At 59.1% G+C, this 115343-nt stretch carries 101 protein-coding genes and 1 tRNA gene; 57 read left to right on the forward strand and 45 right to left on the reverse strand.

Features of this window, described 5'->3' with window-relative positions; translation table 11 throughout:
* Window positions 1-9 precede the first annotated feature (9 nt).
* Complete coding sequence (tyrS, locus tag ACA061_RS24180; RefSeq protein ID WP_150617716.1) at window positions 10-1209, reverse strand: tyrosine--tRNA ligase; 1200 nt, start codon at window positions 1207-1209, stop codon at window positions 10-12.
* A gap of 212 nt (window positions 1210-1421) precedes the next feature.
* On the opposite strand from tyrS, the gene ACA061_RS24185 reads away from it, so the two are divergent.
* Both ACA061_RS24185 and ACA061_RS24190 read left to right on the forward strand, forming a co-directional pair.
* Window positions 1422-2846 (forward strand): peptidoglycan DD-metalloendopeptidase family protein, encoded by a 1425-nt coding sequence (locus tag ACA061_RS24185; protein WP_497300159.1) that lies wholly within the window; start codon window positions 1422-1424, stop codon window positions 2844-2846.
* A gap of 3 nt (window positions 2847-2849) precedes the next feature.
* The gene (locus tag ACA061_RS24190; RefSeq protein ID WP_497300160.1) at window positions 2850-3944 is read left to right on the forward strand and encodes an anhydro-N-acetylmuramic acid kinase; all 1095 of its coding nucleotides are present in this window, start codon (window positions 2850-2852) and stop codon (window positions 3942-3944) included.
* A 75-nt stretch (window positions 3945-4019) separates the two neighbouring features.
* On the opposite strand, the gene erpA is transcribed toward ACA061_RS24190, so the two are convergent.
* Entirely contained in the window at window positions 4020-4370 is a 351-nt protein-coding gene (erpA, locus tag ACA061_RS24195; RefSeq protein WP_042561358.1) for an iron-sulfur cluster insertion protein ErpA, read from the reverse strand.
* A gap of 168 nt (window positions 4371-4538) precedes the next feature.
* The gene (argC, locus tag ACA061_RS24200) at window positions 4539-5573 is read right to left on the reverse strand and encodes an N-acetyl-gamma-glutamyl-phosphate reductase (RefSeq protein ID WP_042561359.1); all 1035 of its coding nucleotides are present in this window, start codon (window positions 5571-5573) and stop codon (window positions 4539-4541) included.
* Between the two features lie 135 nt (window positions 5574-5708).
* On the opposite strand from argC, the gene hemJ reads away from it, so the two are divergent.
* From hemJ to coq7, 6 genes are all read left to right on the forward strand, one after another.
* Window positions 5709-6137: a protoporphyrinogen oxidase HemJ gene (hemJ, locus tag ACA061_RS24205; protein WP_150601813.1), complete on the forward strand. Its 429-nt coding sequence runs from the start codon at window positions 5709-5711 to the stop codon at window positions 6135-6137.
* Window positions 6138-6170: 33 nt separating this feature from the next.
* Complete coding sequence (locus ACA061_RS24210; protein ID WP_497300161.1) at window positions 6171-7139, forward strand: NAD(P)H-dependent flavin oxidoreductase; 969 nt, start codon at window positions 6171-6173, stop codon at window positions 7137-7139.
* Between the two features lie 79 nt (window positions 7140-7218).
* On the forward strand, window positions 7219-8169 hold the full coding sequence (locus ACA061_RS24215; RefSeq protein ID WP_210553558.1) for a DUF805 domain-containing protein: 951 nt from the start codon (window positions 7219-7221) through the stop codon (window positions 8167-8169).
* A gap of 61 nt (window positions 8170-8230) precedes the next feature.
* Window positions 8231-9019 (forward strand): SDR family NAD(P)-dependent oxidoreductase, encoded by a 789-nt coding sequence (locus tag ACA061_RS24220; protein WP_210553557.1) that lies wholly within the window; start codon window positions 8231-8233, stop codon window positions 9017-9019.
* An 80-nt stretch (window positions 9020-9099) separates the two neighbouring features.
* Window positions 9100-9438, forward strand: coding sequence for a histidine triad nucleotide-binding protein (locus tag ACA061_RS24225; RefSeq protein ID WP_122594836.1), 339 nt, complete (start codon window positions 9100-9102; stop codon window positions 9436-9438).
* Window positions 9439-9587: 149 nt separating this feature from the next.
* The gene (gene coq7, locus ACA061_RS24230) at window positions 9588-10235 is read left to right on the forward strand and encodes a 2-polyprenyl-3-methyl-6-methoxy-1,4-benzoquinone monooxygenase (RefSeq protein ID WP_047303750.1); all 648 of its coding nucleotides are present in this window, start codon (window positions 9588-9590) and stop codon (window positions 10233-10235) included.
* 111 nt (window positions 10236-10346) lie between these two features.
* Here coq7 and speD read toward each other — a convergent pair whose 3' ends face one another.
* Together speD and ACA061_RS24240 are read right to left on the reverse strand one after the other, a co-directional pair.
* Entirely contained in the window at window positions 10347-11141 is a 795-nt protein-coding gene (speD, locus tag ACA061_RS24235; RefSeq protein WP_210700467.1) for an adenosylmethionine decarboxylase, read from the reverse strand.
* 237 nt (window positions 11142-11378) lie between these two features.
* Window positions 11379-11801, reverse strand: coding sequence for an OsmC family protein (locus tag ACA061_RS24240; protein ID WP_003228794.1), 423 nt, complete (start codon window positions 11799-11801; stop codon window positions 11379-11381).
* 236 nt (window positions 11802-12037) lie between these two features.
* Between ACA061_RS24240 and crp the strand changes: the two genes are divergently transcribed.
* Entirely contained in the window at window positions 12038-12682 is a 645-nt protein-coding gene (gene crp / locus ACA061_RS24245; protein WP_150601818.1) for a cAMP-activated global transcriptional regulator CRP, read from the forward strand.
* 9 nt (window positions 12683-12691) lie between these two features.
* Here the strand turns inward: crp and ACA061_RS24250 are convergent, their stop codons facing one another.
* The 4 genes from ACA061_RS24250 to ACA061_RS24265 all read right to left on the reverse strand — a co-directional run bounded on the left by ACA061_RS24250 (window position 12692) and on the right by ACA061_RS24265 (window position 16012).
* Window positions 12692-13390 (reverse strand): lipoate--protein ligase family protein, encoded by a 699-nt coding sequence (locus ACA061_RS24250; RefSeq protein ID WP_411959653.1) that lies wholly within the window; start codon window positions 13388-13390, stop codon window positions 12692-12694.
* 136 nt (window positions 13391-13526) lie between these two features.
* Complete coding sequence (trpC, locus tag ACA061_RS24255) at window positions 13527-14363, reverse strand: indole-3-glycerol phosphate synthase TrpC (RefSeq protein WP_150601820.1); 837 nt, start codon at window positions 14361-14363, stop codon at window positions 13527-13529.
* Window positions 14360-15409 carry an anthranilate phosphoribosyltransferase gene (gene trpD / locus ACA061_RS24260; RefSeq protein ID WP_150601821.1) on the reverse strand — a complete coding sequence of 350 codons (1050 nt, stop codon included), beginning with the start codon at window positions 15407-15409 and terminating at the stop codon, window positions 14360-14362. The genes trpC and trpD overlap by 4 nt, the downstream gene beginning before the upstream one ends.
* A gap of 9 nt (window positions 15410-15418) precedes the next feature.
* On the reverse strand, window positions 15419-16012 hold the full coding sequence (locus ACA061_RS24265) for an aminodeoxychorismate/anthranilate synthase component II (protein ID WP_150593733.1): 594 nt from the start codon (window positions 16010-16012) through the stop codon (window positions 15419-15421).
* Window positions 16013-16420: 408 nt separating this feature from the next.
* Here ACA061_RS24265 and estP point away from each other — a divergent pair, with 408 nt between their 5' ends.
* A complete protein-coding gene (gene estP / locus ACA061_RS24270) occupies window positions 16421-18331 on the forward strand; it encodes an esterase EstP (RefSeq protein ID WP_497300163.1) in 1911 nt (636 codons plus the stop codon).
* 172 nt (window positions 18332-18503) lie between these two features.
* On the opposite strand, the gene trpE is transcribed toward estP, so the two are convergent.
* The 10 genes from trpE to ACA061_RS24320 form a co-directional block, all read right to left on the reverse strand.
* Window positions 18504-19985, reverse strand: a complete 1482-nt coding sequence (trpE, locus tag ACA061_RS24275; RefSeq protein ID WP_150601823.1) for an anthranilate synthase component I — start codon at window positions 19983-19985, stop codon at window positions 18504-18506.
* Window positions 19986-20055: 70 nt separating this feature from the next.
* Window positions 20056-20874 (reverse strand): phosphoglycolate phosphatase, encoded by an 819-nt coding sequence (locus ACA061_RS24280; RefSeq protein ID WP_497300164.1) that lies wholly within the window; start codon window positions 20872-20874, stop codon window positions 20056-20058.
* Entirely contained in the window at window positions 20871-21545 is a 675-nt protein-coding gene (gene rpe, locus ACA061_RS24285) for a ribulose-phosphate 3-epimerase (protein WP_150601825.1), read from the reverse strand. Before rpe ends, ACA061_RS24280 begins: the two co-directional genes overlap by 4 nt.
* Window positions 21546-21659: 114 nt before the next feature.
* The gene (locus ACA061_RS24290) at window positions 21660-22808 is read right to left on the reverse strand and encodes an iron-containing alcohol dehydrogenase (protein ID WP_210700472.1); all 1149 of its coding nucleotides are present in this window, start codon (window positions 22806-22808) and stop codon (window positions 21660-21662) included.
* A 235-nt stretch (window positions 22809-23043) separates the two neighbouring features.
* Entirely contained in the window at window positions 23044-23868 is an 825-nt protein-coding gene (locus ACA061_RS24295) for an ABC transporter permease (protein WP_008084123.1), read from the reverse strand.
* A gap of 12 nt (window positions 23869-23880) precedes the next feature.
* Window positions 23881-25128, reverse strand: a complete 1248-nt coding sequence (locus tag ACA061_RS24300; RefSeq protein WP_150601826.1) for an ABC transporter permease — start codon at window positions 25126-25128, stop codon at window positions 23881-23883.
* A 282-nt stretch (window positions 25129-25410) separates the two neighbouring features.
* Window positions 25411-26454, reverse strand: a complete 1044-nt coding sequence (locus tag ACA061_RS24305) for an ABC transporter substrate-binding protein (RefSeq protein WP_497300165.1) — start codon at window positions 26452-26454, stop codon at window positions 25411-25413.
* Between the two features lie 47 nt (window positions 26455-26501).
* Window positions 26502-27626, reverse strand: a complete 1125-nt coding sequence (locus ACA061_RS24310) for an ABC transporter ATP-binding protein (protein ID WP_497300167.1) — start codon at window positions 27624-27626, stop codon at window positions 26502-26504.
* A gap of 329 nt (window positions 27627-27955) precedes the next feature.
* A complete protein-coding gene (locus ACA061_RS24315) occupies window positions 27956-28585 on the reverse strand; it encodes a response regulator (protein WP_003210977.1) in 630 nt (209 codons plus the stop codon).
* 86 nt (window positions 28586-28671) lie between these two features.
* A complete protein-coding gene (locus ACA061_RS24320) occupies window positions 28672-31065 on the reverse strand; it encodes a PAS domain-containing sensor histidine kinase (RefSeq protein WP_210553550.1) in 2394 nt (797 codons plus the stop codon).
* Between the two features lie 73 nt (window positions 31066-31138).
* Here ACA061_RS24320 and ACA061_RS24325 point away from each other — a divergent pair, with 73 nt between their 5' ends.
* Window positions 31139-32128 carry an alpha/beta hydrolase family protein gene (locus ACA061_RS24325; RefSeq protein ID WP_497300168.1) on the forward strand — a complete coding sequence of 330 codons (990 nt, stop codon included), beginning with the start codon at window positions 31139-31141 and terminating at the stop codon, window positions 32126-32128.
* 112 nt (window positions 32129-32240) lie between these two features.
* On the opposite strand, the gene ACA061_RS24330 is transcribed toward ACA061_RS24325, so the two are convergent.
* Genes ACA061_RS24330 through ACA061_RS24340 form a run of 3 tightly spaced genes read right to left on the reverse strand, consistent with a single transcriptional unit; the run spans window position 32241 to window position 34697 of the window.
* Window positions 32241-33008, reverse strand: coding sequence for a TerB family tellurite resistance protein (locus tag ACA061_RS24330; RefSeq protein ID WP_497300169.1), 768 nt, complete (start codon window positions 33006-33008; stop codon window positions 32241-32243).
* Between the two features lies 1 nt (window position 33009).
* Window positions 33010-33681: an N-acetylmuramate alpha-1-phosphate uridylyltransferase MurU gene (gene murU, locus ACA061_RS24335; RefSeq protein WP_150617730.1), complete on the reverse strand. Its 672-nt coding sequence runs from the start codon at window positions 33679-33681 to the stop codon at window positions 33010-33012.
* The gene (locus ACA061_RS24340; protein ID WP_150601832.1) at window positions 33678-34697 is read right to left on the reverse strand and encodes an aminoglycoside phosphotransferase family protein; all 1020 of its coding nucleotides are present in this window, start codon (window positions 34695-34697) and stop codon (window positions 33678-33680) included. Before ACA061_RS24340 ends, murU begins: the two co-directional genes overlap by 4 nt.
* Window positions 34698-34828: 131 nt before the next feature.
* On the opposite strand from ACA061_RS24340, the gene ACA061_RS24345 reads away from it, so the two are divergent.
* The 11 genes from ACA061_RS24345 (at window position 34829) to ACA061_RS24395 (ending at window position 48919) form a co-directional block, all read left to right on the forward strand.
* The gene (locus tag ACA061_RS24345; RefSeq protein ID WP_497300170.1) at window positions 34829-37627 is read left to right on the forward strand and encodes an LPS-assembly protein LptD; all 2799 of its coding nucleotides are present in this window, start codon (window positions 34829-34831) and stop codon (window positions 37625-37627) included.
* Entirely contained in the window at window positions 37602-38924 is a 1323-nt protein-coding gene (gene surA / locus ACA061_RS24350) for a peptidylprolyl isomerase SurA (RefSeq protein WP_210553546.1), read from the forward strand. The genes ACA061_RS24345 and surA overlap by 26 nt, the downstream gene beginning before the upstream one ends.
* The gene (pdxA, locus tag ACA061_RS24355; protein WP_210700478.1) at window positions 38921-39910 is read left to right on the forward strand and encodes a 4-hydroxythreonine-4-phosphate dehydrogenase PdxA; all 990 of its coding nucleotides are present in this window, start codon (window positions 38921-38923) and stop codon (window positions 39908-39910) included. The genes surA and pdxA overlap by 4 nt, the downstream gene beginning before the upstream one ends.
* Window positions 39907-40725: a 16S rRNA (adenine(1518)-N(6)/adenine(1519)-N(6))-dimethyltransferase RsmA gene (gene rsmA / locus ACA061_RS24360; RefSeq protein WP_150601836.1), complete on the forward strand. Its 819-nt coding sequence runs from the start codon at window positions 39907-39909 to the stop codon at window positions 40723-40725. Before pdxA ends, rsmA begins: the two co-directional genes overlap by 4 nt.
* Before the next feature lie 113 nt (window positions 40726-40838).
* Window positions 40839-41219 (forward strand): Co2+/Mg2+ efflux facilitator ApaG/CorD, encoded by a 381-nt coding sequence (gene apaG, locus ACA061_RS24365; protein ID WP_042561385.1) that lies wholly within the window; start codon window positions 40839-40841, stop codon window positions 41217-41219.
* Window positions 41219-42100 carry a symmetrical bis(5'-nucleosyl)-tetraphosphatase gene (locus ACA061_RS24370; protein WP_150617735.1) on the forward strand — a complete coding sequence of 294 codons (882 nt, stop codon included), beginning with the start codon at window positions 41219-41221 and terminating at the stop codon, window positions 42098-42100. Before apaG ends, ACA061_RS24370 begins: the two co-directional genes overlap by 1 nt.
* Window positions 42101-42133: 33 nt before the next feature.
* Complete coding sequence (glpE, locus tag ACA061_RS24375) at window positions 42134-42463, forward strand: thiosulfate sulfurtransferase GlpE (RefSeq protein WP_150617736.1); 330 nt, start codon at window positions 42134-42136, stop codon at window positions 42461-42463.
* 294 nt (window positions 42464-42757) lie between these two features.
* Window positions 42758-44680 carry a PrkA family serine protein kinase gene (locus ACA061_RS24380; protein WP_042561388.1) on the forward strand — a complete coding sequence of 641 codons (1923 nt, stop codon included), beginning with the start codon at window positions 42758-42760 and terminating at the stop codon, window positions 44678-44680.
* 121 nt (window positions 44681-44801) lie between these two features.
* Complete coding sequence (locus tag ACA061_RS24385; RefSeq protein WP_150601838.1) at window positions 44802-46073, forward strand: YeaH/YhbH family protein; 1272 nt, start codon at window positions 44802-44804, stop codon at window positions 46071-46073.
* Complete coding sequence (locus ACA061_RS24390; protein WP_150601839.1) at window positions 46070-47632, forward strand: SpoVR family protein; 1563 nt, start codon at window positions 46070-46072, stop codon at window positions 47630-47632. The genes ACA061_RS24385 and ACA061_RS24390 overlap by 4 nt, the downstream gene beginning before the upstream one ends.
* Window positions 47633-47695: 63 nt before the next feature.
* On the forward strand, window positions 47696-48919 hold the full coding sequence (locus tag ACA061_RS24395; RefSeq protein WP_210700479.1) for a multifunctional CCA addition/repair protein: 1224 nt from the start codon (window positions 47696-47698) through the stop codon (window positions 48917-48919).
* 19 nt (window positions 48920-48938) lie between these two features.
* Here the strand turns inward: ACA061_RS24395 and folK are convergent, their stop codons facing one another.
* Together folK and folB are read right to left on the reverse strand one after the other, a co-directional pair.
* The gene (folK, locus tag ACA061_RS24400; protein ID WP_497300171.1) at window positions 48939-49454 is read right to left on the reverse strand and encodes a 2-amino-4-hydroxy-6-hydroxymethyldihydropteridine diphosphokinase; all 516 of its coding nucleotides are present in this window, start codon (window positions 49452-49454) and stop codon (window positions 48939-48941) included.
* Window positions 49445-49801: a dihydroneopterin aldolase gene (folB, locus tag ACA061_RS24405; RefSeq protein ID WP_210553541.1), complete on the reverse strand. Its 357-nt coding sequence runs from the start codon at window positions 49799-49801 to the stop codon at window positions 49445-49447. Before folB ends, folK begins: the two co-directional genes overlap by 10 nt.
* 74 nt (window positions 49802-49875) lie before the next feature.
* Between folB and plsY the strand changes: the two genes are divergently transcribed.
* Entirely contained in the window at window positions 49876-50445 is a 570-nt protein-coding gene (gene plsY, locus ACA061_RS24410) for a glycerol-3-phosphate 1-O-acyltransferase PlsY (RefSeq protein WP_042561394.1), read from the forward strand.
* A 23-nt stretch (window positions 50446-50468) separates the two neighbouring features.
* Here the strand turns inward: plsY and tsaD are convergent, their stop codons facing one another.
* On the reverse strand, window positions 50469-51494 hold the full coding sequence (gene tsaD / locus ACA061_RS24415) for a tRNA (adenosine(37)-N6)-threonylcarbamoyltransferase complex transferase subunit TsaD (protein WP_210553540.1): 1026 nt from the start codon (window positions 51492-51494) through the stop codon (window positions 50469-50471).
* 202 nt (window positions 51495-51696) lie between these two features.
* On the opposite strand from tsaD, the gene rpsU reads away from it, so the two are divergent.
* The 18 genes from rpsU (at window position 51697) to ACA061_RS24505 (ending at window position 73641) form a co-directional block, all read left to right on the forward strand.
* Window positions 51697-51912 (forward strand): 30S ribosomal protein S21, encoded by a 216-nt coding sequence (rpsU, locus tag ACA061_RS24420; protein WP_002551877.1) that lies wholly within the window; start codon window positions 51697-51699, stop codon window positions 51910-51912.
* 482 nt (window positions 51913-52394) lie between these two features.
* Window positions 52395-54359 carry a DNA primase gene (dnaG, locus tag ACA061_RS24425; protein WP_150601843.1) on the forward strand — a complete coding sequence of 655 codons (1965 nt, stop codon included), beginning with the start codon at window positions 52395-52397 and terminating at the stop codon, window positions 54357-54359.
* Window positions 54360-54426: 67 nt separating this feature from the next.
* Window positions 54427-56274 carry an RNA polymerase sigma factor RpoD gene (gene rpoD / locus ACA061_RS24430; RefSeq protein ID WP_150601844.1) on the forward strand — a complete coding sequence of 616 codons (1848 nt, stop codon included), beginning with the start codon at window positions 54427-54429 and terminating at the stop codon, window positions 56272-56274.
* A 126-nt stretch (window positions 56275-56400) separates the two neighbouring features.
* A complete protein-coding gene (locus ACA061_RS24435; RefSeq protein WP_150617742.1) occupies window positions 56401-60147 on the forward strand; it encodes a bifunctional diguanylate cyclase/phosphodiesterase in 3747 nt (1248 codons plus the stop codon).
* A 15-nt stretch (window positions 60148-60162) separates the two neighbouring features.
* Window positions 60163-60239, forward strand: a tRNA-Ile gene (locus ACA061_RS24440).
* Between the two features lie 397 nt (window positions 60240-60636).
* Window positions 60637-60903: a DUF3077 domain-containing protein gene (locus ACA061_RS24445; RefSeq protein ID WP_210553577.1), complete on the forward strand. Its 267-nt coding sequence runs from the start codon at window positions 60637-60639 to the stop codon at window positions 60901-60903.
* Window positions 60904-61059: 156 nt separating this feature from the next.
* Complete coding sequence (locus ACA061_RS24450) at window positions 61060-61803, forward strand: HipA family kinase (protein ID WP_210553539.1); 744 nt, start codon at window positions 61060-61062, stop codon at window positions 61801-61803.
* The gene (locus tag ACA061_RS24455; RefSeq protein ID WP_210553538.1) at window positions 61800-62606 is read left to right on the forward strand and encodes a DUF3037 domain-containing protein; all 807 of its coding nucleotides are present in this window, start codon (window positions 61800-61802) and stop codon (window positions 62604-62606) included. Before ACA061_RS24450 ends, ACA061_RS24455 begins: the two co-directional genes overlap by 4 nt.
* Window positions 62607-62733: 127 nt before the next feature.
* Window positions 62734-63195, forward strand: a complete 462-nt coding sequence (locus ACA061_RS24460) for an Lrp/AsnC family transcriptional regulator (protein WP_007910086.1) — start codon at window positions 62734-62736, stop codon at window positions 63193-63195.
* A gap of 221 nt (window positions 63196-63416) precedes the next feature.
* A complete protein-coding gene (locus tag ACA061_RS24465) occupies window positions 63417-65099 on the forward strand; it encodes a flavin monoamine oxidase family protein (protein WP_150617744.1) in 1683 nt (560 codons plus the stop codon).
* 12 nt (window positions 65100-65111) lie between these two features.
* Window positions 65112-65906 carry a carbon-nitrogen hydrolase family protein gene (locus tag ACA061_RS24470; protein WP_497300172.1) on the forward strand — a complete coding sequence of 265 codons (795 nt, stop codon included), beginning with the start codon at window positions 65112-65114 and terminating at the stop codon, window positions 65904-65906.
* Between the two features lie 38 nt (window positions 65907-65944).
* Window positions 65945-68350: a pyrroloquinoline quinone biosynthesis protein PqqF gene (gene pqqF / locus ACA061_RS24475; RefSeq protein WP_497300173.1), complete on the forward strand. Its 2406-nt coding sequence runs from the start codon at window positions 65945-65947 to the stop codon at window positions 68348-68350.
* 158 nt (window positions 68351-68508) lie between these two features.
* Complete coding sequence (pqqA, locus tag ACA061_RS24480) at window positions 68509-68583, forward strand: pyrroloquinoline quinone precursor peptide PqqA (protein ID WP_003422658.1); 75 nt, start codon at window positions 68509-68511, stop codon at window positions 68581-68583.
* 81 nt (window positions 68584-68664) lie between these two features.
* Complete coding sequence (gene pqqB / locus ACA061_RS24485; RefSeq protein ID WP_497300175.1) at window positions 68665-69576, forward strand: pyrroloquinoline quinone biosynthesis protein PqqB; 912 nt, start codon at window positions 68665-68667, stop codon at window positions 69574-69576.
* Between the two features lie 134 nt (window positions 69577-69710).
* Window positions 69711-70463, forward strand: a complete 753-nt coding sequence (gene pqqC, locus ACA061_RS24490) for a pyrroloquinoline-quinone synthase PqqC (protein ID WP_042561405.1) — start codon at window positions 69711-69713, stop codon at window positions 70461-70463.
* On the forward strand, window positions 70460-70735 hold the full coding sequence (gene pqqD / locus ACA061_RS24495) for a pyrroloquinoline quinone biosynthesis peptide chaperone PqqD (RefSeq protein WP_042561406.1): 276 nt from the start codon (window positions 70460-70462) through the stop codon (window positions 70733-70735). The genes pqqC and pqqD overlap by 4 nt, the downstream gene beginning before the upstream one ends.
* On the forward strand, window positions 70707-71867 hold the full coding sequence (gene pqqE / locus ACA061_RS24500; RefSeq protein ID WP_042561407.1) for a pyrroloquinoline quinone biosynthesis protein PqqE: 1161 nt from the start codon (window positions 70707-70709) through the stop codon (window positions 71865-71867). The genes pqqD and pqqE overlap by 29 nt, the downstream gene beginning before the upstream one ends.
* The gene (locus tag ACA061_RS24505; protein WP_497300176.1) at window positions 71833-73641 is read left to right on the forward strand and encodes a S9 family peptidase; all 1809 of its coding nucleotides are present in this window, start codon (window positions 71833-71835) and stop codon (window positions 73639-73641) included. Before pqqE ends, ACA061_RS24505 begins: the two co-directional genes overlap by 35 nt.
* Before the next feature lie 136 nt (window positions 73642-73777).
* On the opposite strand, the gene ACA061_RS24510 is transcribed toward ACA061_RS24505, so the two are convergent.
* From ACA061_RS24510 to ACA061_RS24525, 4 genes are all read right to left on the reverse strand, one after another.
* Window positions 73778-73936 carry a YqaE/Pmp3 family membrane protein gene (locus ACA061_RS24510; protein WP_003228885.1) on the reverse strand — a complete coding sequence of 53 codons (159 nt, stop codon included), beginning with the start codon at window positions 73934-73936 and terminating at the stop codon, window positions 73778-73780.
* 108 nt (window positions 73937-74044) lie between these two features.
* Window positions 74045-74365, reverse strand: coding sequence for a helix-turn-helix domain-containing protein (locus ACA061_RS24515; protein ID WP_150617752.1), 321 nt, complete (start codon window positions 74363-74365; stop codon window positions 74045-74047).
* Window positions 74358-74714 carry a type II toxin-antitoxin system RelE/ParE family toxin gene (locus tag ACA061_RS24520; RefSeq protein ID WP_150617753.1) on the reverse strand — a complete coding sequence of 119 codons (357 nt, stop codon included), beginning with the start codon at window positions 74712-74714 and terminating at the stop codon, window positions 74358-74360. Before ACA061_RS24520 ends, ACA061_RS24515 begins: the two co-directional genes overlap by 8 nt.
* A 250-nt stretch (window positions 74715-74964) precedes the next feature.
* Window positions 74965-76248 (reverse strand): aspartate aminotransferase family protein, encoded by a 1284-nt coding sequence (locus ACA061_RS24525; RefSeq protein ID WP_497300178.1) that lies wholly within the window; start codon window positions 76246-76248, stop codon window positions 74965-74967.
* 169 nt (window positions 76249-76417) lie between these two features.
* Between ACA061_RS24525 and ACA061_RS24530 the strand changes: the two genes are divergently transcribed.
* Window positions 76418-77347: a LysR family transcriptional regulator gene (locus ACA061_RS24530; RefSeq protein ID WP_150601854.1), complete on the forward strand. Its 930-nt coding sequence runs from the start codon at window positions 76418-76420 to the stop codon at window positions 77345-77347.
* A gap of 227 nt (window positions 77348-77574) precedes the next feature.
* Here ACA061_RS24530 and ACA061_RS24535 read toward each other — a convergent pair whose 3' ends face one another.
* The 10 genes from ACA061_RS24535 to bioB all read right to left on the reverse strand — a co-directional run bounded on the left by ACA061_RS24535 (window position 77575) and on the right by bioB (window position 90109).
* Window positions 77575-79353 carry an acyl-CoA dehydrogenase C-terminal domain-containing protein gene (locus tag ACA061_RS24535; protein WP_150601855.1) on the reverse strand — a complete coding sequence of 593 codons (1779 nt, stop codon included), beginning with the start codon at window positions 79351-79353 and terminating at the stop codon, window positions 77575-77577.
* Window positions 79354-79565: 212 nt separating this feature from the next.
* Entirely contained in the window at window positions 79566-81362 is a 1797-nt protein-coding gene (locus ACA061_RS24540; protein ID WP_497300179.1) for an acyl-CoA dehydrogenase C-terminal domain-containing protein, read from the reverse strand.
* 91 nt (window positions 81363-81453) lie between these two features.
* Window positions 81454-82743 carry a GGDEF domain-containing protein gene (locus ACA061_RS24545; protein ID WP_150601857.1) on the reverse strand — a complete coding sequence of 430 codons (1290 nt, stop codon included), beginning with the start codon at window positions 82741-82743 and terminating at the stop codon, window positions 81454-81456.
* 298 nt (window positions 82744-83041) lie between these two features.
* On the reverse strand, window positions 83042-84847 hold the full coding sequence (locus ACA061_RS24550; RefSeq protein ID WP_210553527.1) for an acyl-CoA dehydrogenase C-terminal domain-containing protein: 1806 nt from the start codon (window positions 84845-84847) through the stop codon (window positions 83042-83044).
* 277 nt (window positions 84848-85124) lie between these two features.
* The gene (locus ACA061_RS24555) at window positions 85125-85421 is read right to left on the reverse strand and encodes a pyrroloquinoline quinone biosynthesis protein PqqE (RefSeq protein WP_150601859.1); all 297 of its coding nucleotides are present in this window, start codon (window positions 85419-85421) and stop codon (window positions 85125-85127) included.
* Between the two features lie 108 nt (window positions 85422-85529).
* Window positions 85530-86210, reverse strand: coding sequence for a dethiobiotin synthase (gene bioD / locus ACA061_RS24560; protein WP_150617758.1), 681 nt, complete (start codon window positions 86208-86210; stop codon window positions 85530-85532).
* A complete protein-coding gene (gene bioC / locus ACA061_RS24565; RefSeq protein ID WP_497300180.1) occupies window positions 86207-87019 on the reverse strand; it encodes a malonyl-ACP O-methyltransferase BioC in 813 nt (270 codons plus the stop codon). The genes bioD and bioC overlap by 4 nt, the downstream gene beginning before the upstream one ends.
* Window positions 87012-87743: an alpha/beta fold hydrolase gene (locus ACA061_RS24570; protein ID WP_497300181.1), complete on the reverse strand. Its 732-nt coding sequence runs from the start codon at window positions 87741-87743 to the stop codon at window positions 87012-87014. Before ACA061_RS24570 ends, bioC begins: the two co-directional genes overlap by 8 nt.
* Complete coding sequence (gene bioF / locus ACA061_RS24575) at window positions 87736-88914, reverse strand: 8-amino-7-oxononanoate synthase (RefSeq protein WP_497300182.1); 1179 nt, start codon at window positions 88912-88914, stop codon at window positions 87736-87738. The genes ACA061_RS24570 and bioF overlap by 8 nt, the downstream gene beginning before the upstream one ends.
* A gap of 139 nt (window positions 88915-89053) precedes the next feature.
* On the reverse strand, window positions 89054-90109 hold the full coding sequence (gene bioB, locus ACA061_RS24580; RefSeq protein ID WP_150601864.1) for a biotin synthase BioB: 1056 nt from the start codon (window positions 90107-90109) through the stop codon (window positions 89054-89056).
* Between the two features lie 91 nt (window positions 90110-90200).
* Between bioB and ACA061_RS24585 the strand changes: the two genes are divergently transcribed.
* From ACA061_RS24585 to rarD, 5 genes are all read left to right on the forward strand, one after another.
* Window positions 90201-90935: a phosphoribosyltransferase family protein gene (locus ACA061_RS24585; RefSeq protein WP_497300183.1), complete on the forward strand. Its 735-nt coding sequence runs from the start codon at window positions 90201-90203 to the stop codon at window positions 90933-90935.
* A gap of 219 nt (window positions 90936-91154) precedes the next feature.
* Window positions 91155-91919 carry a TOBE domain-containing protein gene (locus ACA061_RS24590; RefSeq protein WP_497300184.1) on the forward strand — a complete coding sequence of 255 codons (765 nt, stop codon included), beginning with the start codon at window positions 91155-91157 and terminating at the stop codon, window positions 91917-91919.
* A 70-nt stretch (window positions 91920-91989) separates the two neighbouring features.
* A complete protein-coding gene (locus tag ACA061_RS24595; RefSeq protein ID WP_497300185.1) occupies window positions 91990-93891 on the forward strand; it encodes a PhoX family protein in 1902 nt (633 codons plus the stop codon).
* A 166-nt stretch (window positions 93892-94057) separates the two neighbouring features.
* Window positions 94058-95032, forward strand: coding sequence for a serine/threonine protein kinase (locus ACA061_RS24600; RefSeq protein ID WP_042561424.1), 975 nt, complete (start codon window positions 94058-94060; stop codon window positions 95030-95032).
* A 168-nt stretch (window positions 95033-95200) separates the two neighbouring features.
* Window positions 95201-96088 (forward strand): EamA family transporter RarD, encoded by an 888-nt coding sequence (gene rarD, locus ACA061_RS24605; RefSeq protein WP_497300187.1) that lies wholly within the window; start codon window positions 95201-95203, stop codon window positions 96086-96088.
* 222 nt (window positions 96089-96310) lie between these two features.
* Here the strand turns inward: rarD and ACA061_RS24610 are convergent, their stop codons facing one another.
* Complete coding sequence (locus ACA061_RS24610; protein ID WP_497300188.1) at window positions 96311-96829, reverse strand: glycine cleavage system transcriptional repressor; 519 nt, start codon at window positions 96827-96829, stop codon at window positions 96311-96313.
* Between the two features lie 621 nt (window positions 96830-97450).
* On the opposite strand from ACA061_RS24610, the gene ACA061_RS24615 reads away from it, so the two are divergent.
* Window positions 97451-99628 carry a malate synthase G gene (locus ACA061_RS24615; protein WP_497300190.1) on the forward strand — a complete coding sequence of 726 codons (2178 nt, stop codon included), beginning with the start codon at window positions 97451-97453 and terminating at the stop codon, window positions 99626-99628.
* Between the two features lie 199 nt (window positions 99629-99827).
* On the opposite strand, the gene ACA061_RS24620 is transcribed toward ACA061_RS24615, so the two are convergent.
* Window positions 99828-100274: a response regulator gene (locus ACA061_RS24620; protein WP_150593683.1), complete on the reverse strand. Its 447-nt coding sequence runs from the start codon at window positions 100272-100274 to the stop codon at window positions 99828-99830.
* Window positions 100275-100527: 253 nt separating this feature from the next.
* Here ACA061_RS24620 and ACA061_RS24625 point away from each other — a divergent pair, with 253 nt between their 5' ends.
* The 8 genes from ACA061_RS24625 (at window position 100528) to ACA061_RS24660 (ending at window position 109684) form a co-directional block, all read left to right on the forward strand.
* On the forward strand, window positions 100528-102468 hold the full coding sequence (locus tag ACA061_RS24625; RefSeq protein WP_497300191.1) for a putative nucleotidyltransferase substrate binding domain-containing protein: 1941 nt from the start codon (window positions 100528-100530) through the stop codon (window positions 102466-102468).
* A complete protein-coding gene (locus tag ACA061_RS24630) occupies window positions 102465-103172 on the forward strand; it encodes a 3'-5' exonuclease (protein WP_150617768.1) in 708 nt (235 codons plus the stop codon). Before ACA061_RS24625 ends, ACA061_RS24630 begins: the two co-directional genes overlap by 4 nt.
* 243 nt (window positions 103173-103415) lie before the next feature.
* Entirely contained in the window at window positions 103416-103892 is a 477-nt protein-coding gene (locus ACA061_RS24635) for an RNA polymerase sigma factor (protein WP_215729662.1), read from the forward strand.
* Window positions 103889-104863 carry a FecR domain-containing protein gene (locus ACA061_RS24640; protein WP_497300192.1) on the forward strand — a complete coding sequence of 325 codons (975 nt, stop codon included), beginning with the start codon at window positions 103889-103891 and terminating at the stop codon, window positions 104861-104863. Before ACA061_RS24635 ends, ACA061_RS24640 begins: the two co-directional genes overlap by 4 nt.
* 230 nt (window positions 104864-105093) lie before the next feature.
* Entirely contained in the window at window positions 105094-107529 is a 2436-nt protein-coding gene (locus ACA061_RS24645; RefSeq protein ID WP_497300193.1) for a TonB-dependent siderophore receptor, read from the forward strand.
* A 74-nt stretch (window positions 107530-107603) separates the two neighbouring features.
* Window positions 107604-108734: a PepSY-associated TM helix domain-containing protein gene (locus tag ACA061_RS24650; protein WP_497300194.1), complete on the forward strand. Its 1131-nt coding sequence runs from the start codon at window positions 107604-107606 to the stop codon at window positions 108732-108734.
* Complete coding sequence (locus ACA061_RS24655; RefSeq protein ID WP_150617771.1) at window positions 108731-108910, forward strand: hypothetical protein; 180 nt, start codon at window positions 108731-108733, stop codon at window positions 108908-108910. The genes ACA061_RS24650 and ACA061_RS24655 overlap by 4 nt, the downstream gene beginning before the upstream one ends.
* 144 nt (window positions 108911-109054) lie before the next feature.
* Window positions 109055-109684: a glutathione S-transferase gene (locus ACA061_RS24660; protein ID WP_497300195.1), complete on the forward strand. Its 630-nt coding sequence runs from the start codon at window positions 109055-109057 to the stop codon at window positions 109682-109684.
* 289 nt (window positions 109685-109973) lie between these two features.
* Here ACA061_RS24660 and creD read toward each other — a convergent pair whose 3' ends face one another.
* Window positions 109974-111344, reverse strand: coding sequence for a cell envelope integrity protein CreD (gene creD / locus ACA061_RS24665; protein ID WP_497300196.1), 1371 nt, complete (start codon window positions 111342-111344; stop codon window positions 109974-109976).
* A 169-nt stretch (window positions 111345-111513) separates the two neighbouring features.
* Between creD and ACA061_RS24670 the strand changes: the two genes are divergently transcribed.
* Window positions 111514-112518, forward strand: coding sequence for an acyltransferase family protein (locus tag ACA061_RS24670; RefSeq protein ID WP_497300197.1), 1005 nt, complete (start codon window positions 111514-111516; stop codon window positions 112516-112518).
* 21 nt (window positions 112519-112539) lie between these two features.
* Here ACA061_RS24670 and creC read toward each other — a convergent pair whose 3' ends face one another.
* The 3 genes from creC to rloA2 all read right to left on the reverse strand — a co-directional run bounded on the left by creC (window position 112540) and on the right by rloA2 (window position 115213).
* Window positions 112540-113958 carry a two-component system sensor histidine kinase CreC gene (gene creC, locus ACA061_RS24675; RefSeq protein ID WP_210553512.1) on the reverse strand — a complete coding sequence of 473 codons (1419 nt, stop codon included), beginning with the start codon at window positions 113956-113958 and terminating at the stop codon, window positions 112540-112542.
* Window positions 113958-114638, reverse strand: coding sequence for a two-component system response regulator CreB (gene creB / locus ACA061_RS24680; protein WP_210700506.1), 681 nt, complete (start codon window positions 114636-114638; stop codon window positions 113958-113960). Before creB ends, creC begins: the two co-directional genes overlap by 1 nt.
* A 68-nt stretch (window positions 114639-114706) precedes the next feature.
* The gene (gene rloA2, locus ACA061_RS24685) at window positions 114707-115213 is read right to left on the reverse strand and encodes a retropepsin-like aspartic peptidase RloA2 (RefSeq protein WP_150593669.1); all 507 of its coding nucleotides are present in this window, start codon (window positions 115211-115213) and stop codon (window positions 114707-114709) included.
* Window positions 115214-115343 lie beyond the last annotated feature (130 nt).

The raw sequence follows: 115343 nt of genomic DNA on the forward strand, positions 1-115343 counted from the left end.
TTTTCGATTTTATTCAGATTTCAGCGTGATACGTGCAAAAGCCTTCTTGCCAGCCTGGCAAACGTGGGTCGCACCCACTACATATATAAAGGAGCGATCAACGACCTCACCATCTATGCGTACACCGCCGGACGCCAGAAGATCACGCGCCGCCGCCGAGTTCTTCACCAGACCAGCCTTATTAAGGACGGCGGCAATCGGCATATCTTCAGCAGAAGCCAGTTCGATCTCCGGCAGGTCATCCGGGAGCTCGCCATCCTTCATACGATTACCCGCCGCGCGGTGAGCGTTCGCTGCAGCCTCTTCGCCATGGAAGCGCGCAACGATCTCTTCAGCCAGCTTGATTTTCACATCACGCGGATTGACGCCTGCTTCTACATCAGCACGCAACGCATTGATCTCGTCCATCGAGCGGAAGCTGAGCAATTCGAAGTAACGCCACATCAACGCATCCGGAATCGATACGAGCTTGCTGTACATGACGCCCGGCGCTTCCTGAATACCGACGTAGTTGCCCAGTGACTTGGACATCTTCTTCACGCCATCGAGGCCTTCGAGCAGAGGCATCGTCAGAATGCACTGAGCTTCCTGACCATAACCACGCTGCAGCTCACGCCCCATCAGCAAGTTGAACTTCTGATCGGTACCGCCCAACTCAACGTCCGCACGCAGAGCGACCGAGTCATACCCCTGAACCAGCGGATAGAGAAACTCGTGAATAGCGATTGGCTGGTTGGTGGTGTAACGCTTGTCGAAGTCATCGCGCTCAAGCATGCGCGCGACGGTGTACTGCGAAGTCAGACGAATGAAGTCCGCCGGCCCCATCTGATCCATCCAGGTGGAGTTGAAAGCAACTTCGGTTTTTGCCGGATCGAGAATTTTGAACACCTGAGTTTTATAAGTCTCGGCGTTTTCCAAGACCTGCTCACGGGTCAACGGCGGACGAGTGGCGCTCTTGCCGCTCGGATCACCGATCATCCCGGTGAAGTCCCCTATAAGGAAGATCACCTGATGCCCCAGCTCCTGGAACTGACGCAGCTTATTAATAAGCACGGTATGACCCAAGTGCAGATCCGGAGCGGTTGGATCAAAACCAGCCTTGATACGCAGCGGTTGGCCGCGCTTGAGCTTCTCGATCAGCTCGGACTCGACCAACAGTTCTTCCGCACCACGTTTTATCAGCGCTAGCTGCTCTTCAACCGACTTCATAACAGACCCGCAAGGCTCAGATTCAAAGGGAACCAACCATACAAGATCGCGCACCAATTACAAGTTTTGCCCGGCGCACGGACACCAATCCACAGACGCGATGTCTGTAGACTTGCTTCAGAGATGATTTGGTTATATTTTATACAGTTATTTCATCTTCATCATGTCATTCATCTTTTCCAATTCATCACTTTTCAAAGTCAAAATTACCTATGACCACCGAACCGTCTAAAGCGCCGCCGCTTTACCCGAAGACCCACCTGCTCGCTGCAAGTGGAATCGCCGCCCTTCTCAGCCTGGCGCTCCTGGTATTTCCCTCCAGTGATGTAGAAGCCAAAAAGACAACCCTGAGCCTTGAACTGGAAAGTCCTGCTGAACAACTGACACAAGATCAAGACGCTGCAGACGCCGCTCAAGCCACAAATGAGCCTGTGGCCTCGCCGTTCGCCCAAATCGAAAACAGTGAAGAAAACACACCACAAACCGCTGAAGCGGCGCCCGCCCCGGCTCCGATCGCTGAAAAACCACAAGCCCCTGGCCATCGAGAAGTAGTTGTCGCAAAAGGCGATACGCTATCGACCCTGTTCGAAAAGGTCGGTTTGCCTGCAACCGCTGTGCATGACGTTCTGGCCAGCGACAAACAAGCCAAACAGTTCAGCCAGCTCAAGCGCGGCCAGAAACTCGAGTTCGAACTCAATCCTGAAGGTCAACTGACAAGCCTGCACAGCAAAGTCAACGACGTTGAAACCATCACCCTGACCAAGAATGACAAGGGCTTCACCTTCAACCGGATTACTACAAAACCTACCGTTCGCACCGCCTACGCTCACGGTGTAATCAACAGTTCGCTATCGCAATCCGCCGCTCGCGCCGGGCTTTCCCATAGCATGACCATGGATATGGCCAGTGTCTTCGGCTACGACGTTGACTTCGCTCAGGACATTCGCCAGGGCGATGAATTCGATGTGATCTACGAACAGAAAGTGGTCAACGGTAAAGCTGTCGGCACCGGCCCCATCCTGTCAGCACGCTTCACCAACCGCGGCAAGACCTACACCGCTGTGCGTTACACCAACAAACAGGGTAATAGCAGCTACTACACTGCCGATGGCAACAGCATGCGCAAGGCGTTCATCCGCACTCCGGTGGACTTCGCCCGCATCAGTTCCAAGTTCTCCATGGGCCGCAAGCACCCGATCCTGAACAAGATCCGCGCCCACAAAGGCGTCGACTACGCAGCCCCGCGCGGCACGCCGATCAAGGCTGCCGGTGACGGCAAAGTGCTGCTGGCCGGCCGCCGCGGTGGCTACGGCAATACTGTAATCATTCAACACGGCAATACTTACCGTACGCTTTACGGCCACATGCAAGGCTTCGCCAAAGGTGTGAAGACCGGCGGCAGCGTCAAGCAGGGCCAAGTGATCGGCTATATCGGCACGACCGGCCTGTCGACCGGCCCGCACTTGCACTATGAGTTCCAGGTCAATGGCGTTCACGTCGACCCTCTGGGCCAGAAGCTGCCAATGGCCGATCCAATCGCCAAAGCCGAACGCGCCCGCTTCCTGGCGCAGAGCCAACCACTGATGGCGCGCATGAACCAAGAGAAGGCCACCATGCTGGCTTCGAGCAAGCGTTAAGCCATGGCTCTCTATATCGGTGTGATGTCCGGAACCAGTCTCGACGGGCTGGACATCGCCCTGATCGAGCAAACCACGGCGATCAAACTGATCGCCACGCACTACATTCCCATGCCTGAATCCCTGCGCGCCGAGCTGCTTGGCTTGTGCGCAAGCGGCCCCGACGAGATCGCTCGCTCGGCGATTGCCCAGCAAAAATGGGTAAGGCTCGCGGCACAGGGCATCCATGCCCTCCTCGGCCAGCAACAACTCAAACCTGAAGCTATCCGTGCGATCGGCAGCCATGGCCAGACTATTCGCCACGAGCCAGCGCGCGGTTTCACCGTACAGATTGGTAACCCTGCCCTGCTGACAGAACTGACGGGTATCACGGTGGTCAGTGACTTCCGCAGCCGCGACGTCGCTGCCGGCGGTCAAGGTGCGCCTCTGGTGCCAGCCTTCCATGAAGCTTTGTTCGAAGAGCGTACCGGCAATCAGGCTGTCTTGAATGTCGGCGGTTTCAGCAATCTGAGTCTGATTGAGCCGACCAAGCCTGTAGCCGGTTTCGACTGCGGGCCTGGGAATGTTCTGATGGACGCCTGGATTCAGCAGCAGCGTGGCGATAACTATGATCGCAACGGCCAGTGGGCAGCCTCCGGATCTGTTGAGCCAACCCTATTGAAAGCATTGCTCAGCGATCCGTTCTTCGTGACCAAAGGCCCGAAAAGTACTGGCCGGGAAGTGTTCAACCTGCCCTGGCTGGAACAACACCTTGCAAGCCTGCAGGCGTACCCAGCTGAAAACGTACAGGCAACGTTACTCGAACTGACTGCGCTGACCATTATTGAGTCGCTGAAAAGCGCTCAATCGGATACCCGCGAACTGCTGGTCTGCGGTGGCGGCGCACACAACGCGACACTGATGAATCGTCTTGCCGAGTTGCTGCCAAAAAACGCGAAAGTCGCCAGCACCGCCACTCATGGCGTAGATCCTGACTGGGTAGAAGCCATGGCTTTCGCCTGGCTGGCTCATTGCTGCCTCGAAGGCATCGCCACCAACCGCCCGAGCGTCACCGGCGCCAAAGGCCTGCGTGTACTTGGTGCCATCTACCCCAACTGAGCAAAACGCCGGCAATAAAAAACGCCGCAGAACCGTAAGGCTCTGCGGCGTTTTATCGTGTGCAGCGAAGTGCGATCAGATCGAAAACGACGAGCCGCAACCACAAGTCGTGGAAGCATTCGGGTTCTTGATCACGAAGCGAGAACCTTCCAGACCTTCCTGGTAGTCCACCTCCGCACCGGCCAAGTACTGGAAGCTCATCGGATCAACCACCAGACTTACGCCTTCGCGCTCGACAATGGTGTCGTCCTCGGCAACATCTTCATCGAAGGTGAAACCGTATTGAAACCCTGAACAACCGCCGCCCGTAACGAATACGCGCAGCTTCAAGCGATCATTCCCCTCTTCATCGACCAGGCTCTTCACCTTGTGCGCAGCACCTTGGGTGAATTGCAAAGCCGTGGGGGTGAAGGATTCGACGCTCATGCTGACTATCTCCCGGCGTTACGCCGCCATAATGCGTGATGACGCGCATTATCCGCTTGTCCGAGAAAATCGGTCAACTATTGTTACGGTATATCAATAAAGCCGACGAGCTGTTCAGAATGCAAAAAGGCCCGTTCAACGGGCCTTTTTGCTGTGCGACTTAAAATGTTACGGCAGCATACCGGCGTGAGACAAGCCGAAACGCTCATCCAGCCCGAACAGGATGTTCATGTTCTGTACCGCCTGCCCCGAGGCGCCTTTGACCAGATTGTCGATCACCGACAACACCACCACCAGATCGCCATCCTGTGGACGGTGAACCGCGATGCGGCAGACGTTGGCGCCACGCACGCTGCGAGTCTCCGGATGGCTGCCAGCCGGCATGACATCGACGAACGGTTCGTTGGCATAACGCTTTTCAAACAGCGCCTGCAGATCAACCGAGCGATCAACCACTGTCGCGTAAAGCGTGGAGTGAATCCCACGGATCATCGGAGTCAGGTGCGGCACGAAGGTCAGACCAACATCCTTGCCCGCGGCACGACGCAAACCCTGGCGAATTTCCGGCAGATGACGGTGACCTTTCACCGCATAAGCCTTCATGCTTTCCGACGTCTCGGAGTACAAAGAACCTACAGCCGCGCCGCGACCGGCACCGCTGACACCGGATTTGCAGTCGGCAATCAAACGCGAGGTGTCGGCCAGACCTGCTTCAAGCAGCGGCAGAAAACCCAATTGCGTAGCCGTCGGATAGCACCCTGGCACTGCGATCAAACGGGCTTTCCTGATTTGCTCACGATTGACTTCCGGCAGACCGTAGACCGCCTCATCCAGCAACTCTGGTGCGCCGTGCGGCTGACCGTACCACTTGGCCCATTCCTCAGCGTCTTGCAGACGGAAGTCTGCCGACAGATCGATGACCTTCGTGCCTGCCGCCAGCAGCTCACCCGCCAGAGCGTGAGCGACACCGTGCGGCGTGGCGAAGAACACCACGTCGCAAGCGCCGAGGGTTTTGATGTCCGGCACGCTGAAGGCCAAGCCGTCGTAATGACCGCGCAGGTTCGGGTACATATCAGCCACGGCCAGACCGGCCTCGGATCGGGAAGTGATGACTGCCACTTCTGCCTGCGGATGCTGTGCCAACAGACGCAGCAGTTCGACACCGGTGTAACCCGTGCCGCCGACGATACCGACCTTGACCATAAACCTGCCCTCAACGAACCCACTGGAAAGCCGTCGATAATAGGGGCCGCGCGCGCCTGCGACAACCGTCAAGGTGACGTGCGGACGCTCAAGCCTCTACTATCCAGGCTACCGTGAACCTGGGAATAACTAAAAATGCTCTATCTGTGGATCAAAGCGTTTCATATCGTCAGCCTCGTGTGCTGGTTTGCCGGGCTGTTCTACCTGCCGCGGCTGTTCGTTTATCACGCACAGAGTGAAGACACGATCAGCAAAGAACGCTTCAGCGTCATGGAGCGCAAGCTCTATCGCGGCATCATGGGCCCGGCGATGATCGCCACGCTGATCTTCGGTGGCTGGCTGATCTACCTCAACCCGAGCATCTTCAGCATGGGTGGCTGGATTCACGCCAAGCTGACCCTTGTCGTCTTGCTCATCGGCTACCACCACATGTGCGGCGCGCAGGTAAAACGTTTTGCCCGTGGCGAGAACACCCGCAGCCATGTCTTTTATCGCTGGTTCAATGAAGTGCCGGTTCTGATATTGCTGGCTATCGTAATTCTGGTGGTGGTCAAGCCGTTCTAACTTCAACCAGTACAAATCTTTGGGGTGTTCCTAATGTCGCTGCCCGTTCTGCTCGAACAACGTCTGCGCTTGCCTGTAGTGGTGGCGCCGATGTTCCTGATTTCCAACCCGGAACTGGTACTGGCCTGCTGCCGTAATGGCGTGGTCGGCAGCTTCCCGGCGCTGAACCAGCGCGAAAGCAGCGGGTTCAAAGCCTGGCTGGAGCAGATCGAGGCGGGCCTGGCGACACTGGACAATCCGGCGCCGTATGCGGTGAACCTGATCGTTCACAACAGCAACCCGCGCTTGCAGGCGGACCTGGCTATTTGCGTCGAACATAAAGTGCCGATCGTCATCACCAGCCTCGGCGCGGTGAAAGAGTTAGTCGACGCGGTGCACAGTTATGGAGGCTTGGTCTTCCATGATGTAACCACTCGCCGCCATGCCGAGAAAGCCGCCGAGGCTGGCGTCGATGGTTTGATTGCCGTCGCAGCCGGCGCCGGGGGCCATGCAGGTACGTGGAGTCCATTTGCGCTGATCGCCGAGATCCGTCAGTTCTTCGACAAAACGCTATTGCTTGCAGGATGTTTGAACCATGGCCATGAGATTCTGGCCGCTCAATTGCTCGGTGCGGATTTGGCCTACTTCGGTACGCGATTTATCGGCACCACCGAAAGTCATGCGCCTGACGCCTACAAGGAGATGCTGCTGACAGCCAAAGCAGCCGACATCATTCATACTCCAGCGGTGTCGGGGGTGCCGGCCAGCTTCATGCGCCAAAGCCTCGAGGCTGCGGGTTTCGACCTGGCGGCGCTGCAAGGCAAAGGCGAAGTCAATTTCGGTGACAAGCTCAAGCCGATCAGCGATGAAGCCAAAGCCTGGAAGACTGTCTGGTCTGCCGGTCAGGGTGTCGGGCAGATTGATGATCTGCCCAGCGTGGATCAGTTGATCACCCGCCTCGACACTGAATACCGGCAGGCTCAGGAACGTGCCGCGCAGTTGCCGCAACGCTGGCCGCGCTAAGAAAAAATCAGGCCAGTCGCTAGCGGACTGGCTTTACACTGACGACCTTTCAATCTATCGCGACAAGGATGCCTCGGCCATGAGCGACCCCCGTTACAAGATCGTTTTCGATGGAGCTCTACAGCCCGGTGTCGATATCACCACCGCCAAGCTTAATCTCGCAGATCTATTCAAAAGCGAAGTGGCCAGCATTGAGCGGCTGTTCAACGGCAGCACCGTGGCACTCAAGCGCGATCTGTCTCACAGCGAAGCGCAGACCTATCTGCAAGCATTGAACAAAACCGGGATCGACGCCCGGATCGAAGCCGAAACAGCCATCGAGCTGAACCTCTCGGACGTACGCGAACAATCCGCTGCCGTGGCAGAGCCCATTTCGCCTTATGCGCCACCGCGGGCCAGCGTCGGTGAAACCTTCGCAGGGTTTGCACCGCTCAAACCGCTTGGTGTGGAAGGCCGGATCGGTCGTTTGCGCTTCTTGGCCTGGACGATGGTCGTGACATTGGTAAGCCTGCCGATCATCAGCATTTTCGCGCTGATTGCCGTGGGACTGGTCAGCACAGAATCCACCAGCGGACTGATCATCGGCGGCATCGTCGCGCTCTTTCTGGGTTTGGCGCTTATCGTCATCAGCATTTTCTTCACCGTGCAACGCCTGCACGATATCGGTTGGTCCGGCTGGCTGTGGTTGCTGACCCTGGTCCCATTCGTGGGCAGCATCTTTCCTTTTGTACTCATGGTCGTGCCGGGCAATACCGGTGCCAACCGATACGGGCCACCACCTCCGCCCAACAACACAGCAGTCAAGGTTTTGAGTGCACTGTGGATCGTCTTTATCGGGTTGTTTTTCTTGGGCGGGATACTCGGCGGGATTTCGGCCATCCAGCAGGAATACGAAACCAGCCTCGAAAGCAGCTACGACAGCGGCTCGATGACCACCGATGAAGTTGAAGTAGAGGTCGAACCGGCAGCGAATTCCAGCGACGAAGCAGCCGAAGCGGCGCAGGCCCCTGTAGACTCTGCGGAAGAATGAACAGCGCTCCCCGCCGTGACACCCGCGTCGCTGGCGCGGAGCTGTTGCGATGGAGAACTGCATGACCCGTTACGCTCTGATCACTGGCGCCTCCAGCGGCATCGGCCTGGCCATGGCCGAAGCGCTGGCCCGGCGCGGCCGCAGCCTGATTCTGGTGGCACGACAGCGTGATCAGCTGGAAAGTATTGCAATCGAACTGACCCAGCGCTTCGGCGTCGAGGTCCTGTTCCGTGCCTGCGATCTGGGCGAACCGCTGCGCCTGTCCGGCTTCTTGCTGGAGCTGGAAGAAGGTGACCGGCAAATCGACCTGTTGGTGAACTGCGCCGGCATCGGTACTTGCGGCCCTTTCCTGGCTCAGGACTGGATGACCGAGCAGGACCTGATCGAAGTAAACATCCTCGCCCTCACCCGCCTGTGCCATGCGATTGGCAACAGCATGGCGCTGCAGGGTGGCGGACAGATTCTCAACGTTGCCTCCGTGGCGGCGTTCAATCCTGGCCCGTGGATGAGCACCTATTACGCCAGCAAGGCTTATGTGCTGCACTTCTCCGAAGCATTGCGAGTTGAGCTCAAGCAAAGCGCGGTGAAAGTTTCGGTGCTCTGCCCAGGCCCGACCCGCACGGCTTTTTTCAGCACTGCGCAGTTGAACAGTGACAAACTCAAAGACAGCAAAATGCTGATGAGCCCCGAAGAAGTCGCGCTCTATACCGTTCGCGCGCTGGAGAAAAATCGCGCGATCATCATTCCGGGTCGGCGCAACCGCTGGGTCGCGTTTTTACCGCGACTGGGTTCGCGCTGGCTGAACCGCACCATCGTCGGCATGGTCAACAAGGCCTACTGCCCGCGCTGATCTGTCCTACGGCAAAACACTGGGCGGGTTCAGTCCCCATGAGTACACTCAGACCAGCCCAAACAACGGAGAAAACAGCAGTGGATACTCTGTTCACCAAGATCATCAACCGGGAAATCCCGGCCAACATCATCTACGAGGACGACCAGGTTCTGGCCTTCCACGATATCGCCCCTCAGGCACCGGTGCATTTTCTGGTGATCCCGAAAAAACCGGTGCGCACCCTCAATGACCTGACCGAAGACGACAAGGCACTGGCCGGGCATATCCTGTTTACCGCGCAACGTCTGGCACTGGAACTGGGCTGTGAAGAGGGTTTCCGGGTCGTCATGAACTGCAATGAAAAGGGTGGGCAGACCGTCTACCACATTCATATGCACGTACTCGGACAACGCCAGATGAACTGGCCGCCGGGCTGATCCAGCGCGACCTGTGTAGGAGCTGCCGATGGCTCGGGCCGCTCCTACATGAAGCGTCATCAAGCATGAACAGCCACAAATGACCCAGCGCAAACCTTCTCCGGCCGATTCGGTTAAACTGGCCGCCGAGATTCTTCCCGGAGGTCAGCATGACTACCCAACGTCACTACTCGCCGATTGACCGTCTTCTGCTGCAAGCCGATGCCGCGATGCGTACCTTGCTGCCCTTCAGCGGCCAGCCGTACCGTCCGTCACCGGCGATTCTGCAGCCGGAAACCCAGATGAGCGACGAAGACACCCGCCACGTCGCCGGGCTGATGCGCATCAACCACACCGGCGAAGTCTGTGCCCAGGCGCTGTATCAGGGACAGGCGCTGACCGCCAAGCTGCCACAAGTGCGCAAGGCCATGGAGCATGCGGCCGAAGAAGAGATTGACCATCTGGTCTGGTGCGAACAGCGTATTCACCAGTTGGGCAGTCATACCAGCGTGCTTAATCCGCTGTTCTATGGCATGTCGTTCGGGATTGGCGCTGTGGCCGGTCTGATCAGCGACAAGGTCAGCCTCGGGTTTGTTGCGGCGACCGAGCATCAGGTATGCAAGCACTTGAACGAGCACCTGGAGCAACTGCCAGTCGAGGACGAAAAATCCCGGGCGATCCTTGAACAGATGCGCATTGATGAAGAGCATCATGCCGAGAGTGCGCTGGATGCGGGTGGTTTCCGGTTTCCGGCACCGGTGAAGTTCGGGATGAGTCTGTTGGCCAAGGTGATGACCAAGAGTACTTATCGGATCTGAAGTTTGCATCGTCGGACAGGGACTTATCGCTGGCAAGCCGGCTCCCACAGGGTCCTGTAGCGAAACAAAAAAAAGGCGACCGAAAGGTCGCCTTTTTTGTGCCTGAAACTCTTACGTCGGCATGTTGCGCGCGTAGAAGATTTCCAGCATCTCGTGTTTCACACGATCAGTCACCTGGGCACGTTGCTCGGACGACAGATTGCTGGTGGCGTCGCCGAACAGGTAGTTGTCCAGTTCGAAGTTCTTCAGCAGCATTTTGGTGTGGAACAGGTTTTCCTGGTACACGTTCACGTCGGTCATCTGATACGCGTCGCGAGTGTCTTGGGAAAGGTAGTTCTGGATCGAATTGATCTCGTGGTCGATGAAGTGCTTGTTGCCCTCAACGTCACGGGTGAAGCCGCGCACACGGTAATCCACGGTCACGATGTCCGAATCGAACTGGTGAATGAGGAAATTGAGCGCTTTAAGCGGTGAAATGACACCACAGGTCGACACATCGATGTCTACACGGAAAGTCGCAATACCGGCATCCGGGTGTATTTCCGGATAGGTATGCACCGTGATGTGACTCTTGTCGAGGTGGGCCAGGATAATTTCGGGCAACGGACCTGGCGATTCTTCGATCTGGCTTTCAGTCGGGGTCACCGGCTCTTCCGAGATCAGAATTGTGACACTGGCACCCTGAGGCTCATAGTTCTGACTCGCAATGTTCAGAATGTTGGCACCAATGATTTCTACAACTTCCGTGAGGATCTGCGTCAGACGTTCGGCGTTGTACTCTTGATTGATGTACTCGACGTACGCCTGCTGGTCTTGCGGGGTTTCCGCATAGCAGATGTCATAGATGTTGAAGCTCAAGGTCTTTGTCAGGTTATTGAACCCGTGGAGCTTGAGTTTGCTTTTCACCGTTAAAAACTCTCTATGTATGCGGCACAGCCGCGTGATCAAGCATGCCCGTCAAATGCGAACAACGCACCTGCGTAGGACCGTTAACACCTCTTCGCTATGGCGATTTTGGTTATCTGTTCAGGCGGATGACCCGTCGGCTGACCGGTCACTGCCCTGAAAAAAGTGGCGCATTATGCAGACGTCAGTGGGGGATCGCCAGAGTCTGCACTGCCTTTATGATAGTTGAATGTCGCTTCAACCGAGTTCGACGATTTCGTAATCGTGGGTGATCGCCACGCCAGCCGCGCCAAGCATGATCGAAGCCGAGCAATACTTCTCGGCAGACAGTTCGATGGCGCGTTTGACCTGGGCTTCTTTTAGCCCACGGCCCTTGACCACAAAGTGCATGTGGATCTTGGTGAACACCTTCGGGTCTTCGGTCGCACGCTCGGCTTCGAGGAAGGCTTCACAGCTTTCAACGGCCTGGCGGGACTTCTTCAGAATGCTGACCACGTCGAAGTTGCTGCAACCGCCGACACCCAGCAGGAGCATCTCCATCGGGCGGACACCCAGATTACGACCACCGGCGTCCGGCGGACCGTCCATGACCACGACATGACCGCTACCGGATTCGCCGAGGAACATGGCTTCGCCAGCCCATTGGATGCGTGCCTTCATCGCCCAGACTCCACTGTAAAAAAAGGGTCGCCAGCTTAGCACAGGGGATTGCCCTGACAGCGAGCAGCATTCCTAGGACGAATGCTCCAACTGTGTAGGTAATTTCTCGAATTTGCGACGAAGTGTCTGGTAAGCTGGCGCCAATTCGCTGGCGCCCATGCCAGCTGTGTAGCGACCGCCTTCAGCGCCTCATAAAAAAATCAAACATCACCGTGCAGTCTTTTCGGGATACAACCATGGTTGCTATTACCCCCACACCCAAAATCAAGAACCTCGACAAGCTGCTGATGCATTGTCAGCGTCGTCGTCATGCAGCCAAGAGCAACATCATCTGCGCCGGCGACCGTTCGGATACGTTGTACTTCATCATCAAGGGTTCGGTGACGATCCTGATCGAAGACGACGACGGTCGCGAGATGATCATCGCTTACCTCAACGCCGGGGACTTCTTCGGTGAATTGGGCCTGTTCGAACAGGCTGGCCAGGAACAGCAACGCAGCGCCTGGGTGCGGGCCAAGGTCGAATGCGAAGTTGCGGAAATCAGTTACGTGAAATTCCGTGAATTGTCGCAGCAGGATCCAGACATTCTTTACGTGCTCAGCGGACAAATCGCACAACGCTTGCGCAACACCACGCGCAAGGTCGGCGATCTGGCGTTCTTCGACGTGACCGGTCGTGTCGCCCGTTGCCTGCTGGAACTGTGCAAACAGCCGGACGCGATGACCCATCCCGACGGCATGCAGATCAAGGTGACGCGTCAGGAAATCGGGCGAATTGTCGGCTGCTCGCGAGAGATGGTCGGTCGCGTGCTCAAGGATCTTGAGGAACGCAACCTGGTCGACGTGAAAGGCAAGACCATGGTGGTCTTCGGTACGCGGTAAGCTCGAAACTCAGGCGCTGTACATCTGCGCCAGCATCAATCGAAACAGCTCATCAAGACGCGCCAATGCCTGTGGCGCGTTGAATTTTTCATGCAGGGCAATGTGGCTTTGCGCACGTACCCGCTGCTCGAGGCCACAAGCTTCGTTGAAGCGATTGACCGCCGCCACCATCGATTCGCGCTCGTCATCCATCAACATCGCACCGTGCACCAGACCCACCGGACGCTGCCCCCCCTGACTCTGACGCCAGCGTTGGGCGGTGCCGACCATTTTGCGGCCGTCGAGATTGACGTTGAAGCGACCATCGCAGAACGCCCCATCAATTTCACCCAGTGACGACGTACCGCCCAACTCATCCAGCAACTGACAAATCGGATCGCAAAGACGCCGGTAGCCCGTTTCGATGCGATTCAGATCGCCTTCGCTGCGCGGTGGTGCGTAGACCAGCGCGATGTTGATGGTCGAGGCTGATTGCGGGACAGGTTCACCGCCCGTCTCGCGAAGGAGTACTGGCCAGCCGGCGGCGGCGGAGACTTCGCAGGCGTGATCGAAACCGGGTAGACGATTGAGGCGGCGAGGCATGACCAGGGCGCGGTCATTGGGCTGCCAGAATAGAAGGCCGAACTCTGAGTCGCCGGCACAGACTGAGGCGAGCAAGTCTTGTTCGGCCTGGAGGCCCGCTTCGATGGTGAGGGAGGTTGGAGTCATCAAGTTATCCGCCAGACAGTTCAATCTGTAGAGTTTCTAATGACGGCATCGCGAGCAGGCTCACTCCTACAGGGGAACGCATTCCAAGTGTAGGAGTGAGCCTGCTCGCGATGCCGTCAACTCGGTCTAACGGTAGTCAGTCGAGGGTCGAACCGCTGATTGCGACACCGCGCTCTGGGAAGAACAGACGCTGCAATTCAGTGCCCGGGCTTTCCGCACGCATAAATGCCTCGCCCACCAGGAACGCATACACGTCGCTGATTTCCATCAACTCGACATCGGCACGATTGAGGATGCCGCTCTCGGTGATCACCAGACGATCGCGCGGAATACGCGGCAACAGATCGAGGGTGGTTTCCAGGCTGACGTCGAAGGTATGCAGGTTGCGGTTGTTGACGCCGACCAGTGGCGTGTCGAGTGTTTTCAACGCGCGCTCCAGTTCATCACCGTCGTGCACTTCCACCAGCACATCGAGACCGACGCCTTTGGCCACCGCAGCCAGTTCGGCCATTTTCACATCGTCCAGCGCGGAGACGATCAGCAGCACACAGTCGGCGCCCAGCGCACGGGCTTCGACGATCTGGTACGGATCGATCATGAAGTCCTTGCGGATTACCGGCAACTTGCACGCGGCGCGCGCCTGTTGCAGATAAGCGTCGGCGCCTTGGAAGTAATCGATGTCGGTCAGCACAGAAAGACAGGTCGCCCCGCCCTTCTCGTAGCTTTTGGCGATGTCGGCCGGAACGAAGTTCTCACGGATCACGCCTTTGCTCGGCGAAGCCTTCTTGATTTCGGCAATGACCGCTGGTTGTTTCTTCTTGGCCTGCGCCAGCAATGCCTGGGCAAAACCGCGTGGTGCATCGGCCGCCTTGGCCAGACTTTCCAGCTCGCTCAGGCTCACGCGGGCGCTACGCTCGGCGACTTCCTGAACTTTGCGGGCCAGAATGTTTTCCAGAACCGTCGGTACACTCATCCTTCATTCTCCACTCTGAATACCGCGGTAAAGGCACCCAGCTCCTCGAGTTTCTCCCGAGCGAGGCCGGTATGCAGGGCGTCGTGCGCAAGCTCCACGCCCTGTTTCAAACTGCTGGCGACGTCGGCGGCGTAGAGCGCTGCACCGGCGTTGAGCACAATCATTTCAGCGGCTTTCTGGCCGTTTTCGGTTTTGCGCTTGCCCAGTGCATCGCGGATCAGCGCCAGCGACGCTTCCGGGCCGTCGACCGACAAGCCGTGCAGGCTCTGGCTCTTCATGCCCAGATCTTCCGGCTCGACCCAATATTCGGTGATTTCGTTGTTTTTCAGCTCGGCGACATAAGTCGGCGCGGCGAGACTGAACTCGTCCAGACCGTCCTTTGAATGCACCACCAGCACATGCTTACTGCCCAGACGTTGCAATACTTCGGCCAGAGGCCGGCACAAGGCCTGAGTGAACACGCCCACCACCTGATGTTTCACACCGGCCGGATTCGTAAGCGGGCCGAGCATGTTGAACAGCGTACGCAGGCCGAGATCGCGGCGCGGGCCGGCGGCGTACTTCATGGCTTTGTGATGGGTCTGGGCAAACATGAAACCGATGCCGACGTTGTCGATGCAACGGGCGACTTGAACCGGCGTCAGGTTGAGATAGATGCCGGCCGCTTCAAGCAAATCGGCGCTGCCGCTCTTGCCCGATACCGCGCGATTACCGTGCTTGGCTACGGTGCAACCGGCAGCGGCAACCACAAAGGAAGAAGCAGTGGATACGTTGAAAATGTTGGCGCCGTCACCACCGGTGCCAACCACGTCGACCACGCCGTCGAGTGTTTTCAGTTCGACTTGATCGGCCAGCTCACGCATGACCGACACGGCGCCAACGATTTCGTCGATGCTCTCGCTCTTCATGCGCATGGCCATCATGAACGCGCCGATCTGTGCGTCGCTGCATTGGCCGGTCATGATTTCGCGCATCACATCGCGCATTTCATCGGTGCTGAGGTCGAGGTGCTCGACGATACGGCTCAGGGCTGTCTTGATATTCATGGGAAGTCCTTAGCGCGTGCCGCCGGTTTGTTTGAGGAAGTTGGCAAACAGTTCATGGCCTTGTTCAGTCAGGATCGACTCGGGGTGAAACTGTACGCCCTCAATGTTCAGGGTCTTGTGACGCAGGCCCATGATTTCGTCGACCGATCCGTCATCGTGTTGCGTCCACGCGGTCAGTTCCAGGCAATCGGGCAAAGTATCGTGCTTGACGATCAGAGAGTGGTAGCGGGTGACTGTCAGCGGATGATTCAGGCCGGCGAAAACGCCCTTGTCCTCGTGGAATACCGGACTAGTCTTACCGTGCATTACCTGACGGGCGCGCACCACGTCACCGCCGTAGGCCTGACCGATGGACTGGTGGCCGAGGCAGACGCCAAGAATCGGCAGCTTGCCAGCGAAGTGCTTGATAGCCTCGATGGAAATACCGGCTTCGGTCGGCGTGCAAGGGCCGGGAGACACCACGATGCGCTCGGGGTTGAGCGCTTCGATTTCGGCGATGGTCAATTCGTCGTTGCGCACGACTTTGACTTCGGCACCCAGCTCGCCGAGGTACTGCACAACGTTGTAAGTAAAGGAGTCGTAGTTGTCGATCATCAGCAACATGGCGTTTCGAACCTCTTTGAATTCTGACTTGAAGACAGCCTTCAGATGACTTGCCCGCAGGGCGCTGCACGATGTCGGACACACAAGGGGCGTCGGCAAAGCGGCAATTCAAACGAGCAAGGAAGGCAAAGCGATACAGATCCGGCCGGGCCGGCAGAAAAGATTCAGGCGCGCCAACGCCAACGGGCGTGTGCCTTGATGACTTGATCCAGAAGTTTGCTGGTGATCAACACGGGGAAGGTCTCGTTCATACGTTCGGGCACAGTAACTTAGCTGGGCGGAGCGTGCAATATGGCCGGGCCTTTGGTGGATAAATCCAGTTGAGGATTCGCGACCGATGGCAGAAGGCCGGAAGTTTTTGGTACTGTCGTTTTGTTCACCTACAACAATAAATAAACGGACTTGCTCATGATCAAACAGACGTTGTTTGTACCGCTGGCCAGCTGCTTGCTCGCATTGGCCTGTGCGCAGGCGAATGCCGCGCCCAATCCTTATTCGAATTTCATTGTTTTCGGCGACAGCCTCAATGACGCCGGCACCTTTAGCGACAGCGGCGGCCCGGACGGCGCCACCCAGCGCTACACCAACCGTACCGGCCCGGTGTATCTGGATGGCAGCGGCGAATTGCGCTCGCTCAATGCGACGCAGATCCTCGGCGGCAAACTGGGGTTCTCGCCGGATCAGACGGCATCTTCATCATCGGCAGTACGCGCCGGCGAAGGCCTGGCCGACGGTAACAACTGGGCGGTAGGCGGTTATCGTACCGACCAGATTCTCGATTCGATCACCACGCAATCCGCCACCGGCGAACGCACCCGCGCCGGTTACCTGCCGTCGAACGGTTTTCGCGCCGATCCGAATGCGTTGTATTACCTCTCGGGGGGCGGCAATGACTTCCTTCAGGGGCGCGTGACCAGTCTGCCACAGGCCAGCGCTGCGGCTGATCGCCTGGCGAGCAGCGCGCAAACCCTGCAACAAGCCGGCGCCCGTTACATCATGGTATGGCTGCTGCCGGACATCGGCTTCACCCCGGCCTTCAATGGCACTCCACTGCAAGCGTTGACGTCCCAGCTCAGCGATCAGTTCAACACCGAGCTGGTCAGCCAGTTGCAGCGCGTCAACGCTAACGTGATTCCACTGAACGTTCCGGTGCTGCTCAAAGAGTCGTTTGCCAACCCGGGCCAGTTCGGTCTGGCCACCGACCAGAACCTCAGCGCCACCTGCTTCAGCGGTAACGGCTGCACCGAGAATGCCCGGTACGGGATCAACAGTGCGACGCCAGACCCGACCAAGCTGATCTACAACGATGCAGTTCACCCCACCGAAGCCGGCCAGCGCCTGATCGCCGATTACGCTTACTCGCTGCTGGCTGCACCGTGGGAAGCGACCCTGTTGCCAGAGATGGCGCAAGGCACCCTGCGCTCGCATCAGGATGAACTGCGTAACCAGTGGCTGGCGGACTGGCAAAACTGGCAAGGCGTTGGCCAATGGCGCGCGATTGTCGCCGGCGGCGGCCAACATCAGGACTTCGACAGCCAGGACAGCGGTGCCAGCGCCGACGGCAATGGCTACAACTTGAACATCGGTGGCAGCTACCGCCTCAACGACGCCTGGCGCGTTGGCCTGGCGGCCGGTTTCTACAACCAGAAACTCGAAGCAGGCGAGCATGATTCCGACTACAAGCTGAACACCTACATGGGCACCGCTTTCGCCCAGTACCAGCAGAACCGCTGGTGGGGTGACGCGGCCGTGACCGCCGGGCACCTGGATTACGACAGCCTCAAGCGTAAATTCCAGTTGGGTACGAACGAGCGCGGCGAGAAAGGCGACACCGACGGTTATGTTTTGGCCTTCAGCGGACGCGTGGGTTACGACATCGCGCCAGAGGCGAGCAGCCCATGGCACCTGTCACCCTTCGTGAGTGCTGATTTCGCCAAGGTCGAAGTCGATGGCTATTCGGAGGACGGCGCTGACTCCACCGCGCTGACATTCGATGACCAGTCGCGCATCTCCCGGCGTCTCGGTCTGGGGATTCAAGGCAAATACCAGATCACTTCGCAAACCCAGGTGTTCGGCGAATTGGCTCACGAACGTGAGTACAACGATGACGCTCAGGATGTGACGATGAATCTCAACAGCCTGCCGGGCAACCAGTACACCCTGGAAGGCTACACCCCGCAGACCAACCTCAATCGCTTGAACTTGGGCGTGAGCCACAACCTCACCAAAGACCTGGCGCTACGTGCCAGCTACAACGTCCGCAAGGATGATGACTTTACCCAGCAAGGGATCAACGTCGGGGTGGTGCTGGATTTCTAAATCGCAGGCACAAAAAAGCGGCGCCCTCACAGGCGCCGCTTTTTTACTGGGCTACATACGACCAACTGTAGGAGTGAGCCTGCTCGCGATGGCGGATTAACATTCAACAGATTTTGTTGACTGACCCACCGCTATCGCGAGCAGGCTCACTCCTACAGGGTTTTGTGTTGGCTCAGGCGTCCGGGGTTTGTTCAGCCAGGGCCACCGCGCGGAACATCGCGCGGCGCTTGTTCAGGGTTTCTTCCCATTCCAGCGCCGGCACCGAATCGGCGACGATGCCGCCACCGGCCTGCACGTGCAGCTCGCCGTTCTTGATCACGGCGGTGCGAATCGCAATCGCGGTGTCCATGTTGCCGTTCCACGCGAAGTAACCGACCGCGCCGCCATACACGCCACGCTTGACCGGCTCCAGCTCGTCGATGATTTCCATCGCACGAATCTTCGGCGCACCGGACAAGGTGCCCGCCGGCAGAATCGCTCGCAGTGCGTCCATCGCCGTCAACCCGGCCTTCAACTGACCGGTAACGTTGGACACGATGTGCATCACGTTGGAATAACGCTCGATGACCATTTTTTCGGTGAGTTTCACCGAACCGATTTCCGAGACGCGCCCGGTATCGTTACGACCCAGATCGATCAGCATCAAGTGCTCGGCGATCTCTTTGTCATCCGACAGCAAGTCTTCTTCCAGCGCCAGATCAGCCTCTTCAGTAGCCCCGCGTGGGCGAGTACCGGCAATCGGGCGCACGGTGATCAGGTTGTCTTCGACCCGCACCAGCACTTCCGGCGAACTGCCGACGACATGGAAGTCGCCGAAGTTGAAGAAGTACATGTACGGCGTCGGGTTGAAGCAACGCAGTGCGCGGTACAGGTCGATCGGTGCAGCCTTGAAGTCGATCGACATGCGCTGCGACGGCACAACCTGCATGCAGTCACCGGCAAGGATGTATTCCTTGATGGTGTCGACGGCTTTTTCGTAATCGTTCTGGGTGAAACTGGAGCGGAACACCGGGTCGGCCGACTGCTGCTTGCTGAAGTCCAGACCACGACGCGGCGTGATCGGCTGGCGCAGTTGCTCAAGCAATTGCTGCAACCGCGCCTGACCTTGCTCGTAGGCATCCGCCTGCGCCGGGTCGGCCAGGACGATCGCGTGCATCTTGCCGGCAAGGTTGTCGAACACGACGACCGCATCGGAGACCATCAGCAGAATATCCGGCACGCCCAGCGGATCCGGATTCGGGCATTTGCCCAGACGTTTCTCGACATAACGCACGCAGTCGTAACCGAAATAGCCCACCAGACCACCGTTGAAACGCGGCAGACCGGCGATGGTCGGCACGTTGTACCGGGCCTTGAAGGTTTCGACGAAGGCCAGTGGGTCTTCAACGTCGTGGCTTTCCGTCTCGACGCCATCGACGGTGATGCTGACGTGATGATCGTGAACCCGCAGCACGGTGCGGCACGGCAGGCCGATGATCGAGTAACGGCCCCATTTCTCGCCGCCCTGCACCGATTCGAGCAGGTAGGAGTTGGGCTGGTCGGCCAGTTTCAGGTAGATCGACAGCGGCGTGTCGAAGTCGGCCAGGGTTTCGCAGGCCAACGGGATGCGGTTGTAGCCGTCGGCGGCCAAGCGCAGGAATTCTTCGCGGATCATAAGGTGCCTCGTGGTGTGAGGTTTTATCAGTCAGGTGTGCAAACGCGCCGGCAGGCCGGCCAGGAACAAGTCAGGCGCGCCAACGCCAGCGGGCCAGGGCCTTGATGACTTTCATCCAGAGTTTGCGGGTGACCACCACGATGGCGTTTCCAGAAGGGGGTTGAACAGCGTCGGGCAACGTTATCCCACCGGCCAGATCCAGGCAACCGGGAATTAGCTTGCGCAGATCGTCGATCACCAGCGCCGGGGATTCCTCGGCAATCGGTCGGCCGTGGTTGTAGCCGTAGCTCAGCGCCACACACTTGACCCCCGCCGCTTTCGCCGCCAGCACGTCGCTGCGCGAGTCGCCCACGAACAGCGACTGCGAGGCCGGGATATTGGCCATCTTCATCACGAAGAACAGTGCCGCCGGATCAGGTTTCTGCTGCGGCAGGGTATCGCCGCCGATGATCCACTTGAAGTAGCGGCCGATTTTCATCTGATCCAGCAACGGCGCGACGAAACGCTCCGGCTTGTTGGTGATCAAGGCCATGGCCACGCCCTGCTTTTGCAGCCATTTGAGGGTGTCGCGTACGCCCGGATATACCACGGTCAGTTCATGGCTGGCGCCGTAGGCTTGCATGAAAACTTCCAGCGCGTGCTCGGCCTCGACGTCATCCACCGCCGAATGGTCGATGCCGCAGGCCAGCGCCCGACGCACCAATACCGGCGCGCCGTTGCCTACCCATTCGCGCACCGACTCGATGCCAGCAGGCTGGCGGCCGAGACTGAGCAGCATAGTGTCCACCGCTGCCGCCAGGTCGGGAACCGAGTCGATCAACGTGCCATCCAGATCGAACATCACCAACCGTGGCAGTTTGCCCGGGAACAGCTGCTCAAAACCGCTCATGGGCGAGTCAGCGCCAGTTCGGAACGCATCTTGTCGATGACTTCCTGATAGTTCGGCGCGTTGAAGATCGCCGAGCCAGCGACAAAGGTGTCGGCGCCAGCAGCAGCGATGTCACGGATGTTGTTGACGTTGACGCCGCCGTCGATTTCCAGACGGATATCACGGCCCGACGCATCGATGATCGCCCGCGCTTCGCGCAGTTTGTCGAGGGTGCCGGGAATGAACTTCTGCCCGCCGAAACCCGGGTTGACGCTCATCAGCAAGACCATATCGACTTTGTCGATCACGTACTTGAGCACGTCCAGCGGGGTCGCCGGGTTGAACACCAGACCGGATTTGCAGCCGCCTTCGCGGATCAGTTGCAGCGAGCGATCGACGTGCAGCGTGGCTTCCGGGTGGAAAGTGATGTAAGTCGCGCCGGCCTCGATGAAGTCGCCAACGATGCGATCCACCGGGCTGACCATCAAGTGCGCGTCGATTGGCGCGGTAACGCCGTACTTGCGCAGTGCCGCGCAGACCATCGGGCCGATAGTCAGGTTGGGCACGTAGTGGTTGTCCATGACATCGAAGTGGACGAAGTCGGCGCCAGCGGCCAGGACGTTGTCTACTTCTTCGCCGAGGCGGGCGAAGTCGGCAGAGAGAATCGACGGAGCAATTACGAAGGGCTGCATGACGCACCTTTTCTGAGCTAAATCACGATGGCGCGCATTGTATACCTCAAGTTTCCGCGCGCGCACCGTGACTGCGATGATTGGGTTGTGCCATGACCGGTAGTCGCCGACGGATCAGTACGCCGCGCGGTAGATCTTCTCGATATCCACGGCGCTGAGCTTGCGCGGGTTGTTGCGCATCAGCCGCTCGATGCCTGCGGCTTCCACGGCCATGGCCGGGATCGCGTCTTCCGGCACACCGAAACTGCGCAGCCCCGCGGGAATTTCCACCGCCGCGCACAAATCGGTCATGGCCTGCACGGCTTTGTCCGCTGCTTCAGTGGCGCTCAGATGCGCCGTTTTCACCCCCATGGCTTCAGCAATATCCTGCATCCGCTCGACGCAGGCCATTTTGTTCCAGGTCATGACATACGGCAGCAACAAGGCATTACTGACGCCGTGGGCAATGTTGAAACGCCCGCCCAGCGGATACGCCAGCGCATGCACCGCACCGACCCCGGCATTGCCGAACGCCATGCCGGCCATCAGGCTGGCGGTGGCCATGTCTTCGCGCGCTTGCAGATTGGCGCCGTTGGCGTAGGCCTTGGGCAAGGCGTTGGCGATCAGCTTGATTGCGCCAATGGCGAGGGAGTCGGTAATCGGCGAGGCATTCACCGACAGATAGGATTCGATGGCGTGCACCAGCGCATCGACGCCACTGGCAGCAGTGACACTGCGCGGGCAGGTGAGGGTCATTTGCGGACTGACGAGCGCGACGTCCGGTAATAGATAGTCGCTAACGATGCCCTTCTTCAGCTGCGCGACCTTGTCCGAAAGAATGGCGACGTTGGTCACTTCAGAGCCGGTGCCGGCGGTGGTGGGGATGGCGATCAGGGGCGGGCCTTTACGCGGCACCTGGTCGATGCCGAACAGATCTTCCAGCGCTCCGTGGTAACCGGCATACGCCGCCACACTTTTGGCGATGTCGATGGCACTGCCGCCGCCGAGGCCGATCAAGCCGTCGTGCCCACCTTCGCGGTACACGCGCATGCAATCTTCGACGATGGCGATTTCCGGGTCCGGCAGTACCCGGTCGAAAATCTCGTACTCGCGCCCGCCCAATTGGCACAGCGCCAGCTCGACAGTGCCGGACTTGACCAGCGCGGCGTCGGTGACGATCAGCGGATTGTCGATATCGAGGCGAGTGAGCTCGGCCGCCAGTTGCTCGATGGCTCCGGCGCCGGTGATCAGTTTGTGAGCGATTTTGAACTGGGAAAGACTCATCGTGCGCAGCCTCTTATAGATGTGGGAGCTGGGCACAAGATTAGCTGGGGATTTGGGGTTGTCTGCTATTCACCTCATGAATAACCGCCAGAACACCGACCGGATGCGGAGACGATCACTCACGTGTAGGAGCTGCCGAAGGCTGCGATCTTTTGATCTTGAACTTAAAAAACAAGATCAAAAGATCGCAGCCTTCGGCAGCTCCTACAGAGGCGATTTCAATTCGGGACGTTCGTCAGACCTGAGCAGTACGCAATTTCTCGCTACGCCCACGCAGCCATTCCAATGTCAGTAACAGGATCACAGAGAACGCAATCAACAACGTCGCCGCAGCCGCAATCGTCGGGCTCAGGTTTTCGCGAATCCCGCTGAACATCTGCCGAGGCAAGGTCGCCTGTTCGGGCCCGGCGAGAAAAAGCGTCACCACCACCTCATCAAACGAAGTCGCAAAAGCAAACAGCGCCCCGGAAATCACCCCCGGCGCAATCAGCGGCAGGGTCACGCGACGGAAAGCAGTCAACGGCGATGCCCCAAGGCTCGCGGCGGCGCGCACCAGGTTATGGTTAAACCCCTGCAACGTCGCCGAAACAGTAATGATCACAAACGGCACACCCAACACCGCATGCACCACGATCAGAGAAAAGAAGCTGTTGCCCAGGCCCAGCGGCGCGAAGAACAGATAACTCGCCACGCCGATGATCACCACCGGCACGACCATCGGCGAAATCACCAGCGCCATCACCAGCGCCTTGCCGGGGAAGTCGCCACGGGTCAGGCCGATGGCCGCTAGCGTACCGAAGATCATCGCCAGCACGGTCGCGGCCGGGGCGACGATGATGCTGTTCTTCAGGGCGCGCATCCACTCGGCCGAAGCGAAGAAGTCGTGATACCACTGCAGCGAAAAGCCCTGCAGCGGGTACACCAGAAAACTGCCCGAGTTGAACGAGAGCGGAATGATCACCAGCACCGGCAGAATCAGGAACAGCAGAATCAAGCCGCAGAGAATCCGCAAGCTGTAGAACCACACCCGTTCGATGGGCGACATGTAAGGACTCAGCATTTCAAACTCCCCTTAGCTCAGGCGCAGGCGACTGGCGCCCACCAGCCAGCTGTAGATCAGATAAAGCACCACGGTCGCCAGCAGCAACAAGCCGCCCAGCGCAGTGGCCATGCCCCAGTTGATGCTGGTGTTGGTGTAGAAGGCGACGAAGTAGCTGACCATTTGATCGTTCGGGCTGCCGAGCAGCGCCGGGGTGATGTAGTAGCCGATGGCGAGGATGAACACCAACAGGCAGCCGGCGCCGACGCCTGCATAGGTCTGCGGGAAGTACACCCGCCAGAAACTCGCGAACGGGTGACAGCCAAGGGAAATCGCGGCGCGCATGTAGGTGGGCGAGATGCCTTTCATCACGCTGTAGATCGGCAGAATCATGAACGGCAGCAGGATGTGCACCATCGAGATGTACACGCCGGTGCGGTTGAACACCAGTTCCAGCGGCTTATCGATGATGCCCATCGCCATCAGACCGCTGTTGATGAGGCCGCCCGATTGCAGCAACACAATCCACGCCGCCACTCGCACCAGAATCGAAGTCCAGAATGGCAGCAGCACCAGAATCATCAGCAGGTTGCTCTGACGCGACGGCAGGTTCGCCAGCAAGTACGCCAACGGATACGCCAGCACCAGGCAAATCACAGTGATGACCAGGCCCATCCAGAAGGTACGGGCGAAGATGTCGAGGTAGATCGCCTGGTCCGGGGTGGCCGGGGCGATTTCGCCGAGGTCGTCGATACGGTGATCGACCGACGCCAGCAAGTAATACGGGGTGATGCTACTGGTATTGCGCTTGACCGCTTGCCAGTAGGCCGGATCGCCCCAGCGTTCATCGAGGGCCTCCAGCGCTTCTTTATAAGAGGCCGGTTCGCTGGCGAATGGCAACGCCCGGGCCGTTTTGGTCAGCAGGCTGCGATAGCCGGCCAACTCCATGTTCAAGCGCTTGGACAAATCGCCCAGCGTCTGGTTTTTGCGCGCCTCGGCGAGGTCGTCGCTCGCCGCTTTGTAGACGGGTTCAGCGGGCAGGCCACGGCCGTCCCAACTGGCGATGGCCGCCACGGTGCGCGGCAGGCCGCCGACCACTTCAGGGTTGCCGACGCTTTTGTAGAGCAGCGCCACGATCGGCACCAGAAACACCAGCAGCAGGAAAATCACCAGCGGCGCAATCAGCGCCTGCGCTTTCCAGCGATTAACCCGCTCGGCGCGCTTGAGCTTCTGCTTCAAGGTGGGGCTGGCGCCCTCGTTCAGGGGAACGGCGATGGCCATGACGTACTCCGCAAATCTCTGGATGGGCGGCATCACGCAATGTGATGCCGCATTACATCAACAATCAAAAATCACACCACCCCTGTAGGAGCTGTCGAGTGCAACGAGGCTGCGATCTGTTGATCTTGAAAGGCAAAATCAAAAGATCGCAGCCTTCGGCAGCTCCTACAGGTCATGCGCGCATCCTTGTAGGAGCTGTCGAGTGCAACGAGGCTGCGATCTGTTGGTCTTGAAAGCCAAATCAAAAGATCACAGCCTTCGGCAGCTCCTACAGACGAAGGATTACTTCGCCGCCCAGGAGTTGAAACGCTGCTCGAGCTGCTCGCCGTTGTCAGCCCAGAAGCTGACGTCGATCTGCACCTGGTTGGCGATGTTTTCCGGCGTGGTCGGCATGTCTTTCAGGACGTCCTTGGCCAGCAGCGGTACGGCTTGAGTGTTGGCCGGGCCGTAGGCGATGTTTTCCGAGTAGGTCTTCTGCTGCTGCGGCTGTACGGAGAAGGCGATGAATTTCTTCGCAGCTTCGGCACGCTTGGCGTCCAGACCTTTCGGGATAGCCCATGCGTCGAAGTCGTAGATGCCGCCGTTCCACACCACTTTCAGATTGGATTCTTTCTGCACCGCAGCAATCCGACCGTTGTAGGCCGAGCTCATGACAACGTCACCGGAAGCCAGATACTGCGGCGGCTGCGCACCGGCCTCCCACCACTGGATGCTTGGTTTCAGCTCATCGAGTTTCTTGAACGCACGATCCTGTCCGCCCTTGCTGGCCAGTTCTTTGTAGACGTCTTTCGGCGCCACACCATCGGCCATCAAAGCGAACTCAAGGGTGTACTTGGCACCTTTACGCAGGCCACGCTTGCCCGGGAATTTCTTGGTGTCCCAGAAATCGACCCAACTGGTTGGCGCGGTTTTCAGCTTGTCGGCGTTGTACGCGAGCACGGTCGACCAGACGAAGAAACCTACGCCGCACGGCTGGATTGCGCCTTTGACGTAATCTTCGGTCTTGCCGAACAGCGCAGGATCCAGTGGCTCGAACATGTCTTCGTCACAGCCACGGGACAGTTCCGGCGACTCAACCTCCACCAGATCCCACGACACGCTCTTGGTGTCGACCATGGCTTTGACCTTGGCCATTTCACCGTTGTACTCGCCAGCAACGATCTTGCCGTTGCCCGCCGCTTCCCACGGTGCATAGAAGGCTTTGACTTGCGCCGCCTTGTTCGCCCCGCCAAACGACACCACGGTCAAATCCGGGCCAGCGGCCATGACGCTTGCCGCACCCATCATGCCCAGGGTCAGGGCGGTGAACTTCAGGGATCTCAACATTTATTGTTCTCTCCACGTGCAGGGTTGGTGTTGGAACTACGGGGCGCTCAGTGCGCCTCTTGAAGAGGGTCAAGCGCGCGAACGTGCTCGACCTGCCAGCCAAGCGGAACCACGTCGCCGACGCTGAGCCCTGGATCGAGCTCGGCAATCGGTTGTTTCACGAAGAAGTCGGTCTTGCCGCAGACTTCCAGGCGCACCCGGACGTGGTCGCCCAGATAGATGAATTCCGCCACCCTCCCTGAGAAGCGGTTAACGCATTGATCACTCGAACCGTTAAGGCTGACGCGCTCCGGACGGATCGACAGGGTCACCGGTTCGCCGGTCTGGCCGACGTTGACCGCCAGCGCCTCGACCTTCTCGCCACGGCCCAATTCGACCACGCAGCGTTCGCCGTTTTGGCTGACCAGATGGCCGTTTAGGCGGTTGTTCTCGCCGATGAAGTTGGCGACGAAGGTGTTTTTCGGTTCTTCGTAGAGGCTGCGCGGCGGCGCGATCTGCTGGATTTCGCCCTGATGGAACACGGCGACGCGATCGGACATGGTCAGTGCTTCGCCCTGATCGTGGGTCACGTAGACAACGGTCACGCCGAGGCGCTGGTGCAGGTGTTTGATTTCCATCTGCATGTGTTCACGCAGCTGTTTGTCGAGGGCGCCGAGGGGTTCGTCCATCAACACCAGTTGCGGTTCGAACACCAACGCGCGGGCCAGCGCCACACGTTGCTGCTGGCCGCCGGACAATTGCGCCGGATAACGCTGGGCGAAGGCATCGAGCTGGACCATGCTCAGGACTTTTTTCACCTTGTCGCTGACGTCGCTTTTGTTCAGGCCACGCACGCTCAACGGGAACGCGAGGTTTTCGGCCACGGTCATGTGCGGGAACAGCGCGTAGTTCTGGAACACCATGCCGATGTCGCGCTTGTGCGGCGGTACGTTGTTGATCGAGCGACCGGCCAGCAGAATCTCACCGGCAGTCGGCGTTTCGAAACCGGCGAGCATCATCAGGCTGGTGGTCTTGCCGGAACCGGACGGCCCGAGCAGGGTGAGGAATTCGCCTTTGCGAATGTCCAGGTTGAGGTCTTTGACGATCAGGTTCTCGCCGTCGTAGCTCTTCTGCACTCCACGAAAGCTGACCAGCACATCACTGGCCCCTGCGCTTGTATCGACCTGGCTCATACCCACACCTTTGTTGTTGATGACTGCTTGTGTATCAAGCCTAGTGGCTGGCGGCAGTCACGCAAATCGGGGCGCAGGAGAGAATGGCCTCAGCCGGATGGAAGGTTGGGGGTAGGGATTGCCCTACAAGGATGGCGCGCATTGGCAAACGAGATACGAGCGACAAGCTGCGAGCCGCAAGAACGGGCAAAAGCGCCTGTCGCTAACAGATATGCCCACCCCCCCCTCTGTAGGAGCTGCCGAAGGCTGCGATCTTTTGATCTTGTTTTTTAAGATCTAGATCAAAAGATCACAGCCTTCGGTAGCTCCTACAGGGGATCGCGTTCAGGTCAGAGGAGTTTGTGTTCCATCGCGTACTTCACCAACTCGGCCAGCGAAGTGATGTTGAGCTTCTGCATCAGCCGCGCCTTGTGCGTGCTGATGGTTTTGCTACTCAGGGCCAGTTGCTGGGCGATGTCATTGACGTTGGCGCCTTGGGCCAGACGCTCGAACACCGAGAACTCGCGTTCGGACAGCAGCGAATGCAACGGCCGCGAATCGGTCAGACCGACTTCGAAGACCATGCGGTCGGCCAGATCCGGATCGATATAGCGCCCGCCTGCCGCGACTTTACGAATGGCGGTGAGCAGCAGCGCCGGATCACTGTCCTTGGTCGCGTAACCCGCGGCGCCGACCTTTAACGCACGCGCGGCCATTTGCGCTTCGTCGTGCATCGACAGCACCAGAATCGCTGGCGGATTATTCAGCGCGCGGATTCGCGGGATTGCTTCCAGCCCGTTGACCCCAGGCATGGAGATGTCGAGCAAGACCACTTCGCACGGCACATGGCGCAGGGTCTCGAGCAATTGTTCGCCATTGCTCGCCTCCCCCACCACCAGCAGATCCTTGGCCAGGCCGATCAATTGCTTGATGCCCTCGCGGACGATGGTGTGGTCTTCGGCTACCAGTACACGGATCACTTGCATGCTCCTCGATTGTTGTTTTCAACGGCAAAAGATCGCATTGATCGCATCCCCCTGTAGGAGCTGCCGCAGGCTGCGATCTTTTAGCGATCCACCGGCACCCACACATTCAGACTGGTGCCCTCCCCCGGCTCACTTTCAAGCGCCAACCGCCCGCCCATGATCAGCACCCGCTCACGCATGCCCACTAGGCCAAACGAAGTAGGCCGACCCGCAGCGGCGACAAATCCTACGCCATCATCGCTGACCGTCAGACACAACTCGTCGCCTTCCAGCACCAGCGTCAGTTCCACAGTATGCGCCTGGGCATGACGCATCACATTGGTCAGCGCCTCTTGCAGAATCCGGAACAGACCAATTGCTTTGGCATCACTGAGCGCCGGCAGATTGTCCGGCACCTGCACCAGACACGGAATCTGCGTCCGCGCTTCAAATCTTCGCGCCTGCCACTCGATTGCCGAGGCAATCCCGGCATCGAGAATCGGCGGCCGCAACGCCGTCGCCACATCGCGCACCAGCTGAAACAACTGGGCGATCAGGCGTTTCATGCTGTTCAGCCGCTCGTGCAAACCGGGGTCGAGTTGCGCGTAGGCCAATTCGCACATCGATGTCTCCAGTTTCAGCACCGTGAGCATTTGCCCCAACTCGTCGTGAACCTCCCGGGCGATCCGCGCCTTCTCTTCCTCGCGCACGCTTTCAAGGTGCGCCGACAGTTCGCGCAGTTGCTCGCGCGATGACGCCAGTTCCAGCTCGATGCGCTTGCTCTCGGTGATGTCCCAGACAATGCCGTCCCAGACATAAGCGCCATCTTCAAGCTGTCGGGTGATCGCCTTGATTTCGGCCCAACGCTGCACCCCTTGGCGCGTGAGGATTCGCCCCTGCCACGACCAGTCGCTATCGGTGTCCAGCGCCTGATCCTGGGTCTGGTGATAACTGGCCTTGTCGTCCGGATGCACCAGACTGCGCAGGCCCATGTCGCGGTGAGCGATGGCCGCCGGGGAATAACCGACCAGACTTTCGCTGCCCTCGGATATATAGGCAAAATCGATTTGCCCGGTGACCGGCGCCCGCTCCAGTCGAAACACCAGGCCCGGCACGTTGGCGGCGATGCCTTGCAGTCGCGCCTCGCTTTCCTGCAACGCGGCCAGTGCACGACGGCGTTCGGTGACGTCGGTGAGGTAAACCACCAGATATTCGCTGTCACGAAAGCGCAAGAAACTCAGCGACACGTCCGCTGGCAAAACACTGCCATCCGCGCGCACGCAACTGGTTTCGAAACTCAACGGCCCTTCTTCACTGGCCCGTGCGCGTTTCCACAGGTTGAGCCAACGGTCCATGTGCAGGCCCGGTTCGAAGTCGATCAACGGCCGCTCGATCAGCCCACCCGACGGGTAACCGAGCATGTTTTCTGCCGCCCGATTGGCGTAGCGTACGTGGCTGTCCCAGTTGACCCAAAGGATGCCGACGGTGCTTTGATCGATGGAAAACTGCGTCAGCCGCAAGGCTTCTTCGCTGGCTGCGCGCAGGGCAATGTCTTCGCGTGCGGCGAGCAGACGCTGTTCGAGGCTGTGCTGCTGACGCCGCTGCCAAAACACAATCGCCATGCAACTGAGCAACATGACGGCGAACAACAGGCTGAGGTTCTGCCAAAACCCCGGCGACTCCGACAGCCGCGGGTATTTCGGTTGCAGCCATTGGTTGTGCAGGCGCTCCAGATCCTTGGCTGGGATCGCACGCAACGCGCTCTGGACGATACCGGCCAACTGCGGCCAATCGCGCCGCGAAGCCACGCGCAGCAGTTGCGGCAGGCCGATGTCGCCAACCACCACCAGTTCGGCGAACTCGGGTTCCACTGACAGCCGACCGAGCTGCGCTTCATCGACCACCGCGTAAGACGCCTGCTGACTCAACAACAGCTGCAACGCCTGACGCTCCAGCGGCACACCTTGCAGGTTCAGATGCGGATAGTTGCCGCGCAAATAGTCGGCGGTGGTACTCGGCATACGCACGGCGACGCGGGTCTGGCTGTCGAGTTTTTCCAGATCCACCACGCCGCTGGCCTTCTGATCGCTGACCACCAGTTGCGGCACGCGCATGTACGGATCGGAAAACTGCCAAAGGCGCAGCGCACTGGGCGTCTGTGTCAGCCCCGGAGCGATATCGATTTCGCCATCGCGCACCGCCGCTTCCAATTGCGCCAGATCCTGAAAATTACGCCAGCTCAGCTCAACATTGAGTGCCTGGGCGAGCAACTTCATCAACTCGACATTGGCCCCGGACAACCGCTGCAAGCGTCGGTCGTATTGCGCGTACGGTGCCTGCAACACCAGGCCGACGCGCAATTCGTTGTGCTGCGCGAGCCATTGCTGCTCACTCGCCGACAATTGCGCAACGTGCGCCGGTGGCGCAGGCGCCGCCCAGCCCATCAAGGGAAACCACAAACAGCCGATAACCCACAGGCAGCAAAATCGCTTCATTGAAGTCTCTTGAACTGACAAATTCTGACCAACCCATTAGGCTGCCGGGATACTTTCTGGCCTGGAATAACCGATGCCCTCTGTTTACCGCCTGGCAATGCCAGCATTGTGCCTGTCGCTGATCCTGCCTTGTGCGTTTTCCGTCAACGCCGCCGATCCGGCCCCTGCTGTCGCAGCGGAAAAACCCGCTGAAGAAAAACCGGCCGAACGTCAGCCACTGCTTGAGCGTAGTCAGGAAGAAGCCGCGGCACTTGAACGTAAAGTGCCGGCGCAAGAACAGCAACAGTTGCAGGCCGCCAGCGAGACCTTCCTGGCCCTGTGGAAACCGGCCAACACCGCCGATCCCAAGGGCGCGGTGATTATCGTCCCGGGCGCGGGCGAGACCGCTGACTGGCCTCAGGCAATCGGCCCTTTGCGGCAGAAGTTGCCGAACGCCGAGTGGAGCAGCCTGAGCATTACCCTGCCCGATCTGCAAAGCGATGCGATCGCGCCGCGCGTGGTCGAAGCCGCAGCGGCGCCGAAAGCGCCGGAAACTGGCAGTAAGGATGCCACCACGGCGCAACCGATCGAACAGGCCGCAGGCGGTGAGGCCGAAGTCGCCGATCAGGTGGTTGCCGAAACGACTGAAGAACAGTCCAAAGCCGATGCCGAACGAATCTTCGCGCGGATCGACGCAGCCATTGCCTACGCCGAACAGCAGAGCGCACGACGCATTGTTGTGCTCGGCCACGGCACCGGCGCCTATTGGGCAGCGCGTTACCTGAGCGAGCGGCAGACAGCGCAGGTGGAGAAATTCGTCATGGTCGACGCGCAGACACCGGCCAAGGCCAAACCGCCACTGGCGGAACTGACGCCAACGCTGAAACTGCCGACGGCGGATATTTTCTACATGGACAAACCGCTGGATCGCCACGCGGCGCTGGAGCGTATGCAAGCGAGCAAGCGTTTGAAGACGCCGGCGTTCAGCCAGGTGGCGCTCAGGGCCCTGCCGGATAACAAGGCCGAGCAGGAACAATTGTTCCGTCGGGTGCGCGGCTGGTTGAATCCGCAGAATCCGGACTGAACAAAGCAAAAGCAAAAGCAAAAGATCGCAGCCTTCGGCAGCTCCTACATCGGGTTGATGTACACCCTTGTAGGAGCTGCCGAAGGCTGCGATCTTTTGATCTTAAAAATGCCTAGCGAAAATCTCTGCGCTCACGAATCAACGTATACGCACTGTGCAGTTCCCGAGTCCTCTCGGTCGCTTCACGCACCTGCGTCGGTGTCGCGCCGCTGCCAGCAATCTTGTCCGGGTGATGACGACTGAGCAGTCGTCGATAAGCCCGTTTGATCTGCGCCGGCTCGCTGCTCGCCGACACGCCGAGCAAACGCATCGCTTCCTGATAAGTCACCGCAGCACTGACGATAGGCCGCTTGCCCGGCTCGTAATCACTGGCCAGCGCTTGCACCTGCTGAGGCGTCCAGCCGAGCCACTTGCCCCACTGCGCCAACAACTCGCGCTCACTGATACCGGCCCGGCCATCAGCCCAGACCATGCGCCAACAGGCACGCAACACGCCTTCGGTAGCATGCGGCTGCGCACTCAGACGCCGCAGATATCCGCGCAGATTATCGCCACCCGACTTACCGCGATTGAACGCGGCGATCGCCCGACGCATTGCCGGCTCGCTCATTTCCAGCGCGCGCATCTCGTTACGCGCCTGCTGGATATGCCCGTCCTTGACTTGCCCGTCGCTCTTGGCCAGACGTCCGAGCAACACAAACAACAATTCGTCGTTGCGCAGCATCGGCCGACCGCCGAGTTTTTCCCTTAAATGCCCCCAGCTCTGCAAGTGCAAACGCCGATCCAGCGCCTGCCCCAACAACGCCCCAAGCATGGCCCCCGGAATACTGGCGATTGCAAAACCCGCCCCGGCTCCAATCAGAGTCCCTGGCCACAACATATCAGCGACTCGCTTCTATCAAGGCTTCAGCTTCGGCCAGACGCTCATGCGTACCGACATCCACCCAATGACCTTTCAGACGCTCGCCCGTCACTTCACCGTCCGCCATGGCCTTGCGCAGTAGCGGCGCCAGTTTGAAAGCCCCGTCCGCGCAGCCATCGAACAACTGCGGATGCAGCACGGCGATGCCGCTGTAGGTCAGCGTCGCCGCGTTCGGCTGGCCGTCGATGACCTGCCCCTCCAGCAACGAAAAATCGCCGGTCGGGTGATGCGCCGGATTATCCGCCAGCACCAGATGCGCCAGACCGTTGATCGGCTGATGCAGCACGCTGAAGTCGTAATCGGTCCAGATATCACCGTTGACCACCAGAAACGCATCGTCGCCAAGCAGCGGCAGCGCGCGGAAAATCCCGCCACCGGTTTCCAGCGGCTCACCTTCCGGCGAGTATTGGATGCTCAAGCCAAACTGCGAACCGTCGCCCAGATAATCCTCGATCTGCTGACCGAGCCAGGCGTGATTGATCACGATGTCGTTGAAGCCTGCCGCCGCGAGGGCGCGTAGATGGTATTCGATTAACGGAACGCCGCCGGCACGCACCAGCGGTTTCGGGGTGGTCAGGGTCAGCGGGCGCATGCGCTCGCCTTTGCCTGCTGCCAGAATCATGGCCTTCATGCCGTCGCTCCGCCACGCAGGCTGGTAAACAGCGCTTGCAGTTCTGCCAGTTCGGGACGGCGCGCGATCACTGCTTCTATATAAGAGAAGAAACGCGGCACATCGGCGAGGTAGCGTGGCTTGCCATCACGATGGCAAATCCGCGCGAAGATGCCGATGACCTTCAGGTGACGCTGTACGCCCATCAGGTCGCTGGCGCGCAGGAAATCTTCGAAGTCCGGCTGCACCGGTATGTTCAGCGCCGAGGCCTGCTGCCAGTAGCTTTCCAGCCAGCCGCGTACGCGCTCTTCAGGCCAGCTGAGGAAGGCATCCTTGAACAGACAGGTCACGTCGTAGGTCACCGGGCCATAGACCGCGTCCTGAAAATCCAGTACGCCGGGGTTCGGCTCGCTGAGCATCAGGTTGCGCGGCATGTAGTCGCGGTGCACCAGCACTTTGGGCTGCGCCAGCGCACTGTCGATCAGCAGGTCGCTGATGTGCTGCCACTGTTGCTGTTGAGTCGAATCAAATTCGACGCCCAGCTCACGCTTCACGTACCACTCGGGGAACAGTTCCAGCTCGCGGCGCAGCAATGCAACGTCGTAACTCGGCAGCGGAGCGACCATCGGCAATTGCTGAAAAGCCAGCAGCGCTTGCAGGGCATCGCTGAACAATGCGTCGGCATTTTCGCTGTCGATCACGTCCAGAAAGGTCTTGTTGCCCAGGTCATTGAGCAAAAGAAACCCACGTTCGAGGTCTTCGGCATAAATTTTTGGCACATTTATTCCGGATTTCGCCAGCAAAAAGGCGATATCCACGAACGGTTTGCAGTTTTCCTGGGGGGGCGGCGCGTCCATCACGACGAAGCTGCGACCCGCGCCTTCCCAACGGAAGTAACGGCGGAAACTCGCGTCGCTACTGGCCGCGGTCAACGTGGCCGGGGGCACGGCGCCCCAGCCCTGATCTGCAAACAGAATTGCCAACTGCTCATCGAGCCAAACTTTCAGGTGTTGCAAGCGTACATCTTGGTCAGGCATTGCAAGGGTCTCCGACGGCGCTAGCCGTCAAGCGGGTCATGCTTTATTATCCAGCATCTTTTTCAGACCATCGAGAGGCGTGCGGCCCACCACCGCGGGCAGATGGCACGCAGGAAGCCCGGACTAATAAGATGGCATTGAAATCCCCCGCGTTTCGTAAAAAATTTCCATTGTTGGTAACCGGCAGTCTGCTGGCTATGCAACCTCTGGCCAGTCAATTCGTTGTTGCCGCCGAGCAGTATGACTGCTCCGTATCGGCTTCGGGTGGTTGGGACTGTGCGCCCAAGACGTCGGCGGCTGCATTGCCACCACGTCCAGTGCATGACGGCAGTGCCGTCAGCGCCACCGGCGACGCCCCGAGCGATAAAGGTTCGGTTGCCGACACTGGCGCCAAGCCAACGCTGGTCACCGAAGCCAAAGGCCGCGGTTTGAAATCCCGTAGCGAAGACTTCAGTCACCTCGACTGGGTTCCGCGCGAGAAGCTTACCGCCGCCCAACTGGCCGAAACCGGCCCGTACTGCTCGGGTGCCTACATCGAACCCACTCGTCCTGGCATGAATGACAAGACGAGCAAAAGCGATGCTCCGACCTTTATCGGCGCAAAAGCTTCGCGCTATAACACCGATGATCAAGTCGGCACGCTGGCCGGTGATGTTGTCCTGCGTCAGGGCAGCATGCAGGTCGAGTCCGATGAGGCCAGCCTGTATCAGGCTGAGAGCCGCGCCGAACTCAATGGCGATGTGCGTATCCGTGACAACGGCGCACTGATCGTCGGCGACCATGCCGACGTGCAGCTCGACACCGGTGAAGCCAAGGTCGACAACGCCGAATACGTGATGCACAAATCGCGCATTCGCGGTAGCGCGCTGTACGCCAAGCGCGCCGAGAACGCGATCATCCGCTTGAAGGACGGCACGTACACCACGTGCGAACCGAACAGCAACGCCTGGCAGCTCAAGGGCAACAACATCACCTTGAACCCGGCCACCGGCTTCGGTACCGCGACCAACGTGACGCTGCGCGTAAAAGACATTCCGATCCTGTACACGCCTTACATCTACTTCCCGATCGATGACCGTCGCCAGTCGGGCTTCCTGCCGCCGACCATTGGCACCGGCACCGATACCGGCTTCACGCTGGTCACCCCGTACTACTTCAACCTGGCGCCGAACTACGATGCCACGTTGTACCCGCGTTACATGAGCAAGCGTGGCATGTTGGTGGAAGGCGAGTTCCGCTACCTGACCCAATCGAGTGAAGGTCAGTTCGGTGCGGCATACCTCAACGACGACAACACCGATCGCAGCAAGCAGACCGATTACGAAAAAACCCGCTACATGTACAACTGGCAGCACAAGGGCGGTCTCGACTCCCGCGTGCTCACCCAGGTTGACTACACCAAGATCAGCGATCCGTATTACTTCCAGGATCTGGAAACCGATCAGATTGGCGTGAAGTCCAGCGACTTCGTGAATCAGCAGGGCTCGGTCACCTATCGTGGCGACAGCTACACCGCGCGGTTGAATGCTCAGCAGTACCAACTGGCCACTGTTTCGAACATTACACCGTATGGTCGTTTGCCGCAGATCACCTTCACTGGTCAGCTGCCGTATCATCCGGAGGGTTTGAATTTCGATTACGAGACCGAGATTGTGCGGTTTGATCGTGATTTGAAGACCGGCGACTTCATCGACGAAGATGGGAATGCGACGCCACGTCTGGATACCAACATTCGAGGCCTGGACCGTGCCAACGGCGATCGTCTGAATCTGAAGCCAGGTGTCAGCCTGCCGATGAACTGGACCTATGGCTTCCTGAAGCCATCGCTCAAGTACCAGTACACCCAGTATCAGCTTGATCTGGACGGTACCGGCAAATCGCAGATCGCGGCGATGACTCCAGAGCAACGCAAGCTCAACGGTTCTTTCGACAGCAACCAGAATCGCGGCGTACCTATTGCCAGCGTCGACAGCGGCCTGTACTTCGACCGCAACACCTCGTTCTTTGGCAAGAACTACCGCCAGACCCTGGAACCGCGCCTGTTCTACCTCTATGTACCTGAGGTCGACCAGGAAGACATTCCAGTATTCGACACCAGCGAAAACACCTTCAGCTACGCGTCGCTGTTCCGTGACAACCGCTTCTCCGGCTCCGACCGTGTCGGTGACGAGAACAAGCTGTCGCTGGGCGTGACCAGCCGCTGGATTGAAGACGACGGGTTCGAGCGTCAACGCGTCAGCGTTGGCCAGGCGTTGTACTTCAAGGACCGCAAGGTTCAACTGCCGGGCGTCGCGTTCAACGATCGCGACGACGCGAAATCCGACGTCTCGCCATATGCGCTGGAATACGAATACCGCTGGAACCGCGATTGGCGCACCACGGCCGACTACAACTGGGATCCGGACAGCCGCAGCCCGCGTTCGGGCAGCGCGATGTTCCACTACCAGCCTGAAGATAACCCGAACAAGGTCATCAACGTCGGCTATCGCTATCGCAATGACCAGGTTCGCTACGACCAGAACACCGGTAAATGGACCGTGGGTGGTGGCGACTACGGCACCCCTGGCACACCTGGCTACGTGAAGGACTACTACAAAATCCAGCAGCATGACTTCTCGGTCATCTGGCCGATCGTTCCACAGTGGAACGCAATCAGCCGCTGGCAGTACGACTACAACCGTAACCGTACCCTGGAAGCCTTCGGTGGTTTCGAGTACGACAACTGCTGCTGGAAATTGCGCCTGATCAACCGTTACTGGGTTTCCTACGACGAATTCAGTCAGGAAGCTCCGCAAAACGAAAAAGGCGACCATGGCGTCTTCCTCCAAATTGTTCTGAAGGGACTCGGCGGCCTCACTGGCGCCAAAGTAGAGAGCTTCCTCGACAAAGGCATCCAAGGTTATCGTGAACGTGAAGACCAAGCTTTCTGATTGTCTGCGCCCGCTGATGCTGGGCGCGCTGTTCCTGGGTACTGCGGCCAACGCCGCAGTACAGTCCATCGACAAAGTGGTAGCGATCGTCGACAACGACGTGGTCATGCAGAGCCAACTGGACCAACGCGTCCACGAAGTTCAGCAGACCATCGCCAAGCGTGGCGGCGGCTCGCCGCCACCGGGCGTTCTGGATCAGCAGGTACTCGAGCGCCTGATCGTCGAAAACCTGCAACTGCAGATCGGCGAACGTTCCGGCATTCGCATCACCGATGAAGAACTGAACCAGGCGGTTGGCACCATCGCCCAGCGCAACAACATGTCCGTGGACCAGTTCCGCTCGGCTCTGGCTCGCGACGGCCTGTCTTATGACGACGCCCGCGACCAGATCCGCCGCGAGATGGTCATCAGCCGCGTCCGTCAGCGCCGTGTAGCCGAACGCATTCAGGTGTCCGAGCAGGAAGTGAAAAACTTCCTCGCCTCCGACCTGGGCAAGATGCAACTGTCCGAAGAACTGCACCTGGCCAACATCCTGATTCCGACCCCGGAAAGCGCCAACTCTGAAGCTATTCAGAACGCCGCGCGCCAGGCCATGGAGGTTTACCAGCAGCTCAAGCAAGGCGCTGACTTCGGTCAGATGGCCGTGGCCAAGTCTGCCAGTGACAACGCACTGGAAGGCGGCGACATGGGCTGGCGTAAAGCCGCGCAATTGCCACCTCCGTTCGATCGCGAACTGAGCAGCATGTCCGTCGGTGACATCACTCAGCCTGCACGCACTCCGGGCGGTTTCATCATCCTGAAGCTGCTGGCCAAGCGTGGTGGCGAAGCACAAACTCGCGATGAGGTGCACGTGCGCCACATCCTGGTCAAGCCGAGCCCGATTCGCGACGAAGCGAAAACCAAGGCCTTGGTCGAGTCGCTTTACTCTCGTATCGAAGCTGGCGAAGACTTCGCCACACTGGCCAAGAGCTATTCCGAAGACCCGGGTTCTGCCCTCAACGGCGGCGACCTGAGCTGGATCGACCCGAACGCACTGGTTCCGGAATTCCGTCAAGTGATGGCCAATACCCCACAAGGTCAGCTGTCCAAGCCGTTCCAGACCCAATACGGCTGGCACGTTCTGGAAGTCCTTGGCCGTCGTGCCACTGACAGCACCGAACAGGCCCGCGAGCAGCAAGCAATGACCGTACTGCGTAACCGCAAATACGACGAAGAGCTGCAAACCTGGCTGCGTCAGATCCGTGACGAAGCGTACGTAGAGATCAAACTCCCTGGTGCAGACCAGGCAGCGCAGTGAAACCCAAGCGTTTCGCGCTGACACCCGGCGAACCAGCCGGCATCGGTCCCGACCTGTGCCTGCTGCTCGCCTCGCAAGTCCAGCCACACCCCCTGATTGCCATCACCAGCCGCGACCTGCTCCTTGAGCGGGCCGCGCAGCTGGGGCTGGCCGTCAATCTGCTGGAAGTCGGGCCGAATCACTGGCCCGACACCCCGGCACCGGCTAACAGTCTCTATGTCTGGGATACACCGCTCAGCGCCCCTGTGGTCGCCGGGCAACTGGACAAGGCCAATGCCGCTTTCGTCCTCGAGACCCTGACCCGCGCCGGCAACGGCTGCCTCAACGGCGACTTCGCCGGGATGATCACGGCGCCCGTCCACAAGGGCGTGATCAACGAGTCGGGGATCGCGTTTTCCGGACACACCGAATTTCTGGCTGACCTGACCCATACCTCCCAGGTCGTGATGATGCTTGCCACGCGCGGTTTGCGCGTGGCACTGGTCACCACTCACCTGCCCTTGCGCGAGATTGCCGACGCAATAACGCCGGAGCGACTGGAGCGGGTCACACGGATTCTGCACGCCGACCTGCAAGAAAAATTCGGCATTGCCCAGCCTCGCATTCTGGTCTGCGGCCTCAACCCGCACGCCGGTGAAGGCGGACATCTGGGCCATGAAGAAATCGACATCATCGAACCTACATTAGAGCGCCTGCGCGGCGAGGGCATGGACCTTCGTGGCCCGCTGCCAGCCGATACTCTGTTTACCCCCAAATATCTGGAGCACTGCGATGCAGTGCTGGCGATGTACCACGACCAGGGCCTGCCCGTGCTGAAGTACAAAGGCTTCGGCGCTGCGGTCAACGTGACCCTGGGCCTGCCGATCATCCGTACTTCGGTTGACCACGGCACCGCCCTCGATCTGGCCGGCAGCGGCAAGATCGACACCGGCAGCCTGCAAGTCGCCCTGGAAACCGCCTACCAGATGGCCGAGACCCGTTTATGACCGAGCAATACCAACACAAGGCGCGCAAACGCTTTGGCCAGAACTTCCTGCACGATGCCGGCGTCATCGACCGCATCCTGCGCTCCATCAGCGCCAAGCCCACAGATCGCCTGCTGGAGATCGGCCCGGGCCAGGGTGCATTGACCGCCGGTCTGCTGAATTCCGGTGGGCAACTGGACGTGGTGGAACTGGACAAGGATCTGATCCCGATCCTCAACCAGCAGTTTGCCGGCAAAAGCAATTTCAACCTGCATCAGGGCGACGCGCTGAAGTTCGACTTCAACACGCTCAACGCCGCACCGAACAGCCTGCGTGTGGTCGGCAACCTGCCGTACAACATCTCCACGCCGCTGATTTTCCACCTGTTGAACAACGCCGGCATCATTCGCGACATGCACTTCATGCTGCAGAAGGAAGTGGTCGAGCGCCTGGCCGCAGGCCCTGGTGGTGGTGACTGGGGTCGTCTGTCGATCATGGTTCAGTACCATTGCCGCGTCGAACACCTGTTCAACGTCGGCCCGGGCGCGTTCAACCCGCCGCCGAAGGTCGATTCGGCCATCGTTCGCCTGGTGCCGCACGCGGTACTGCCGCACCCGGCCAAGGATCATCGTTTGCTGGAACGCGTCGTGCGCGAAGCCTTCAACCAGCGCCGCAAGACTCTGCGTAACACGCTCAAGCAATTGATGAGCAACGCCGAGATCGAAGCCGCCGGCGTCGATGGCAGCCTGCGCCCGGAACAACTCGACCTGGCGGCCTTCGTGCGCCTGGCCGACAAGCTCAGCGAGCAAGTCCCTGAAGCTCCCGCCGCCGACTGACCGGCGATGAACGCTATCGGGCAGCACGCCACTCTGGTTTACTGCCCGATACTTGCCTAGACTGAATCCCCATCAGCTACGCCCCGCGTTCCGCTTCGTTTAAGGCCTCTTGCATGTCCGATTCCCGTTACCAGGTCGATGTCAGCGTCGTTACCCACTATCTGGCAGACCAATCGCAACCCGAGCACGACCGCTTCGCCTTCGCCTACACCATCACCGTGCAAAACAACGGCGAGATCCCTGCTCGATTGATTTCGCGGCACTGGGTGATCACCGACGGTGACGGCCATAAAGAAGAAGTTCGCGGCGCAGGCGTGGTCGGCCAGCAACCGTTGATCGACGTCGGCAAAAGCCATACCTACAGCAGTGGCACAGTGATGACGACCAGGGTCGGCACCATGCAGGGTACCTACGAAATGGTCGCCGACGACGGTAAACATTTCGATGCCGTCATCAAACCCTTCCGCCTCGCCGTGCCCGGAGCCTTGCACTGATGGCAACGTACGCGGTCGGTGACCTGCAAGGCTGCCTCGAACCGCTCAAATGTCTGCTCAGGCAAGTAGCGTTCGATCCCACGCTTGATCGGCTCTGGCTGGTCGGCGATCTGGTCAACCGCGGCCCGCAGTCGCTGGAAACCCTGCGTTTTCTATATGGCATGCGCGAATCGCTGGTCTGTGTCCTCGGCAACCATGACCTGCACCTGCTCGCCGCGGCAAAAAACATCGAACGCCTGAAGAAATCCGACACCCTGCGCGAAATTCTCGACGCCCCCGACTGTGACGAACTGCTTGATTGGGTTCGCCAGCAAAAACTCATGCACTACGACGAGACGCGTGACGTTGCCATGGTCCATGCCGGCATCCCGCCGCAATGGTCTGTGCGCCGCGCCCTGAAGTGTGCCAATGAAGTCGAAACGGCCCTGCGTGACGACAACCTGTTGCCCGCGTTCCTCGACGGCATGTACGGCAACGAGCCGGCAAAATGGGACAACGACCTCAAAGGCGTCACCCGCCTGCGCGTGATCACCAACTATTTCACCCGCATGCGATTCTGCACTGTCGAGGGCAAACTCGATCTCAAGAGCAAGGAAGGTCTCGATACCGCCCCGCCCGGTTACAAACCTTGGTTCCAGCATAAAGAGCGCAAGACCAAGGGATTGCGGATCATCTTTGGACACTGGGCGGCACTGGAGGGCAATATCCATGAGCCAGGCATCTCGGCTCTGGACACGGGCTGCGTCTGGGGCGGCAGCCTCACCCTGATGAACGTCGACAGCGGCGAACGCCTTTCCTGCAAATGCGATGAACATGGCGGCGCGCTGTCCCCGCTCACACCACTTATCCCCGAAACTTCGCCAGTCAGCGCCCCGCGTTAGACTGCGCAATCAGCCGAGCAACAGGAACCCGCCATGAGCGAATTCAAACGCATCTCCCCGGAACAGGCCCAGGCCCTGCGCGAGCAAGGCGCGGTGATGGTCGATGTCCGTGATCCTGCTACCTTCGCCGCACTGCATATCAGCGGCTCGAAGCATCTGGACAACGTTTCCATCTCCGATTTCATCCGTGCCGCCGACCTTGATGCACCTACGGTAGTGGTCTGCTACCACGGCAACTCCAGCCAGAGCGCCGCCGCGTACCTGATCAGTCAGGGCTTCTCCGACGTCTATAGCATGGACGGCGGCTTCGAGCTGTGGCGTACGACCTACCCTTCGGAAACCGCGCAAGGCACCGCCGAATAATTTTTTTGTAGCGCGCAGGCCCCGGCTGCCGCGGGCCCGCGCGTGGCAGACGAACGGTCTGCCACAACTAATTACGTATCTCGCCTTTACCTCCCGAATTCCCAACTATCCTTAAGCCCAGGCCATCCAAAACAGGGGAGAGCCGGTACACCGGCGCACGGGTCATCGGGAGTGACTTTCAAGGTTGTCGACCGCGAAAGTGTTCTGGGGGGTAAACAAGTGGCCACCACGGCTGCTTGCCAGCATCGACTGAGTGATCCGGCGTCGGCTCCACGTATCGAGCGAGGTGACGTCATGAGTATCTTTAGCCACTTCCAACAACGCTTCGAGTCCACACGCCAGGAAGAACTCTCGCTGCAAGAGTACCTGGAGCTGTGCAAGCAAGACCGTAGCGCCTACGTTTCCGCCGCCGAGCGTCTATTGCTGGCCATCGGCGAACCGGAACTGCTCGACACCTCGACCAATTCGAGGCTGTCACGCATCTTCTCCAACAAGGTGATCCGTCGGTATCCGGCCTTTGAAGACTTCCACGGGATGGAAGAATGCATCGACCAGATCGTGTCGTATTTCCGTCACGCCGCCCAAGGCCTGGAAGAGAAGAAACAGATCCTCTATCTGCTCGGCCCTGTGGGTGGCGGTAAGTCGTCCCTGGCCGAGAAGCTGAAACAGCTGATCGAGAAAGTGCCCTTCTACGCGATCAAGGGTTCGCCGGTATTCGAATCTCCGCTGGGTCTGTTCAACGCCACCGAAGATGGCGCGATCCTCGAGGAAGATTTCGGCATTCCCAAACGCTACCTCAACACCATCATGTCGCCATGGGCGACCAAACGCCTGGCCGAATTCGGCGGCGACATCAGTCAGTTCCGCGTGGTCAAACTGTATCCGTCGATCCTCAACCAGATTGCCGTGGCCAAGACCGAACCGGGCGACGAGAACAACCAGGATATTTCGGCGCTGGTCGGTAAGGTCGACATCCGCAAACTCGAGGAATACCCACAGAACGACGCCGACGCCTACAGCTACTCCGGTGCGCTGTGCCGGGCCAACCAGGGCCTGATGGAATTCGTCGAAATGTTCAAGGCGCCGATCAAGGTGCTGCACCCACTGCTGACTGCCACTCAGGAAGGCAACTACAACAGTACCGAAGGTTTGGGCGCGATTCCGTTCACCGGGATTCTGCTCGCCCACTCCAACGAATCGGAGTGGCACACCTTCCGCAACAACAAGAACAACGAAGCCTTCATCGACCGGATCTACATCGTGAAGGTGCCGTACTGCCTGCGCGTCAGCGATGAAGTAAAAATCTACGACAAACTGCTGTTCAACAGCTCCCTGGCCAAAGCGCATTGCGCACCCGACACCTTGAAGATGCTGGCGCAATTCACCGTGCTGTCACGCCTCAAGGAGCCGGAAAACTCCAACATCTATTCGAAGATGCGCGTGTACGACGGCGAAAACCTCAAGGACACCGATCCAAAAGCCAAGTCGATTCAGGAATACCGCGACACGGCCGGCGTCGACGAGGGCATGAACGGTCTGTCGACTCGATTCGCGTTCAAGATCCTCTCCAAGGTCTTCAACTTCGATCCGCATGAAATTGCCGCCAACCCAGTGCATCTGCTGTACGTGCTGGAACAGCAGATCGAACAGGAACAGTTCCAGGCGGAAACGCGCGAGCGTTATCTGCGCTTCCTGAAGGAGTATCTGGCACCGCGCTACATCGAATTCATCGGCAAGGAGATCCAGACCGCTTACCTGGAGTCCTACAGCGAGTACGGCCAAAACATCTTCGACCGCTACGTGCTGTATGCAGATTTCTGGATTCAGGATCAGGAATACCGCGATCCGGAAACCGGCGAGATTCTCAACCGTGTCGCTCTCAACGAGGAACTGGAGAAAATCGAAAAACCGGCTGGCATCAGCAATCCGAAGGATTTCCGCAACGAGATCGTCAACTTCGTGTTGCGCGCCCGGGCCAACAACAACGGCAAAAACCCGACCTGGCTCAGCTACGAAAAACTGCGGGTGGTCATCGAGAAGAAAATGTTCTCGAACACCGAAGACCTGCTGCCAGTCATCAGCTTCAATGCCAAGGCCAGCAAAGAGGACCAGCAGAAACACAACGACTTCGTTACACGAATGGTCGAACGCGGCTACACCGACAAACAGGTACGGCTACTTTCCGAATGGTACCTACGGGTCCGGAAGTCGCAGTGAAGCAGTTGCAAGCTTCTAGCTCCAGGCTGCAAGAGAACAGCGGTTGAGTCCCGATCCCGGGTACTGACGCCGCATCGCTTGCAGCTTGAAGCTCACGACTTGAAGCTCCCCGGAGGGGCCTATGAGCTATGTGATCGACCGACGTCTCAATGGCAAGAACAAGAGCACGGTGAACCGCCAGCGTTTCCTGCGGCGTTACCGTGACCACATCAAAAAGGCTGTCGAAGAGGCGGTCAGCCGGCGTTCCATTACCGACATGGAGCACGGTGAACAAATCAGCATTCCCGGTCGCGACATCGACGAGCCGGTGCTTCACCACGGTCGCGGCGGCAAGCAGACTGTGGTTCATCCCGGCAACAAGGAATTCACCGCCGGCGAACACATCGCCCGACCTCCGGGAGGGGGCGGCGGACGCGGTCCGGGCAAGGCAGGCAATTCCGGCGAGGGCATGGACGAGTTCGTCTTCCAGATTACCCAGGAAGAATTCCTCGAGTTCATGTTTGAAGATCTCGAACTGCCGAACCTGGTCAAACGTAACCTGACCGGTACCGACACCTTCAAGACCGTGCGTGCAGGGATCAGTAACGAAGGCAACCCCTCACGCATCAACATCATTCGTACCCTGCGCTCAGCTCACGCGCGGCGCATTGCCCTATCCGGCAGCAGCCGGGCAAAACTGCGCGAAGCAAAAGCAGAACTTGAGCGTTTGAGACGCGAAGAGCCCGATAACTTCGGCGATATTCAGACACTCGAAGCAGAAATTGAAAAACTCAGCGCGCGCATCCATCGCGTGCCATTCCTTGATACTTTTGACCTCAAATACAACCTGCTGATCAAGCAACCCAATCCAAGCTCCAAGGCTGTCATGTTTTGCCTGATGGACGTTTCCGGGTCGATGACCCAGGCAACCAAGGACATCGCCAAGCGCTTTTTCATCCTTTTGTATCTGTTCCTGAAGCGCAACTACGACAAGATCGACGTCGTGTTCATCCGCCATCACACCAGCGCCCGGGAAGTGGACGAAGAGGAGTTTTTCTATTCACGGGAAACCGGCGGCACTATCGTCTCCAGCGCCTTGAAGCTGATGCAGGAGATCATGGCCGAGCGTTATCCGAGCAACGAATGGAACATCTACGCCGCGCAAGCTTCCGACGGTGATAACTGGAACGACGACTCGCCTATCTGCCGCGACATACTGATCAACCAGATCATGCCTTTTGTGCAGTACTACACTTACGTGGAGATCACCCCACGCGAACACCAGGCCCTCTGGTACGAGTACGAACGCATCGCCGAAGCCTTTTCCGACACGTTTGCCCAGCAGCAACTGGTCTCGGCCGGGGATATCTATCCGGTCTTCCGTGAACTCTTCCAGCGCAGGTTAGTGACATGACCGCCAAAGAGCAGAAACGCCAACCCATTTCGACCGGCTCCGAATGGACGTTCGAGCTGATCCAGACCTACGACCGCGAAATCGCCCGTATCGCGGCCGGCTATGCGCTGGATACCTACCCCAACCAGATTGAAGTGATTACCGCAGAGCAGATGATGGACGCGTATGCCTCGGTCGGGATGCCGTTGGGCTACCACCACTGGTCCTACGGCAAACACTTCCTCAGCACCGAAAAATCCTACAGTCGCGGGCAGATGGGGCTGGCGTACGAGATCGTGATCAACTCGGATCCGTGCATCGCCTACCTGATGGAAGAGAACACAATCTGCATGCAGGCCCTCGTGGTGGCCCACGCCTGCTACGGGCACAACAGCTTCTTCAAAGGCAATTACCTGTTCCGTACCTGGACCGACGCCAGTTCAATCATCGATTACCTGGTGTTCGCCAAGCAGTACATCATGCAATGCGAGGAGCGCCATGGCATTGATGCCGTGGAGGACCTGCTCGATTCCTGCCATGCGCTGATGAACTACGGGGTCGATCGCTACAAACGCCCGTATCCGATTTCCGCCGAAGAGGAACGCCGTCGGCAGAAGGATCGCGAAGAACATATGCAGAAACAGATCAACGATCTGTGGCGCACCATTCCCAAAGGCGCGGACAAATACAGCGACAAGGACAACGCACGCTTCCCGGCCGAGCCGCAGGAAAACATCCTCTACTTCATCGAGAAGCACGCGCCGTTACTGGAGCCCTGGCAGCGGGAAATCGTGCGGATCGTGCGCAAGATCGCCCAGTACTTCTATCCGCAACGCCAGACTCAGGTAATGAACGAAGGTTGGGCGACGTTCTGGCACTACACGTTGATGAACGACCTGTATGACGAAGGCCTGGTCACCGACGGTTTCATGATGGAATTCCTGACGTCGCACACCAGCGTGGTGTTCCAGCCAGGTTTCGACAGCCCTTACTACAGCGGCATCAACCCCTATGCACTCGGCTTTGCCATGTACCGCGACATCCGGCGCATGTGCGAAGAGCCCACCGAGGAGGATCGCCACTGGTTCCCCGACATCGCCGGGACGGATTGGCTGTCGTCCATCAAATTCGCCATGAGCAGCTTCAAGGACGAAAGCTTCATCCTGCAGTACCTGTCACCGAAAGTGATCCGCGATCTGAAACTGTTCAGCATCCTTGATGATGACCAGAAGGATGACCTGTTAGTACCCGCCATCCATGACGAAACGGGCTATCGGACTATCCGCGAAACCCTCGCAGCGCAGTACAACCTCGGCAATCGTGAACCGAACGTGCAGATATACAGCATTGATCGCCGCGGCGACCGCTCGCTAACCCTGCGCCATCAGCAACACGACCGCAAACCGCTGGGCGACTCCACCGACGAGGTGCTCAAACACCTGCATCGCTTGTGGGGTTTCGACATTCATCTGGAAACCCTGCAAGGCGACCAGATCATGAAAACCCATCACGTTCCGCCACGCAGTGAACACAGCGAAGGGGATTACGGTCGACTCGACCTCGCCGTCATTCACCTTTGATTCGGTTCTGGCCTCCGAAAGTCCGACGCAAGGGTTATCCTGTCGGGCTAACGGAGGTTTTTTATGCAGATTTTCAAGGTTGGCGGTGCGGTACGTGATCGCTTGCTGGGCAAACCGGTCACCGATATCGACTGGGTCGTGGTGGGCGCCACCACCGAAGAAATGCTCGCTCAGGGCTATCGTCCGGTCGGCGCGGATTTCCCGGTGTTTCTTCATCCGAAAAGCGGCGAGGAATATGCCCTCGCCCGTACCGAGCGCAAAAGCGGTCGCGGTTATGGCGGCTTCACCTTTCACGCCAGCCCTGAAGTCACGCTTGAAGAAGACCTGATCCGCCGTGATCTGACCATCAACGCCATGGCCGAGGACGACCAGCAAAATCTGACCGATCCTTATCACGGCCAGCGCGATCTCGAAGCTCGTATCCTGCGCCACGTTTCGCCGGCATTCGCCGAAGATCCGCTACGAGTACTACGTGTTGCCCGCTTCGCCGCTCGCTACGCGGATTTGGGTTTTACCGTTGCGCCCGAGACGCTGGAGCTGATGCGTCAGCTCAGTGAGTCCGGCGAACTTGAGGCACTGACAGCCGAACGCAGCTGGAAGGAAATCTCCCGGGCACTGATGGAAGATCAGCCGCAGGTATTCATTCAGGTGCTGCGCGATTGCGGCGCACTGAAAGTGCTGATGCCGGAAGTCGATGCGCTGTTCGGCGTGCCGCAGCCAGAAATACACCACCCGGAAATCGACAGCGGCATCCACACGCTCAGCGTGCTGGAGCAATCGGCGCGGCACAAACAACCGCTCACCGTGCGCTGGGCCTGCCTGCTGCACGACCTCGGCAAAGGCCTCACGCCAGAAGAGGAATGGCCGCGACATATCGCCCACGAACACAAGGGTTTGAAGTTGATCAAAGCGGTCAACCAACGCTTCAAGGCGCCGAAGGACTGTCAGGAATTGGCGCTGCTGGTCGGCCAGTACCACACCCACGGCCACCGAGCCTTGGAGTTGAAGGCATCAACGTTGCTGGAGCTGCTGCAAAGTTTTGATGTCTATCGCCGGCCGCAGCGGTTTGAAGAGTTTATCGCTGCGTGCGAGATGGATGCTCGAGGCCGTAAGGGACTAGAGGACAGGAGTTATCCACAGGCTGATTATTTGCGTGGCGCGGCAAACGTTGCGCGCGGGGTGGCGGTGCAGCCATTGCTGGAGAAAGGATTCAAAGGGCCGGAGCTGGGAGAGGCGCTTAAGCGTGAACGTCTGAAGGCTTTGAAGATTTACAAAGACAATCGCTGAAGCAAGATCATCTTTTGATTTATAGATTTGGCGGTGTGAGCTGCTCGCCCCGCCACTCGAAGCCCACCGGCGCCAATACCTGATCAATCTGCGACTCGGCCCACAGTGCCGCGAAGCTTTTTCCCACACCCGGATGCACCCGATCTGGCGCAATCAGCGACAACGGCCACAACACGAAAGCATTTTTCAGTATCTCGGCGCGCGGCAGGACCAATCCGTCGAAATTGCCCATCAGATCGCCGTACAACAACACGTCGATATCCAGCGGCAACCCCTTACGGTCCGGCGCATACCGACCGTTATCCGCCTCGATGAATTTCAAACGGCGATCGAGCTCCATCAACGGCAGGTCGGTAAACGCCGACACCACAAAATTGAAGAACGGGCCGCTCTTGATTCCCACCGGCTGGCTCTCGAATACCGCCGAACAGCGGATATCCACCAAAAACGTGGCCAGCGCATCCAGACCGGCGCGCAAATGGGTTTCGCGCTCGATATTGCTACCGAGCCCGAGATAGACCTGAGTCAGCGACATCCGCGCTCGATCTCCACGCCCACGCCGCCCTTGGCGGCCGGCACGGCGCCGGGCTTGGTCAGCTTCAGGCGTACCCAGGTGATCTTGAATTCGTCCATCAGCACCGCGACCAGGCGTTCGGCAAAGGTCTCGACCAGTTGGAACTGCGCCTGTTCGGCAAACGCCTGAATACGCGTGGAAACGCTGGCATAGTCGAGCGCCAAGGTCAGGTCGTCACCGTCCGCGGCCGGGCGATTGTCCCAGGCGAAGCTCAGATCAAGACGCAGGCACTGTCGGATGCCGCGCTCCCAGTCGTAGGCACCGATCACGGTGTCGACTTCCAGGCCCTCGATAAACACTCTGTCCACGCACTTTTCTCCGCTGCACGACAAGGGCGCAATGCGCCGTTAGAATCAGGGCGTCCTCGCCCGGAATAGTAAGCATGTTTTGGTTACTGGCGACTCTCGCCTACCTGCTCGGCTCTCTGTCCTTCGCCATTTTGCTCAGCCGCCTGACCGGAAATCCGGATCCGCGAATGAGTGGCTCGGGCAATGCCGGCGCCACCAACATGCTGCGCCTGGCCGGTCGCAAACTCGCGATCCTGACCCTGCTGGGTGATCTGTGCAAAGGCCTGCTGCCGGTGCTGCTCGCTGCGGCTATCGGCCTTTCTCTGCAGGATCAGGCCTGGATTGGCGTGTGCGCCGTGATCGGTCACCTGTTCCCGCTGTATTTCCGTTTTCGCGGCGGCAAGGGCGTCGCCACCGCTGCCGGCATGCTGCTGGCCCTGTATCCGCCTGCTGCGCTGCTGGCGGTGTGTGCCTGGCTGCTGACGTTCTACCTGACCCGCACCAGCTCTCTGGCAGCGCTGATCGCCACACCGCTGACTCTGCCGCTACTGGCCTGGCAAGAACCTGAGGCACTGCTGCCGATGAGCGCATTGACGCTGCTGATCGTCTGGCGCCACCGCGGCAATCTACGCGACCTGTTTGCCGGGCGCGAACGGCATTTCTGAATACCGTCCACGAGCACTGCTCATCAGAGCGCCGACAATTGCTCCATCGGCCAGCGCGCCTGCACGCTGATCGCCAAACTTTCCTGCTGTCCGGCCTGCAATCGCTGGCAACCGGCGAACGCGATCATCGCGCCATTGTCGGTGCAAAATTCAGGACGGGCGTAAAACACATCGCCCTGCATGTCGCCGAGCATTTTCTCCAGCGACACACGCAGCGCCTTGTTGGCACTGACGCCGCCAGCAATCACCAGACGCTTCATGCCTGCCTGCTTCAGGGCGCGCTTGCACTTGATGGTCAAAGTCTCCACCACGGCCTGCTGGAACGCCAGAGCGATGTCGCAACGGGCTTGCTCGTTGTCGTCCCCGGCGCTGATGCGTTGCTGCCATGTGTTGAGCGCCGAGGTCTTCAGACCGCTGAAGCTGAATTCCAGCCCCGGGCGATCACACATCGGACGCGGGAAAGTGAAACGTCCTGCGACGCCCTTCTCCGCCAGCTTGGCGATTTCCGGCCCGCCGGGATAATTGAGGCCCATCATCTTCGCGGTCTTGTCGAAAGCTTCACCAGCCGCGTCGTCAAGGGTCTCGCCGAGCAACGCGTATTGACCGATGCCATCAACCTGAACCAGCTGCGTATGACCGCCGGAGACCAACAAAGCGACGAACGGGAATTGCGGCGGTTTGGGCTCCAGCATCGGCGCCAGCAAATGACCTTCCATGTGATGCACGCCGAGCGCCGGAATGCCCCAGGCAAACGCCAATGCCTGGGCGCAGGAAGCACCCACCAGCAGCGCCCCGACCAGGCCAGGACCCGCGGTGTAGGCGATCGCGTCGATCTCGGTCGGCACGCAGTCAGCCTCGGCCAACACCTGACGAATCAAGGGCAGCATGCGTTTGACGTGGTCACGCGAGGCCAGCTCCGGCACCACACCGCCATAGGCGCGATGCAGGTCAATCTGACTGAACAGTGCATCGGCCAGCAGACCCCGCTCACTGTCATATAATGCGACGCCGGTTTCGTCGCAGGAGGTTTCTAATCCCAGTACTAGCATGGGTTTGCGCCTTGTTTAGGCTGAATTCGAAGGCGCGCATAATAGTCCCCGCGTGATGCCCCGACCAGCGGTTTTCGATCAGAGGCTTTGCATTCCGAGCGATGAGGGGTTAACATCCGCAACCCTTAAAAACCGACGACCTCAGCCGCGAATTTTTTGCGACGAGAACGTTGATCCCGGTAATGAAAGAAGGTAGCTCTGGATGCCAGCCGTCAAAGTTAAAGAGAACGAACCCTTCGACGTAGCTCTGCGTCGTTTCAAGCGCTCCTGCGAAAAAGCCGGTGTACTGGCTGAAGTTCGTAGCCGCGAATTTTACGAGAAGCCAACTTCTGAGCGTAAGCGTAAAGCAGCAGCCGCTGTTAAGCGTCACGCCAAGAAAGTTCAGCGCGAACAGCGCCGCGCCGTTCGTCTGTACTAATACACAGACGTTCGTAGCAAGCTTCTGCCAAGCCCGGCCCTCAGCCGGGCTATTGGCATTTGCGGATATCGCTTGATGCTTCATCGTCGACGCCGCACACGCGACCGAGACAAATCTGCTTCACACGTCAGACCTGGCTCTTTTGCCAGCGGTGCACGTCTTTTCTGACGAGCCTTTCAAGGCTACTGACGAGCACACCCACTGATTCCTCTTACGACGATCAGCCCAAGGCACCTGCATGCGTGCCCGCTTTATTGAGCTATCCGAGGTCTTTACCGGCCGTCAGCGGATTCAGCGCAACACTTTCAAATAGTCGAAGGCTGATTGGTACTAACGTCAGTGGATTTTCGGCAGATACACTTCCCGACAGCGATAACGCAGACGACACCGGTCGAGCCGCACATTTTGCGCGCTTCAAACAACGACCCGCGTCCGGCCGCCCTTCGCATCGGACTTATTACAGCGCAGACAACGAGCACGCCATGGCCGGGCTGATTCCCCAGAGCTTCATTGACGACCTGCTGAACCGCACCGACATCGTCGACGTGGTCAGCTCGCGCGTGCAATTGAAGAAGGCTGGCAAGAACTACACCGCCTGCTGCCCGTTTCACAAAGAAAAAACCCCGTCGTTCAGCGTCAGCCCCGACAAGCAGTTCTATTACTGCTTCGGTTGCGGTGCCGGCGGCAACGCGCTCGGCTTCCTCATGGATCACGACAACCTGGATTTCCCCCAGGCGGTTGAAGACCTGGCGAAAGCCGCCGGCATGGAAATACCCCGTGAAGAAAGCGGCCGCCCGCACAAGCCGCGCCAGCCGACCGATTCGCCGCTGTATCCGCTGCTCACCGCTGCCGCTGATTTTTATCGGCAGGCGCTCAAGAGCCACCCAGCGCGCAAAGCCGCCGTGGATTACCTCAAGGGCCGCGGCCTGACAGGTGAGATTGCCCGAGACTTCGGTCTCGGCTTTGCTCCGCCGGGCTGGGACAATCTGTTCAAACATTTGAGCAGCGACACGCTTCAGCAAAAAGCCATGATCGACGCCGGCCTGCTGATCGAGAACGCCGAAACCGGCAAACGCTATGACCGCTTCCGCGATCGCGTGATGTTCCCGATCCGCGACAGCCGCGGGCGAATCATCGCTTTCGGCGGGCGGGTGCTGGGCGACGACAAGCCCAAGTATCTGAACTCACCGGAAACCCCGGTTTTCCATAAAGGCCAGGAACTCTACGGCCTCTATGAAGCACGCAAGAACAACCGCAACCTTGACGAAATAATCGTCGTCGAAGGTTATATGGACGTCATCGCCCTCGCCCAACAAGGCCTGCGCAATGCTGTCGCAACGCTGGGCACCGCGACCAGCGAAGAACACCTGAAACGCCTGTTCCGCGTCGTGCCCAACGTCTTGTTCTGTTTCGACGGCGACCAGGCTGGCCGTAACGCCGCGTGGCGCGCACTGGAAGCAACGCTTTCTAGCCTGCAGGACGGACGCCGTGCGCGATTCCTGTTTCTACCCGAAGGCGAAGACCCGGATACGCTGATTCGCGCCGAGGGCACTGATGCCTTCAAGGCCCGAATCAATCAGCATGCGCAGCCGCTGGCAGATTATTTCTTCCAGCAACTGACCGAAGAGTCCGACCCGCGCTCGCTCGAAGGCAAGGCCCACATGGCCACCCTCGCGGCACCGTTGATCGACAAAGTGCCAGGTGCAAATCTGCGCATTCTGATGCGTCAGCGCCTGACCGAAATCACCGGCCTGAGCAGCGAAACCGTCAGTCAGCTCGCACAGAACGCACCACAGGAAGCGCCGCCCGCCTACGATCCGGGTTTCGATTACGACGCAATGCCCGACTACAGCGACTACCATCAGCCGCAGGCGCAGGACATGTACGCGCCGCAGCAGGAGTGGACGCCGAAGAAACCCGGCGCGGGCGGCAAGAAATGGGACAAAAAACCCTGGGACAAAAACGGCAAGCGTGGTGGCGATCGCGATCAGCAACGCCCACGGACGCCAATCGGCGTCGAGTCGCCGACCCTGACCGCCCTGCGCACACTGCTTCACCACCCGCAATTGGCCGAGCGCGTCGAAGATGCCGGGCACATTGCGGACGAAAATCAGACCAACGCCCAGCTGCTGGTGGCGTTGCTCGAAGCCGTACAGAAGAATCCCAAGCTAAACTCATTTCAGTTGATCGCGCGATGGCACGGCACTGAACAGGGTCGATTGCTCAAGGCGCTGGCAGAAAAGGAATGGCTGATTGACGGAGATAACCTTGAACAACAGTTTTTCGACACCATTACTAGCTTGTCAGCCCGCCAACGCGAGCGAAATCTGGAACAGTTACTCAGGAAAGCGCGTCAAAGCGAACTGAGTATCGAAGAGAAAAATCAACTGCGCGACCTTTTAAGTCGCAATGTTTCCGCATCAAGCCCGACCTCAACTGGCGCGTGAGGTCATAGCTCAGGTATAATCCTCGGCTTGTTTTTTGCCCGCCAAGACCTTCAGTGGATAGGGTGTTATGTCCGGAAAAGCGCAACAGCAGTCTCGTATTATTGAGTTGATCAAACTGGGTCGTGAGCAGAAGTATCTGACTTACGCCGAGGTCAACGACCACCTGCCCGAGGATATTTCAGATCCTGAGCAGGTGGAAGACATCATCCGCATGATTAACGACATGGGGATCCCCGTACACGAGAGTGCTCCGGATGCGGACGCCCTTATGTTGGCCGACGCCGATACCGACGAGGCGGCTGCGGAAGAAGCAGCCGCCGCGTTGGCAGCGGTGGAGACCGATATCGGTCGCACGACTGACCCTGTGCGCATGTATATGCGTGAAATGGGTACCGTTGAGCTTCTGACTCGTGAAGGCGAAATCGAAATCGCCAAGCGTATCGAAGAGGGCATCCGTGAAGTGATGGGCGCAATCGCGCACTTCCCTGGCACGGTTGACCACATTCTCTCCGAGTACACCCGCGTCACCACCGAAGGTGGTCGCCTGTCTGACGTCCTGAGCGGTTATATCGACCCGGACGACGGCATTGCGCCGCCTGCGGCAGAAGTGCCGCCGCCGGTCGATCCGAAAGCCGTCAAGGCTGACGACGAAACCGACGACGATGAAGCCGACTCTTCCGATGACGAAGAAGAAGCCGAAAGCGGTCCGGATCCGGTCATCGCTGCCCAGCGTTTTGGCGCTGTGTCCGATCAGATGGAAATCACCCGCAAGGCGCTGAAGAAGCACGGTCGCAGCAACAAGGCAGCGATTGCCGAACTGCTGCTACTGGCCGAGCTGTTCATGCCGATCAAACTGGTGCCGAAGCAATTCGAAGCCCTGGTCGAGCGTGTTCGCGGTGCCCTGGATCGTCTGCGTCAGCAAGAGCGCGCGATCATGCAACTGTGTGTACGTGATGCACGTATGCCACGCGCCGATTTCCTGCGTCAGTTCCCGAGCAACGAAGTCGACGAAAGCTGGTCCGACGCCCTGGCCAAAGGCAAGAGCAAGTACGCCGAAGCCATCGGCCGTGTTCAGCCGGACATCATCCGTTGCCAGCAGAAACTGATCGCGCTGGAAACCGAAACCGGTTTGACCATTGCTGAAATCAAGGACATCAACCGTCGCATGTCGATCGGTGAGGCCAAGGCCCGCCGCGCGAAGAAAGAGATGGTTGAAGCGAACTTGCGTCTGGTGATCTCGATCGCCAAGAAATACACCAACCGCGGCCTGCAATTCCTCGATCTGATCCAGGAAGGCAACATCGGTCTGATGAAAGCGGTGGACAAGTTCGAATACCGTCGTGGTTACAAGTTCTCGACTTATGCCACCTGGTGGATCCGTCAGGCGATCACTCGCTCGATCGCCGACCAGGCCCGCACCATCCGTATTCCGGTGCACATGATCGAGACGATCAACAAGCTCAACCGCATTTCCCGGCAGATGTTGCAGGAAATGGGTCGCGAACCGACCCCGGAAGAGCTGGGCGAACGCATGGAAATGCCTGAGGACAAGATCCGCAAGGTATTGAAGATCGCTAAAGAGCCGATCTCCATGGAAACCCCGATCGGTGATGACGAAGACTCCCATCTGGGTGACTTCATCGAAGACTCGACCATGCAGTCGCCAATCGATGTTGCCACTGTTGAGAGCCTGAAAGAAGCGACTCGCGAAGTGCTGTCCGGCCTCACTGCCCGTGAAGCCAAAGTACTGCGCATGCGTTTCGGTATCGACATGAACACCGACCATACGCTCGAAGAAGTGGGCAAACAGTTTGACGTGACCCGTGAGCGGATCCGTCAGATCGAAGCCAAGGCGCTGCGCAAGCTGCGCCACCCGACGAGAAGCGAGCATCTGCGCTCCTTCCTCGACGAGTGATACCAGAACCCCCGGCCCAGGCCGGGGGTTTTGTTTATGTGGCAGATTAAATTCCCCGCACCACCCCTCCCCCGCATACCCCGTCTACACTCGAAATATTCACCCCCGAGCCATAACGAGAGCGTTATGCCCAGACTGGCGTCCGTGCTAACTCTGCTGTCACTGATGATCTGGACCGCAACGGCTGACGCGCTGACTCTGACCGATGAAGAACGTAGCTGGCTGACGGCTCACCCGGACTTGCGCCTGGGTGTCGACGCGTCGTGGCCGCCCTTTGAGTTTCGTGACGATCAGGCCCGCTATCAGGGCCTTGCAGCTGATTACATAGACGTCATACGCCAGCGTCTGGCGATCAAACTCACGCCAGTAGAGCCGGTGAGCTGGACGGTGGTGCTTGAGCAGGTCAAGCAGGGCAAAATCGATCTGCTGCCGGGGATCATGTCGACACCGGAGCGTCAGGAATATCTGTCGTTTACACGTCCTTACCTCGACTTCCCGATTGTCATCCTCGCCCACGTTGGCGGTTCACAACCGCGCAAACTTGACGATCTGTATGGCCTGAAGATCGCCGTGGTGGAAAACTATGCGCCCCATGAACTCCTGCGCACCCACCATCCCGACCTTAATCTGGTCGCCATGCCCAATGTCAGCTCGGCCTTGCAAGCGCTCGCGACCGATGAAGTAGACGCCGTAGTGGGTGATCTCGCGTCCAGTGTCTGGAGCCTGCGTCAGCTGAAACTCGACGGCCTTTATGTCAGTGGCGAAACTCCGTACCGCTATCAGCTGGCGATGGGCGTACCCCGTGACAACAAGATGCTGGTGGGCATTCTGGACAAAGTCCTGGCCGATATGTCCCCGGCTGAAATCAGCGCTATTCAAGAGCACTGGGTTGGAAACGTCCTTGATCATCGGACATTCTGGTCGGATCTACTGATGTACGGCCTGCCTGGCCTGCTGATCCTGATCATCGTGCTGGCGGTGGTGATCCGCATCAACCGCCGTCTGAGCTCGGAGATCGCCCGACGCATCGACCTCGAACAGGAATTGCGCAGCAGCGAGTATCACTATCGCGGCTTGGTAGAGAGCTTGTCGGCCATCGCCTGGGAAGCGCGCATGAGCGACTTCACCTACAGCTATGTGTCACCCCACGCCGAAGACTTGCTCGGTTATCCGCTGTCGCATTGGCTGATTCCGGGGTTCTGGCGCAACATTATCCACCCGGCCGACCTGACCCGCGCCCAGAGCTTCTGCGATCACGAAGTGCTGGCTGGACGCGATCACAGCCTCGATTACCGGGTGATCACCGCCGACGGTCGTTGCCTGTGGGTACGCGACATCGTCAGCCTTATCGAACATGGCCATGAACCGGTGATGCGCGGGCTGATGATCGACATCAGCGAGACCAAACGTACGGAGGAAGCACTGCGCCTGTCCGAGCAGAAATTCGCTTCGGTGTTCCAGCAATGTCCGGACATTCTGGTGATCGCGCGGTTGTCTGACGGTTGCTTGCTGGAAGTAAACGAGGCCTTCGAAGAGCAGATTGGACTGAAAGCCGAAGAAGTCATCGGTCAGACCGCCACCAACCTCAACATCTGGGGCATTCCCGGCGTCGGACCGGGGCTGTTGCAGCGGTTACAGGCCGGCAGCATCCGCAACCTGGAAATGCCCTTTCGTCGTAACAATGGCCAGGTGTTTACCGGGCTCATTTCCGCCGAACCCTTTGATCTCGACACCACGCCCGCACTGGTCGTGGTGGTGCGCGACATCACTCAGCTCAAGGAAACCCAACAGCAACTGCAAACGTCGGAAGAGAAGTTTGCCAAGGCTTTCCATGCCTCGCCGGACGGTTTGCTTTTGTCGCGTCAAAGCGACGGCTTACTGCTGGAAGTCAACGAGGGCTTCAGCCGGATCACCGGGTTCAACAGCGCCATGTCGGTGGATCGCTCGACGCTGGACCTGGGGATCTGGGTCAACCTCAACGAACGTAAACAGATGCTCGATCTACTGCACCGCGATGGCTTCGTCCGTGATTTCAGTTGCCATATTCGCCGCAGCGATGGACAGATTCGCCTCTGCGAAGTGTCTGCCCGACCGCTACCGATCGGCGAAGAAGACTGCATGCTGACCATTGCCCGCGACATCACCGAACGCCACCTGATGCAGGAGAAACTGCAACAGGCTGCGACTGTTTTCGAAAGCACCGCAGAAGGCGTGTTGATCACCGACACCCAGCAGCACATCAGCGCGGTTAACCGGGCCTTCACCGAAATCACCGGTTACAGCGAAAGCGAAGCGCTCGGCCATACACCGCGCCTGCTCGCCTCGGGCTTGCACGACAGCGCGTTTTACGCAGCGATGTGGCACCAGCTGACCGATGAAGGTCACTGGCAGGGCGAGATTTCCAACCGACGCAAGAATGGCGAGTTGTATCCGAGCTGGCTGACGATCAGCGCGGTGCGCAACCGCGACAAGTTCATCACCCACTTTGTTGCGGTGTTTGCCGACATCTCCAGCCTCAAACATGCTCAGGCCAAACTCGATTATCAGGCCCACCATGATCCACTGACCGGCCTGCCGAACCGCACATTGTTCGAAAGCCGTTTGCTCACGGCACTCAACAACCAGCAGGAAAATGACGGTCTGGGTGCAGTGCTGTTCCTCGATCTCGACCGCTTCAAACACATCAATGACAGCCTCGGTCATCCGGTCGGCGACTTGCTGCTCAAGGGCATCGCCGTACGCCTGAAAGAACAATTGCGCGACATTGATACCGTCGCCCGCCTCGGCGGCGACGAGTTCATTATTCTGCTGCCCGGCTTGCAACAGGCCAGCGACGCCGACCATATCGCGCTAAAACTGCTCAATTGCTTCGGCGCACCGTTCCAGGCCGGCGAACACGAGTTTTTCATCAGCGCCAGCATCGGCACCAGCCTGTACCCCCGCGACGGTTGCGACGTAGCCACACTGGTGAAAAACGCCGATGCGGCGATGTACCGCTCCAAGGCCAAGGGCCGCAACCGCGTCGAGAGCTACACCCGCGATCTTACGGCGCAGGCCATCGAGCGCGTGGCACTGGAACACGAACTGCGCAGAGCTATCGAGCGTAAGGAGTTGCATCTCTACTACCAACCGAAAATCAGCCTCGACGACCACAGCCTCGTCGGCGCCGAAGCGCTGATCCGCTGGCGGCATCCAACCTTTGGCGAGGTTCCGCCGGAGCACTTCATTCCATTGGCCGAAGAGAACGGGATGATCCTGCAGATTGGCGACTGGGTGCTGGAGACCGCGTGCCGGCAAATGTCCGAGTGGAACCAGATCTACGACAGCCTTGGGCCGCTGTCGGTCAACCTCGCCGGGGCGCAACTGCGTCAGCCGAATCTGCTCGGGCGCATCGAGCAATTGCTCAAGGACAACCATCTCAGGCCGGATTTACTGCAACTGGAAATTACTGAAAATTTCATCATGAGTCAGGCTGAAGAAGCACTGGCAGTGCTGCATCAACTCAAACACCTGGGCGTACAACTGGCGATCGACGACTTCGGCACCGGCTATTCTTCCCTTAGCTACCTCAAGCGTCTGCCGCTGGACATCCTCAAAATCGACCAGTCATTCGTCCGCGGACTGCCCGACGACCCGCACGATGCGGCGATTGTCCGCGCCATCATCGCCTTGGGCCGAAGCATGCAATTCACCGTCATCGCCGAAGGCGTGGAAACCCAGGCGCAACAACAATTCCTCGCCGCCGAAGGCTGCGAACAGATTCAGGGCTACATCGTCAGCCTGCCGCTGCCACCGGAAGAATTCGCCGCAACATTTCTGCGTATTACCGTATCGGATTTTTCGGATAGCACAGCGGAGAAACCGTCGCTATAATCCGCGGCCTACTGAGGGCCTATAGCTCAGTTGGTTAGAGCAGAGGACTCATAATCCTTTGGTCCACGGTTCAAGTCCGTGTGGGCCCACCAAATTGAAAGCCGCGCAAATGCGCGGCTTTTTCTTGGGTGATGGTTTGGTCTTTTCGAGTGCAATGTTCGGAAGACTTCCCGAGGGCTGTAGGCAAGTTCCGAAGCTGTGTTTTCTGGCGACTTGGCGCCTGTTGGGCATTTCTTCGACGAGATACTCTCCGGACATCGCTGCTGATCAGCGGTCGGGATTGGAAACCCGTCGAATTAAAACGCAACAGCCCTATTTTATGGCTGCTGTGCGTGGGACGTTTTCGGACGTGCCGGTTCCTTGGTTCCCGGTTTTCCAACCTGCGCACAGCCGCCACCTATTCGCTTGGAAACGTGTAGAACGGTTCCTCGGACCAAGGAGTATCACCATGCCTGACACAAAACTGCCCCACCCTTCAGACCTAAAACCATCGGCCTCACCCCCTTCATCTACTGCTCCAACCAACCCCTCTTCCATGTAAGCGCTGGCGTCCCGATTGGCGACGCCTTATCCCAGGCCTCCGACCTGCTGTTTCTGGTCAAAGCCTTCGCTGAAGACGCCGCCTACGACAAAAAAAACGACCGTCATGCCTGGGGCGCTCATTTCCTCGCGGCGATGAGCAAAGCGGTGATTGATGATGTGGTAAAGGTCATCAACCATCAAAGCTTTACGGCACGGAATCGAACGCAGGTTTAGAGCCACTTTCCTCGATACTCGCCCCGCTCAATAGGGGCGCCGATGCCACTACAACCTGATATTCAATGATATGTAGCCTGGAAATGATTACGAGGCATGGTGCATCGAGAAGCAGACCAGTATTGTCTGCGAAGCAGATTTATGAGGGAGCCATGAATGGCCGTCAGTAACTACATAGAAGCGGTGGAAATCATTCGTCGACTGGAAGGAGGAATTACACGCCCATTCCTGTGTCGTGCAAACAATGACAAGCACTATGTGGTCAAAGGCTTGGAACTACCGCCCGCCGAACGCATTGCCGAACTGCTCTGCGCCCGTTTGGCTGCTCAGTTCGGCCTACCAATCCCCGAGCACGGCTGTATCTATGTCGATCCAGCCTTGTTGCGTTATAACCCGGAAGCTCGCAGTGATCTCGGACCAGGGGACAGCTATGCCCTTGCCTACGTCGCCGATGCTGCTGACCTGCTGTATTCACAAGCACTACAGGTTCCGAGCGGCCTTCAAAAAGCCGTCTTCGTTTTTGATTACTGGGTCGGTAACAGTGATCGCCAGTTGGGGCCATTTGGTGGCCGTCCAAATCTGCTGATGTGCAGTACCAACAATCAGCTACAGCTGATCGATCACAACCAAGCATTCCAATGGCCACTGGATGCTCCAAGGTTTGCTGAAAGCCATGTGTTCGGCCCCGAAAATCGGGAATGGCGTTTGGATCTGGTCGACAAAGTTGAATACTCTCAGCGGATGCATGACACTGCGGGACGATTTCGTGGCCTATGCTCAGACATTCCCGAAGAGTGGTGTGAGTCCATCGGAGCACTCGGACTGGAAACGCTGCTTGAGGAAATTGAACGCAGCCTGATGCTTTGCCAATCGGACGAATTCTGGAGCGTCCTGAAATGAAATACACCTGTCTTTACAGCATCGTGCGCTTCGCGCCCTTTGCGGAAACCGAAGAGTTTGCCAATGTGGGCATCGTTCTCTCGGCACCTGCTATTGGCCGCATGGAGTACAAACTCGCTCGTAAAAATCTGAAACGGGTCAATCATTTCTTTGAGTGCAGCAACCTATTTGCAAAGGCTATGGAGATAGCCCAAAACGAACTGGACAGCATTCGCCTCATGACAGCAGGCGCTCAAGAATCGCAGATCGTTAACCACTTTCGATTCATGACGGAGCCGAAGGAGTCGATGATTCGCTTCAGCCCCATGCGATCAATACTCGTGGAAAACCTCGATGCGACCTTAGCTACGCTGTTCAACCGCTACATAGATCGCCAAGGCATAGGCCGCGAGCGGCGCGAAGAGATCATGGTTCGAGAGATTCGAGAATTGTTTTCGCACGCGTCTATTCGTAGTTTTCGCGATGACACCCTGACTGGCGATCTGACCAAACTTCATCTTCCCTTGGTACATCGCAACAAGGTCGTGGCGGCTATTAAACCCTTGGCTTTTGACCAGTCAGAGCCCAGCGCAATACTCGATCACTGCGATCAGTGGCTGATGAAATTCGTGAGAGCGGAGCAGGAAGGCATAATTCAGTTGCAAAACGTGCTTATCCCCGTGAGCACTCCTGCGGAGAGTGAATCCCCACGCCACCGCAAAGCGGTACAAGTTGCCAAGGAAAGCATTGAGGCACGTGGTCTACAGCTGGTTGATTTCCAGGCAACACAGAAAATTGCCGACTTCGCACAGCGCTACGCTTAATAGTTGCTATTTGCTCAATAAAGCCGCGCATTTGCGCGGCTTTTCCGTTTTTATGCGATGTCTATATCTAACCCGTTGAGCCTGTAACATGCGCAGGCCAACCAACCCGCGCCCCATGGAGCCCCTCTTGCCAGACATCCGCCCGCCCGTGCTCGATGAAATCGACCGCCAGTTGATCGCGGCCCTGCAAATCAACGCCCGCGAAAGCGTGGCCATGCTCGCCAGGCAGTTGGGCATTGCACGCACCACCGTAACCTCACGATTGGCGCGCCTGGAAAAAGCCAAGGTGATCACCGGTTACGGGGTACGCCTGGGACAGCGTGTGGTCGATGGCGGGTTGCAAGCCTATGTCGGGATCAAGGTTCAGCCGCGCTCTGGCAAAGAGGTGTTGCGCCGCTTGAGTGCAATGGCGCAGGTGCAGCAGCTGTGTGCGGTGAGTGGCGAATTTGATTATGTGGCGTGGTTGCGCACGGATTCGCCGGAGCAGCTGGATCAGTTGCTGGATCAGATTGGCAGTGTGGATGGGGTTGAGAAGACCACGACATCGATTATTTTGAGTAGCAAGATTGATCGGGGGCAGCCGGTTTAGGCTTCGGTCATGACTTTCTGATTGCCTGATCCGGCCTCATCGCCAGCAGGCTGGTTCCCACAGGGAACAGAGTGAAGCTATAGCTCGTCATTTTGATCGGTAAATAGGCAAAACGACGACACTTTGCGTCTTATTAACGTGTTCTACGCTCCCTAGAATGGCTGGCATCTTTTCCTATACTCAGATGCGCATTGCGCGTCGGGTCGCCAGCAAGGTCAGCCATGAACAAGAACAATCGCCATCCTGCAGACGGTAAAAAGCCAATCACCATTTTCGGCCCGGATTTTCCTTTCGCCTTTGACGACTGGATCGAACACCCGGCTGGCCTCGGCTGCATCCCGGAGCAAAACCTTGGCGCAGAAGTGGCGATTGTCGGCGCCGGCATTGCAGGTCTGGTGGCCGCTTACGAGTTGATGAAGCTGGGCCTGAAACCGGTGGTTTACGAGGCGTCGAAGCTGGGCGGACGCCTGCGTTCGCAGGCGTTCAACGGCACTGACGGTATCGTCGCCGAGCTCGGCGGCATGCGTTTCCCGGTATCTTCCACCGCGTTCTACCACTACGTCGACAAGCTCGGCCTGGAAACCAAACCGTTCCCGAACCCGCTGACGCCGGCCTCCGGCAGCACCGTGATCGACCTGGAAGGCAAAACCCATTACGCACAAAGCCTGAAGGATCTTCCTGCGCTGTTCCAGGAAGTAGCTGACGCCTGGGCGGACGCGCTGGAAGCCGGTTCGCAGTTCGCCGATATCCAGCAAGCCATCCGCGACCGTGATGTGCCGCGCCTCAAAGAACTGTGGAACACCCTGGTGCCGCTGTGGGACGACCGCACGTTCTACGACTTCGTTGCCACCTCCGAGGCCTTCGCCAAACTGTCGTTCCATCATCGCGAAGTGTTCGGCCAGGTCGGTTTCGGCACGGGTGGCTGGGACTCGGACTTCCCTAACTCGATGCTGGAAATCTTCCGCGTGGTGATGACCAATTGCGACGATCACCAGCACCTGGTGGTCGGCGGCGTGGAACAAGTGCCGCAAGGCATCTGGCGCCATGTGCCGGAACGTTGCGTTCACTGGCCAGAAGGCACCAGCCTGAAATCCCTGCACCGTGGCGCCCCGCGCTCCGGCGTGAAAAAAATCGCCCATGCAGCCGATGGTCGTTTCGCTGTCACCGACAACAACGGCGACACCCGCGAATACGCCGCCGTTCTGACCACTTGCCAGAGCTGGCTGCTGACCACCCAGATCGAATGCGACGAAACGCTGTTCTCGCAAAAGATGTGGATGGCGCTCGACCGCACTCGCTACATGCAGTCGTCGAAGACTTTCGTGATGGTCGACCGGCCGTTCTGGAAGGACAAAGACCCTGAAACCGGTCGCGACCTGATGAGCATGACCCTCACCGATCGCCTGACCCGTGGCACCTATCTGTTCGACAACGGTGACGACAAGCCAGGCGTGATTTGCCTGTCGTACTCGTGGATGAGCGACGCGTTGAAAATGCTCCCGCACCCGGTGGAAAAACGTGTAGAGCTAGCGCTGAATGCGTTGAAGAAGATCTACCCGAAAGTCGACATCGCCGCGCGCATTATTGGCGATCCGATCACCGTGTCGTGGGAGGCCGATCCGCACTTTCTTGGCGCGTTCAAGGGCGCCCTGCCCGGCCACTATCGCTACAACCAGCGCATGTACGCGCACTTTATGCAGGACGACATGCCGGCCGAGCAACGCGGGATTTTCATCGCCGGTGACGATGTGTCGTGGACGCCGGCGTGGGTTGAAGGCGCGGTGCAGACTTCGCTCAACGCGGTGTGGGGGATCATTAAACATTTCGGTGGAGCTACACATAAAGAGAACCCAGGCCCGGGTGATGTGTTCAAAGACATCGGCCCTATCGCCCTGCCCGAGTAAGAGGAATTCCTGATGCGTGTAGCCCTTTACCAATGTCCCCCGTTGCCATTGGACCCCGCCGCCAACCTGCAGCGCCTGCATCAGCTGGCGATGGAGGCCAAAGGCGCCGACCTGTTGGTGCTGCCGGAAATGTTCATGACCGGCTACAACATTGGCGCCGAAGCGGTCAGCACATTGGCCGAGGTCTACAACGGTGAATGGGCGCAACAGATCGGCCGGATCGCCAAAGCCGCTGGCCTGGCGATCGTCTACGGTTACCCCGAGCGCACTGCCGACGGTCAGATCTACAACGCCGTGCAGTTGATCGATTCCCACGGCGAGCGCCTGTGCAATTACCGCAAGAGCCATCTGTTCGGGGATCTTGACCGGTCGATGTTCAGCGCCGGTGGAGACGAGGTTCCCGTGGTGGAGCTCAACGGCTGGAAACTCGGTTTCCTGATCTGCTACGACCTCGAATTCCCGGAAAACGCGCGACGACTAGCCCTCGCCGGCGCCGAGCTGATTCTGGTACCGACGGCGAACATGATCCCGTTCGATTTCGTTGCCGATGTCACCGTCCGCTCCCGCGCCTTCGAAAACCAATGCTACGTGGCCTACGCCAACTACTGCGGTCATGAGGGCGACATCCACTATTGCGGACAAAGCAGCATCGCCGCGCCGGACGGCAGCCGTATTGCTCAGGCCGGACTGGACGAAGCGCTGATCGTCGGCGAGCTGGATCGGCAGTTAATGGTCGACTCCCGCGCGGCCAATCACTATCTCAGTGATCGTCGGCCTGAACTTTACGGCGCGCTCAACAAGCGCTAATCCGCTAGCATTGGCACTTCACTGTTCTGGAAGTGCCCATGCCTGCGCCGACTCACCCTCGCCCCCACACTGAAACCCTGGCCAACGGCTTGCGCGTGACCCTGCGTCATGTGCCTGGCCTGAAGCGCAGCGCCGCTGCGTTGCGGGTGGCCGCTGGCAGTCATGACGTACCGCTGGCGTGGCCGGGGCTGGCGCATTTTCTTGAGCATTTGCTGTTTCTCGGTACTGAGCATTTTCCCTCGAGCGAAGGGCTGATGGCCTACGTGCAGCGTCACGGTGGGCAGGTAAATGCCAGCACTCGCGAGCGCACTACCGATTTTTTCTTTGAGTTGCCGACATCGTCATTCGCTGCGGGGCTTGAGCGTCTGTCAGACATGCTCGCTCAGCCGCGTATGAATCCGGACGAGCAGTTGCGGGAACGGGAAGTGCTGCAGGCGGAATTTGTCGCCTGGTCACAAGATCCGATGGCGCAGCAGCAGTTTGCGCTGTACGAAGGTTTACCGGCTGATCATCCATTGCGCGGCTTTCATGCTGGCAATCGCGACACTCTCCAGGTCGAACAGCCGGAGTTTCAAAAGGCCCTGACGGACTTTCATCAGCGCTTTTATCGAACCGGGCAAATGACCTTGAGTCTGGTTGGGCCGCAAAGCCTCGAACAGCTATGCGAGTTGGCGGAAACGTTCGCGGCGGCTTTGCCGGCTGGGGATAACGTTGCACAAGCCGCGCCCCCGCCGTTAAGGGTGAAAAGTTATCAACAGGTCGGCGAACGCCAGTGCAATCTGCTGTTTGCATTCGATGCCTTACCTGACTCATCCGCTGCAGCGTTGGCGTTTCTTTGCCACTCGTTGAACAGCGCCAAGCCAGGTGGATTGCTTATGTATTTGCAGCAGCAGGGCTTGGCTGACAGTTTGAAAGCGGCGCCGCTGTATCAGTTTACTGACCAAGCCTTGCTGCACCTAGCGTTCAACGCATCCTCCGAATCGCTGAACCGTATTGGCGAACAGGTGCGGGACTGGCTGAGCTTCTTCGCGCATCAGGACTGGACGCCGCTACGTGAAGAATACGCAGCCATGCTTGCGCGCCAACAGCAAGTCAGCGGCGCATTGCAACTGGCGCGGCTCGACAGCGAACAATTGGGAAGCGGCCTGAGCGCAACCGGCGTTGCTGCCCTCAAACATATCCTCGGCGAAATCGGCACTGTGGATAACTTCAGCGCCCACTGGCGTTTGCCGACTGCCAATCCGTTTTTGCGCGCCAACGAACCGCTGGCCAACGCCGGACTGATCCGCGGACAAACCAGCGCTCACCGAGGTTTGCGCACGTTCGCGCAGGATCGTTCGCGCGGCCGTCGCGAGCGCTCGCCGATGCATTTCAGCCAGGCATTGCCGGACAACGGAGATGAAGGCGCGATTTATCTGCGCTGGCAGATGGAAGCGGCAGCCACCGCGGGCCTGCAAGCGCAACTGCAACGCAGCCTTCGGGAAACAGAGGACGACGCACGTCAGGCCGGGGTTGAATTGTCGTTCAGCACAACCGGCAATCAATGGCTGCTGAAATTGACCGGCCTGCAAGAACCAATGCCGATCGTCCTCGAGCATGCGCTGAAATATCTGACGCAAGTTGACGCCGATTCCGCGCGAGGTGAGCCGGAAACACCGCTGATAGCGATCCGCCAATTGCTCAAGGCCTTGCCTGAACACTGTCTCCCCTCTGTAGAAACTTCTGGCAATGCCCAGCACCTGTGGACAACTTCCCGCTGGGACGGCCTGGCGTTGGGCCTCGGTGCGCAAACCCAATCAGCCATGGGCCTGGCCCTGAGCCGCATTCCCGGGACACCTGACACTCAAATACCGGCTCAGCCGGCGATCGATGGCCAACACCTGTGGCGCCATATCGACACCGCGTCCAGCGAACACGCGTTGTTGCTGTTCTGTCCAACTGCCAGTCGCAATGTCGCTGATGAAGCCGCTTGGCGCCTGCTCGCGCAGTTGTGTCAGACGCCGTTCTACCAACGCCTGCGGGTCGAGTTGCAGTTGGGTTACGCGGTGTTCAGCACTCTGCGGCAGATGCATGGCCAGACCGGGTTGCTGTTCGGCGTGCAATCGCCGACGTCCGCGCCGGTAGAATTGCTCCGCCATATTCAGCAGTTTATTGAAGAGCTTCCTTCGCTCATCGATGCGACGGACCTCGTCCAGCAACGGCAGAACCTCGCTGATCAATACCGCGACGAAAATCTATCGACCAAAGATGTGGCCGAACTGCTGTGGCAGGCCAGACTTGCCGGCCACTCGTCGGATTATCTGCCGCAACTGGTCAGCGCGATCGATTCGCTGGAACGCCCGGCATTACTCGCAGCCGCGCAACGACTGAACCACGCCGAGGGTGGCTGGCTCTGCCTCGCCAGCGATTCGCCGCTCGGCGCTCCATGGCAAGCGGCAAAGTGATCATTACCGAGGCTGCAACGAGCTTTCTCGAATATTCACGGGCAATCACGTTGAAATTTTGAGTAACATAGCCGCCTAACTATTTGGAACATCCCTGCGCTGCCGTGGACTATACCTATGGACAGCGCTATCCCATCCACCACCTGAGGAGTAACCCTATGTCCTGGACAAAACCTGCTTACACCGACCTGCGTATCGGCTTCGAAGTCACCATGTACTTCGCCAGCCGCTGAGTTCTGCCTCGTCAGAATTGCAGTGCAACGCCTCGGTTCGCCGGGGCGTTTTATTTTCAGCGTTGAAATGATGGAGCGTTCATGTTCGTCCAGATTCTGGGTTCGGCCGCCGGTGGCGGATTTCCGCAGTGGAATTGCAATTGCGTCAACTGCGCAGGTTTTCGCGACGGCAGCCTGAATGCCAAGGCCCGCACCCAATCGTCCATCGCCATTTCCGATGACGGCGTGAACTGGGTGCTGTGCAACGCCTCGCCGGACATCCGCGCGCAGCTGCAAAACTTTGCCCCGATGCAACCGGGCCGTGCCCTGCGTGACACCGGCATTAGCGCGATCATCCTGATGGACAGCCAGATCGACCACACTACTGGTCTGCTCAGCCTGCGCGAAGGCTGCCCGCATCAGGTCTGGTGCACGGACATGGTTCACGAAGACCTGAGCACAGGATTTCCGCTGTTCAAGATGCTCACCCACTGGAACGGTGGGTTGAACTGGAACCGCATCGAGCTCGACCAGAGCTTCACCGTTGCCGCGTGCCCGAACCTGCGCTTCACCCCACTGCCATTGCGCAGCGCCGCGCCGCCCTACTCGCCGCACCGCTTCGACCCGCACCCAGGCGACAACATCGGCTTGATCGTCGAAGACGTGAACACTGGCGGCAAACTTTTTTACGCGCCGGGCCTAGGCAAGGTCGACGCGCCGCTGCTGGAGATCATGGCCGGCAGCGATTGCCTGCTGGTGGATGGCACGATGTGGGATGACGATGAAATGCAGCGCCGAGGCGTTGGCACCCGCACCGGTCGCGAGATGGGCCACTTGGCGCAGAACGGCCCCGGCGGCATGCTCGAAGTGCTGGAGCAATTGCCCGAACAGCGCAAAGTGCTTATCCACATCAACAACACCAACCCGATTCTCGATGAAGATTCGCCGGAGCGCGCGGAACTGGCGCGGCGTGATGTTGAAGTGGCGTTCGATGGCATGAGTATTGTGCTGTAGCTGATGGCCCCATCGCTGGCAAGCCAGCTCCCACAAGGTTCTGTGGCGTACGCAAAATCTGTGGGAGCTGGCTTGCCAGCGATGGCGTCCTGACAGACACCACAGAATCCAATGGTTGTTCCCGGAGAACAGACATGACTGATACGCCAATGTCCCCTACAGAATTCGAAGCAGCCCTGCGCGCCAAGGGCGCGTATTACCACATCTACCATCCGTACCATGTGGCGATGTACGAAGGCCGCGCCACCCGCGAGCAGATTCAGGGCTGGGTCGCCAACCGCTTCTACTATCAGGTGAATATCCCCCTGAAAGATGCGGCGATCCTCGCCAATTGCCCGGATCGCGAAATCCGCCGCGAGTGGATTCAGCGCCTGCTCGATCACGACGGTGCCCCCGGTGAAGATGGCGGTATCGAAGCGTGGCTGCGGCTCGGCCAGGCTGTCGGCCTCGACCCTGATCAACTGCGTTCGCAGGAACTGGTGTTGCCTGGCGTACGTTTCGCCGTCGATGCCTACGTCAACTTCGCCCGCCGCGCCAGTTGGCAGGAAGCCGCCAGCAGCTCATTGACCGAACTGTTCGCGCCGCAGATTCACCAATCGCGTCTGGATAGTTGGCCGCAGCATTACCCGTGGATCGACCCGACCGGCTACGAGTACTTCCGCACTCGCCTCGGCCAGGCACGGCGCGATGTCGAGCACGGCTTGGCGATCACGCTGGAACACTACAAGACGCGCGAAGGCCAGGAGCGCATGCTGGAAATTCTCCAGTTCAAACTGGACATTCTTTGGAGCATGCTCGATGCCATGAGCATGGCCTACGAACTGAACCGCCCGCCGTATCACAGCGTGACCGAGCAACGCGTCTGGCATAAAGGAATCACCTTATGAGTTTCGACCGCAGCAAGACCCCGACCTGGCGTCCCGGCTACCGGTTTCAGTACGAACCGGCGCAAAAAGGCCACGTGCTGCTGTACCCCGAAGGCATGATCAAACTCAACGAGACGGCCGCGCTGATCGGTGGTTTGATTGACGGTGAACGGGATGTCGCGGCGATCATCGCCAAACTCGACGAGCAATTCCCCGGCGTGCCCGAGCTCGGTGATGACATCGAGCAATTCATGGAGGTTGCCCGTGCGCAACACTGGATCACCCTTGGTTGATCTGCCAGCAAAACCTGAAATCGGCCTGCCGCTGTGGCTGCTCGCCGAGCTGACGTATCGCTGCCCGCTGCAATGCCCGTACTGCTCCAATCCACTGGATTTCGCCGAGCAGGGTAAAGAGCTGAGTACCGAACAGTGGATCAAGGTATTTCGCGAAGCACGGGAGATGGGCGCGGCGCAGTTGGGCTTTTCTGGTGGTGAGCCGCTGGTGCGCCAGGACCTCGCCGAGCTGATAGCTGAAGCGCGCAAATTGGGGTTCTACACCAACCTGATCACCTCCGGCATCGGCTTGACGGAGCAGAAAATCAGCGACTTCAAGAAGGCCGGCCTCGATCACATCCAGATCAGTTTCCAGGCCAGCGACGAGCAAGTGAACAACCTGCTCGCCGGCTCGAAAAAAGCCTTCGCACAGAAGCTGGAGATGGCCCGTGCCGTGAAGGCCCACGGCTATCCGATGGTGCTGAACTTCGTCACCCATCGGCACAACATCGACAAGATCGACCGCATCATCGAGCTGTGCATTGCGCTGGAAGCCGACTTCGTCGAGCTCGCCACTTGCCAGTTCTACGGTTGGGCACAGCTCAATCGTGTCGGCCTGTTGCCGACCAAAGAGCAACTGGTCCGCGCCGAACGCATCACCAACGAATACCGCGCCAAACTGGAAGCCGAAGGGCATCCATGCAAGCTGATTTTCGTGACCCCGGACTACTATGAAGAACGCCCGAAAGCCTGCATGAACGGCTGGGGCAGTATTTTTCTGACAGTCACACCGGACGGCACTGCCCTGCCTTGTCATGGCGCCCGACAGATGCCGGTACAATTTCCTAATGTGCGCGACCACAGCATGCAGCACATCTGGTACGACTCGTTCGGCTTCAACCGCTTTCGCGGTTACGACTGGATGCCCGAGCCGTGCCGCTCCTGCGACGAAAAGGAAAAGGACTTCGGCGGCTGCCGCTGCCAGGCATTCATGCTTACCGGTGATGCGAGCAACGCCGACCCGGTGTGCAGCAAATCCGAACATCACGGCGTGATCCTTGCGGCTCGCGAAGAAGCCGAGCACGCCACCCAAACCATCGAGCAACTGGCCTTCCGCAATGAACGAAACTCGCGCCTCATCGCTAAAGGCTGAGCCTTTCAGCGCCGCCCAAGCCGTCGCTGCCGGAATGGATTTTGCCGAACTGCAACTCGGTGCCAACGGTTTGTTCTGGAACGAATATCGCCCGGAAGATGCCGCGTGCCGAATCTGGCACTGGCGCGACGGCGTGGCGAAATGTCTGACGCCCACAGGTTTCAGCGTGCGCAGTCGGGTGTACGAATATGGCGGCGGAGCATTTTGTCTGACGCTTGACGGAGTGGTTTTCGTTAATGAGGCGGATCAGCAGCTTTACCGGCAAACGCTGGATGGCTCGCCCGAGGCGCTGACATCAGGCGAGTGCCGCTATGGCGATGTGAATTTTGCCGACGGCCAGATCTTGGCAGTCGAGGAAAATGGCGATCAGCATCGACTGGTCGCAATCGCTCTGGCCGATGGTACGCGCAGTCTGGTGGCCGAGGGTGCGGATTTTTATGCCGCGCCGACCATCAGTCCAAATGGGCAGCGAATGGCATGGCTTGAATGGAGCCGTCCGCATCAACCGTGGACCTCAACCCGGTTGATGGTGGCCGAGCGTTCCGGGCAACGTTTTTCAGCGCCCCGCTGCGTGGCGGGCGATGCCATTGAAGAGTCGATTCAACAGCCGCGTTTCGACGCGAAAGGACAGCTTTACTGTCTGACCGACCGCACGGGCTTTTGGCAGCCTTATGCCGAATCAATGGATGGATTTCAGCCATTGCCCAGCGCGCAAGCGGATCACGCGCCAGCGCCGTGGCAAATGGGCGGCTGCACCTGGCTGCCACTGGCTGATGGTTATCTGGCCAGTTGGAGTGAAGGTGGTTTCGGTCGCCTCGCCTTGAACGACGAAGACTTCACCGGCGATTACAGCCGCTTCCGGCATCTGGCACTGGATGAGCGATTCATCTATTGCATCGCAGCCTCGCCGATCAGCCCCTCGACGGTGATCGCCATTGACCGCGAATCCCATCAAGTAAAAGTGCTGGCCGGCGGCGTTGCGCCGCTGTCTGCCGAACGCATCAGCCGCCCGCAAACCCTGCGCTACCCAAGCGGTTCGGGCGAGGCGCACGGGTTCTTTTATCCGGCGATGAGTGGTGAAACGAAGCCGCCGCTGGTGGTGTTCATCCATGGCGGCCCGACCTCGGCCTGCTACCCAATGCTCGATCCGCGCATCCAGTACTGGACGCAACGCGGCTTCGCGGTCGCCGATCTCAACTATCGCGGCAGCAGCGGCTATGGCCGGGAATATCGACAGGCGTTGCATCTGAGTTGGGGTGACGTCGATGTCGAAGACGCCTGCGCCGTGGTCGACTATCTCGCCAGACAAGGCCTGATCGACGGTGATCGCGCGTTCATCCGTGGCGGCAGCGCTGGCGGCTACACGACGCTGTGCGCTCTCGCTTTCCATCAAGTGTTCCGCGCCGGCGCCAGCCTCTACGGGGTCAGCGATCCGGTCGCCCTTGCCCGTGCAACGCACAAGTTCGAAGGCGATTACCTGGACTGGCTAATAGGCGATCCCGAACAGGACGCCGAGCGCTACGCCGCCCGCACACCCTTGCTCCACGCAAGCAATATCCGCGTGCCGGTGATTTTCTTTCAGGGTGAACTGGACGCCGTCGTCGTCCCGCAGCAGACCCGCGACATGGTCACGGCACTGGAGCAGAACGGCATCCCGGTCGAGGCGCACTACTACGCCGACGAACGCCACGGCTTTCGTCGAGCGGTGAATCAGGCGCATGCGTTGGAGCGGGAGTGGACGTTTTATCGGCGGGTGATGGGATTGGCGGACTGAAAGCTGCGCCCACCCGTCTGAATAGCGGTGCCCCAATCGCGAGCAGGCTCACTCCTACAAAGAATTTGTGAACCGCATAAATCCCTTTGTAGGAGTGAGCCTGCTCGCGATAGCTATCTACCTGGCGCCGCAGAACTCAACGCTTGGCGATGATATACACCGCATGCACGATCCCCGGAATGTAACCGCACAACGTCAGCAGAATGTTCAGCCAGAATGCCCCGCCAAATCCGACCTGCAGAAACACACCCAGTGGCGGCAACAGAATGGCGATGATGATACGAATGAAATCCATGGGTCAGCTCCTGATTGGGGGTTGGCTCGCTTGAGCCATACACGCTAATGACCCGTGCCGCTTGTCAGGGTTCATTGCCAATTGCAGCATTAATAGCTCACTGCCAGCTCAGGCAAGAATCTGCAGCCCGTGTTTTTGCACAATGCTAAGTAACTTCAACGCCATTCCGCTTGGGTGCTTGTCGCCAGACTCCCACTGTTTGACTGTCGAGGCACTGGTATTCAAATAGCGCGCAAACACTGGTTGGCTGACATTATTACGCTCTCGCAACGCTTTGATCTGATCCGCCTGAATCGCATCAGGAACCGTTGCCAGACATGAATCATCGAACTCTCGCATCGTCGCCTTACTGATTGCACCCACGGAAAGCAGGGCACTGGCCGACTCATGTATGGATTCAAAAACTTCACTCTTGAATTTTTTACTCATGAAATATCTCCACAAACTCCTTCATAGCCAGTAATCCCTGGATTTGGACTTCGGTAAGCTGCGCGTAGACCTTCGCCAACTTGCGTAGATCCTTCAACTCCGCAGTGCTGATATTGCTTCGATCCTGCTTGGCAAACAGCACTTGATAGATCCAATAGCGCCCACCTTTTGCCAAAACAAGCGAACGGTGACGGTTGGAATTGAGGCGTTTTTTCCATACGCCACCGCCAAGATCGTCTGCTTGACCATCGAGCATCTGGACAAATGCTTCCTTGAGCTCCCCATCAGATATCCATGCTCTGCCGGCCTGTATCGCGAAACCCTTGGTCTTGAACAACCTGAAAGACATCGGTATCCCTTCCAAATATATACCACCTAGTGGTACAGATCACAAAGCCCGACCTCTACGACATCGGTTCACTGGCACCCGCATTCCCTGCAGGCCCCTTTCTAAAAAAGCATTGGCTCAACTATCTCTCAAGCGCTAAATCGATTTGGCAAAATCCGGCCACAAAAAAACGCCCCACGCCAAAAGAATCAGGCATGGGGCGTGCGTTATACCGCGAGACGGTTCATGAAATCGGGTGGGAAAGATCGGGTCAGACGGCAATCCCTTTGCGGCATTGCAGTTGTTCGGTGCGCACTCGGGAGAAGGCCCGGGCCAGGCGCAGGAGCATTTCGTCGATGTTGGCATTGCTGACGGTGAGTGCCGGGGTGAAGCGCAGGCAGTTGGCTTGTGGGGCGTTGAGTATCAGCCCTTCATGCAGCGCTGCTTTGACTACCGCGTTCGCCGAATCGTCCGACAGGGTCAAACCCCAGAACAACCCTTGCCCGCGCAGATCACCGTGATCATAACGATGCGCCAGCCGTGCGAGGCCTTCACGAAGATGCTGACCGTTGTCCCGGACCTGCTGAAGGAAAGCGCGATCCTGAACACTGTCGAGCACCACCAGCCCTGCCGCGGTCATGAGTGCGTTGCCATGATGCGTGCCGCCCAGTTCGCCCTCGTCGAAACAGCAAGCTTTGCCGCGCGCCAGCAGCGCCGCCAATGGCACGCCACCGCCCAAGCCTTTGCCGAGCACGACGATATCGGCGCGCACGCCGTAGGACTGTTCGGCAAGCAAGGTGCCGCAACGGCCGATGCCGGTTTGCACTTCGTCGAGGATCAGCAGAATCCCCAGTTCGCGGCACAGGCGTTCGACACCTTTGAGGTAGCGATCGGTCGCCGGGACAACCCCGGCATCGCTCTGGATCGGCTCAAGCATGATCGCCACGGTCTGCGCGTCGACGGCGTCATGCAGCGCCGACAGATCGTTGAACGGCACCAGATCGAACCCCGGCAGCAGCGGTGCAAAGCGATTGTGCAGGTTGCAACTGTCCGACGCCGAGATCGTCGCCAGACTACGACCATGACAACCCTGCCTGGCCACAATGATTCGCGAGGCGCCGCCACGATGCAGTTGACCCCACTTTCGTGCCAGTTTGATCGCCGCTTCGCAGGCTTCACTGCCGCTGTTGAGCATGTACGCCTGATCGCTGGAGGTGCTGGCACACAGCCGTTCGGCGAGGCTGAGCATGCCGCGGTTGTGCAGACTGAAACCGGGATTAATCAGCGCTTGGGCCTGACTGGCGATGGCTTTGACCAAAGCCGAAGGACTGTGGCCAAGACTATTGGCGCCGCCGGCCTGGGAGAAATCGAGGTAAGCGCGATCGTTGCTGTCCCACAGCCACGACCCCTGACCCCGAACGAAAACCTGCTGCGGCCGTTCAACGCTCGGCATCAGGCGATCGCTATTCAGGCTGTCATCCGCATCGGAATGCTCGGCATCGAAGACAAGGTCATCGAGGCTAGGCGCAGGGCGCCGCAAATTAAACAGATTCATTGGAAAAAACCTCGTTCGAGGTTTTTTGAACTGCCTATGCAAACACTGTCGCAGCAAAAGCTATTCATCGCGCGCTCTGGCCCTGTAAGCCTTGTGATTGCGGTTAGACTAGGCGTACTGACGGCCTCGGGCCATTTCGATTTATCAGCATTTTCGATAAGCATTACTTATGGATTTCAAACAACTGCGTTATTTCGTCGCGGTCTACGAGGAAGGTCATGTCGGACGGGCTGCCGAACGCCTGTCGATCTCCCAACCCGCGCTGTCACAGCAAATCCGCCATCTCGAGCAAAATCTCGACGTGACCCTGTTCGAGCGCAGCAGCAAACGCCTGCTGCCGACCCTCGCCGCGCACACGTTGTACAACCACGCGCTGCCATTGCTCGACGGGCTGCAACGCGCGCGCGAAGCGCTCGGCAACTTCAAGGGCCAGGCTTTGCGCACCTTGGCGATTGGCGTCTTGCAAACCGTACACACCAGTCTGGTGCCGCAAATGCTTGAGCGAGTGCGCAAGGCGCAACCGCATCTGGTGGTGCAGATTTATGAATTGACCGGGCTGGAGATCGAACGGCGTTTGCTTAACGGCTCACTGGATATCGGCATCAGCTATCTGCCGCCACGTCAGCCAGGGCTGCATGGCGTGATGCTGTACGAAGATGAACTGACACTGGTCATCCCGGCGGACCATCCGTTGCGTGAATTCAAGAAGGTTTCGATTCGCCAGGCGGCCGAATTGCCGATGCTGTTACTGGGCGAGGAGTTTCAGATCCGCCAGATCTGGCAGGCGCAATTGACCAGCCTTGGCCGTCGCCCGCAAGTGCAGGCCGAGCTGAACAATATGCTGGGGATTCTCGACAGTCTGCCGCACACCAAACTGGCGACGGTGCTGCCTGGTCACTCGCAAAAAGAGTACGACGATGAAGATCTGCTGTGGAAACCGCTGAGCGAGCCACGGGTGCCGTTGAAAGTCGGGCTGGTGTGTCGCGACGTGCAACGGCAGCAAGCTTCGCTGGCGCTACTGCGGACACTGCTGGAAGAGGTCATGGGGCGCGATGAGAAACCACTCAAAAGCCCGCCACCACTGGACTCCCTGACCTGAAAACTTTTCTTCAGGCAAAAGAAAACCCCGCCGAAGCGGGGCTTTGCAGACTGTTTCCCTGACATCCATTTCACTCCGCCACCCTGGCAGAATCCTACGTGTCCGTGTTGTTGCTTTGCGCTTCCTGCGCGACGTCCATGAAATGTAGATTAGCCGTGGATCCAATCTAAGCATATGGGAGAACAGCAGCACGTTATGTAAGCGATTGCTTACATAACCGTATCAGATCAGAACTGAGCTGCATCCAGCAGGTACAGCGACTCACTACCGGCCTTCACCGACGCGCTCAACGAGTGAATGCGCGGCAGCAGGCGGGCGAAGTAGAAGCGCGCGGTGCCAAGTTTGCTGGCATAAAAATCTTCCTGCGCCTCTTTGCCCAACGCGGCTTTGGCCATCAGTGCCCACATGTAGGCGTAGGCCACGTAACCAAACGCCTGCAAATATTCGACCGAAGCCGCGCCAATTTCGTGCGGATTGTTTTTCGCCCGATCCAGCACCCACGACGTCAGCTCGTCGAGCGTTGCGACGGCGTCGTTCAACGGCTTGGTAAATTCGCCGAGATCCGCACTGGCAGTCGCGGTGAAGTGGCGGATTTCGTCAGCGAACAGTTGATAGAACGCTCCACCGCTGCCGACGATCTTGCGACCGACCAGGTCCAGCGCCTGAATGCCGTTGGTGCCTTCGTAGATCTGGGTAATGCGCACGTCACGTACCAGTTGTTCCTGGCCCCACTCGCGGATGTACCCGTGGCCGCCGAAAATCTGCTGGCCGTGCACGGTGGTTTCCAGACCCAGATCGGTGAGGAACGCCTTGGCAACCGGCGTCAGCAACGCCACCAGGTCTTCCGCACGCTTACGCGTCGCCGCGTCTTCGCTGAACTTGGCGGTGTCGAGTTGCATCGCCACGTAAGTGGAGAATGCGCGGCCACCTTCGTTCGAGGCTTTCATGGTCAGCAGCATGCGACGCACGTCCGGGTGGACGATGATCGGATCAGCGACTTTATCTTTGTTTTGCGCGCCCGTCGGTGAGCGGCTTTGCAAGCGGTCGCGAGCGTATTCGACGGCGTTCTGGTAGGAGCGCTCGCCAGTCGCAAGGCCCTGGATGCCGACGCCCAGACGCTCGTAGTTCATCATGGTGAACATCGCCGCCAGGCCTTTGTTCGGCTCGCCGACCAGGTAACCGACGGCTTCGTCGAAGTTCATCACGCACGTCGCGGACGCCTGGATGCCCATCTTGTGTTCGATCGAACCACAGTTGGCCGGGTTGCGCGCGCCCAGGCTGCCATCGGCATTGACCATGAACTTCGGCACGAGGAACAGCGAGATGCCTTTCGGTCCTGCCGGTGCGTCCGGCAGTTTGGCCAGCACCAAGTGGATGATGTTTTCGGTGAGATCGTGTTCACCACCGGTGATAAAGATCTTGGTGCCGCTGACCTTGTAGGAACCGTCGGCCTGAGGTTCGGCTTTGGTGCGGATGATGCCCAGGTCGGTACCGGCGTGCGGCTCGGTCAGGCACATCGAACCTGCCCAAACGCCGGCGTACATGTTCGGCAGGTACGCGGCTTTCAGCTCTTCGCTGGCGTGGGCGTTGATCGACAGGCACGCGCCGGCAGTCAGCATCGGATACAGACCGAAGGACAGGCTCGCGGAGTTGACCATTTCTTCGACCTGCGCCGACACGGCTTTGGGCATGCCCATGCCGCCGTATTGCGGATCGCCACCAACACCAACCCAACCGCCCTCGGCGTAAGTCTGATAAGCCTGTGGAAAACCGGCCGGCGTGGTGACGGCACCGTCCGCCCAGTGACAACCTTCTTCATCAGCGGCACGGCTAAGCGGCGCGATGCTTTTGCTGGTGACCTTGCCGGCCTCTTCGAGAATCGCTTCAACGGTCTCGGCGTCGACGGTCTCGGCCAGCGCCGGCAATTGCGCCCAAAGTTTGGCGACCTCGAACACTTCATTGAGGACGAAGCGCATATCGCGCAGCGGCGCTTTGTAGTCAGCCATGGCAAACCTCGCAAGATCTAAACAGGTGATTCGTGGGAATGTATTTTCGTTGAGCCGGAGTGTACCTCAACAACTTTTGCGACACATAGGGTCAGCCGGTGACTGATTTGTTATTTTTAGTCACCAGAAAAAGTTCGCAGCCCTCAACAGCTCATACAGGCAAAAACGATCCCGTGTAGGAGCTGCCGAAGGCTGCGATCTTTTGATCTACCTTAAAGCGCAAACATTTCGGCCGGCAGCCTCATCAAACAATCACTCCCCGCCTCAATCGCCGCGCGATGCGCCGCCGTGCGTGGCAGCAACCGTTTGAAGTAAAACTCGCAAGTGGCCAATTTACCCCGAAGATAATCCGCCTCCCCCTCGCCCGCATCCAGTTGCGCTTGCGCCACCAGCGCCATGCGCAGCCACAGATAGCCGAGGATGATGTAACCGCTGTACATCAGATAATCCACCGACGCGGCGCCGACCTCGTCCGGGTTCTTCATCGCCGCCATACCAACCTTCATGGTCAGGTCGCCCCACTGCTGGTTGAGCTCATTGAGCTGCGTGACAAAGCTCCCCAGTTGCGGATGCCCCTCGTTCGTCGCGCAGAACTTGTGGACGATTTTGGTAAAGCCGCGCAGCAGCTTGCCCTGACTGCCGAGCACCTTGCGCCCAAGCAGATCGAGCGCCTGAATGCCGTTGGTGCCTTCGTAGATCGGCGCAATGCGGCAATCGCGCACCAACTGCTCCATGCCCCATTCGCGAATGAAACCGTGACCACCAAAAATCTGCATGCCGAGATTGGTCACTTCCAGCCCGGAGTCGGTCATGAATGCTTTGCAGATCGGCGTAAGGAACGCCAGCAAGTCTTCCGCTTCCTGACGCGCCTCGGCATCGCTGTTTAGATGGGCGACATCGAGCAGTTGCGCGGTGAAATAAGTCAGCGCACGGTTGCCTTCGTTGAAGGCTTTCATGGTCAGCAACATGCGCCGCACGTCCGGGTGGACGATGATCGGGTCGGCCGGTTTGTCCGGGGCTTTGGCGCCGGTCAGCGAACGCATCTGCAGGCGGTCGTTAGCGTATTTGATGGCACCCTGGAAACTCGCTTCGCCCAGGCACAAGCCCTGCATCCCGGTGCCGAGCCGCGCGTGGTTCATCATGGTGAACATGCAGTTCAGGCCCTTGTTCGGCTCACCGATCAAGAAGCCTTTGGCGCTATCGAAGTTCAGCACGCAAGTGGCCGAGGCCTTGATGCCCATCTTGTGCTCGATCGAGCCGCAGGAAACGCCATTGCGCTCCCCCGCCTCGCCCGACGCATCCGGGAGGAATTTTGGCACGATGAACAACGAGATGCCTTTTGTTCCCGCGGGCGCATCCGGCAACTTGGCCAATACCAGATGGATGATGTTTTCGCTCATGTCGTGCTCACCGGCAGAGATGAAAATCTTGCTGCCAGTGACCGTGTAACTGCCGTCGGCCTGAGGCACGGCGCGGGTTTTGATGATACCCAGATCGGTGCCGCAGTGGGCCTCAGTCAGGCACATGGTGCCGGTCCACTGGCCAGCGGTGAGTTTGCTCAGGTAAGTGTCTTTCTGATCGGCCGTGCCGTGGGCATGGATCGCCGACATCGCGCCGTGAGTCAGTCCCGGGTACATGCCCCAGGACGTGTTGCTGGAGCCGACCATTTCGCTGATCACCAGCCCCAGCGAACTCGGCAAGCCCTGACCGCCGTAAACCGGATCTGCCGCCAGACCATGCCAGCCGCCCTCGACGTATTGTGCGAAGGCTTGCTTGAAGCCTGTAGGCGTTGTCACCACACCGTTGTCGAAATGACAGCCCTCTTCGTCACCGCTGCGATTGAGCGGTGCCAGAACGTTCTCGCAGAACTTCGCGCCTTCTTCGAGGATCGCGCTGATCATGTCCGGGCTGGCGTCGTGGGCGCCAAGGGCTGCGTAGTTGGTGTGGAAGTCGAAGACGTGATCGATCAGAAAACGCATGTCGCGCAGCGGGGCTTTGTACTCGGGCATGGTGGCTTCTCCGTCAGCAGGTTTCCTTGAAACTACTGCCGGCCACCACGCCCCACAATCACTGTCCAGACGCTGAATGCGCCGTCATCACTCAACCCGCAGCGGTGTCCATGCGCACCGCGCCACGACGGTTCTGGCCGAACGCGACCACGCAGTTGCGCCCCGCGCCCTTGGCACTGTAGAGCGCCTCGTCCGCAGATTTGAGCACTTGCTCCGGGTTGCGCTGCTCCAACCGCTCAGCGACGCCGATACTCACCGTCACCGACACGCTGGAAGCGCCGGAACCGGCGCGACGCTGGCGACCTTGCTGATCGTCGTTCGGGCGGTTTTCCTGATTACGCAACTGGATGCTATAGGACGCAATCGACTCGCGAATAACCTCAAGGTGTGGCATGCACTCCTCAAGGGTTTTGCCTGCGAACACCAGGGCAAATTCCTCACCGCCATAGCGATATGCCCTACCGCCTCCGCTGATTTTGGACAGTTTGCTGGCGACCAGTCGCAGCACCTGGTCACCGACATCGTGGCCGTGGGTGTCGTTGAATTTCTTGAAGTGGTCAACGTCGCTCATTGCCAGCACATAGTTGCGCCCCAAGCGCTGCATGCGTTCATTGAGCGCGCGGCGGCCCGGCAGACCGGTGAGTTCGTCGCGGAAGGCCATTTGATAAGCCTCGTGCGCCACGGCGGCAGCAATCATCAACATCACCTGGCTGCACATGATGTTCAGGGTAAACGGCAGGATGAAGGTTTTCGGCAGCATCCAGAACACCCCGAGCAAACCGACCAGTTGCGCCGCATGCAGTGGCCTCGGGTTGCGCCAGTACTGCCAGGCCAGCAGCAGGAATGCCGAGATGAACACCGGATACGACAACTGGATCAGGCTCATCCACGCGCCGTGGAGCGCCGGCCAGCGAATTTCCGAGAGCCACATCAGCAACGCCTGTGGGTAACTTTGCTCAAGCCCCAGCGCCACACTGCCGAAGGCCAGCAACACGGCGAACCGCGCGACCATGTCCTGAAACAGGTGCGTGCGCTCTTGCCACGCAGCGAACAGACCGAACAACAGGGGCAGCAACAGGCAGACGAGATGGAAGACCACGGCGGCGTCTTCACGCACTTTGCCGTTGTCGCGGTAATAGTCGGTCTGGGTGTCGAGCAAAAAGTAGGCGATGTACACCGTGAGCATCAGAAACAGTTCGCGCTGACGTCGGTAAACCGCGCAGTAAGCGCCCCCCAGCAGCAGGACCAGAGTCGGCAATACGTTGAACAGGGAAGTGAAGAACACGTTGAGGTCTTTGACATACGCAGCCGACAACCCCGCGAGCAACAACAGCAGAGAAGGTAGGAAATGGCTGAAACGTACAGCGGAAGAACGTGGCAAGGGTAAAGCTCCGACCCGTCATGGCAAAGAGATGGCATTGTGCCTGCAATGTGGCCAGTTAAGCACACAGAATGTGATCCAGATCACATGCAGTCTCTTTAACGGCCGCAAACCCTGATTTCTGAGCTTTCGAACAAGGTTTTTTGCCCCCTTGGAGATGAAATTTCCTTCATGGCCATCATGCTTGATGGCCATGAACGAGATTTCTTCCTGCGATACCCACGGCCCGAGGAAATTCGCGCATAAAAAAACCGCTGCCCCGAAGGAGCAGCGGTTTTTCAACAGACCGCGTTAAGGCTTAGTAGCCCAGTGCGAAGTCTTCTTCTTTCATGTCCATCAGGTTGCTTGCACCCGACAGCATGGTGGCCACGTGAGTACGGGTACGCGGCAGGATGCGCTGGAAGTAGAAGCGCGCGGTTTGCAGCTTGGCGGTGTAGAACGCCGCATCGCCAGTACCTTCTGCCAGCTTCTCGGCTGCCAGACGTGCCATGTCGGCCCAGAAGTAGGCCAGGCAGGCATAACCGGAGTACATCAGGTAGTCCACGGAGGCCGCGCCGACTTCTTCGCGATCTTTCATGGCGGCCATACCGACCTTCATGGTCAGCTCGCCCCATTCCTTGTTCAGTGCAGCCAGCGGCGTGACGAACTCTTGAACCGCTTCGTTGCCTTCGTTGGTCTGGCAGAACTTGTGGACGATCTTGGTGAAGCTTTTCAGCGCTTCGCCTTGAGTCATCAGCACTTTGCGGCCCAGCAGGTCGAGTGCCTGGATACCGGTGGTGCCTTCGTACAGCATCGAAATACGGCTGTCGCGAACGTTCTGCTCCATGCCCCACTCGGCGATGAAGCCGTGGCCGCCGTAGATTTGCACGCCGTGGTTGGCGGATTCGAAACCGACTTCGGTCATGAAGGCTTTGGCGATTGGCGTCATGAAGGCCAGCAGTGCGTCGGCTTTCTTCTTCTCTTCTTCGTCCACGCCGTACTTGACGATGTCGACCTGTTTGGCAGTGAAGTAAACCATCGCGCGGTTGCCTTCGGCGAATGCCTTCATGGTCAACAGCATGCGGCGTACGTCAGGGTGCACGATGATCGGGTCTGCGGCTTTTTCCGGCGCTTTCGGGCCAGTCAGGGAGCGCATCTGCAGACGATCGCGGGCGTATTTCAGGCCGCCCTGGAAACCGATTTCGGCGTGAGCCAGACCTTGCAGCGCGGTACCCAGACGTGCGGTGTTCATAAAGGTGAACATGCAGTTCAGGCCTTTGTTCGCCGGGCCGATCAGGAAACCGGTGGCGCCGTCGAAGTTCATCACGCAAGTGGCGTTGCCGTGAATGCCCATCTTGTGCTCAAGCGAACCGCAAGTCACAGCGTTGCGTGCACCGACGGTGCCATCAGCATTGGGCATGAACTTTGGAACGATGAACAGGGAGATGCCTTTGGTGCCGGCAGGCGCATCCGGCAGGCGGGCCAACACGATGTGGACGATGTTGTCGGCCATGTCGTGTTCACCGGCCGAGATGAAGATCTTGGTGCCGGAAACTTTGTAGGAACCGTCAGCCTGAGGTTCGGCCTTGGTGCGCAACATGCCCAAGTCAGTGCCACAGTGCGGCTCGGTCAGGCACATGGTGCCGGTCCATTCGCCCGAAACCAGTTTGGTCAGGTAGGCGTCTTGCTGTTCAGGGGTGCCGTGCTCGGAGATGGTGTTCATCGCGCCGTGCGACAAACCTGGGTACATGCCCCACGACCAGTTGGCTTCGCCAACCATTTCGCTGACAGCCAGACCCAGCGACTCAGGCAGACCCTGACCACCGTGCTCGACATCGTGCGCCAGGCTTGGCCAGCCGCCTTCGACGAATTGCTTGTAGGCCTCTTTGAAGCCAGTCGGGGTTTTTACGCCGGACTCGCTCCAGGTGCAACCTTCGATGTCGCCCACGCGGTTCAGCGGCGCCAGTACCTGCTCACAAAACTTGGCGCCTTCTTCGAGAATGGCGTCAACCATGTCCGGAGTTGCGTCTGCGCAAGCCGGAAGGCTCTGATAGTGCGCTTCGTAGCCGAGCAGCTCGTCACGAACGAAGCGAATATCACGCAAGGGGGCCTTGTAGTCAGGCATAGCGATAAACCTCTGCTGATGTAACCGGGAATGAACGACCGTGTTGATTTGTTGTGACGGTCAAACAGTTGTTTGAAACATACGTTTACGCCGAAATCTTGTCAAGCGTCGATCTTTTGCCGTTCGTCATCGCATCCTCCAAACGCCGGACACAGCAAACCGCCATGGATTCAATCGAGTCATGGACGATAAGAAGAAGATTAGTTGAGGGAGAAGGACTTACAACGAAAAACGCCGCGACGATGCGCGGCGTTCAGCAAGCTGGGAGCAATGGAAATCAGGCGAATGTATCGATGATCGTCCCGAGCACTTCATCGGATGCCTTGACGACTTTCACACCCAGCTCAGCCTGGATCTTGCCCTGAGACATCTCGACGATGTTGCTCGCCACATCTGACTGCTGCGCACGATCCAGTCCACGCAGACGATCAACCTGCACCTCGGAAGACTGGCTGGTGACCGAACGCTCTATGGTGTTATTGGCGATCTGGCTGGCCGCCTGATCGACGCGATTCTGCCCGGTCTGAATCGAGCTCAAACCCGCATAAAAAGCTGTGTTACCGGAGATTTCCATAACTGGTCTCATCCTTGGGAAGGATCAATAGTCGCCATTGAACCAGAGGCGCCAGAAAAACACCCGTCAAAAACACTAATGGCACAGTGCCTGCCCATAGGCAAAACCTTAGTCGAGCAGATCCAATTGCAAATGCTCAGCCACCGCTTCGGCGCTCAGCGCCTTGAGCTTGGGCACCCGCCCCAGACACGGCGCGGGAATCCGCTCGGCGAGCGTCGCCAGATTTTCCTCCAGCCGCGAAGTCTTCGGATCAATGATATTCGCCACCCACCCCGCCAGTTGCAGGCCATCTCGGGCAATCGCCTCAGCCGTCAGCAACGCATGGCTGATGCAACCCAGCCGCACACCCACCACCAGAATCACCGGCAGCTTCAACGCCATCGCCAGGTCCGAGAGATTGTCCTGATCCGCCAAAGGCACCCGCCAGCCACCCGCCCCCTCTATCAGAGTGAAATCGGCATTCATCGCCAGAATCTCGCGCATCGGCGTCAGCAGCGATTGCACAGTCAGCGCGACACCGGCCTCGCGAGCCGCCAGATGCGGAGCAATAGCCGGCTCGAACGCTACCGGATTGACCTGTTGATAGCTCAGCGGCAACGAACATTCGGCGAGTAAGGCCAAGGCATCCGAGTTACGCAAACCCTTGGGCGTGACTTCGCACCCAGAGGCAACCGGCTTACCCGCCGCCGTGCTCAACCCTGCCGAACGCGCCGCATGCAGCAATCCCGCGGCGACCGTTGTCTTGCCAACGTCGGTGTCAGTTCCGGTGATGAAATAGGCTGCGCTCATACGGGTTTCTCCAACACGGCGTAGACCACTTGATATGTCGCCGGCAATCCCGACGTCTGACGGAACTGCTCGTAAGCCTCGACCAGACCAAGAATCCGCGCCCGTCCGGTCAAACCACCTGGCCGACCAGGATTCAGATTGTGCGCCCCCAAAGCCTTCAGCTCATGGGTCAAACTGCGCACATCCGGGTAATGCAGCACATGCGCCTGATTCTCCAGACTCAGCGTGCGCAGGCCACTTGCCGCACACAACTGCTGATATCGAGCGAACTCGCGGAAGCGATTCACATGGACCAGGCCATCGACCTGACGCCAGCTATCACGCAACTCAACCAATGTCCCTACACAAAGACTAGCAAACGCGAAAACTCCACCGGGTTTCAGCACTCGCAAGGCTTCACTCAAAACCACATCAAAATTCCCACACCACTGCACCGCAAGGCTGGAGAAGATCAGATCGCAGGTCGAATCACGCAACGGCAGACGTTCCGCGTCTCCGGCGATGAAATGCTCGGCACCACCCAACGGACGCGCGTGATCAAGCATGCCCTCGGCAATGTCCAGCGCAAGTCCCTGACCATGGGCAAAACGCCCGGCCAATGCACGACTGAAATACCCGGTGCCGCAACCCAGATCCAGCCAGCGCGACGGCACGAAATCCGCGGGCAAACGCTGCAGCAACTGTGTACCGACATCACGTTGCAACTCGGCGACACTGTCATAGCTGGCCGCCGCGCGTGAGAAAGAGGCCGCGACCTGACGCTTGTCAGGCAAGCCGCCGGGCAGCGCCACATGGGACAAATCAGTCATCACCGCACTCATGTAAAAAAGCCTGGATCGCACCCGCCACTCCATGGGGGTCCTCCAGAAGAAACGCATGACTGGCCTGTTCGATCAGACCAATTTCAATATCTGGCAACAGAGCGAACAATTCGCCCGCCGCCTCTGCCGGCACCAATCCGTCCTGCCCAGCGAACAGATGCAACTGCGGGCCACGAAACGCCTGCAACGCTTCGCGCGTATCCAGTTGCGCGAGCAATTCCAGCCCGGCCATCAGTGCCGCCGCCGACGTATTCGGTGCGCCGCCGAGCATCAGCCGCGACAAGCCGCGCGGGTCTTGCGCGCCCTGTGCGCACAGCAGCGAGAAACGTTTGAGGGTCAAACGTGGATCAGCAGCGCAACCGGCAAGAAACGCATCGAAGGTCTCGCCGGGCATCGCGCTCGGCCATTGTTCATGCGCAACAAAGGAAGGATTGCTCGCCAGTGTCAGCAAGCCGCAGCACCTTTCGCCCCGGCGCGCGGCCAGTTCGGACGCGAGCATTCCGCCGAGCGACCAGCCGCCGAGCCACACGTCTTGAGGAATGCGCTCATCGAGGTCATCGAGCCAGTCTTGCAGATCGCAGGAATCGAGCTCCGGCAACGGCTCGATCTCGACATGCAGGTGTTCGTCGAGCCCTTGCAACGCCGCAGCCAAAGGCTCCATCGGCGAAACACCGAGGCCCCAGCCGGGCAGCAGAATCAGGCGATCACGCATGGCTTGGCTCCGACGACAGTTGGGCAAAGCAATCGGCCAGTCCTTCTAACAATAGCTGCACCTGCGCCTCGCTGTGGGCGGCGGTCAGGGTCACGCGCAATCGGGCGCTGCCGGCTGGCACGGTCGGCGGACGGATCGCAGTGACCATCAAGCCGCGTTCGCGCAACATCTGCGACAGGCGCACCGCGCGGCCGGCATCGCCGATCATGATTGGCTGGATCGGCGTAAAGCTGTCCATGAGTTCCAGTCCGATCTGTTCGGCACCGCGACGGAACTGGCGGATCAATATCTGCAGATGTTCTCGACGCCAGTGTTCGCTACGCAGCAGTTCGAGACTTTTCAACGTCGCACAGGCCAGCGCCGGTGGCTGGCTGGTGGTGTAGATGTACGGACGCGCGAACTGGATCAGGCTTTCGATCAACTCTTCGCTGCCAGCGACGAACGCGCCTGCCGTGCCGAAGGCTTTGCCGAGCGTGCCGACCAGCACCGGGACATCGTCCTGACTCAAGCCGAAATGCTCGATGATACCGCCGCCATTAGCACCCAACGGGCCGAAGCCATGGGCATCGTCGACCATCAGCCACGCACCTTTGGCCTTGGCCTCACGGGCCAGCGCCGGCAGATCGGCAAGGTCGCCGTCCATGCTGAACACGCCATCGGTAACCACCAACGTATTGCCGGTGGCTTTCTCGAGTCGCTTGGCCAGACTTACTGCGTCGTTATGCAGATAACGACTGAAGCGCGCGCCGGACAACAGTCCCGCATCCAGCAACGAGGCGTGATTGAGCCGGTCTTCCAGCACCGTATCGCCCTGCCCGACCAACGCCGTGACTGCACCGAGATTGGCCATGTAACCGGTGGTAAACAGCAGCGCGCGCGGGCGACCGGTGAGATCAGCCAGCGCTTCTTCCAATGCGTGATGTGGGCTGCTGTGGCCGATCACCAGATGCGACGCCCCACCGCCCACGCCCCAGCGTTTGGCGCCGGCGCGCCACGCTTCGATCACTTGCGGGTGATTGGCCAGGCCCAGATAGTCGTTGTTACAGAACGCCAGCAAGGGCTGACCGTCGACCACCACTTCGGGCCCTTGCGGGCTTTCGAGCAGCGGTCGCTGGCGGTAGAGATTTTCGGCACGACGGGCAGCAAGGCGTGCGGCGAGATCGAAAGACATGCAGGCCTCACAATTGGAAAATATCCTCCTGTAGGAGCTGCCGAAGGCTGCGATCTTTTGATGTTGTTTTTCAAAAGACAAGATCAAAAGATCGCAGCCTGCGGCAGCTCCTACAGGGGTTTGCATCGCATCAAAAGATTCACACTGCGGCGTTGTAAAACTGCTCGGTGCTCTTCTGCTCGACCAATGCTTGTTCGATTGCGGCCTGATGCACTTCGTCGGAGTGCTCTTCGCGGGCTTCCGGTGCAATGCCCAGACGCGCAAACAGTTGCATGTCCTTGTCCGCTTGCGGGTTGGCAGTGGTCAGCAACTTGTCGCCGTAGAAAATCGAGTTGGCGCCCGCGAAGAACGCGAGGGCCTGCATCTGCTCGTTCATCGCTTCGCGGCCGGCCGACAGCCGCACGTGGGATTGCGGCATCAGGATGCGCGCCACGGCGAGCATGCGGATGAAGTCGAACGGATCGATGTCCTCGGCGTTTTCCAGTGGCGTGCCGGCGACTTTCACCAGCATGTTGATCGGTACCGACTCTGGATGCTCCGGCAGGTTGGCCAACTGGATCAGCAGATTGGCGCGGTCATCCAGCGACTCGCCCATGCCCAGAATGCCGCCGGAACAGATCTTCATCCCCGACTCACGTACGTAGGCCAGCGTTTGCAGGCGCTCGCTGTACGTGCGGGTGGTGATGATGCTGCCGTAGAACTCAGGCGAGGTGTCGAGGTTGTGGTTGTAGTAATCGAGGCCGGCGTTGGCCAGCGCTTCGGTCTGTTCCTGATCGAGACGACCGAGGGTCATGCAGGTTTCCAGGCCCATGGCTTTGACGCCTTCGACCATTTTCAACACGTAAGGCATGTCCTTGGCCGACGGATGCTTCCACGCCGCGCCCATGCAGAAACGGGTCGAGCCGATGGCTTTGGCGCGAGCAGCCTCTTCGAGGACTTTTTGCACTTCCATCAGCTTTTCTTTTTCCAGACCGGTGTTGTAGTGACCGGACTGCGGACAATATTTGCAATCTTCCGGGCAGGCGCCGGTCTTGATCGACAGCAGGGTGGAAACCTGAACGCGGTTGGCGTTGAAATGCGCGCGGTGCACCGTCTGCGCCTGGAACAGCAAGTCGTTGAATGGCTGTACGAAGAGGGCTCTGACTTCGGCCAATGACCAGTCGTGACGCAGGGTGGCAGTGGTGCTCGCGCTCATGGGTATTTCCTTGGTTATGCTTGGCTTGCGACTGCGGGAACGGAATACCCACAGGCGCTACACGGATGTTCGGCATATTTAAGGAAGTGTCATGCGCTGTCAACCACGATACGAAGGACAGGTTTACATCTGTTTAAAAAACGTACAGACCTGCTTATTGTGCGATGAGCCCGCAGAAGCAGAAATGCCAATCTGCGTCGCCTGCGAAGCCGACATGCCATGGCTGGGCGAGCACTGCCAGACCTGCGCATTGCCGCTGCCCACAGCCGGTCTGACCTGCGGCGAGTGCCTGCTAGAGCCTCCAGCATACGAACAGGTCGTCGTGCCATGGCGCTACGACTTCCCGGTGGACAGTTTGATCGCTCGCTTTAAACACAACGCGAAATGGCCGTTTGGTCACCTGCTCGCCGACGTTCTCAGCCAATACCTGCTATATCGCTTCGAGGAGGACTCGCCGCGTCCCGATGCGTTGTTGCCGGTGCCATTGGCCGGTAAACGTCTGCGTCAACGCGGATTCAACCAGGCAGCGATGTTAGCCCGCTGGTTGAGTCGGCAGCTGGATTTACCCTGCGAGGAAAACGTCTTGCGCAGGATTCAGGACACCAGTGCCCAGCAGGATCTAGATGCCAAGGCGCGCAAGCGCAACCTGCGTAATGCCTTTGCCCTGACGTCAGATGCCAACGTAAAAGGTCGGCATCTGGCGTTGGTTGATGATGTGTTGACCACCGGCGCCACGGCCCAGGCCCTTGCACGATTGTTAATGAATGCGGGAGCGGCAAGAGTCGACGTGTATTGCCTGGCGCGCACGCCAAAACCCGGCTCTTGAGGTCCGCGCAATCCCCTGTAGGAGCTGCGGTACGCTGCGATCTTTTGATCCTGATCTTTAAAATCAAAAGATCGCAGCGTGCCGCAGCTCCTACATCGATATTGCGCAGTGACGAATAGCTGGGCGCGCCCCACGGACAGGTTCTGCGCACGGCTTGACTCTCGCAGCGCAAGCGGCCAACTTCACCTTCCACCGCCACAGCCAAAAAGCCCCCCATTCATGTCCATGCCTTCCCTGCTCTCCCAGCACATTGTCCGTCGTCCGCAGCGCATTGCCCTGCTGCAACACATCGCCGAACAGGGCTCGATCACCCGCGCCGCAAAAAGCGCAGGGTTGAGTTACAAAGCGGCGTGGGACGCCATCGATGAGCTGAACAACCTGTCGCAAAAACCGCTGGTCGAACGTGCGGTCGGCGGCAAGGGCGGCGGCGGTGCCAAACTGTCCAGCGAAGGTCAACGGGTGCTGCGCCTCTATCAAAAGCTGCAAGCCTTGCAAGCGCAGGTGCTGGAAGCCGCCGAAGACGCCAGCGACCTCGACCTGCTCGGTCGCTTGATGCTACGCACCAGCGCTCGCAACCAATTGCACGGCAAAGTCGTGGCGATCAACGCTCAGGGGCGCAATGACCTGATTCGTCTGGAGCTGGCCGAAGGCTTGTGCCTCGACGCGCAAATCACCCACGACAGCACCGTGCATCTGGAGCTGCAAACCGGCTCGCAAGTGGTGGCCCTGATCAAGGCCGGCTGGCTCGAATTGCTGGCCAGCGATCAACCGGCAACGCCAGGGCACAATCATCTGAAGGGCACCATCGAAGCGATTCTCGACGCCGACGACGGCCCCAGCGAAGTGCGGATTTCCCTGCCCAACGGCCACACCCTCTGCGCACTGGCCGAACCGCAGGACATGCGCAACCGTGGGCTGGCAGTGGGGCAACCGGTGCACGTGCAGTTTTCGCCGTCGAATGTGCTGCTCGGCACATCACTTTAATCGCGGCCTGCAACAAAAGCGTCATCGACGCTCATTAAGGTGACTGCCAAAACCAAGCAGGAAGCCTGATGTGAGCCTATTAGAAGAAAACCAATCGACTGATCTGGAAAAAATGGTCGGACTCAGCCGTCGCGGTTTCATCGGCGCCGGTGCACTGTGTGGCGCAGCGATGTTCCTTGGCGGTAGCCTCCTGAGCCGCAGCGCGCTGGCCACTGGCGTCAGTGCTGGCAACAGCCGTTTGCTCGGCTTCGAAAGCATTCCGGCAGCTACCACTGATGTAATCAGTCTGCCTAAAGGCTACAAATCTTCAGTGCTGATCAGCTGGGGCCAGCCCCTGCAAAAGAATGGCCCGGCGTTCGACCCAAGCGGCAATGGCACCGCGGCCGCACAGGAAGTGCAGTTCGGCGACAACAACGACGGCATGAGCCTGTTCGCCTTCCCGGACGACAGAAACCGCGCGTTGATGGCGATCAACAACGAATACACCAACTACCGTTACCTCTACCCGCACGGCGGCATGCCGCAATCGGCCGAAGACGTGCGCAAGGCCCTGGCCTGCGAAGGCGTTTCGGTGATCGAGGTGCAGCGCAAGAACGGCCAGTGGCAATTCGTTCAGGGCTCGCGTTACAACCGCCGCATCCATGGCAACTCGCCGCTGCGCATCGGCGGCCCGGCGGCCGGTCACGACCTGATGAAAACCGCCGCCGACAAACACGGCAAAAAAGTCCTCGGCACCTTCCAGAACTGCGCCAACGGTAAAACGCCGTGGGGCACGTACCTGACTTGCGAAGAGAACTTCACCGACGTCTTCGGCAGCAGCAACGCCCAGCAACAGTTCGATGCGGCACAAAAGCGCTACGGCGTCTCGGCCGCCAGCCGCGAGATCAACTGGCACCCGCACGACCCACGCTTCGACATGGCGAAGAACCCCAACGAACTCAACCGTCACGGCTGGGTGGTCGAGATCGACCCGTTCGATCCGCAATCGACCCCGGTCAAACGCACCGCACTGGGCCGCTTCAAACATGAAAACGCCGCACTGGCCGAGACCAACGACGGTCGCGCCGTGGTGTACATGGGCGACGACGAGCGTGGCGAGTTCATCTACAAATTCGTCAGCCGCGACCGTATCAACCATCGCAACGCTAAAGCCAACCGCGACATCCTCGATCACGGCACCCTGTACGTCGCCAAATTCGATAACGGCGACAGCAACCCGGATCACCCGAAAGGCCAGGGCCAATGGATCGAACTGACCCACGGCAAAAACGGCATCGATGCCAGCAGCGGCTTTGCCGATCAGGCTGAAGTACTGATCCACGCGCGCCTCGCCGCCAGTGTGGTCGGCGCCACGCGCATGGACCGCCCGGAATGGATCGTGGTCAGCCCGAAGGACGGCCAGGTTTATTGCACCCTGACCAACAACGCCAAACGCGGCGAAGACGGGCAACCGGTGGGCGGGCCGAACCCACGCGAGAAGAACGTCTACGGGCAGATTCTGCGCTGGCGCACCGACCGTGACGATCATGGGTCGAAAACCTTCGCGTGGGATCTGTTCGTAGTCGCCGGCAACCCGGGCGTGCACGCCGGCACGCCGAAGGCCGGCTCGAAAAACATCACCCCGCAGAACATGTTCAATAGCCCCGATGGCTTGGGTTTCGACAAGGCCGGTCGCTTGTGGATTCTCACTGATGGCGATTCGAGCAACGCCGGGGACTTCGCGGGAATGGGTAACAACCAGATGCTCTGCGCTGACCCCAAGACCGGCGAGATTCGTCGTTTCATGGTCGGGCCGATTGGTTGTGAAGTGACCGGTATCAGCTTCTCGCCGGATCAGAAAACCTTGTTTGTCGGGATTCAGCATCCGGGTGAGAACGGCGGGTCGACCTTCCCTGAGCATTTGCCGAATGGCAAGCCACGGTCTTCGGTGATGGCGATTACCCGTGAGGATGGCGGGGTGGTCGGCGCCTGACAGACCCTCATCGCGAGCAGGCTCACTCCTACAGGGTTTTGCACATGACTTTGTAGGAGTGAGCCTGCTCGCGATAGCGTCAGTCCAGACACCAACCCCCCACTGCCTGCCATCTGCGCTACCATGCTGGGCCGGACGCGGCAGCCTGCTGCGCGCAGGAGTCAGCATGGCCCATCCGTTTGAAACCCTCACACCCGACCTCGTACTTGATGCCGTAGAAAGCATCGGGTTTCTGAGCGATGCGCGCATTCTGGCGCTCAATAGCTACGAAAACCGCGTCTATCAGGTCGGCATCGAAGACTCCGAACCGCTGATCGCCAAGTTCTACCGACCGCAACGCTGGACCAACGAAGCCATCCTCGAAGAACACAAGTTCACCTTCGAACTGGCCGACGTCGAGATCCCGGTGGTCGCGCCGATGATCCACAACGGCGAAACCCTGCACGAGCACGCAGGCTTTCGCTTCACCCTGTTCCCGCGTCGCGGCGGCCGTGCGCCGGAGCCAGGCAATCTTGATCAGTTGTATCGACTCGGTCAGTTGCTGGGGCGCATTCACGCGGTCGGCGCGACCAAGCCGTTCGAACACCGCGAAGCCCTCGCCGTACAGAACTTCGGCCATGCCTCGTTGACCACGCTGCTCGAAGGCAACTTCATCCCCAAGAGCCTGCTGCCGGCTTACGAATCGGTAGCGCGCGATCTGCTCAAGCGTGTGGAAGACGTCTACGCCAACACGCCGCATCAGAACATCCGCATGCACGGCGACTGCCACCCCGGCAACATGATGTGCCGCGACGAGATGTTCCACATCGTCGACCTCGACGACTGCCGCATGGGCCCGGCGGTGCAGGACATCTGGATGATGCTTGCGGGCGATCGGCAGGAATGCCTGGGGCAATTGTCTGAATTGATGGACGGCTACAACGAGTTTCACGATTTCGACCCGCGCGAGTTGGCGCTGATCGAACCGCTGCGCGCGTTGCGCCTGATGCATTACAGCGCCTGGCTGGCGCGGCGTTGGGATGACCCGGCGTTCCCGCACAGCTTTCCGTGGTTTGGGACTGAGCGTTATTGGGGCGATCAGGTGTTGGCGTTGCGTGAGCAGTTGTCGGCGCTCAATGAAGAGCCGCTGAAACTCTTCTGATTCGAGAAGCAAAGATCAAAAGATCGCAGCCTTCGGCAGCTCCTACAGGGAACGCATTCCAATGTAGGGGCTGCCGGAGGCTGCGATCTTTTCGTTTTCTGACACGACACATCTATACAACCTCCTTACAATCCCTTCCTTTGTTAGCTGCCTAAGCAAGGATTCTGCATGCAAGCTGCCAACCCGCGCCGCGGGTACATCCTGGGCCTGAGTGCCTACATCATCTGGGGCCTGTTCCCGATCTATTTCAAAGCCATCGCTGAAGTACCAGCGGTCGAGATCATCATCCATCGGGTGTTGTGGTCGGCGCTGTTTGGCGCGCTGCTGCTGATGGTCTGGAAGCATCCAGGCTGGTTACGCGAATTGCTCGACAACCCGAAACGCCTGGCGATTCTTGCGCTGAGCGGCACGCTGATCGCGGCCAACTGGCTGACCTATGTGTGGTCGGTAAACAACGGGCGCATGCTCGAAGCGAGCCTCGGTTACTACATCAATCCGCTGATCAACGTGCTGCTGGGGATGGTGATTCTTGGCGAACGACTGCGGCGCCTGCAATGGATCGCCGTGGGGCTCGCGGCGATTGGCGTGGCGCAGCAGGTGTGGCAAGTCGGCAGTCTGCCGTGGGTGTCGCTGGTGTTGGCGCTGACGTTCGGGTTCTACGGTTTGATCCGCAAGCAGGCACCGGTCAAGGCATTGCCGGGGCTGGTGGTGGAAACCTGGATGCTGGTACCGATTGCCATCGCCTGGTTGCTGTTCAACCAAACCGCGACCAGTGCTCAACCGGAATTCTGGACGACTTCGCAAGCGTGGTGGCTGGTCGCAGCAGGCCCGGTGACATTGGTGCCGCTGGTGTGTTTCAACGCAGCAACCCGGCATTTGCCCTACACCACGATCGGCTTCCTGCAATACATCGCGCCAACGCTGGTGTTGTTGCAAGCGGTGCTGTTGTTCGGTGAACACATGTCGTCGAGCACGTTGATCGCTTTTGCGTTTATTTGGGCCGGTCTCGCTATTTACAGCGTCGACGCGTGGATAAGTTTGCGCCGTCGCAGCTGATCAAAAAACGCACAAACACCTGCAAGCCACGTTTTTCGTGGCCTGCAGCGTTCCTTCCCAAGGTTATCCACAGCGTGATCCCCGCCGTTTGTGCGCAAGTCGTTGAATGCTGGCGGTTTTTTGATCAACTCCGGCAAGGCCACGCAGGACGTGGCCTTCAGGGCAGTCTCTACAGGTTATCCACAGGCAGGTGCACGTTTAAACTGGATAACCCGATTAGCGTTAAACCTCTGTGCGTAACACCAGATCCACCATCAAATCGTCCGCCAGGGTTTCCAGGCGCGATTGCAGGACATCCAGCGACAACGTCAACGGCACCGCCAGAATCGCTTCGGCGTGAAACAGCGGCTCGCTGCTCATCGGTGCCGGACGCACTTCGGTCACCAACCGTTCAAGATTGACCCCCTGCTCGCTCAGCAGGCGAGTGATGTCGCGCACAATCCCCGGGCGGTCATTGCCCACCAGTTCCATCGCAATCGGTTTCCAGGTGCAGGACTGCTCGATCCCGCTTTCGGCGATCAATACGCGAATGCCATGAGTCGACAGTGCTTGTAGGGAATCGACTAATTCGTCGTAAGCCTCTGCCGGCACACCCACCCGCAGAATCCCGGCGAACTGCCCGGCCATTCGCGACAGACGACTTTCCAGCCAGTTACCGCCATGTTCGGCGATGCATTGGGCGATGCGCTCGACCTGCCCGGGTTTGTCCGGGGCGAAAACAGTGAGTACGAGATGGTCCATGGCGCAGCCCTCTTGTCATGACTTTTGTTATGGAAGGGCAAGTATAGGCAAGCCCCGGAATTGAGCAGCAATGCTCCAAGTGAGCGCATACCTGTGGCGAGGGGATTTATCCCCGATGGGTGGCGAAGCCGCCCCCGCTTTCTGGCAGATACACCGTGCAGGCAGGTTTCACGACAGCTGCGCAGCCGCGGGGATGAATCCCCTCACCACAAAAGCGGGTACACCCAGACTGCCCCTTAGCAGCCCCACAGCATTTATGTGTACAACTTTCGATATTTAACTGGAACAATCCAATGGTTTTTTGAGAACATCCTGTTCCGCGCCGTGACCGCAATGCGTCATGGGGTCGCAGAACGACGTAATTAGTCTGATTTTCACAAGCGCAACTCATCATGTAGTATGCCGCAGCGCGCACTACATAACGCTGGATCGATGTCTGCCCAAGGCATGTTCGCAATCCTGAAAGCCCCGTCAGCAAGGCCCCAAGCCGTTGATTGGTCCCAGCCCAGCCGCCAGCAATGGCATGTACTGGTCGGCAGGTTTGTGGTTTAAATGGCCAGAGGCTTCATTGGTAAATTGAAGAGCTGAAAAGCGAAATAGCTGAGCAGAGTGAGGCAAGCAATGACTGAACACGTTCAAGTCGGTGGCCTGCAGGTCGCCAAAGTCCTGTTCGACTTCGTGAACAACGAAGCCATTCCCGGTACCGGCCTCACCGCCGACAAATTCTGGGAAGGTGCCGACAAGGTCATTCACGACCTGGCACCGAAGAACAAAGCCCTACTCGCCAAACGCGATGACTTCCAGGCGCGTATTGATGCCTGGCATCAGCAACGTGCCGGTCAAGCGCACGACGCCGTGGCCTATAAAGCCTTCCTGCAAGAAATCGGTTATCTGCTGCCAGAAGCGGCTGATTTCCAGGCAACGACGCAAAACGTCGATGACGAAATCGCCCGTACCGCTGGCCCGCAACTTGTTGTGCCGGTGATGAATGCGCGCTTTGCCCTCAACGCCTCGAACGCTCGCTGGGGTTCGCTGTACGACGCCCTCTACGGCACCGACGCGATCAGCGAGGACGGTGGCGCCGAAAAAGGCAAAGGCTACAACAAGGTGCGTGGCGACAAAGTCATCGCCTTCGCCCGTGCTTTCCTCGACGAAGCCGCGCCACTGGCTGCCGGCTCCCATGTCGATTCGACCGGCTACAAAATCGCTGACGGCAAACTGGTGGTCACCCTCAAGGGCGGCAGCAACAGCGGTCTGCGTAACGATGCACAGCTGATCGGCTTCCAGGGCGACGCCAACGCGCCAATCGCGATCCTGCTGAAAAACAACGGTCTGCATTTCGAAATCCAGATCGATGCCAGCACCCCCGTCGGCCAGACCGACGCGGCAGGCGTCAAAGACGTGCTGATGGAAGCCGCGCTGACCACCATCATGGACTGCGAAGACTCCGTGGCGGCCGTCGATGCCGACGACAAAGTGGTCATCTACCGCAACTGGCTCGGCCTGATGAAGGGCGATCTGTCGGAAGAAGTCGCCAAGGGCGGCCAGACCTTCACTCGCACCATGAACCCGGACCGCAGCTACACCACGGTCGATGGCGGCGAAGTGACCCTGCATGGCCGCTCGCTGTTGTTCGTGCGCAACGTCGGCCACCTGATGACCATCGACGCGATCCTCGACAAAGACGGCAACGAAGTGCCGGAAGGCATCCTCGACGGTCTGGTGACTTGCCTGGCGGCGATGCACAACCTCAACGGCAACACTTCGCGCAAGAACACCCGCACCGGTTCCGTCTACATCGTTAAACCGAAGATGCACGGCCCGGAAGAAGCAGCGTTCACCAACGAACTGTTCGGCCGTATCGAAGTCGTGCTCGGCCTGAAACCCAACACCCTGAAAGTCGGGATCATGGACGAGGAGCGCCGCACCACGGTCAACCTCAAGGCCTGCATCCAGGCGGCCGGCGAGCGTGTGGTGTTCATCAACACCGGTTTCCTCGACCGCACCGGCGACGAAATCCACACCTCCATGGAAGCCGGCCCGATGGTGCGCAAGGCCGACATGAAGGCCGAGAAATGGATCGGTGCCTACGAGAACTGGAACGTCGATATCGGTCTGAGCACTGGTCTGCAAGGCCGTGCGCAAATCGGTAAAGGCATGTGGGCGATGCCCGACCTGATGGCGGCGATGCTCGAACAGAAAATCGCTCACCCACTGGCCGGTGCCAACACCGCCTGGGTGCCATCGCCGACCGCCGCTGCGCTGCACGCGCTGCACTACCACAAGGTCGACGTGTTCGCCCGTCAGGCCGAATTGGCCAAACGTGCTCGCGCTTCGGTGGACGACATCCTCACCATTCCGCTGGCGGTCAATCCGAACTGGACACCAGAGCAGATCAAGAACGAACTGGACAACAACTCCCAGGGCATTCTCGGCTACGTGGTGCGCTGGATCGACCAAGGCGTGGGTTGCTCGAAAGTGCCGGATATCAATGACGTTGGCCTGATGGAAGACCGCGCGACGCTGCGTATCTCCAGCCAGCACATCGCCAACTGGCTGCGCCACGGGATCGTCACCGAAGCGCAAGTGATGGAAAGCCTCAAGCGCATGGCGCCGGTGGTCGATCGTCAAAACGCCAACGACTCGCTGTACCGTCCGCTGGCACCCAACTTCGACAGCAACATCGCCTTCCAGGCGGCGGTCGAACTGGTGATCGAAGGCACCAAGCAGCCGAACGGTTACACCGAGCCGGTTCTGCACCGTCGTCGTCGTGAGTTCAAGGCTGCCAACGGCCTGTAATTCTGCGTAGACGCTGGATATGAAAAAGCCCTGATCTTTGGATCAGGGCTTTTTTTTGTGAAAGCAGAATCAAAAGATCGTCCGATCGCGGCCCGAGCCTTCGGCAGCTCCTACAGGTGATCCCATGCAGGAACTGCCGAAGGCTGCGATCTTTTGATCTTGATCTTCACACGCTCCGCGTTGGAATGTTCGGGTGGCGCTAAGGCTCAATCCCCAATTCATGCTTGACCAACCCCAGCAACTTGGCGGTATCAATCGGCTTGAGCAGAAAGTCCACCACACTCAAGTGCATTGCCGCGATCGCATCTTTCACATCGGCATCGCCCGACACAATGATGATCGGCATCGCCGCCCGCACCGATTCGCGCACCTGTCGAACCAGATCAAGCCCACCGACGTTGCCCATGCGCAGATCAGTGATGACGAGCCCGATCGAAGGTTTCTCATCGAGCATCTTCAGTGCGGTTTCGCCACTGGCGGCGGTCATGCAGCGAATGCCGTCCAACGCCAGTATCTCCGCGAGCAGCTCGCGGGCGTCCTTGTCGTCATCGACGATCAGTACACGCTGCGGCGGCAGGTCGGGTTCGAGCATTACAGCGCTGAGCGCTTCACGCTCGGCGTCGCTCAAAATATCGTGGTCGGACATGGCGTTCTCTACATTTCCCAATCAATCACCTCGCTCAGTCGTCAGACATCGCCAGGCAGAGCTTCAATGTGCACTTCGTCGGATTTATTTCCAATAGCCGGGCGGACGAATTTCCGACTGAATGTGTAGGTCACTTCCCAAATATGCCCAACAGCATCGCCAACCTAGACTTACGTCCAATGGGCACCCCGGTCGCAGGGGTCGACCATGGCTGCAACGATCCGACAACAACAATTCGAAAAAGACTGCGGTAATGGTTATGAGTAAAGCGGACGCCTTCACCCAGGCAGGGAAAACCGCGGTGTTGCAGAACATTCAGGGCACTCTGCAATTCCTCCAGCGCTTCCCGCCCTTCAATCAGATGGAACACGCCCACCTCGCCTACCTGGTGGAGCAGTGCCAGCTAAGGTTTTATGGCCAGGGCGAGAGCATCATCAAGCCTGCCGACGGCCCGGTGGAATACTTCCATATCGTCAAACAGGGCCGCGTGGTCGGCGAACGTCCGCACACGGCCAAGGGCGGCACTGAAACCACATTCGAAATCACCACCGGCGAATGCTTTCCCCTGGCCGCGTTGCTGGGTGAGCGAGCAACACGCACCGAGCATCTGGCCGGTGAAGATACTTTCTGCCTGCAACTGAACAAACAGGCGTTCATCAAACTGTTCGCCCTCTCCAGCGCTTTCCGCGACTTCGCCTTGCGCGGGGTCAGCAGCCTGCTCGATCAAGTCAATCAGCAAGTCCAGCAGAAAGCCGTGGAAAATCTCGGCACCCAATATTCGCTGAACACCCGTCTCGGCGAGTTGGCGATGCGCCATCCGGTGACGTGCAGCCCCGACACGCCACTGCGTGAAGCGGTGAAGCTGATGCACGAACAACAGGTTGGCAGCATCGTCGCGGTGGATGAGCACAAGGCGCCGCTGGGCATTTTCACCCTGCGCGATCTGCGCCACGTGGTGGCCGAAGGTGTCGGCGATTTCAGCGAAGCCATCGAGCGCCACATGACCCGCGCGCCGTTCTATCTGTCGCCGGATCACAGCGCCTTCGATGCGGCCATTGCCATGACCGAACGGCACATTGCCCACGTCTGCCTGGTCAAGGATCAGCGCCTGTGCGGCGTGGTGTCCGAGCGCGATCTGTTTTCCCTGCAACGGGTCGACCTGGTGCATCTGGCCCGGACCATCCGCAGCGCCCAGCGCGTCGAACAACTGGTGACCCTGCGCGGCGAGATCGGTCAATTGGTCGAGCGCATGCTGGCTCACGGTGCGTCCTCGACGCAGATCACGCACATCATCACCCTGCTCAACGATCACACCGTGTGCCGGGTGATCGAACTGACCCTCGCCGAAAAAGGTGACCCGGGGGTGCCGTTCAGTTGGTTGTGTTTCGGCAGCGAGGGCCGGCGCGAGCAAACGCTGCACACCGATCAGGACAACGGCATTCTCTTTGACGCGCGAGATGCGGCGCATGCAGCGGAGATTCGCGGCAAGCTGCTGCCGATTGCCCAGCAGATCAACCAGAGTCTGGCGCTGTGCGGCTTCACGCTGTGCAAGGGCAACATCATGGCCGGCAACCCCGAGCTGTGCCTGTCCCGCGCAGAATGGGCGCGGCGTTTTGCGTCGTTTATCCGCGAGGCGACGCCGGAGAACCTGCTGGGGTCGAGCATCTATTTCGATCTGCGCGTGGTGTGGGGCGATGAACAGGGCTGCGCACAATTGCGCCGGGGGATTCTCGATCAGGTCGGCGACAACCGTTTGTTCCAGCGCATGATGGCCGACAACGCCCTGCGCAATCGCCCGCCAGTGGGGCGCTTCCGTGAGTTTGTGCTGGCGCGCAAGAACGGCGAGAAAGCCACCCTCGATCTGAAAGTCCAGGGCCTGACGCCGTTCGTGGATGGTGCGCGATTGCTCGCGCTGGCCAACGGCATCGATGCCAACAATACGTTGGAACGCTTCCGTCAGTTGGTGGAGAAGCAAGTCATCGAGCGACTCGACGGCGCGGCATATGAAGAGGCTTATCACTTCATTCAGCAAACGCGCATGCAGCAGCATCAGATCCAGAGCCGCGAGAACCTGCCGTATTCCAACCGGGTCGATCCCGACAGCCTCAATCATCTGGACCGGCGCATCCTGCGTGAATCTCTGCGTCAAGCCCAACGTCTGCAAAGCAGCCTGACGTTGCGGTATCAGCTATGAGTCTGTTTTCGTGGCTGCGTCCGGCCAGCCCGGTGCTGCCGGCTGATCTGCAACAGCGTCTGGCGAGGCTGCCGGCGATCAATCAGCTGGGCGATTGCAGCCTGCGCGAACAGCGCTGGGTGGTGCTCGACCTGGAAACCAGCGGGCTGAACCTGAACAAGGATCGGCTGTTGTCGATTGGCGCTGTGGTGATCGAGGACGGCGCGATCGACTTTAGCCAGCAGTTCGAGCGCACGCTGCAATGCCCCCAGGTGAAGCTCGGCGCCAGTGTGTTGATCCATGGCCTGGGGCCGAACGCGATCGCCGCCGGCAGCGACCCGGCCGAGACGCTGGTGGAATTCATGGAGTTTGTCGGTGACAGTCCGGTGTTGGCGTTTCATGCCCCGTTCGATCAGCACATGCTCGGACGGGCGCTGAAAGAACATCTGGGGCACAAATTGCAGCATGTGTTTCTGGATGTCGCCGACATTGCGCCGTTGGTGTGCCCACAGGCGAACATTCGCGAAGCCGGGCTGGATGAGTGGATCGACTGGTTCAAGCTTGAGGTGTTCGAGCGGCATAACGCGAGTGCCGATGCGCTGGCGACGGCGGAGTTGGCGTTGATACTGTTCAGCCGGGCGCGGGGGCAGCAGATTCATAGTCCGCTGAATTTGCAGCAGCGCTTGAGCCAGTGGAAGCGCAGGCAACAGGCGCCCTCTTTCTGACTTTAAACAACACACTCCCTGTAGGAGCTGCCGAAGGCTGCAATCTTTTGATCTTATAAACAGCAAAATCAAAAGATCGCAGCCTTCGGCACCTCCTACACAGGGCAGCACCCGACCAGTGGCCAATTGCTAACCATTCCCACCTCTGCCAGAATCGCGAACAATTCGCGTTAGTTAATATTTCCCAATCGGTGATGTCCGGTGTCGTCAGTCCCAAGCCCTCACAGTGAGCTCGTCGGTGCGATGTATCGCGACCATCGCGGTTGGCTGCTGGCGTGGCTGCGGCGCAATGTGGCGTGTCCGCAGCGTGCCGAAGACCTGAGCCAGGACACTTTCGTGCGCCTGCTCGGCCGCGATGAGCTACTGACACCGCGCGAGCCCCGGGCCTTTCTGGTGGCGATCGCTAAAGGGCTGCTGTTCGATTACTTCCGCCGCGCCGCGCTGGAACAGGCTTACCTCACCGAACTGATGCTGATCCCCGAAGGCGAACAACCGTCGGTGGAAGAACAGCAACTGATCCTCGAAGACCTCAAGGCCATCGACCGCCTGCTCGGCAAACTGTCGACCAAGGCCCGCGCCGCTTTCCTTTATAACCGCCTCGATGGCCTCGGCCATGCCGAGATCGCCCAGAAGCTCGGCGTGTCGGTGCCGCGCGTGCGCCAGTATCTCGCTCAAGGCATTCGTCAGTGCTACATCGCGCTGTACGGTGAGCCAACATGAGTCCGGCCAGTTCCAGACCCGTACCGGCGCATGTGCTGGACGCGGCGATAGCCTGGCAACTGACCCTTGATTCCAGCAGTCCGCTAGAGCGCGAAGAATTTGCCAAGTGGCATGCAGCCCATGAAGAACATGCTCGCGCATGGCGCCAGTTGGGCATGCTCGATCAGCGTTTCAGTGTCGCCAAAGGGCCGGCCCGCAGTGCGCTGCTGCAATCGCGCGAAAGCATTCGCCGCCGCGTGCGCAAATTAGGCAGTGGTCTGGCCAGCGTTGTTGCGGTGGTGGGCCTGGCCCTGTTTGCCGGTGAACGCTATCTGCCGCTCGATTACTGGCTCGCCGACCAGCGTACCGCCACCGGCGAACAGCGCACTGTGCGGTTGGCCGACGGCACGTTACTCAACCTCAATACCCACAGCGCCGTGGACGTGCGTTTCGATGAGAAGCAGCGCCTGATTGTTTTGCAGGAAGGCGAAATCCTCATCGAAACCGCTCACGGCGACACGCGCCCCTTTATTGTCGAGACTCGCGAAGGCAGCATGCGCGCGCTCGGCACGCGGTTCCTGGTCAAGCGCGAGGAACAAGGCACGCGCCTGAGCGTGCTGCAATCGGCGGTGGCGGCACATACGCAATCGAACCCTGCAGAACAGATCCTGCGCGAGGGCCAGCAAGTGCTGCTGCGCAGTGACGGGCTTGGCTCGATTGTCGCCCTCAACCCCGGCGCCGATGCCTGGACACGCGGGATGCTGGTGGTCGACAACGCGCGACTGGGCGATCTGGTGCATGAACTGGGTCGCTATCGCCGCGGGCATTTGGGCGTGGCACCGGAAGTGGCCGATTTGCGGATTACCGGCAGCTTCCCGTTGCATGACACCGATAGAGCCTTGAGCGCGCTGCTGCCGACCCTGCCGGTGCAGATCGAGCAGCACACGCCGTATTGGGTCACCGTGGCGAAGGCTGATCCCAAGCCTGATTGATGCGGTGCCTGAGCGGCCGCCATCGCTGGCAAGCCAGCTCCCACAGGGTCTGTGCTGAGCATGGGTTTTGTGAACAGCACTGAAACCTGTGGGAGCTGGCTTGCCAGCGATGAGGCCCGCACAGTCTCCACTTCCAGTAAATCGAAATTATTTTCATCCAGCCCTATCACTTTTTGATTTTCATCCGGCACACAGGCAATTGAGAAATATTTTCATTCAGGAGCCGCCGTATGTCCCGTTCGCTAGACACCTTGTTGCGCCCCAGTTTGCTGGCGGTTGCCATTGCCCTCAGCTCCCCGCTGGTCAGCAGCCAACTGATCGCCGCTGAACAAGCGTCCAGCGTTCGCGCCTACAACCTGCCGCCCGCGCCGCTGTCGACCACCCTGAACCAGATCGCCAGCCAGGGCGGCCTCGCGCTGTCGCTGAACCCGGCGCTGGCGGCGGGCAAGACTTCGGCGCCCGTGAGCGGCAATTACGACGCCGCCGGCGCTTTGCGTGCGGCCCTGCGGGGTACCGGTCTGCAACTGGAACAAAGCAGCACCGGCACTTACACCTTGGTGGCTGTGCCGGAAGGCGTAATGGCGCTGCCGGAAACATCGGTCATCGGTGTAGAGAATCTGGAAACGGCCTGGAGCCCGGTCGAGGGCTACACCGCTACCCGCACCGCCGCCGGCAGCAAAACCGACACCGCACTGGTCGAAGCGCCACGTTCGATCTCGGTCGCGACCCGTCAGCAAATGGAAGACCGTGGCGTGCACAGCCTCGATGACGCCGTGCGCTACATGCCGGGCATCACCGCCAGCAGCTATGGCAGCGACACCCGGGCCGACTGGCTGCGCGTGCGCGGCTTCGAACCTACCCAGTTCCTCGATGGCCTGCCGCTGCCAAAAGGCGTCTACGCCAACCCGAAACAGGAAACCTGGAACCTCGACCGCCTCGCCCTGCTGCGCGGCCCGGCCTCGTCCGTCTACGGCCAGACCCCGCCGGGCGGCTTGCTGGACATGGTCAGCCGTCGCCCAAGCGATGTCGCCAGCAGTGAAATCCAGTTGCAGTACGGCAGCGACAACCACCGTCAAATCAACTTCGCCAGCACCGGCAAGATCGATGAAGCTGGCCAGTTCCTCTACGGCATCAGCGGCGTAGTACGTGACAGCGGCACGCAGGTCGACCACGTCGACAACAAGCGCTACAACATTGCGCCGAGCCTGACCTGGAACATCGACGACGACACCAAGCTCACCCTGCTGAGCCAGTTCACCCGCGACGATACCGGCATCACCAGCCAGTTCCTGCCGATTCAGGGCACCAAGATCAAATCGCCATTCGGTGATATTTCCCATCACAAGAATCTCGGTGATCCGGACTGGGAATACTACGACCGCACCTACTACGCGCTGGGTTACGCGTTCGAACATCGCCTGAACGATGTCTGGCAGTTCAAGCAGAACCTGCGTTACACCAAGTCGGATCTGTCGTTCCAGGCACTGACGGTTGGCTCGTATCCATTCACTGAAGTCGACGACCAGGGCAACGTCGGTCGCTCGTCCACGAGCGTCGATGAAGACATCAGCCAGTTCGCTGTGGACAACAACTTCCAGGCTGACTTCGCTACCGGTGACATCCGCCACACCCTGCTGCTGGGTCTGGATCATCAGCGCAGCAACACCAACTACACCTCGATTTTCGGCTTTTCGGATACCACTCCGGGTACCAACGTAATCAACCCGATCTACGACCAGCCAATCGTGCGTCCGGCGCGCTCCACGGCGTTCTACGACTACAACCAGAAGACCTACCAGACCGGCCTGTACGTGCAGGACCAAATGGCCCTCGACCAGTGGCGCCTGACACTGGGCGGGCGTGAAGACTGGGTGCACACCAGCACTCAGTTCATCAACAGAGGCGATGCCACCAACACCCAGCGCGACAAGGCGTTCAGCGGCAACGCGGCGCTCAGCTATGTATTCGATTCGGGTTTCGTGCCGTACCTGTCGTACGCCGAATCCTTCCAGCCGACCACCGGCGCCGACGCCACCTCCACCGGTTCGCTCAAACCCACCGAAGGCAAGCAATGGGAACTGGGCATCAAGTACCAGCCGCCGGGCAGCAAGACCCTGCTGAGCGCTGCCGTGTATGACCTCACCCAAAAGAACGTCTCGGTCAGCACCTTCGTCGACGGCGTTTCGATCACCAGCCAGACCGGCGAAGTGAAAGTCAAAGGCCTGGAGCTGGAAGCGGTCTCCGACGTCACCGAGAACCTGAAAGTCATCGCCGCCTACACCTTGGCCAAGTCTGAAGTGCAGAATGGCGCCGACAAAGGCAATCGCCTGCAACTGATGCCGAATCAACAAGCCTCGTTGTGGACCGACTACACCTGGCACACCGGCGTGCTTGACGGTTTCGGCGTGGGCGCCGGCGTGCGTTATACCGGCAACACCTACGGTGACAAAGCCAACACCTGGCTGGGCAAGGCGGACGCCTATACCGTGTTCGACGCGAGCGTGCATTATGACCTCGGCCGTCTGGACAACAGCCTCAAAGGTGCGTCGCTGGCACTCAACGCGACCAACCTGTTCGACAAGGAATACATTTCCACCTGTGACAGCTTCTACTGCTACTACGGCGACACGCGCAGTGTCGTCGCCAGCGCCACTTACAAGTGGTAAGCGACTGAGCTGAAACAGGCCCTGTAACCTGGCCGTCCCTCGCGGACGGCTTTGGTGTTTTTGAAGGTCATGAAATGAAAAGTAAAACAATTCGCCGCTGGTCGTTCATCCACACCTGGACCAGCCTGATCTGCACCGTGTTTTTGCTGATGCTGGCCCTGACCGGTTTGCCGCTGATTTTCAGCCACGAAATCGACCATCTGCTGGGTAACGCCCCCGAGTTGCGCGAGATGCCGGCCGACACGCCGCAGCTCAACCTGCAACAACTGGTCGACGCCGCGCAGAAACATCGTCCGGGTGAGGTCATGCAGTACTTCGGCTACGACGACGAAGAGCCGAATGCCGCATTCGCGATCATGGCGAAAACCGCCGACACCGAACCGAACTCCTCGCACACCTTCATGCTCGACGCGCGCACCGGCGAAGCGCTGGAAACTCCTTCGGCCAACGGCGGTTTGATGCTGTTCATCCTGCGCCTGCACGTCGACATGTTCGCCGGGCTGCCGGGCAAACTGCTGCTGGCGTTCATGGGTTTGCTGTTTGTCGTCGCGATTGTTTCGGGGACGGTGTTGTACCTGCCGTTCATGCGCCGGTTGAAATTCGGCACCGTACGCCAGGACAAATCCACGCGCCTGCGCTGGCTCGATCTGCATAACCTGATCGGCGTCGTCACCCTCACGTGGGCGCTGGTCGTGGGCGTGACCGGCGTGATCAGCGCCTGCGCCGACCTGCTCATCGCCGCTTGGCGCAACGATGCGCTGACCACGCTGATCGCACCCTATCGCGATGTACCGCCGCTGACGCACCTGGCCCCCGCCACCCGATTGCTCGACATTGCCGGCGAAGTCGCCCCCGGCATGAAGCCGGATTTCATTGCCTTCCCCGGCACGCGTTTTTCCAGCGAGCACCATTACTCGGTGTTCATGAAGGGCGGCACGCATTTGACCTCGCACCTGCTGACGCCGGTACTGATTGACGCCACGACGTTGAAAGTCACCGCCGTGGCCGAACGCCCGTGGTACATGGACGCCATGGGCATGTCGCAGCCGCTGCACTTTGGCGACTACGGCGGCATGCCGATGAAAATCCTCTGGGCGACGCTCGATGTGCTGACGATCATCGTGCTCGGCAGTGGCGTGTATCTGTGGGTGGTTCGGCGCAGGGCGGCCAAGCCTGTGCTGGAAACGACGGAGGCGTCTGCATGAAGCCGCGTCAGTCGAATTTCTGGAAGGTATTCAGCACGCCGCTGGTGATTGCGTTGCTCAGTGCGGCTGGGTTGTTTGCGGCATTGTTGGGGGATGGCATCTGGGATGCGTTGAGCTGGATCGGACTCGGCGTGCCGGCCTTCCTGGCAATACGCGGCTTCCTGCCGAAAAGATGACCCTGTAGGAGCTGCGGCACGCTGCGATCTTTTGATTTTGATCTTGAATGCAGGATCAGGATCAGGATCAGGATCAAAAGATCGCAGCGTTCCGCAGCTCCTACAGCTAACCTTCTGATCTTCGACGACCACCGAGGTTTGCCAATGTCCGCCCCCAGCATGACCCTGTTCCACAACACGCTCTCCCCGTTCGTACGCAAAGTGATGGTGTTGCTGCACGAGACCGGTCAGCAGGATCGCGTTGCGTTGCAAGACTGCGTCCTCAGCCCGGTCAGCCCGAGTGCCGAGCTCAATGCCGACAACCCGTTGGGCAAGATTCCGGCCCTGCGCCTGGCCGACGGCACCGTCATCCATGACAGCCGCGTCATCCTCGAATACCTCGATCACCAGCACGTCGGCAACCCGCTGATCCCCCGCGAAGGCTCGGCCCGCTGGCGGCGCCTGACCCTGGCCTCGATGGCCGACGGGATCATGGATGCATCAGTAATGGTGCGATATGAACTGGTGCTGCGCGCGCCGGAAAAACACTGGGACGAGTGGCTCGACGCGCAACGCGACAAGATCCGTCGCGCGCTGGCCCTGCTGGAAAAAGACGCGATTGCCGAGCTGACCAGCCATTTCGATGTTGCTGCGATCAGCGTCGCCTGTGCCTTGGGTTACCTCGATTTACGCTTCCCGGACCTGGGCTGGCGCGAGGGAAACCCGCAACTGGCCAACTGGTTCTTTGAAGTCAGTCAGCGACCGTCCATGATCGCGACCATGCCCAAGCCTTAAGTCTGCTGCGCCTGTCCCGGCCTCATCGCTGGCAAGCCAGCTCCCTCATTTGATCTGGGTGTGGCAGAGAAATCTGTATCAGCACAGAACCTGTGGGATACAGGTATGGCAGAGATATCCGGTACGGCACAGAACCTGTGGGATCCGGATGTGACAGAGAAATCTGCTTCTGCACAGGACCTGTGGGAGCTGGCTTGCCAGCGATGGCACCACCTAGGTTGCGGCGGCAGTGAAGCAAAGATCAGCGTCACCAATAACTCAGCCTCCCGCTGATCCTCTCGCAATCCACTCATTGCACCGCTCCAATATCAAACTCCAGCGGCTTGGCCGGTTTCTGCCCGATCCCGTACCAATCCAGTTTGCGCGTCAGCACCATGAACACACCCAGCAAGCCAAACAGCAGCAGCGAGCCCATCAGCAGCGCGTAATCCTCGGCGCTCAGCAAGCCATAGAGCAAGCCATACAACGCCGCCAATCCCGCCGAAAAACTCAAGCCATGACGCACGCTGTGCAGCACATGGCAAACATAGAACCCGATCAACAACACACAACCGCTGGCCGATAGCAGATACGCCGGACCAAAACCGATGTGTTCCGACAGCGACAGCAACAACAGATAAAAGAACGCCAGCGCGACCCCCACCAACGCGTACTGCACCGGGTGCACCGCCAGGCTCTTGAGCACTTCGAACAGGAAGAAACCAGCGAACGTCAGCACGATGAACAGCAACGCATACTTGATCGCACGGTCGCTCTTCAAATACTGATCCACCGGATCGATGAAACTCACGCCAAAGCGGCGGCCATTGAAGGCCTCGCAATCATTGCTGCTCACACAGCGGCTCATGGCGTCCTGCAAGTTGGTGGAGAAGAATGTGGTCTGCCAATCCGCGCTGAAACCGGCATCATTGATTTCGCGTTTGGCCGGCAGGAAGTTGCCGATAAAACTTGGATGCGGCCAGTTGGCGGTGAGGCTCACGCTGCTGCTCTTGCCCACCGGCAGCACTTGCAGCGAGCCGGTGCCTTGCAGACGCAGGTCGAAGCCGAATGCCAGTTCCGTGGTTTTGCTGGTGTCGAGCAGTGGCAACGTCACCCGTACGCCTTCGCCGAGCCAGCCGACTTGCGTGCCGGGAACGAAGTCCAGGCGCTGGCCGTCGAGTTCCAGTTTCAAGGCGTTTTCGATGCCGCGAATGTCGCTGATGCCGACCGCGAGAAACGGTGCATCGAACTGATAGTCGACGAAGTCTTCCTTGATGCCCAATTGCGCCGGCAGGGAGAAATGCCCGTTGATGCGGTTATCGGCGTGAAACAGCCGCGCCTCGTAAATGCCCCGGGCGCGCAGTTCGGTTTGCACCTGACCATCGAGTTCGAAGCGTTCCGGCAAGAAGTACAAACGCCCGCGCTCTTCGCCCGGCTCGTCATAACGCTGATTGGTTTTGTCGTTGATCTTCCAGTTGTGCACCACTTTACGATACGGCACCACCATCACCGGCCCGCTCAATTGCTGGCTGTAACTGGAGCTGCGAGCGATGTCTTCAAGCACGCCGTCACGCAGTTGCTGGCGATCATCGATGACGCCGTCGATCATCAGCAACGGCACCAGCAACAGCAGAATCAACAGGCCAATGGCCCCGAGTTTTATGGTCAGACTTCGGTTCATGAGGACGCTCCCTGGTTGGAATGGGAGCGAGTCTGGGAGTGCTTCATGGTTTTGTTATGGAGGTTGTGTGGGATTTGCATGGAAATACGTGTAGAAACCTTTTTCCGGTAGGCGTGGCTTATTGCAACCCGGCTAACCCGGAACACTTTACGGATAAAGGGCTATCACGTTGCACAACAACTCATTCGATTTGATCAGGCACATCGCCGCGCTGATGGTGCTGGTCAGTCACCACTTTGTGCTATCGGGTCGCGAAGAGCCTGGCATTGCCGGTTACAACTCGCTGGGCGGCATCGCCGTCACCGTGTTTTTTGCGATATCCGGCCTGTTGATTACCCAGAGCTACATCAATGCGCGCAGCTTCGGCGATTACCTGAGCAAACGCGTCGCGCGCATCTTTCCTGCGTTGATCTTATGCGCGTTCGTCATGACTTATATCGGTGGCAGTCTGTTCGCCGAAGGTTATGTCAGCGGTTCGAGTGCCTTGATCGACTTCCTGCGTATTTCGGTTTTTGGCAGGGCCGACATCAGAGAAATCACCGACGGCTTTATTTTCGCCGACTCCTTTAATGGGAGTTTGTGGACACTGAAAATCGAGTTCGGTTTTTATCTGCTGCTGGCGGTCGCGCTTGGACTCTATCGACGATCTCTGCTGCCGTGGATCCTGCTGGTGATGTTTGTTATGGCCACCTACGTCTTGGGCAATTACGTGACGGGCGCGCTGGCGCAGAAATTGGCGGTGTACAGCACGGCCGGCATCGCGTTCTTTGCCGGGGCCGTGATGGCTTTCTATAAACAACACTTGAGCGACGCGCGCATTCTGGCGCTCACCTTGGTCGCTGGCATTGGCTTGATATTGGTCAGCATCGGTACGGCGTTGGCCGGTGTGCTGGCGACGCTTGGCTTTTGTATCGCCACCGTGAGTATCGGCCTGCTGTACGTCGACCAAAGTATTCGCGGGCGCTTCGATATTTCCTACGGCATTTATCTTTACGCATTCCCGGTACAGCAACTGGTGATCAACAAGACCTCGCTTGGTTTTGGTTCGTCGATGCTGGTGTCCACGCTGATCGTGATTGCGCTGGCAATCGTGTCCTGGCGTCTGGTCGAGCAACCGGCGCTGCAATTTATCCATCGCAAGAATCGTCAGCGCGCGGCACAGACACCAGCATGACCTGAGCACTGCGCACTGCCTCTAAGGCAGGCGCACTGTCACTTGCACACCGCCCGGCACATTGCAGATCGCGAGTTGGCCACCGTGCAACTTGACCACTTCTTCAACGAAATTGAGCCCAAGCCCGGTGCTCTTGCGCCCACTGTCCGGGCGCGGCAGTGAGTAGAAGCGTTCGGTCAAACGCGGTAATGCGTAATCAGGAATCGGTGAGGTTTCATTGAACAAGCGGACTTCGATCTGTTCCTCCAACCGCTCGGCACTAAAGCGCAGCAAGCCCTGACGCGGGGTGAAATCGAGCGCATTCTCCAGCAGATTGCCCAACGCCTGACGCAGCAGAAATGGCTCGCCGATCACCATCAAATCCACCGCAACCGCTTGTTCAACGCGCAGCTGTTTGCCTTCAATTCGCGCAGCCTGAGCGTGCAACAACTCATCGACCAACACTGCCAGCGGCACGGCCACGCGTTCCTCCAGACCCTGTCGCTGTTCCACTTGCGCCAGATTCAGCAAGCGCTCGATCAACTGCTGCATCCGTGCACTTTCGCTGTCGATGTTGCCGATAAAACGCAAGCGCTGCACCGGAGCCATCTCACCCTGCAACAACTCCGCCGCGCCACGAATCGCCGCCAGCGGACTTTTCAGTTCATGGGTAAGTGTGTGCACGTAACGTTCGACGTAGGCTTTGCCTTCCAGTTGTGTGCGCATCTGCTCGACCGCTGTAGCCAGTTGCTCCAGCTCGCCGCCGCGATAGTGCGGCACTTCCACCCGCCGCCCTTCACTGACGGCCTGGGCGTAACCGGTCAAACGATGCAGTGCGCGACTCAGCCACCACGACAGCAACGCGCCAAACAACAGACCGAGGCCGATCAACCCGGCGCCGTAAAACAGCAGGCGTCGCTCGGTGCGATCAACATAGGGTTGCAATGAGCTGTTGGGCTTGGCCACCGTCACCACACCGATGATCTGCCCGTTATCACGAATCGGCGCGCCGACGTGCATCACCGAAGAACTCGGGTCATCCGCATCGCTGCGGCTGGAACGGGCGCCGTATTCACCACGCAGGGTCAGGTAGACGTCGTTCCAGCGCGAATAGTCCTGCCCCACCGCCACGCCACTGGAGTCCAGCACGACGATGCCATTGGCGTCGGTGACGTAGATGCGGTGGTTGACCTGATTCTTCGGCAAGCCCCAGATCGTCGCTTGCGGCTGGCGTTCGCCGTAAGCGCGGAGCAATTGCGGCCAGCGATTCTCACTGAGGGTGCCGGCCTTGAAGTCGTCTCGCAGGATCTCCGCCATCAGGTTGGCGGTATCGACCAACGTTTCTTCGGTGGACTGACGCACGCCGGGGCGGATTTCTTCCATCACGGTGTTGAGCACGAAATAACCGGTCAGGCCGACAAACAGCACATACACCAGAAAAATTCGCAGGCCCAACGACATCAGCTATGCCCCGGGCTGTAGCTGTAGCCGAGGCCACGATGGGTCTGGATTGGCTCGGCTTCAGCGCGGACCAGGCGCAGTTTGGCGCGCACGCTTTTGATATGGCTGTCGATGCTGCGCTCGTACCCGGCATCGGCGGCCACTCCCAGCGCATCGAGTAATTGTTCGCGACTGAACACTCGCTCCGGTTGTTCGAGCAGGCATTGCAGCAGGCGGAATTCATGGCGGGTCAGGCTCAATGCCTGGCCGCGATAGCTGATCTGGACGCGCTCGGGATCAATGCGAAACAGTGTCGAAGTGGCCTCAATGACAGGACGCGGCGCCATACGCTTGAGGATTGCCCTCACCCGCGCCGCGACTTCCCGTGGGCTGAACGGCTTGACCACGTAGTCGTCGGCGCCGATTTCCAGCCCCACCACACGATCAATCTCGGCATCGCGAGCACTGAGGAACAGCACCGGCACTTCACTGAAGCGCCGCAGCTGTCTGCAGGTTTCGAAACCGCTGATGTCCGGCAGGCCGATGTCGAGGATGATCAGGTCGGCCGGTGTCTGCCGTTGATGCGCAAGCGCCGCCTCGCCGAGGCTCACCCACGTGGTGGTGAACCCCTCGCCCTGCAAGGCAAAAATCAGCGTGTCGGCAATCGCCGCTTCGTCTTCGACAATCAGGATATGAGGCATGGCATCCGAGCCCGTGGGTTATGTGCGCGAACGGTGCCCCAAGCCTGACGTTACGTCAATGAGACCACTTAGCAGTCCGGCTTGTCGGCGGTGTAACGACGGGCCGGGTTTACAGCCGCGTCAAACTCACGCAGGGCTTTGGCCCCGATCAGCAGCGGATAGTTGAAGTGGCTGCGGTCGGTCAGGTTGACCTCGACGGTACGTTTGACGTTACCCAGGCACAGCTCCAGATCCACCACCGGGCGCTTGGCCGCTTCAGTGGTTTCGCGCTCCTCGTCGTCCTCGTCGGAACGGCTTTTGATCTTGCTGATGCGCGCGACCTTGTGTTCATAAACCTTGTTGCTGGCGTCTTTGGTGGCGAGGCGGAAACGTACCCAGTCGTCGCCATCGCGGGTGAAGGTCTCGATGTCCTTGGCCGACAGCGAGGCAGTCAGCGCGCCAGTGTCCATCTTGGCCTTAAGCACTTCACCACCGATTTCCGGCAGCGCAATGTATTCATAGCGCCCGTAGAGAGTCGGCTCAGCGGCCATGACCGGCAGGGCGACAAGGGCAAACAGTGCAAGGAGGGATTTCACGTAGGGGGCTTCCTTGGGAAATAAGGGCGGTGAACGTGGGATTTTAGACAGCCTTCGGGCAATTCGTTCGCCCCTGAAATCGCATCGCTGGCAAGCCAGCTCCCACAGGGATCTTCAGTGAATGTCAATT

This window comes from Pseudomonas sp. LBUM1668 (assembly GCF_059695715.1).

Bases quoted from the DNA above. Each gene is read 5' to 3' on its own strand.
- rarD (WP_497300187.1), top strand. From the start codon at position 95,201: ATGCAAGCTGCCAACCCGCGCCGCGGGTACATCCTGGGCCTGAGTGCC.
- ACA061_RS24465 (WP_150617744.1), top strand. From the start codon at position 63,417: ATGAACAAGAACAATCGCCATCCTGCAGACGGTAAAAAGCCAATCACC.
- ACA061_RS24655 (WP_150617771.1), top strand. From the start codon at position 108,731: ATGAAGCCGCGTCAGTCGAATTTCTGGAAGGTATTCAGCACGCCGCTG.
- ACA061_RS24265 (WP_150593733.1), bottom strand. From the start codon at position 16,012: ATGTTGCTGATGATCGACAACTACGACTCCTTTACTTACAACGTTGTG.
- ACA061_RS24620 (WP_150593683.1), bottom strand. From the start codon at position 100,274: ATGTCCGACCACGATATTTTGAGCGACGCCGAGCGTGAAGCGCTCAGC.
- pqqD (WP_042561406.1), top strand. From the start codon at position 70,460: ATGAGTTTCGACCGCAGCAAGACCCCGACCTGGCGTCCCGGCTACCGG.
- ACA061_RS24325 (WP_497300168.1), top strand. From the start codon at position 31,139: ATGCCCTCTGTTTACCGCCTGGCAATGCCAGCATTGTGCCTGTCGCTG.
- ACA061_RS24650 (WP_497300194.1), top strand. From the start codon at position 107,604: ATGAAAAGTAAAACAATTCGCCGCTGGTCGTTCATCCACACCTGGACC.
- ACA061_RS24210 (WP_497300161.1), top strand. From the start codon at position 6,171: ATGTCGCTGCCCGTTCTGCTCGAACAACGTCTGCGCTTGCCTGTAGTG.
- tyrS (WP_150617716.1), bottom strand. From the start codon at position 1,209: ATGAAGTCGGTTGAAGAGCAGCTAGCGCTGATAAAACGTGGTGCGGAA.
- ACA061_RS24330 (WP_497300169.1), bottom strand. From the start codon at position 33,008: ATGTTGTGGCCAGGGACTCTGATTGGAGCCGGGGCGGGTTTTGCAATC.
- ACA061_RS24515 (WP_150617752.1), bottom strand. From the start codon at position 74,365: ATGAGTAAAAAATTCAAGAGTGAAGTTTTTGAATCCATACATGAGTCG.
- ACA061_RS24600 (WP_042561424.1), top strand. From the start codon at position 94,058: ATGGCCCATCCGTTTGAAACCCTCACACCCGACCTCGTACTTGATGCC.
- ACA061_RS24555 (WP_150601859.1), bottom strand. From the start codon at position 85,421: ATGGAAATCTCCGGTAACACAGCTTTTTATGCGGGTTTGAGCTCGATT.
- ACA061_RS24185 (WP_497300159.1), top strand. From the start codon at position 1,422: ATGACCACCGAACCGTCTAAAGCGCCGCCGCTTTACCCGAAGACCCAC.
- ACA061_RS24550 (WP_210553527.1), bottom strand. From the start codon at position 84,847: ATGCCTGACTACAAGGCCCCCTTGCGTGATATTCGCTTCGTTCGTGAC.
- ACA061_RS24585 (WP_497300183.1), top strand. From the start codon at position 90,201: ATGCGCTGTCAACCACGATACGAAGGACAGGTTTACATCTGTTTAAAA.
- creC (WP_210553512.1), bottom strand. From the start codon at position 113,958: ATGTCGTTGGGCCTGCGAATTTTTCTGGTGTATGTGCTGTTTGTCGGC.
- bioD (WP_150617758.1), bottom strand. From the start codon at position 86,210: ATGAGCGCAGCCTATTTCATCACCGGAACTGACACCGACGTTGGCAAG.
- ACA061_RS24540 (WP_497300179.1), bottom strand. From the start codon at position 81,362: ATGCCCGAGTACAAAGCCCCGCTGCGCGACATGCGTTTTCTGATCGAT.
- ACA061_RS24525 (WP_497300178.1), bottom strand. From the start codon at position 76,248: ATGAATCTGTTTAATTTGCGGCGCCCTGCGCCTAGCCTCGATGACCTT.
- ACA061_RS24590 (WP_497300184.1), top strand. From the start codon at position 91,155: ATGTCCATGCCTTCCCTGCTCTCCCAGCACATTGTCCGTCGTCCGCAG.
- ACA061_RS24320 (WP_210553550.1), bottom strand. From the start codon at position 31,065: ATGAAGCGATTTTGCTGCCTGTGGGTTATCGGCTGTTTGTGGTTTCCC.
- dnaG (WP_150601843.1), top strand. From the start codon at position 52,395: ATGGCCGGGCTGATTCCCCAGAGCTTCATTGACGACCTGCTGAACCGC.
- ACA061_RS24470 (WP_497300172.1), top strand. From the start codon at position 65,112: ATGCGTGTAGCCCTTTACCAATGTCCCCCGTTGCCATTGGACCCCGCC.
- crp (WP_150601818.1), top strand. From the start codon at position 12,038: ATGGTTGCTATTACCCCCACACCCAAAATCAAGAACCTCGACAAGCTG.
- creB (WP_210700506.1), bottom strand. From the start codon at position 114,638: ATGCCTCATATCCTGATTGTCGAAGACGAAGCGGCGATTGCCGACACG.
- ACA061_RS24250 (WP_411959653.1), bottom strand. From the start codon at position 13,390: ATGACTCCAACCTCCCTCACCATCGAAGCGGGCCTCCAGGCCGAACAA.
- ACA061_RS24290 (WP_210700472.1), bottom strand. From the start codon at position 22,808: ATGAGTCTTTCCCAGTTCAAAATCGCTCACAAACTGATCACCGGCGCC.
- ACA061_RS24455 (WP_210553538.1), top strand. From the start codon at position 61,800: ATGAAATACACCTGTCTTTACAGCATCGTGCGCTTCGCGCCCTTTGCG.
- pqqC (WP_042561405.1), top strand. From the start codon at position 69,711: ATGACTGATACGCCAATGTCCCCTACAGAATTCGAAGCAGCCCTGCGC.
- ACA061_RS24645 (WP_497300193.1), top strand. From the start codon at position 105,094: ATGTCCCGTTCGCTAGACACCTTGTTGCGCCCCAGTTTGCTGGCGGTT.
- ACA061_RS24240 (WP_003228794.1), bottom strand. From the start codon at position 11,801: ATGAAGGCACGCATCCAATGGGCTGGCGAAGCCATGTTCCTCGGCGAA.
- bioF (WP_497300182.1), bottom strand. From the start codon at position 88,914: ATGTCTTTCGATCTCGCCGCACGCCTTGCTGCCCGTCGTGCCGAAAAT.
- bioC (WP_497300180.1), bottom strand. From the start codon at position 87,019: ATGACTGATTTGTCCCATGTGGCGCTGCCCGGCGGCTTGCCTGACAAG.
- ACA061_RS24615 (WP_497300190.1), top strand. From the start codon at position 97,451: ATGACTGAACACGTTCAAGTCGGTGGCCTGCAGGTCGCCAAAGTCCTG.
- rpoD (WP_150601844.1), top strand. From the start codon at position 54,427: ATGTCCGGAAAAGCGCAACAGCAGTCTCGTATTATTGAGTTGATCAAA.
- ACA061_RS24520 (WP_150617753.1), bottom strand. From the start codon at position 74,714: ATGTCTTTCAGGTTGTTCAAGACCAAGGGTTTCGCGATACAGGCCGGC.
- ACA061_RS24380 (WP_042561388.1), top strand. From the start codon at position 42,758: ATGAGTATCTTTAGCCACTTCCAACAACGCTTCGAGTCCACACGCCAG.
- ACA061_RS24305 (WP_497300165.1), bottom strand. From the start codon at position 26,454: ATGTTGAGATCCCTGAAGTTCACCGCCCTGACCCTGGGCATGATGGGT.
- ACA061_RS24610 (WP_497300188.1), bottom strand. From the start codon at position 96,829: ATGGACCATCTCGTACTCACTGTTTTCGCCCCGGACAAACCCGGGCAG.
- ACA061_RS24450 (WP_210553539.1), top strand. From the start codon at position 61,060: ATGGCCGTCAGTAACTACATAGAAGCGGTGGAAATCATTCGTCGACTG.
- murU (WP_150617730.1), bottom strand. From the start codon at position 33,681: ATGAAGGCCATGATTCTGGCAGCAGGCAAAGGCGAGCGCATGCGCCCG.
- ACA061_RS24625 (WP_497300191.1), top strand. From the start codon at position 100,528: ATGGTTATGAGTAAAGCGGACGCCTTCACCCAGGCAGGGAAAACCGCG.
- ACA061_RS24630 (WP_150617768.1), top strand. From the start codon at position 102,465: ATGAGTCTGTTTTCGTGGCTGCGTCCGGCCAGCCCGGTGCTGCCGGCT.
- hemJ (WP_150601813.1), top strand. From the start codon at position 5,709: ATGCTCTATCTGTGGATCAAAGCGTTTCATATCGTCAGCCTCGTGTGC.
- pqqF (WP_497300173.1), top strand. From the start codon at position 65,945: ATGCCTGCGCCGACTCACCCTCGCCCCCACACTGAAACCCTGGCCAAC.
- ACA061_RS24530 (WP_150601854.1), top strand. From the start codon at position 76,418: ATGGATTTCAAACAACTGCGTTATTTCGTCGCGGTCTACGAGGAAGGT.
- rsmA (WP_150601836.1), top strand. From the start codon at position 39,907: ATGACCGAGCAATACCAACACAAGGCGCGCAAACGCTTTGGCCAGAAC.
- ACA061_RS24220 (WP_210553557.1), top strand. From the start codon at position 8,231: ATGACCCGTTACGCTCTGATCACTGGCGCCTCCAGCGGCATCGGCCTG.
- glpE (WP_150617736.1), top strand. From the start codon at position 42,134: ATGAGCGAATTCAAACGCATCTCCCCGGAACAGGCCCAGGCCCTGCGC.
- creD (WP_497300196.1), bottom strand. From the start codon at position 111,344: ATGAACCGAAGTCTGACCATAAAACTCGGGGCCATTGGCCTGTTGATT.
- ACA061_RS24390 (WP_150601839.1), top strand. From the start codon at position 46,070: ATGACCGCCAAAGAGCAGAAACGCCAACCCATTTCGACCGGCTCCGAA.
- ACA061_RS24215 (WP_210553558.1), top strand. From the start codon at position 7,219: ATGAGCGACCCCCGTTACAAGATCGTTTTCGATGGAGCTCTACAGCCC.
- ACA061_RS24635 (WP_215729662.1), top strand. From the start codon at position 103,416: ATGTATCGCGACCATCGCGGTTGGCTGCTGGCGTGGCTGCGGCGCAAT.
- ACA061_RS24280 (WP_497300164.1), bottom strand. From the start codon at position 20,874: ATGAGCGGTTTTGAGCAGCTGTTCCCGGGCAAACTGCCACGGTTGGTG.
- ACA061_RS24510 (WP_003228885.1), bottom strand. From the start codon at position 73,936: ATGGATTTCATTCGTATCATCATCGCCATTCTGTTGCCGCCACTGGGT.
- ACA061_RS24345 (WP_497300170.1), top strand. From the start codon at position 34,829: ATGGCATTGAAATCCCCCGCGTTTCGTAAAAAATTTCCATTGTTGGTA.
- trpC (WP_150601820.1), bottom strand. From the start codon at position 14,363: ATGAGTGTACCGACGGTTCTGGAAAACATTCTGGCCCGCAAAGTTCAG.
- erpA (WP_042561358.1), bottom strand. From the start codon at position 4,370: ATGAGCGTCGAATCCTTCACCCCCACGGCTTTGCAATTCACCCAAGGT.
- ACA061_RS24190 (WP_497300160.1), top strand. From the start codon at position 2,850: ATGGCTCTCTATATCGGTGTGATGTCCGGAACCAGTCTCGACGGGCTG.
- estP (WP_497300163.1), top strand. From the start codon at position 16,421: ATGATCAAACAGACGTTGTTTGTACCGCTGGCCAGCTGCTTGCTCGCA.
- apaG (WP_042561385.1), top strand. From the start codon at position 40,839: ATGTCCGATTCCCGTTACCAGGTCGATGTCAGCGTCGTTACCCACTAT.
- ACA061_RS24340 (WP_150601832.1), bottom strand. From the start codon at position 34,697: ATGCCTGACCAAGATGTACGCTTGCAACACCTGAAAGTTTGGCTCGAT.
- ACA061_RS24370 (WP_150617735.1), top strand. From the start codon at position 41,219: ATGGCAACGTACGCGGTCGGTGACCTGCAAGGCTGCCTCGAACCGCTC.
- ACA061_RS24395 (WP_210700479.1), top strand. From the start codon at position 47,696: ATGCAGATTTTCAAGGTTGGCGGTGCGGTACGTGATCGCTTGCTGGGC.
- ACA061_RS24505 (WP_497300176.1), top strand. From the start codon at position 71,833: ATGAACGAAACTCGCGCCTCATCGCTAAAGGCTGAGCCTTTCAGCGCC.
- ACA061_RS24660 (WP_497300195.1), top strand. From the start codon at position 109,055: ATGTCCGCCCCCAGCATGACCCTGTTCCACAACACGCTCTCCCCGTTC.
- argC (WP_042561359.1), bottom strand. From the start codon at position 5,573: ATGGTCAAGGTCGGTATCGTCGGCGGCACGGGTTACACCGGTGTCGAA.
- pqqB (WP_497300175.1), top strand. From the start codon at position 68,665: ATGTTCGTCCAGATTCTGGGTTCGGCCGCCGGTGGCGGATTTCCGCAG.
- ACA061_RS24570 (WP_497300181.1), bottom strand. From the start codon at position 87,743: ATGCGTGATCGCCTGATTCTGCTGCCCGGCTGGGGCCTCGGTGTTTCG.
- ACA061_RS24310 (WP_497300167.1), bottom strand. From the start codon at position 27,626: ATGAGCCAGGTCGATACAAGCGCAGGGGCCAGTGATGTGCTGGTCAGC.
- rpe (WP_150601825.1), bottom strand. From the start codon at position 21,545: ATGCAGCCCTTCGTAATTGCTCCGTCGATTCTCTCTGCCGACTTCGCC.
- trpE (WP_150601823.1), bottom strand. From the start codon at position 19,985: ATGATCCGCGAAGAATTCCTGCGCTTGGCCGCCGACGGCTACAACCGC.
- ACA061_RS24385 (WP_150601838.1), top strand. From the start codon at position 44,802: ATGAGCTATGTGATCGACCGACGTCTCAATGGCAAGAACAAGAGCACG.
- coq7 (WP_047303750.1), top strand. From the start codon at position 9,588: ATGACTACCCAACGTCACTACTCGCCGATTGACCGTCTTCTGCTGCAA.
- trpD (WP_150601821.1), bottom strand. From the start codon at position 15,409: ATGAATATCAAGACAGCCCTGAGCCGTATCGTCGAGCACCTCGACCTC.
- ACA061_RS24535 (WP_150601855.1), bottom strand. From the start codon at position 79,353: ATGGCTGACTACAAAGCGCCGCTGCGCGATATGCGCTTCGTCCTCAAT.
- bioB (WP_150601864.1), bottom strand. From the start codon at position 90,109: ATGAGCGCGAGCACCACTGCCACCCTGCGTCACGACTGGTCATTGGCC.
- ACA061_RS24640 (WP_497300192.1), top strand. From the start codon at position 103,889: ATGAGTCCGGCCAGTTCCAGACCCGTACCGGCGCATGTGCTGGACGCG.
- plsY (WP_042561394.1), top strand. From the start codon at position 49,876: ATGTTTTGGTTACTGGCGACTCTCGCCTACCTGCTCGGCTCTCTGTCC.
- rpsU (WP_002551877.1), top strand. From the start codon at position 51,697: ATGCCAGCCGTCAAAGTTAAAGAGAACGAACCCTTCGACGTAGCTCTG.
- ACA061_RS24295 (WP_008084123.1), bottom strand. From the start codon at position 23,868: ATGCTGAGTCCTTACATGTCGCCCATCGAACGGGTGTGGTTCTACAGC.
- ACA061_RS24300 (WP_150601826.1), bottom strand. From the start codon at position 25,128: ATGGCCATCGCCGTTCCCCTGAACGAGGGCGCCAGCCCCACCTTGAAG.
- tsaD (WP_210553540.1), bottom strand. From the start codon at position 51,494: ATGCTAGTACTGGGATTAGAAACCTCCTGCGACGAAACCGGCGTCGCA.
- ACA061_RS24435 (WP_150617742.1), top strand. From the start codon at position 56,401: ATGCCCAGACTGGCGTCCGTGCTAACTCTGCTGTCACTGATGATCTGG.
- folK (WP_497300171.1), bottom strand. From the start codon at position 49,454: ATGTCGCTGACTCAGGTCTATCTCGGGCTCGGTAGCAATATCGAGCGC.